91 protein-coding genes, 2 pseudogenes, 1 riboswitch and 1 other annotated feature (1 of these 95 running past the window's edge) are annotated in these 114,288 nt (G+C 51.8%); of the genes and pseudogenes, 70 read left to right on the top strand and 23 right to left on the bottom strand.

Annotated elements, in window-relative coordinates; all coding sequences use genetic code 11:
* The first annotated feature begins 105 nt into the window (after positions 1-105).
* Positions 106-1,972, top strand: a pseudogene (locus M2108_RS31635) (beta-glucoside-specific PTS transporter subunit IIABC).
* 527 nt (positions 1,973-2,499) lie between these two features.
* Here M2108_RS31635 and M2108_RS19610 read toward each other — a convergent pair.
* Complete coding sequence (locus M2108_RS19610; RefSeq protein ID WP_277471058.1) at positions 2,500-4,125, bottom strand: amidase family protein; 1,626 nt, start codon at positions 4,123-4,125, stop codon at positions 2,500-2,502.
* Positions 4,126-4,891: 766 nt separating this feature from the next.
* Positions 4,892-5,038 carry a hypothetical protein gene (locus M2108_RS31445; protein ID WP_346780577.1) on the bottom strand — a complete coding sequence of 49 codons (147 nt, stop codon included), beginning with the start codon at positions 5,036-5,038 and terminating at the stop codon, positions 4,892-4,894.
* A gap of 286 nt (positions 5,039-5,324) precedes the next feature.
* On the opposite strand from M2108_RS31445, the gene M2108_RS19600 reads away from it, so the two are divergent.
* From M2108_RS19600 to M2108_RS19520, 17 genes are all read left to right on the top strand, one after another.
* A complete protein-coding gene (locus M2108_RS19600) occupies positions 5,325-6,692 on the top strand; it encodes a cytochrome ubiquinol oxidase subunit I (protein ID WP_277471056.1) in 1,368 nt (455 codons plus the stop codon).
* A complete protein-coding gene (locus M2108_RS19595; protein WP_277471055.1) occupies positions 6,689-7,702 on the top strand; it encodes a cytochrome d ubiquinol oxidase subunit II in 1,014 nt (337 codons plus the stop codon). Before M2108_RS19600 ends, M2108_RS19595 begins: the two co-directional genes overlap by 4 nt.
* Entirely contained in the window at positions 7,703-9,463 is a 1,761-nt protein-coding gene (gene cydD / locus M2108_RS19590) for a thiol reductant ABC exporter subunit CydD (protein WP_277471054.1), read from the top strand.
* Positions 9,460-11,181, top strand: coding sequence for a thiol reductant ABC exporter subunit CydC (gene cydC / locus M2108_RS19585; RefSeq protein ID WP_277471053.1), 1,722 nt, complete (start codon positions 9,460-9,462; stop codon positions 11,179-11,181). Before cydD ends, cydC begins: the two co-directional genes overlap by 4 nt.
* A gap of 334 nt (positions 11,182-11,515) precedes the next feature.
* The gene (locus tag M2108_RS19580; protein ID WP_280777150.1) at positions 11,516-13,768 is read left to right on the top strand and encodes a glycoside hydrolase family 3 N-terminal domain-containing protein; all 2,253 of its coding nucleotides are present in this window, start codon (positions 11,516-11,518) and stop codon (positions 13,766-13,768) included.
* Between the two features lie 122 nt (positions 13,769-13,890).
* Positions 13,891-15,381, top strand: a complete 1,491-nt coding sequence (locus M2108_RS19575) for an ABC transporter substrate-binding protein (RefSeq protein WP_277547323.1) — start codon at positions 13,891-13,893, stop codon at positions 15,379-15,381.
* Positions 15,382-15,461: 80 nt separating this feature from the next.
* Complete coding sequence (locus tag M2108_RS19570) at positions 15,462-16,409, top strand: ABC transporter permease (RefSeq protein ID WP_277471050.1); 948 nt, start codon at positions 15,462-15,464, stop codon at positions 16,407-16,409.
* 17 nt (positions 16,410-16,426) lie between these two features.
* Positions 16,427-17,326 (top strand): carbohydrate ABC transporter permease, encoded by a 900-nt coding sequence (locus M2108_RS19565; protein WP_277471049.1) that lies wholly within the window; start codon positions 16,427-16,429, stop codon positions 17,324-17,326.
* A gap of 87 nt (positions 17,327-17,413) precedes the next feature.
* On the top strand, positions 17,414-19,171 hold the full coding sequence (locus M2108_RS19560) for a cache domain-containing sensor histidine kinase (protein ID WP_277471047.1): 1,758 nt from the start codon (positions 17,414-17,416) through the stop codon (positions 19,169-19,171).
* Positions 19,168-20,763: a response regulator transcription factor gene (locus M2108_RS19555; RefSeq protein ID WP_277471045.1), complete on the top strand. Its 1,596-nt coding sequence runs from the start codon at positions 19,168-19,170 to the stop codon at positions 20,761-20,763. The genes M2108_RS19560 and M2108_RS19555 overlap by 4 nt, the downstream gene beginning before the upstream one ends.
* 24 nt (positions 20,764-20,787) lie before the next feature.
* Entirely contained in the window at positions 20,788-22,542 is a 1,755-nt protein-coding gene (locus M2108_RS19550; protein WP_277506304.1) for a sensor histidine kinase, read from the top strand.
* Positions 22,543-22,588: 46 nt separating this feature from the next.
* Positions 22,589-23,674 carry a response regulator transcription factor gene (locus M2108_RS19545; RefSeq protein ID WP_277471040.1) on the top strand — a complete coding sequence of 362 codons (1,086 nt, stop codon included), beginning with the start codon at positions 22,589-22,591 and terminating at the stop codon, positions 23,672-23,674.
* A 331-nt stretch (positions 23,675-24,005) separates the two neighbouring features.
* Positions 24,006-24,896, top strand: coding sequence for an ABC transporter permease (locus tag M2108_RS19540; RefSeq protein WP_277471038.1), 891 nt, complete (start codon positions 24,006-24,008; stop codon positions 24,894-24,896).
* Positions 24,897-24,922: 26 nt separating this feature from the next.
* The gene (locus tag M2108_RS19535) at positions 24,923-25,807 is read left to right on the top strand and encodes a carbohydrate ABC transporter permease (protein WP_277471035.1); all 885 of its coding nucleotides are present in this window, start codon (positions 24,923-24,925) and stop codon (positions 25,805-25,807) included.
* Positions 25,808-25,850: 43 nt separating this feature from the next.
* Positions 25,851-27,563 carry an extracellular solute-binding protein gene (locus M2108_RS19530; protein WP_277471033.1) on the top strand — a complete coding sequence of 571 codons (1,713 nt, stop codon included), beginning with the start codon at positions 25,851-25,853 and terminating at the stop codon, positions 27,561-27,563.
* A gap of 88 nt (positions 27,564-27,651) precedes the next feature.
* Positions 27,652-28,440: a sugar phosphate isomerase/epimerase family protein gene (locus M2108_RS19525; protein WP_277471032.1), complete on the top strand. Its 789-nt coding sequence runs from the start codon at positions 27,652-27,654 to the stop codon at positions 28,438-28,440.
* 179 nt (positions 28,441-28,619) lie between these two features.
* Positions 28,620-28,865, top strand: a complete 246-nt coding sequence (locus M2108_RS19520) for an S-layer homology domain-containing protein (RefSeq protein WP_280777149.1) — start codon at positions 28,620-28,622, stop codon at positions 28,863-28,865.
* Positions 28,866-29,421: 556 nt separating this feature from the next.
* On the opposite strand, the pseudogene M2108_RS19515 reads toward M2108_RS19520, so the two are convergent.
* A pseudogene (locus tag M2108_RS19515) lies at positions 29,422-29,997 on the bottom strand (DUF2785 domain-containing protein); the annotation flags it as partial.
* A gap of 12 nt (positions 29,998-30,009) precedes the next feature.
* A complete protein-coding gene (locus tag M2108_RS19510; RefSeq protein WP_277471029.1) occupies positions 30,010-30,132 on the bottom strand; it encodes a hypothetical protein in 123 nt (40 codons plus the stop codon).
* A gap of 603 nt (positions 30,133-30,735) precedes the next feature.
* Between M2108_RS19510 and M2108_RS19505 the strand changes: the two genes are divergently transcribed.
* Positions 30,736-31,800, top strand: coding sequence for a suppressor of fused domain protein (locus tag M2108_RS19505; RefSeq protein ID WP_277471027.1), 1,065 nt, complete (start codon positions 30,736-30,738; stop codon positions 31,798-31,800).
* Positions 31,801-32,104: 304 nt separating this feature from the next.
* Entirely contained in the window at positions 32,105-32,662 is a 558-nt protein-coding gene (locus tag M2108_RS19500; protein WP_277471066.1) for a histidine phosphatase family protein, read from the top strand.
* 97 nt (positions 32,663-32,759) lie between these two features.
* Here M2108_RS19500 and M2108_RS19495 read toward each other — a convergent pair whose 3' ends face one another.
* Positions 32,760-33,620: a helix-turn-helix domain-containing protein gene (locus M2108_RS19495; RefSeq protein ID WP_277471026.1), complete on the bottom strand. Its 861-nt coding sequence runs from the start codon at positions 33,618-33,620 to the stop codon at positions 32,760-32,762.
* A gap of 164 nt (positions 33,621-33,784) precedes the next feature.
* On the opposite strand from M2108_RS19495, the gene melA reads away from it, so the two are divergent.
* From melA to M2108_RS19435, 12 genes are all read left to right on the top strand, one after another.
* Positions 33,785-35,086, top strand: a complete 1,302-nt coding sequence (gene melA / locus M2108_RS19490; RefSeq protein ID WP_277471025.1) for an alpha-glucosidase/alpha-galactosidase — start codon at positions 33,785-33,787, stop codon at positions 35,084-35,086.
* Between the two features lie 29 nt (positions 35,087-35,115).
* Positions 35,116-35,322, top strand: coding sequence for an LbetaH domain-containing protein (locus tag M2108_RS19485; protein WP_277471024.1), 207 nt, complete (start codon positions 35,116-35,118; stop codon positions 35,320-35,322).
* The gene (locus tag M2108_RS19480; RefSeq protein ID WP_346780779.1) at positions 35,315-35,572 is read left to right on the top strand and encodes a DapH/DapD/GlmU-related protein; all 258 of its coding nucleotides are present in this window, start codon (positions 35,315-35,317) and stop codon (positions 35,570-35,572) included. Before M2108_RS19485 ends, M2108_RS19480 begins: the two co-directional genes overlap by 8 nt.
* Positions 35,573-35,801: 229 nt before the next feature.
* Complete coding sequence (locus tag M2108_RS19475; RefSeq protein WP_277471023.1) at positions 35,802-36,443, top strand: hypothetical protein; 642 nt, start codon at positions 35,802-35,804, stop codon at positions 36,441-36,443.
* Positions 36,440-36,784, top strand: coding sequence for a hypothetical protein (locus M2108_RS19470; RefSeq protein ID WP_277471022.1), 345 nt, complete (start codon positions 36,440-36,442; stop codon positions 36,782-36,784). The genes M2108_RS19475 and M2108_RS19470 overlap by 4 nt, the downstream gene beginning before the upstream one ends.
* A 272-nt stretch (positions 36,785-37,056) precedes the next feature.
* Complete coding sequence (locus tag M2108_RS19465; RefSeq protein ID WP_277471020.1) at positions 37,057-38,598, top strand: response regulator transcription factor; 1,542 nt, start codon at positions 37,057-37,059, stop codon at positions 38,596-38,598.
* A gap of 25 nt (positions 38,599-38,623) precedes the next feature.
* Positions 38,624-40,390: a sensor histidine kinase gene (locus M2108_RS19460; protein WP_277471019.1), complete on the top strand. Its 1,767-nt coding sequence runs from the start codon at positions 38,624-38,626 to the stop codon at positions 40,388-40,390.
* A 242-nt stretch (positions 40,391-40,632) separates the two neighbouring features.
* Entirely contained in the window at positions 40,633-41,943 is a 1,311-nt protein-coding gene (locus M2108_RS19455; protein ID WP_277471018.1) for an ABC transporter substrate-binding protein, read from the top strand.
* Between the two features lie 110 nt (positions 41,944-42,053).
* A complete protein-coding gene (locus tag M2108_RS19450; RefSeq protein WP_277471017.1) occupies positions 42,054-42,941 on the top strand; it encodes a carbohydrate ABC transporter permease in 888 nt (295 codons plus the stop codon).
* Positions 42,941-43,765: a carbohydrate ABC transporter permease gene (locus M2108_RS19445; RefSeq protein ID WP_277471016.1), complete on the top strand. Its 825-nt coding sequence runs from the start codon at positions 42,941-42,943 to the stop codon at positions 43,763-43,765. The genes M2108_RS19450 and M2108_RS19445 overlap by 1 nt, the downstream gene beginning before the upstream one ends.
* A 33-nt stretch (positions 43,766-43,798) precedes the next feature.
* Positions 43,799-46,852: a beta-galactosidase, LacZ type gene (lacZ, locus tag M2108_RS19440; RefSeq protein ID WP_277471015.1), complete on the top strand. Its 3,054-nt coding sequence runs from the start codon at positions 43,799-43,801 to the stop codon at positions 46,850-46,852.
* Between the two features lie 447 nt (positions 46,853-47,299).
* A complete protein-coding gene (locus M2108_RS19435; protein WP_277471014.1) occupies positions 47,300-48,229 on the top strand; it encodes a DUF6612 family protein in 930 nt (309 codons plus the stop codon).
* Between the two features lie 67 nt (positions 48,230-48,296).
* Here the strand turns inward: M2108_RS19435 and M2108_RS19430 are convergent, their stop codons facing one another.
* The gene (locus tag M2108_RS19430; RefSeq protein WP_277471013.1) at positions 48,297-49,460 is read right to left on the bottom strand and encodes a KamA family radical SAM protein; all 1,164 of its coding nucleotides are present in this window, start codon (positions 49,458-49,460) and stop codon (positions 48,297-48,299) included.
* A gap of 144 nt (positions 49,461-49,604) precedes the next feature.
* Positions 49,605-49,748, bottom strand: a riboswitch (cyclic di-AMP (ydaO/yuaA leader).
* Positions 49,749-49,896: 148 nt separating this feature from the next.
* Between M2108_RS19430 and M2108_RS19425 the strand changes: the two genes are divergently transcribed.
* Positions 49,897-50,388, top strand: coding sequence for a cysteine hydrolase family protein (locus M2108_RS19425; protein WP_277471012.1), 492 nt, complete (start codon positions 49,897-49,899; stop codon positions 50,386-50,388).
* A 102-nt stretch (positions 50,389-50,490) separates the two neighbouring features.
* On the opposite strand, the gene M2108_RS19420 is transcribed toward M2108_RS19425, so the two are convergent.
* Positions 50,491-51,591: a hypothetical protein gene (locus M2108_RS19420; protein WP_277471011.1), complete on the bottom strand. Its 1,101-nt coding sequence runs from the start codon at positions 51,589-51,591 to the stop codon at positions 50,491-50,493.
* A 158-nt stretch (positions 51,592-51,749) separates the two neighbouring features.
* Here M2108_RS19420 and M2108_RS19415 point away from each other — a divergent pair, with 158 nt between their 5' ends.
* Together M2108_RS19415 and M2108_RS19410 are read left to right on the top strand one after the other, a co-directional pair.
* Positions 51,750-52,886, top strand: a complete 1,137-nt coding sequence (locus M2108_RS19415) for a copper amine oxidase N-terminal domain-containing protein (protein ID WP_277471010.1) — start codon at positions 51,750-51,752, stop codon at positions 52,884-52,886.
* Positions 52,887-52,909: 23 nt separating this feature from the next.
* A complete protein-coding gene (locus M2108_RS19410; RefSeq protein WP_280777148.1) occupies positions 52,910-53,353 on the top strand; it encodes a hypothetical protein in 444 nt (147 codons plus the stop codon).
* Between the two features lie 91 nt (positions 53,354-53,444).
* Here M2108_RS19410 and M2108_RS19405 read toward each other — a convergent pair whose 3' ends face one another.
* Complete coding sequence (locus M2108_RS19405) at positions 53,445-54,485, bottom strand: LLM class flavin-dependent oxidoreductase (protein WP_277471008.1); 1,041 nt, start codon at positions 54,483-54,485, stop codon at positions 53,445-53,447.
* A gap of 375 nt (positions 54,486-54,860) precedes the next feature.
* On the bottom strand, positions 54,861-54,989 hold the full coding sequence (locus M2108_RS19400) for a hypothetical protein (RefSeq protein ID WP_280768019.1): 129 nt from the start codon (positions 54,987-54,989) through the stop codon (positions 54,861-54,863).
* Positions 54,990-55,287: 298 nt separating this feature from the next.
* On the opposite strand from M2108_RS19400, the gene M2108_RS19395 reads away from it, so the two are divergent.
* The gene (locus tag M2108_RS19395) at positions 55,288-56,580 is read left to right on the top strand and encodes an arsenic transporter (protein WP_481857215.1); all 1,293 of its coding nucleotides are present in this window, start codon (positions 55,288-55,290) and stop codon (positions 56,578-56,580) included.
* 92 nt (positions 56,581-56,672) lie between these two features.
* On the opposite strand, the gene M2108_RS19390 is transcribed toward M2108_RS19395, so the two are convergent.
* Positions 56,673-57,872 (bottom strand): oxalate decarboxylase family bicupin, encoded by a 1,200-nt coding sequence (locus M2108_RS19390; protein ID WP_277471007.1) that lies wholly within the window; start codon positions 57,870-57,872, stop codon positions 56,673-56,675.
* 195 nt (positions 57,873-58,067) lie between these two features.
* Between M2108_RS19390 and M2108_RS19385 the strand changes: the two genes are divergently transcribed.
* The 3 genes from M2108_RS19385 to M2108_RS19375 all read left to right on the top strand — a co-directional run bounded on the left by M2108_RS19385 (position 58,068) and on the right by M2108_RS19375 (position 63,709).
* Complete coding sequence (locus tag M2108_RS19385; protein ID WP_277471006.1) at positions 58,068-59,624, top strand: tetratricopeptide repeat protein; 1,557 nt, start codon at positions 58,068-58,070, stop codon at positions 59,622-59,624.
* 47 nt (positions 59,625-59,671) lie between these two features.
* Positions 59,672-59,940, top strand: a binding site (T-box leader).
* A gap of 89 nt (positions 59,941-60,029) precedes the next feature.
* On the top strand, positions 60,030-61,742 hold the full coding sequence (locus M2108_RS19380; protein WP_277471005.1) for a glutamine--tRNA ligase/YqeY domain fusion protein: 1,713 nt from the start codon (positions 60,030-60,032) through the stop codon (positions 61,740-61,742).
* Positions 61,743-62,413: 671 nt separating this feature from the next.
* Positions 62,414-63,709, top strand: coding sequence for an Nramp family divalent metal transporter (locus M2108_RS19375; protein ID WP_277471004.1), 1,296 nt, complete (start codon positions 62,414-62,416; stop codon positions 63,707-63,709).
* Between the two features lie 72 nt (positions 63,710-63,781).
* Here the strand turns inward: M2108_RS19375 and M2108_RS19370 are convergent, their stop codons facing one another.
* From M2108_RS19370 to M2108_RS19360, 3 genes are all read right to left on the bottom strand, one after another.
* Positions 63,782-65,089 carry an ABC transporter substrate-binding protein gene (locus M2108_RS19370; protein ID WP_277471003.1) on the bottom strand — a complete coding sequence of 436 codons (1,308 nt, stop codon included), beginning with the start codon at positions 65,087-65,089 and terminating at the stop codon, positions 63,782-63,784.
* Between the two features lie 121 nt (positions 65,090-65,210).
* Positions 65,211-66,047, bottom strand: a complete 837-nt coding sequence (locus tag M2108_RS19365) for a carbohydrate ABC transporter permease (protein WP_277471002.1) — start codon at positions 66,045-66,047, stop codon at positions 65,211-65,213.
* On the bottom strand, positions 66,047-66,937 hold the full coding sequence (locus M2108_RS19360) for a carbohydrate ABC transporter permease (RefSeq protein ID WP_277471001.1): 891 nt from the start codon (positions 66,935-66,937) through the stop codon (positions 66,047-66,049). The genes M2108_RS19365 and M2108_RS19360 overlap by 1 nt, the downstream gene beginning before the upstream one ends.
* Before the next feature lie 254 nt (positions 66,938-67,191).
* On the opposite strand from M2108_RS19360, the gene M2108_RS19355 reads away from it, so the two are divergent.
* Both M2108_RS19355 and M2108_RS19350 read left to right on the top strand, forming a co-directional pair.
* Positions 67,192-69,003, top strand: coding sequence for a sensor histidine kinase (locus M2108_RS19355; RefSeq protein WP_277471000.1), 1,812 nt, complete (start codon positions 67,192-67,194; stop codon positions 69,001-69,003).
* Between the two features lie 3 nt (positions 69,004-69,006).
* Entirely contained in the window at positions 69,007-70,602 is a 1,596-nt protein-coding gene (locus M2108_RS19350) for a response regulator (RefSeq protein WP_277470999.1), read from the top strand.
* A gap of 25 nt (positions 70,603-70,627) precedes the next feature.
* Here the strand turns inward: M2108_RS19350 and M2108_RS19345 are convergent, their stop codons facing one another.
* Positions 70,628-71,755, bottom strand: a complete 1,128-nt coding sequence (locus M2108_RS19345; protein WP_277470998.1) for an N-acetylmuramoyl-L-alanine amidase family protein — start codon at positions 71,753-71,755, stop codon at positions 70,628-70,630.
* A gap of 114 nt (positions 71,756-71,869) precedes the next feature.
* Here M2108_RS19345 and M2108_RS19340 point away from each other — a divergent pair, with 114 nt between their 5' ends.
* Positions 71,870-72,919, top strand: coding sequence for a TIR domain-containing protein (locus tag M2108_RS19340; protein WP_346780575.1), 1,050 nt, complete (start codon positions 71,870-71,872; stop codon positions 72,917-72,919).
* A 3-nt stretch (positions 72,920-72,922) separates the two neighbouring features.
* Positions 72,923-73,150 (top strand): hypothetical protein, encoded by a 228-nt coding sequence (locus M2108_RS19335; RefSeq protein ID WP_068727951.1) that lies wholly within the window; start codon positions 72,923-72,925, stop codon positions 73,148-73,150.
* A 164-nt stretch (positions 73,151-73,314) separates the two neighbouring features.
* On the opposite strand, the gene M2108_RS19330 is transcribed toward M2108_RS19335, so the two are convergent.
* Positions 73,315-74,592 carry an MFS transporter gene (locus M2108_RS19330; protein ID WP_277470997.1) on the bottom strand — a complete coding sequence of 426 codons (1,278 nt, stop codon included), beginning with the start codon at positions 74,590-74,592 and terminating at the stop codon, positions 73,315-73,317.
* A 110-nt stretch (positions 74,593-74,702) separates the two neighbouring features.
* Here M2108_RS19330 and M2108_RS19325 point away from each other — a divergent pair, with 110 nt between their 5' ends.
* Complete coding sequence (locus M2108_RS19325; RefSeq protein WP_277470995.1) at positions 74,703-75,587, top strand: helix-turn-helix domain-containing protein; 885 nt, start codon at positions 74,703-74,705, stop codon at positions 75,585-75,587.
* Between the two features lie 113 nt (positions 75,588-75,700).
* Here the strand turns inward: M2108_RS19325 and M2108_RS19320 are convergent, their stop codons facing one another.
* Positions 75,701-76,789 (bottom strand): LLM class flavin-dependent oxidoreductase, encoded by a 1,089-nt coding sequence (locus M2108_RS19320; protein WP_277470994.1) that lies wholly within the window; start codon positions 76,787-76,789, stop codon positions 75,701-75,703.
* 375 nt (positions 76,790-77,164) lie between these two features.
* Here M2108_RS19320 and M2108_RS19315 point away from each other — a divergent pair, with 375 nt between their 5' ends.
* The 9 genes from M2108_RS19315 to M2108_RS19275 all read left to right on the top strand — a co-directional run bounded on the left by M2108_RS19315 (position 77,165) and on the right by M2108_RS19275 (position 86,106).
* Positions 77,165-77,941 carry an ABC transporter ATP-binding protein gene (locus M2108_RS19315; RefSeq protein WP_277470993.1) on the top strand — a complete coding sequence of 259 codons (777 nt, stop codon included), beginning with the start codon at positions 77,165-77,167 and terminating at the stop codon, positions 77,939-77,941.
* A gap of 108 nt (positions 77,942-78,049) precedes the next feature.
* On the top strand, positions 78,050-78,853 hold the full coding sequence (locus M2108_RS19310) for an ABC transporter permease (RefSeq protein WP_277470992.1): 804 nt from the start codon (positions 78,050-78,052) through the stop codon (positions 78,851-78,853).
* A gap of 14 nt (positions 78,854-78,867) precedes the next feature.
* Positions 78,868-79,755, top strand: a complete 888-nt coding sequence (locus M2108_RS19305) for an ABC transporter permease (RefSeq protein WP_277470991.1) — start codon at positions 78,868-78,870, stop codon at positions 79,753-79,755.
* 24 nt (positions 79,756-79,779) lie between these two features.
* Positions 79,780-81,390: an FAD-dependent oxidoreductase gene (locus M2108_RS19300; RefSeq protein WP_277470990.1), complete on the top strand. Its 1,611-nt coding sequence runs from the start codon at positions 79,780-79,782 to the stop codon at positions 81,388-81,390.
* On the top strand, positions 81,387-81,719 hold the full coding sequence (locus tag M2108_RS19295; RefSeq protein ID WP_277470989.1) for a 4Fe-4S dicluster domain-containing protein: 333 nt from the start codon (positions 81,387-81,389) through the stop codon (positions 81,717-81,719). Before M2108_RS19300 ends, M2108_RS19295 begins: the two co-directional genes overlap by 4 nt.
* A gap of 44 nt (positions 81,720-81,763) precedes the next feature.
* Positions 81,764-82,831, top strand: a complete 1,068-nt coding sequence (locus tag M2108_RS19290) for an ABC transporter substrate-binding protein (RefSeq protein ID WP_277470988.1) — start codon at positions 81,764-81,766, stop codon at positions 82,829-82,831.
* Positions 82,832-82,854: 23 nt separating this feature from the next.
* Positions 82,855-83,841, top strand: coding sequence for an alpha/beta hydrolase family protein (locus M2108_RS19285; protein WP_277470987.1), 987 nt, complete (start codon positions 82,855-82,857; stop codon positions 83,839-83,841).
* A 319-nt stretch (positions 83,842-84,160) separates the two neighbouring features.
* Positions 84,161-85,765, top strand: a complete 1,605-nt coding sequence (locus tag M2108_RS19280; RefSeq protein WP_277470986.1) for an FAD-binding protein — start codon at positions 84,161-84,163, stop codon at positions 85,763-85,765.
* Entirely contained in the window at positions 85,762-86,106 is a 345-nt protein-coding gene (locus M2108_RS19275) for a ferredoxin family protein (protein ID WP_277470985.1), read from the top strand. Before M2108_RS19280 ends, M2108_RS19275 begins: the two co-directional genes overlap by 4 nt.
* A gap of 146 nt (positions 86,107-86,252) precedes the next feature.
* Here the strand turns inward: M2108_RS19275 and M2108_RS19270 are convergent, their stop codons facing one another.
* Entirely contained in the window at positions 86,253-86,795 is a 543-nt protein-coding gene (locus M2108_RS19270; RefSeq protein WP_277470984.1) for a glutathione peroxidase, read from the bottom strand.
* 205 nt (positions 86,796-87,000) lie between these two features.
* Here M2108_RS19270 and M2108_RS19265 point away from each other — a divergent pair, with 205 nt between their 5' ends.
* The 5 genes from M2108_RS19265 (at position 87,001) to M2108_RS19245 (ending at position 93,921) form a co-directional block, all read left to right on the top strand.
* Positions 87,001-87,675, top strand: a complete 675-nt coding sequence (locus M2108_RS19265) for a Na-translocating system protein MpsC family protein (protein WP_090714556.1) — start codon at positions 87,001-87,003, stop codon at positions 87,673-87,675.
* 129 nt (positions 87,676-87,804) lie between these two features.
* Positions 87,805-88,203, top strand: coding sequence for a response regulator (locus M2108_RS19260; protein WP_277470983.1), 399 nt, complete (start codon positions 87,805-87,807; stop codon positions 88,201-88,203).
* A gap of 242 nt (positions 88,204-88,445) precedes the next feature.
* On the top strand, positions 88,446-90,737 hold the full coding sequence (locus M2108_RS19255; protein ID WP_277470982.1) for a PAS domain-containing hybrid sensor histidine kinase/response regulator: 2,292 nt from the start codon (positions 88,446-88,448) through the stop codon (positions 90,735-90,737).
* A gap of 455 nt (positions 90,738-91,192) precedes the next feature.
* Complete coding sequence (locus tag M2108_RS19250) at positions 91,193-92,275, top strand: bifunctional 3-deoxy-7-phosphoheptulonate synthase/chorismate mutase (protein WP_068729691.1); 1,083 nt, start codon at positions 91,193-91,195, stop codon at positions 92,273-92,275.
* A gap of 191 nt (positions 92,276-92,466) precedes the next feature.
* Complete coding sequence (locus M2108_RS19245) at positions 92,467-93,921, top strand: SulP family inorganic anion transporter (RefSeq protein ID WP_277470981.1); 1,455 nt, start codon at positions 92,467-92,469, stop codon at positions 93,919-93,921.
* A 1,070-nt stretch (positions 93,922-94,991) separates the two neighbouring features.
* Here M2108_RS19245 and M2108_RS19240 read toward each other — a convergent pair.
* Positions 94,992-96,188: a beta-ketoacyl-[acyl-carrier-protein] synthase family protein gene (locus tag M2108_RS19240; protein ID WP_277470980.1), complete on the bottom strand. Its 1,197-nt coding sequence runs from the start codon at positions 96,186-96,188 to the stop codon at positions 94,992-94,994.
* A 9-nt stretch (positions 96,189-96,197) separates the two neighbouring features.
* Complete coding sequence (locus M2108_RS19235) at positions 96,198-96,473, bottom strand: hypothetical protein (protein WP_277470979.1); 276 nt, start codon at positions 96,471-96,473, stop codon at positions 96,198-96,200.
* Between the two features lie 255 nt (positions 96,474-96,728).
* On the opposite strand from M2108_RS19235, the gene deoC reads away from it, so the two are divergent.
* The 4 genes from deoC (at position 96,729) to M2108_RS19215 (ending at position 101,214) form a co-directional block, all read left to right on the top strand.
* The gene (gene deoC, locus M2108_RS19230; protein WP_277470978.1) at positions 96,729-97,406 is read left to right on the top strand and encodes a deoxyribose-phosphate aldolase; all 678 of its coding nucleotides are present in this window, start codon (positions 96,729-96,731) and stop codon (positions 97,404-97,406) included.
* A 106-nt stretch (positions 97,407-97,512) separates the two neighbouring features.
* The gene (locus M2108_RS19225) at positions 97,513-98,031 is read left to right on the top strand and encodes a GNAT family N-acetyltransferase (protein ID WP_277470977.1); all 519 of its coding nucleotides are present in this window, start codon (positions 97,513-97,515) and stop codon (positions 98,029-98,031) included.
* A gap of 502 nt (positions 98,032-98,533) precedes the next feature.
* Positions 98,534-99,826 (top strand): homocysteine synthase, encoded by a 1,293-nt coding sequence (locus M2108_RS19220; protein ID WP_090714569.1) that lies wholly within the window; start codon positions 98,534-98,536, stop codon positions 99,824-99,826.
* A gap of 575 nt (positions 99,827-100,401) precedes the next feature.
* Positions 100,402-101,214, top strand: a complete 813-nt coding sequence (locus M2108_RS19215) for a hypothetical protein (protein ID WP_277470976.1) — start codon at positions 100,402-100,404, stop codon at positions 101,212-101,214.
* Between the two features lie 805 nt (positions 101,215-102,019).
* On the opposite strand, the gene M2108_RS19210 is transcribed toward M2108_RS19215, so the two are convergent.
* A complete protein-coding gene (locus M2108_RS19210) occupies positions 102,020-102,163 on the bottom strand; it encodes a hypothetical protein (RefSeq protein ID WP_277470974.1) in 144 nt (47 codons plus the stop codon).
* Positions 102,164-102,588: 425 nt separating this feature from the next.
* On the opposite strand from M2108_RS19210, the gene M2108_RS19205 reads away from it, so the two are divergent.
* The 4 genes from M2108_RS19205 to M2108_RS19190 all read left to right on the top strand — a co-directional run bounded on the left by M2108_RS19205 (position 102,589) and on the right by M2108_RS19190 (position 106,558).
* Positions 102,589-104,553: a heavy metal translocating P-type ATPase gene (locus tag M2108_RS19205; protein ID WP_277470973.1), complete on the top strand. Its 1,965-nt coding sequence runs from the start codon at positions 102,589-102,591 to the stop codon at positions 104,551-104,553.
* 269 nt (positions 104,554-104,822) lie between these two features.
* The gene (gene trxB / locus M2108_RS19200) at positions 104,823-105,764 is read left to right on the top strand and encodes a thioredoxin-disulfide reductase (protein WP_068729713.1); all 942 of its coding nucleotides are present in this window, start codon (positions 104,823-104,825) and stop codon (positions 105,762-105,764) included.
* A gap of 24 nt (positions 105,765-105,788) precedes the next feature.
* Positions 105,789-106,022 carry a glutaredoxin family protein gene (locus tag M2108_RS19195; protein ID WP_068729715.1) on the top strand — a complete coding sequence of 78 codons (234 nt, stop codon included), beginning with the start codon at positions 105,789-105,791 and terminating at the stop codon, positions 106,020-106,022.
* A 95-nt stretch (positions 106,023-106,117) separates the two neighbouring features.
* On the top strand, positions 106,118-106,558 hold the full coding sequence (locus M2108_RS19190) for a GNAT family N-acetyltransferase (protein WP_280777147.1): 441 nt from the start codon (positions 106,118-106,120) through the stop codon (positions 106,556-106,558).
* Between the two features lie 35 nt (positions 106,559-106,593).
* On the opposite strand, the gene M2108_RS19185 is transcribed toward M2108_RS19190, so the two are convergent.
* The 3 genes from M2108_RS19185 to M2108_RS19175 all read right to left on the bottom strand — a co-directional run bounded on the left by M2108_RS19185 (position 106,594) and on the right by M2108_RS19175 (position 108,876).
* Complete coding sequence (locus M2108_RS19185; RefSeq protein WP_277470972.1) at positions 106,594-107,271, bottom strand: HAD family hydrolase; 678 nt, start codon at positions 107,269-107,271, stop codon at positions 106,594-106,596.
* A gap of 110 nt (positions 107,272-107,381) precedes the next feature.
* Positions 107,382-107,588, bottom strand: a complete 207-nt coding sequence (locus M2108_RS19180; protein WP_277470971.1) for a hypothetical protein — start codon at positions 107,586-107,588, stop codon at positions 107,382-107,384.
* 130 nt (positions 107,589-107,718) lie between these two features.
* On the bottom strand, positions 107,719-108,876 hold the full coding sequence (locus M2108_RS19175; RefSeq protein ID WP_277470970.1) for an ROK family transcriptional regulator: 1,158 nt from the start codon (positions 108,874-108,876) through the stop codon (positions 107,719-107,721).
* 289 nt (positions 108,877-109,165) lie between these two features.
* Here M2108_RS19175 and xylA point away from each other — a divergent pair, with 289 nt between their 5' ends.
* The 4 genes from xylA to M2108_RS19155 all read left to right on the top strand — a co-directional run.
* On the top strand, positions 109,166-110,485 hold the full coding sequence (gene xylA / locus M2108_RS19170; RefSeq protein ID WP_277470969.1) for a xylose isomerase: 1,320 nt from the start codon (positions 109,166-109,168) through the stop codon (positions 110,483-110,485).
* A 145-nt stretch (positions 110,486-110,630) separates the two neighbouring features.
* The gene (gene xylB / locus M2108_RS19165) at positions 110,631-112,127 is read left to right on the top strand and encodes a xylulokinase (protein ID WP_277470968.1); all 1,497 of its coding nucleotides are present in this window, start codon (positions 110,631-110,633) and stop codon (positions 112,125-112,127) included.
* A gap of 164 nt (positions 112,128-112,291) precedes the next feature.
* Complete coding sequence (locus tag M2108_RS19160) at positions 112,292-113,842, top strand: response regulator transcription factor (RefSeq protein ID WP_277470967.1); 1,551 nt, start codon at positions 112,292-112,294, stop codon at positions 113,840-113,842.
* Positions 113,843-113,956: 114 nt separating this feature from the next.
* Positions 113,957-114,288 carry the beginning of a sensor histidine kinase gene (locus M2108_RS19155; protein WP_481856928.1) on the top strand. 1,474 nt of this gene lie beyond the right edge of the window, so only the first 332 of its 1,806 coding nucleotides appear in the window; the start codon lies at positions 113,957-113,959; its stop codon lies beyond the right edge, outside the window.

The following is a 114,288-nucleotide window of genomic DNA, read 5'->3' as shown; positions in this document are numbered from 1 at the left end:
TTCTTACATGACTATTCCAACTCCCAATCTGTCAATGGATGAAAACCAGTGAACGAGTGAGCAAACAAGAGAAAATATTAATTTATAGTGGGAGGAGGGTTATATATGAACGACAAAGCATTATCTTCTCAAATTCTTGAACTTGTCGGTGGATCAACGAACGTAGATTCAGTTTTCCACTGTGCAACAAGATTGAGATTCCAACTGAAAGATAGGAAAAAGGCAAACAAAGAGGAACTTCTAAAAACCCCCGGTATCATTACTGTGGTGGAGAGCAGCGGTCAGTTTCAAGTTGTTGTAGGTAACAATGTTGGACCGATCTATGAAAAAATGATTGAAGGTATGAGCATCGGTAATACAGATAGTTCTTCCAAAAAGGAGGAATCCTCCGGAAAAAATAAGCTGCTGGGTAAAGCTGTTGACATTATTTCGAGCATTTTTTCCCCAATGCTGGGTGCTTTGGCCGGGGCTCGACTACTAAAGGATTAGTGGCACTCTTTCTATTTTTAAATTGGCTTGACAGCACAAGCGGAACTTATTTAATTATGAATGCCGCTTCTGATAGCGTTTTCTATTTCCTTCCACTATTCCTTGCTGTAACAGCATCGCGTAAATTTAAATCCAACATGTTTGTGGCGATTGCTATTGCGGGAGCACTAGTATATCCTAGCGTTATTGCGGCGGTAAATGCCACTGAGAAACTATCCTTTCTTGGACTGCCAGTGGTGCTGATGAATTATTCCTCTAGCGTCATCCCGATAATTTTGGCCGTATGGGTACAGTCTTATGTGGAAAAAGGGTTTAATTCATTTGTTCACTCGTCAGTCAAAAATATTTTGGTGCCTATGTTGTCGCTGGTAGTTGTTATTCCGTTGACTTTCCTCGTCTTTGGTCCGTTAGGATCTATGGTGAGCAGTGGACTTGCTACGGGCTACAGCTGGATTTATAATCTGAGTCCTTTGTTTGCAGGAGCTGTTGTGGGTGCGTTTTGGCAGGTGTTTGTTATTTTCGGCGTACACTGGGGTTTTGTACCGGTCGTGCTCGGTAACATCGCAGAACTTGGGTACGATACAATGCTGCCACTGCTTGCAGCAGCTATTTTGAGCCAAGCGGGAGCAGTCTTGGGAGTATTCTTGAAAACAAAAGATAAACAACTTAAAACTCTTGCTGGTTCTTCAGTGATTACCTCTGTTTTTGGAATCACAGAACCGGCCATCTATGGCGTTACGCTGAAACTGAAAAAACCATTTATTTATGCTTGTATCGCTGGAGCTGTGGGCGGCGCCATCATTGGAGTAGGTGGAGCACGGGCGGTAGCTTACTCTTTGCCTGGTCTGTTAGCATTGCCGACTTATATAGGAACAGGTTTTCTTTCCGTCATCATTGGTCTGATCGTCGCTTTTGTTCTGGCTTTAATTCTTGTTATGATGCTTGGTTTCAAAGATATAGAGCAAGAACCAGTACAAGGTTCACATACTAACGAAGTTCTGTCATCACACCGGAGGGGGCTGTACTGAAAAAAGAAATTATTGAAAGTCCGCTTCAAGGTGTGGTCCAAACTCTTAAATCTTTGCCGGATGAAGCATTTTCCTCAGGGGCTATGGGACTAGGGATCGTTATAGATCCATCGGAAGGGAGACTGACATCTCCTGTTAGCGGAACCATCACTACAATATTCCCTACAGGCCATGCTATTGGAATCACTTCCGACGAAGGTGTTGAGCTTTTAATTCATATTGGAGTAAACACGGTTCGCTTGAAAGGAAAACATTTTGAAAAACAAGTTCAAGAGGGGGACCGTGTGGAAAGAGGCCAATTAATTCTTTTGTTTAATATCGAACAGATAAAGGCAGCGGGATACGTTGTAGCTACCCCTGTTATTGTAACGAATTCCGCGAATTATCTTGATTTATTGAAGACTACTGAAGCTGAAGTTCAGCGTGGAGATTACTTGATGACAGTGGTTGTATAATAAAATGTCACACGAGCCGCTGATTTAATTTTATCAGCGGCTTTTTAATAGAAATTTTTCTGTCTCAAAGGAGAGGTCAATGCCCTCTTTCATTTATAAAAGCCAGATTTTAGTTTTCATGTAAGCGTTTTATGAGATGTGACTCGAGGATCGCAGCTTATTAAGATAATTTTTTAACAACTACAACTTCATAAAGCATAATCCAATATAGGGTGTTACTGTTCGGCGGGCAAGACCTAAATTGGGTAGTAGAATAATTTTCGCCTCCACTCTTTAGGCCTTTTTTTGTTCCTTATCTGATGAAAGTGTGTGTTTGAATTACAAAGAAACAGCCTAATCCATTTTGATAAAGTAGGGGAAATTAGAATATTAGCAGGGTTATCCATTGCTCGAAAAGGCTGCGGATCAGAGGAGCGTTAATCTTAATTCAGGCGTTAGTTAGCGAATTACATGAATTACTCATAAGAAAGAGGAAATAAAGTATAGCTGGCTAAGGATATCCATAGCCAGCTTCTTTGCTGATATTATTAAGGTGCGCAATAGGCGGGTTTTTCAGCAACTATACACATAAAGAGCGAAGGGTTAGTTTCCTCGGGAGATTGTCTGAGTTTAGTTGCTTGTTCATAAGCATATGCATATCCAAGCAATTGACCTTCAGTATAAGCGGCATTTCCCAGGAAGGAAATACCGAACGGGTTGCGGTTCGATGCCTGATATCCGGCGGGTACCCCCACTGCAGGATAACCGGATTTCTGCGACATTGCAACCGAGCTTCCGTCAGGGAAAACAAATGTATCAACTTCGTAAATTTTAGCTAGCCGGTCAATAACATCTTTGGAGTTTGCCAGCTCTTTTTGGCGGATTTTTATAGATCTGGCATGATCCTTTACAAGGTCTACCTTTTCAGAGTTGAATAGATTATCCGCTCCGAATTTAAGCATGGTGTCAGGGTGATCGCGGTAATATTGAGCCAGTTCGTTAACGGTCTTGATTGGAGCTTCAGCGGGCAGGCGGTTCAGATATAGTTGCATGCCTTCTTTGAATTCATAAGTATAGATGAACATGTCCCCAACCCCTGTATTGCTCATATCTAGGGGGATGCTCACCAGGCTTGCGCCTTGCTCCTCCAGCTTCGAGAGTGCTGCGTCCCACAGTATCTTCTTGTCCCCCGTTAGACTAACCAGCGGAACACCGATCCTTACACCTTTCAGTGCATTAACCGAGAGATATTGTGTGTAGTCGGTGCTGTCATATGGACCGCTGTTTAAGGTTTTGTTATCCAGTTCATCCACTCCGGTTGTCATAGCCGTTAATGCAATCGCAATATCAGTTACATTTCTGCCCATAGGTCCGGGTGTATCCTGACTTGAGCTGATTGGTATGACGCCTGTTCTGCTGATCAGTCCTACTGTCGGACGGATCCCGGCGAGAGATTCAATAGCAGTCGGATTCATAATAGAACCGCCCGTATCTGTTCCTACAGTAATTGAACTCATAGCTACTGCAGCAGCTACACCCGAACCGGAGCTTGAAGATCCGGGAGGTAGGCTTGCGTCATAAGGGTTTCTTACCATACCGCCAAGTGAACTGTAGGACTCCGGCGAACTGAAGGTTACCCATCCGGCCAGTTCATGCATATTGACTTTGCCTAAAATAATAGCTCCAGCTTCTCTTAATGATTTCACTAATGGAGCATCCTCAGCAGGATAAGAATTAACTAAAGCAAGCGAGCCGCCAGTTGTTGGCATGCCTTTAACATCAATATTATCTTTGAGAAGAACAGGAATTCCTTGCATATGCCCGGTATCCTTTCCCGCTTTACGGGCTTGGTCCGCAGCAAGGGCTTCCTTAAACCAATTCTGATTTAAGGAACGTACGGCATTTAAACTGGGTCCAGTGGAGTTCATCAACTTAATACGGTTGACATACATCTGTGTAAGCTCTACAGAAGTTAGTTTTCCGCTCTCTAATAATTTCTGAATGTCTAAAATTGTGGCTGTCTGCAGATTAAGCAGTCCCTCCTTGCTGGAACTTACGACAGTTCCATAGGTTGGAGTAACGGCCATAGCTTCAGAGACATTCTTAGGTGCTACAAATGTAAAGCTTGTCAGCGCCGTACTCGCAAGTGCAAACACCATCAGAACCTTTTTCATCGAATCCCGCCCTTTATATGAATGTTAGTAATATTAACTTATAAATGTAAATTAATATTACATTGGTTGTATATTAGCACTATGATTAGAAGTTGCGCCAATACTTAAATGCTCTAATCTTCATATGATTTTTATATAAAGATAAATAAATTATTATCTTTTTTGCTTGATAAGTGATAAGAGGGATGTATTGAATAACTGTTTTATGTATTAAAAGGGTGATGGCGAGTAGATATCCATAATTGCGCTATTTTGTAGCCATTGTAGAGGAAGATCAAGTATTAACCCGGGCGGCAAAGCGATTGAATATGCTTCCGCCCCTTTTTTTAGCCAGCTGCTGAAGATGCTGGAGGAAGAACTCGGAATCCTGTTTTTTGAACGGATTGGTAAACGGTTAGAGGAAACTCCTGGAGGGTAAAATTTTATAAGAAAGTGCGGCCAGCATGTTAGCAACCCCAGTTAATTAAACCGAGCGGGGATCGACCAACTTCGCCCCATATATACTATTTATCTTAAAATGAAATGCTTCTTTAGTACAACCCAATGCGATTAACTTATATTAATAAGACTATATAACGTTCCGATAACCGCATTCCAAACAAAAGAAAGGCTCGTCCAACCTCACATAACGAATCCATACACCGCTGTAACTGTTTTTTTTTTTGGCCTTACGGCCATCCCTTTTTTAAAAAAGGGTAGGTATCATTCAAACGTTTGGAGATAGAGTTTGCCACCAATAATAAGATCAAGGCAATTATCGATTTGATCAAACCACAGCCGTTGAATAGGAATAGCTGCCCTGCTGAAGCCCCATTTGATAAATGTAAGCATTGATGACACTGATGGTAGATTCGTTGTAGCCAGCACCGGCACAGACAAAGGATGGATAATCACCAAAAAATACGAAGATCATTAGTCATGAGCTACCTCATGCTTCGTGACGATATATTCATTCATAAGGTACCTGTCAGACTTAAAAATATGTGAATTTCAGGTAGCAAAATAAGAGCTATACCATGTTATATCCTATCGAACAATAGCTCTAAAGAGTATTCCGACCTTATTCACCAAGATGTTAGAAAGAGTTGATGCTTTCATGAACGTTTAAAGGCAAAGAGGTGACCATAATCATTTTGGTTTAAATTAAAGATATAATATTTTAAAATATCCAACAGCTTTTATAAGGAGGCACTAACGTAATGGGCATCGATACAGTGCTGTGGAGCAGACTGGTGACAGGCTTGACACTGGGATTCCACGTTATTTTCGCAACGATTGGCGTGGGGGTTCCGCTAATGATCGCAATCGCCGAATTCATGGGCATACGCAAAAAGGATCCACACTATACGCTGATGGCAAAGAGATGGGCCCGCGGGTTTGTCATTTCTGTTGCAGTTGGCGTTGTAACAGGCACTGCAATTTCACTGCAGCTGGCCTTGGTATGGCCGAATTTCATGAAGCTTGCAGGTAATGTTATTGCCCTTCCGTTATTTATGGAAGTGTTTGCTTTCTTTTTTGAAGCGATCTTCCTGGGCATTTACCTCTATACTTGGGACCGGTTCAAAAAACCGTACATCCACTGGCTCCTTACGATCCCAATTGTCGCCGGTGCAGGGATGTCTGCTGTTTTTATCACGACAGTAAACGGGTTCATGAATCAGCCTGAGGGTTTTGCTATGGCAGGAGGGCAATTCTCAGCTGTGAATCCGGTGCAGGCGATGCTGAATACAGCGACTTTCTCCAAGGTGTTCCATGTATTAAGCTCAGCTTATCTGACCGGAGCCGCATTGCTGGCAGGCATTGCCGCGTTCGCACTCCTGAAAAAGGGCGCCTCGGAATACCATAAAAAAGCGCTGAAGCTGATGATGGCTGTAGTTATGGTGTTTGGACTGCTGAACGCGTTGGCTGGAGATGTGTCCGCGAAATTTTTGGCTGAGCATCAGCCGGAAAAGCTGGCTGCGGCAGAGTGGCATTTTGAAACGGAAAGCGGAGCAGATTTGATTCTGTTAGGTTGGCTTAACGCAGAGCATGAGGTTCTGGGCGCACTTCACATTCCCAAGCTGCTCAGCTTCCTCGCCTTTGGCGATTTTAATGCAGAAGTGACAGGTCTGAATGAATTCCCTGCTGATGAGCAGCCGCCGCTCCTGGTTCATTATTTGTTTGACCTGATGGCCGGTGTCGGGTTCACCCTATTAGGCATTTCATTCCTGTATTTCCTGTTTGTATTCTGGAAAAAACGCAATGAGCATAACCAATGGCTGCTTCGTGCGATCGCGTTAGGCGCGCCGCTTGCCTTTTTGGGAGTCGAGCTAGGCTGGTTTTACGCTGAGATTGGTCGGCAGCCCTGGATCTTAAGGGGATATATGCGTGTAGAAGAGGCGGCTACAACATCACCGAGCGTGAGAATCCTGTTTTTTGTGTTTCTTTTGCTGTACATCCTGTTAGGCACTGTATGTGTTCTTGTGCTGCGGCGCATGTTCAAAAACAATCCGGCAGAAACCGAGATGGAGAAGTGGAATCAGCATCCCGGCGACAAATCAACAGTAAAGGGTGAGCACGCAAAATGAGTTACGAGCTGATTGGAATTTCAGTGCTCTGGCTGTTTTTATACGGATATTTAATTGTAGCATCCATTGATTTTGGAGCCGGCTTCTTTGCCTTTTATGCCCGGCTGACGAAGCAGGATCATCTGATTAACCGTCTGATCTCCCGCTACTTATCGCCTGTCTGGGAGATTACCAATGTATTTTTCGTCTTTTTTTACATTGGACTTGTCGGGTTCTTTCCGGATACGGCTTATTATTACGGCTCGGCGCTGCTTGTTCCGGGAAGCATTGCGGTTATACTCATTGCGATCCGCGGTTCGTTCTATGCGTTTGAGAATTACGGCTCCAAAAATAACATCGTATATCTGTTCCTGTACGGCGCTTCGGGGCTGCTGATTCCCGCATCCTTGTCAGTGGCGCTCACCCTGTCGGAAGGCGGCTTTATCTTTAAGCAGGGTGAGACCGTTTCTCTGGATTACTGGACATTGTTTACCAACCCGTTATCCTGGAGCATTGTAGGCTTGGCGATTGTATCCGTGTTGTTCATCAGCGCCTCCTTTTTGGCCTTTTACGCTTCGCGGGCAGAGGATCACTCCGCACTGAAGCTTATGCGTACCTATGCACTGTTCTGGAGCACACCGACCATTATTACCGCATTGACAGCCTTTATTTATTTGGGCCAGCACAACGAGCGGCATTTTCAAAATATGATGGATTTATGGTGGCTGCTTGCGCTTTCCGTTGCTTTCTTCATGATTGCCATGTGGCTGCTCTACAGCGGACGCCGTTACGGGTTGGCGTTCATAAGCATCATGCTGCAATTTTTATGCGCCTTCTTCGCTTACGGAATCGGGCAGTATCCTTATATTCTGGACCCGTTCATTACGCTCGAGAACAGCATCACTTCACCGGCCATGGGCCTGGCGCTGGTCATTGTGTTTATCGGCGGCATGTGCTTGCTCATTCCTTCCCTGATTCTGGTGTTCAAGCTGTTCCTCTTTGACGCAGATTATGTGAAAGGAAAGAAGTAAATGACCAACAAAACAAGCTTGATCGCTGAGCAAATGTCAGGGCAACGAAAACGGCTTGTTATGCTGACCATCCTTTCGCTCATGCTTGGCATTGCCATTGTAAGTCAGGCCGGGTTGCTGGCTGAAGCAGTCCAGCGGATTTTCGTGGAGAAGGCTTCCTTATCTTCGGTTGCCATGCTGCTCGCTCTTCTGCTGTCAGTTATGGCTATCCGTACTTTGCTGTTATACGGAAACGGAAGAATAGGCCTAGCTATGGCTGCCGCCGCTAAGGCAAATATGCGTTCAGCCGTGCTGCAGAAGCTTACACATGCTTCCATGCCTTCAACCCTGCAGGGTCAGACGGGGGGGAAGGTCAGTGTGGCTCTGGATGCAGTGGACGAGGCTGACAGCTATTTCAGTCACTACATGCCGCGGATGGTCGAAGCAGCTATCATCCCGGTTCTGATTCTGGTGGTTACGTTTACCTTACATGCTAACACCGGCTTTATTCTGCTGTTTACGGCACCGTTTATCCCGCTGTTTATGATTCTGGTGGGACTGCAAACGAAAAACAAATCCGAAGAAAAGTATGCACAGCTTGCAGAATTCTCCGGTACATTTCTGGATTCGCTTCAAGGGCTGGTGACATTAAAAATATTTGGACAGTCCCGCCGCCAGCAGCAGCAAATTGAGCGCAGCAGCCGGGGTTACCGTGACGCTACAATGGATATTTTGAAGGTTGCCTTTACGAATACTTTTATGCTGGAATCCATCGTCATGCTTAGCATCGGAATTGTCGCCCTTGAATTGGCTATTCAGCTGCTCGTGTTCAAATCCATGCCGTTCCACACGGCTTTTCTTGTTCTGCTGCTCGTTCCCGAGTTTTTTAACCTGCTCAAGAATACAGGCACCGCTTTTCACAGCGGGCGGACCAGTATGGGTGCGGTCCGTAAGGTGGAGCAAATGCTTGCGGAAATGGGCGGCGGCTCCGGCACACAGCCGGAAAGGGAGCAGCAGTCCTCAGCCAAGCTGCTAAGAGTGCCACCATCCATTGAGCTGAATGATGTACATTTCCATTATGCACCCGGTTCATTTGAGCTTAAGGCTGGACCCGTCTCCATAAGACCGGGGGAGCACGTTGCCATTGTCGGTAAAAGCGGCTCGGGCAAAACAACGTTGCTCCATCTCATTGCCGGGCTTCTGAAGCCGGTATCAGGGACAGTGATGGTGAACGGAAGCCAGCAGGCGCAATGGGATGAAGACTCATGGTTTGGGCAGGTCAGCTACATTACACAGCACCCTTATATTTTTGCAGGTACATTCGCTGAGAATATCGCAATCGGTGCCGGGCGTAATGTCTCCAGGGCTGAAATCATGCAGGCGGCAGAGGAAGCGGGACTTGCACCGCTTGTTGCCGGGCTGGAACAGGGACTGGGCACCTATGTCGGGGAAGGCGGCAGGGGACTGTCGGGAGGGGAAAAGCAGCGTCTTGCTTTAGCACGGGCCTTTTTGAAACGGCCGGCCCTGATCTTGTTCGATGAGCCTACCGTAGGCCTCGATTTGCAGACCGAACAAATCCTGCAAAGCTCCATAACCGCGCTGGCCAAACATGCAACGATGATTACAGTCGCGCACCGGTTATATACGATCCGGCAAGCGGATCGCATTTTGTTTATGGACCATGGAGTATTAGCGGCGGCAGGACCTCACGACGAGCTCCTTGACCGCATGCCTCAATATGCCGAGATGGTTGATATACAGCGAAAAGGGGGGTCAGCATGAATGAGCTGGCGATTTTGTCCAAGGCCATGATAGCAGAGCGTAAGGATATTCTCCTTTCGATTCTGGGAGGATTTATTGCCGGCGCAGCCGGTGTGGCCCTCTTTTCCGCAAGCGGGTATCTGATTTCACAGACAGTCTTTATGCCGCCGCTCTACACCTTGATCGTACTTACCGCGCTGGTCAAGCTGCTTGGTCTCCTCCGGGCGGCAAGCCGTTACGGAGAGCGCCTTTATTCGCACAGAGCAACCTTTTCCATGCTTAGCCGCTTGCGCACTGGCTTTTTTGCCAGGCTGATTCCTTTAACGCCCGGTATATTGAACAAAAACCGTAGCGGAGATCTGCTTGCGCGGATTGTCGGCGATGTAGAGAGCCTGCAGCATTATTTTTTGCGTGTCGCTTATCCGCCGGTTATCGTCATAACGGTCTTTCTGGCAACCATGGTGTTCAGTGCTTCCTATTCGTTCTGGATCGCTTGCCTGTTTGTAACAGGAATGCTGCTGACAGCATTGGTTGTACCGGGAATCGTATTGCTGGGCCAGCGGTCGATAAACGGCCGTGTCCGTAAGCAGCGGGCGCTGCTGTCAATGGAAGTAACCGAGGTATTGTACGGTTTCCGCGATCTGAAGGTGTACGGGCAATTGCCACAGCGGGAACAGCAGCTCCAGGCTGCTTCTGCAGGACTGACAGCAGAGCAGCAGCGTGCAGCCGGTCATCTGCTGCGCGGACAGGCGATGCACACCTTTGTAACCTTTTTTATTTCCTGGGGTGTACTGACGCTAAGTGCCTATCTAATTATGGAAGGTGCGCTGGCCGGCGTGTTTTTAGCGATGCTTGTCATGGCCTCACAGACGGTGTTTGAAGAAGCTGCGGCTATGGCTACTTTACCTGCATATAAGCAAGACAGTGAGCACGCGGCCAAAAGGCTGGCTGAAACTGTAGGGACTGCCAGTGATTTACCTGTGCAGCCGGGCCGCACCCTGCCGGCAGGAGATGCTGTTTCGGTGGAGCTGTCCGGCGTTACGTTCCAATATGAAGAGGAGTGGCGGCCGGCGCTGACGGAGGTGTCGCTGCAGCTCCCGGCAGGCTCCAGAACAGCGATAGTCGGACCCAGCGGGTCCGGTAAATCAACCCTGATCGATTTGCTGCTTAAACTGCGCGCGCCTGCATCCGGTGACATACGTCTAAACGGTATTTCGGTTCAAGAGCTGGATGAGTCAGGCATTTGGGAGTCCTCTAATGTCGTGCTGCAGCAAAGTCACTTTTTCCGCGGAACGGTCCGTGACAACCTGCTGCTGAATGGAGAAGAACAGTCTGACGAGGCATTGTTAGAAGTTCTTGCTAAAGCCCAGCTGCCGGATCTGGCATTAACTGATGCAATATTTGAAAAAGGAGAGAACCTATCCGACGGAGAGAAGCAGCGTCTGGCGCTGGCAAGGGTTATGCTCCGCAAAGGGCGGTTATGGCTGCTGGATGAACCGACATCTTCGCTGGATTATGTAACGGAAGGGCGCGTGTTGGCTCATCTCTTCGAACAATCCGCCGGAGATACATTACTGTTCATTTGCCACCGGCTTACCGGCCTGGAAGGTATGGACAGGATTGTAGTCATGGAGCAAGGCAGGGTAATCGAAACAGGCGCATATTCGGAGCTAATGGAACGAGAAGGCTATTTTTACCGGATGAAGCAAATTGAGCTGCAAATGATTGGAGAGCTGTAGGAAGACCACAAACTCGAATCCGCACGCTGCATCGGGGCTTTTCCTTGACGTCCCCATTCTTATGGATAACTCACAAACAAGTCCTGATCATTAACATCGGGACTTGTTTTGCTATTTTTAGGAAAGCGCAAGATGGAAGCTGCTTTAGGCGATCGCACCCGAATCATGCGAAGGACATATCATTTTGAATGTCCCACCAGGGATATATGGAACTAATGGTGATAAGTATGGGTTGCAGGAACACAGGTCCGCTGGAATCTGCTCAGGCGCAAGACCGCGGATCGTCCGTCTATTCCTCGTTTTTTTGATAAAACAATGTCGGTTTGCTTATAGATTGGGGCCGCTCCCCCGCATTATAGTGGTTCCAGACCATAATCTGCGGAGGAGAACAATTACAATGAACGAACACGCAAGAGCGGGAGGCGCATCCGGCGCGGCGGACGAAACCGCGGCCGCGGTGGAGAAGTTGCTTAGCGAAATGACCCTGGAGGAAAAAATCGGCCAGATGACCCAGTCGGCGGGGACGAACACCGACGCCATCGGCAGCAGCATTCAGGCGGATCCCTTGGCGGAGCAAATCCGTCAGGGGCGGATCGGCTCCGTCATCAACCTGGGGATGAGTGCGGAAGAGACCAGGGAACTGCAGCAGCTGGCGGTGCAAAAGTCGCGGCTTGGCATTCCACTGTTATTCTGCCAGGACGTTATTCACGGGTTTCAGACGATTTTCCCCATTCCACTGGCATGGTCATGCTCCTTCGATCCTGAGCTGATCCGGGAAGCCGTCCGGGCCTCCGCCCGGGAAGCATCCGCCGTTGGGACGATGCTGGCCTTTTCTCCAATGTTGGACATCGCCCGGGACCCACGCTGGGGACGGGTGGCGGAGGGGTCGGGGGAAGACCCGTACCTGGCTTCCCTCATCGCCAAAGCCCAGGTAAAGGGCTATCAGGGCGAACGGCTGGGGGAAGAAGGAAGGATGGCCGCCTGCCTGAAACATTTCATCGGATACGGCGCCGCCGAAGGCGGAAGGGACTACAATACGGTCAGCATCGATGACGTAACCCTACGCAACGTCTATCTGCCCCCGTTCAAGGCGGGGGTGGAGGCCGGCGCCGCTTCCGTTATGGCGGCTTTCAATGTCGTCAACGGGGTTCCGGCGGCTGGTAACCGGGCTCTTCTGAAGGGGCTGCTCCGGGAGGAATTAGATTTCAAGGGAGTCGTCGTCTCCGACTATGCCGCCGTGGAGGAGATGATCGCCCACGGAGCGGCGGAGGACGGCCGGGACGCTGCCGTCCGCACGGCTGGCGCGACGCTGGATATCGAGATGGCGACGCCCTATTTCAACCGCTATCTTCCGGAGGCGGTGCGGGCTGGCGACTTGGACGGAGGTCTCATCGACGAAGCGGTGCGCCGCATTCTAACGCTGAAATTCCGGATGGGAATCATGGACGACCCTTACCGTTTCTTTCGTCCGGCTGAAGCCGAGAGGGTTACCTTCAGCGGGGAGCACCTGGAGCTGGCCCGGAAGGTGGCCCGGAAATCCGCCGTCCTGCTCAAGAACAGTGGCATCCTGCCTCTGGGCAAGGGGAAAAGGGTCGCCCTTCTCGGTCCCCTGGGAGACAGCAAGGATATGCTCGGTACGTGGCAGTTCAGCCGGTACGGCGAGCGGACGGTGACCATACGGGAAGGACTGGAGCAGGCGGGATACGCCCTCATGGTCGAAGCAGGATGCGGCATCCGGGAGGAGTTGCCCGGAGGGATCGAGCGGGCGGTGGCGGCTGCCCGGGAGGCGGATGTGGTGCTCCTGGCCCTGGGCGAGGACAGTTCTATGAGCGGGGAAGCCTCCTCCCGGCAAAATATAACAGTGCCGGAAATTCAGGCCCGATTAGCTGAAGCCGTCCGGCGAACGGGCAAGCCCGTCGTCCTTCTCCTGTCGAGCGGCCGTCCCCTGCTGTTGGACTGGTTTGACCGGAACATGGACGCCATTCTCGAAACGTGGTTTCTCGGCTCCCAGGCCGGGCACGCTATCGCGGACGTTCTCTCCGGAGCCTACAACCCAAGCGGTAAGCTGACGATGTCCTTCCCGCGGCATACGGGACAGATACCATTCTATTACAATCGGCTCAACACAGGCCGGCCCGTCGTGGAAGGGGTGGACAATCCGTTTACGAGCCGCTACCTGGATGGATCCAACGATCCGCTGTATCCCTTTGGTTATGGACTGTCCTATACGGAGTTTGCGATCACGGATCTCCAGATGGACGGGCATCACCTGACCGCGGATAAGCCGCTCCGGGTATCGGTATCGGTTGCCAATGCGGGCAGCTGTGCCGGCGAGGAGACGGTTCAGCTCTACATCCGGGATGTGGCCGCGAGCATCGCGCGGCCCGTGAAGGAGTTGAAGGATTTCCGCAAGGTTTTCCTCCAGCCGGGAGAATCGGCAATCGTCACGTTTGAAATCACGGAGGACAAGCTGCGTTTTTACAATGCGGAGGGTTCGTTCGTGTCTGAAAAGGGCCGGTTTATCCTCTACATAGGGAAAGACGCCACCGACCGAAATCTGATGAGTGCTGAATTCTATCTGAAATGAAGGGCGCGTTTGGTCGTTTTCGTGATGAAAAGAGGTCGGTTTCGTTATAGAATCATGAACCTTCCGGCGACTATACTAAACTCACCAAGCATGCGAAGTTTAATACTTTTTGAGGTGATCTAATGAACAAGAAAATGGCGGGGTTACTGCTCTCCACGCTTTTGACCGCGACGGCTCTGGCGGGCTGCGGGAAGGTGGAGGAAGTGTCCGGTACGAAGACGGGCCCGGAGAATACCCACAAGGTCGTCATGGCCATCTCCGGCGAACAGCAGGCCGGGCAGGAAAGAGTCATGGCCGAAGTCAACAACATTCTCAAGCGGGATTTGAACATGGAATTGGAATTGATGATTCTTCCCTGGGGCAGCACCGACCAACAGATCCAGTTGATGCTGACCGGGACGGAGCCGCTTGACCTGTTCCGCCTTGGATCAGGGGAAGCCGCCGGTTATATCTCCAGCGGAAAAATCGTAGACTTGAGTCCCCTGATCGATAAGTACGGCACGAATATCAAAAAATCCCTGGGCGAGGAAATGGCCAAGTCCGCCAACATTAACGGCTTCATCTATGGGGTACCGACAAACATCGAGCGTGACAACAGGCCGTCCATTGAAATGCGGAAGGATCTCGTGGAAAAGTACAACATCGATATCAGTCAGATTAAGTCACTCCAGGACTTGGAACCCATCTTCGAAAAGGTGAAGGCGGGCGAACCGAATATGACGATGCTGTTCGGAGCGGGGGACGTCAACCAGCCGGCCACCCGATACGGCGGCTTCGATTCCCTGGGCGGCTTCGGCGGCGTATTGGTCAACGACGGACTGGACAGCACGAAGGTGGAAATCCGACCGGCGACGGAACAGTACAAGCAGTCCCTGGAGATCTTCCATGACTGGTACCAGAAGGGGTACATTAACAAGGACGCCCCTACCGGCCAGGACGAGCCTGCCGTCGTGATGAAGGCTGGGAATACGTTCGCTACCATAGTTGGCTGGCATCCCGCCTACCAGGATAAAGAAGGGGATTACGACGTCGTATTCGCCCCCCTTCGCGACCACGTCCTGCACTCCGGTTCCTCCGGCTATGTGACGCTGGGCATCGCCCGCAACTCCCAGGACCCGGAAAAAGCGATGCAGCTATTGGATTACATATACGGAAGCCCCGAAGTGATGAATCTGCTCAACTGGGGAATGGAAGGCAAAGACTACGTGTATGTGGACAAAGAGAAAAACACCATCGGCTATCCCGAAGGCGTCAGTGATTCCAACGCGGAGTATCACTTGAACCTGGGCTGGGAGCTGCCGAACCAGTTCATCGCCAGCGTCTGGGCCAGCAGCCTGCCCGCCGACGTCTGGGAAAAGATGAAGGTATTCAACGACGAAGCGCCCAAATCCAAGGCATTTGGCTTCATGTTCGACCCGAAAGGGTATGAAGCGGAGATCACCGCCATCTCCAACGTAAACAAGCAGTACGCCCGGTCGCTGGAATCGGGTTCCGTCGACCCGGATGAATATTTGCCTAAATTCGTGAACGCCCTGAAAGCGGCGGGAATAGAGAAAGTGATTGCGGCCCAGCAGAAACAGCTGGACGAGTTCCTCGACGAGAAAAAGCAGTAAGCGAACCGTCAGCCAAACAAGTCGCCTCCCGATCGGTCTCCGGTCATGAGGCGGCTGTCTAATAAAGGAGGAACTGTACCATGTCATCCGCCGCGACAGGCGCGCCGCGAAGGAACAGGAAACTGGCGAAGCACTTCAAGTGGACGCCGCTGTTCATCATGATGGCGCCTGGTTTGATCTATCTGTTCATCAACAACTACATCCCTATGGCGGGTCTTGTCATCGCCTTCAAGAAGATGGATTTTCGCAAGGGAATCTGGGGAAGCGATTGGGCCGGCTTCGATAATTTCAAATACCTGTTCACGACGCCGGACGCCTTCATCATCACCCGGAACACCATTCTGTACAACGTCGCCTTCATCATCGTTAATATCGTCGTCGGCGTCATCTTCGCCATCTTCATCAGCGAGATGATGAACAAGCATATGAAGAAGCTGTATCAAAGCGCTGTGCTGCTGCCGTTTCTTATGTCCATGGTCATCGTCAGCTACATTGTTTACGCGGTGCTGAGCCCCGAAACCGGGCTGATGAACAAAACGATTCTGCCGCTTCTCGGCAAGGAGCCGATTTCGTGGTACTCGGAGTCCCGATACTGGCCTTTCATACTCATCTTCGTCAATACCTGGAAAGGCGTGGGCTACGGCTGCCTCATCTACATGGCCAGCATCATCGGCATCGACCGCTCCCTCTACGAGGCGGCGGAAATCGACGGGGCGGGGAAATGGAACCAAATCCGCACCATCACGCTGCCGATGCTTGTGCCCAGCATCATAACGCTGACCTTGCTGAACGTGGGCCGTATTTTCTTTTCGGATTTCAGCCTGTTCTATCAGGTACCGCAAAATTCGGGCATCCTGTTCAACGTCACCAATACCATTGATACGTACGTGTACCGCGCGCTTTTGCAGCTGGGGGACACGGGGATGGCATCCGCCGCAGGCTTCTACCAATCGGTGGTCGGATTTGTCCTCATACTGGCCTGCAACTGGATCGTCCGAAAACTCGACAGAGACAGTGCTCTGTTTTGATGGAGTGAACCGAAACCATGCTAAAAACAAGAGAGAACGTTATCTTCCAAACGATCGCCCATACCGTGATGATCCTGGTCGTGCTCATCGCACTGCTGCCTTTCCTGCTCGTCTTTCTATCCTCGATCACCGAAGAGAATACCCTGATCGTTCACGGCTATTCCTTTTTTCCGCAGAAATTCAGTCTGTATGCTTACGAGTATATCGCCCAGAAGGGGGACAAAATCCTTCGGGCCTACGGCATTACGTTCCTGATCACGATCGTGGGAACGCTGGCCAACGTCCTGATGACGGCCATGCTGGCGTATCCATTGTCCCGCAAGGACCTGCCCGGACGGAAAATTTTGTCCTTCTACGTCATCTTCACGATGCTGTTCAACGGCGGCCTGGTCCCGACGTATCTGATGTACGCCAATACGTTTCACATCAAGAACACGATCTTCGCTCTGCTGATTCCCGGCCTGCTGCTCAGCGCCATGAACGTGCTGCTCATGCGTACCTACTTCCGTACGAGCATCCCCGGACCTTTGATCGAAGCAGCGGAAATCGACGGGGCAGGCCAGTTTCGGATTTTCTTCTCGATCATTATGCCCCTCGGAACGCCGATTCTCGTCACCATGGGCTTGTTCGCTGCCCTGGGATACTGGAATGACTGGACAAATGGTTTATACTATTTGTCAGGACCGAAAGGGGAGAGCCTTTACAGCATTCAAAATTTTCTGAATAAGCTGATCACGGATATCCAGTACCTGGCCAACGCCCAGTTCAGCGGAGGGGGAGCGGAAGCGGCCAAAATGCCGTCGGTATCCATCCGCATGGCCATCGCTTTTGTCGCCATGATTCCCATTCTCCTGATCTTTCCGTTCCTGCAAAAGTATTTTCAGAAGGGGATCACCCTCGGAGCCGTGAAGGAATAGACAAGATCCATGCAACGATTCAACCGAACCAAATGCCGGTACCGGCATTTGGTTTACGCTATATACGGAAGGGTGAAGGGGAAGGTTATGTCCGGCAAGAAGAGAAGAAGGGGAAGGTCTATCTCCCAGCTGACGAAGCTGGCCGTTCTGCTGCTGTTTCCACTGCTGCTGCTGGACGTGACTGTCAGTTTGGTCACGATAGCGTATATTCGTTCGGAGACGAAGCAGTATTTGGGCAACATGGCCGATTTGTACGCCTCCCGCATCAACGACCAGTTTACCAACATCAACCGCCGTATGCTGACCATCCTGCTGGGAAACCAGGGCACTGACCGGGACACGAATCGCTACATCGAAACGATCGAGAAAAGCTCGGACCAGGTGGAAATCAACGCCGCCATCCATTCGCTCCAGCTCAAATTCAACGATTATTTGCTGGAATACGGCGATTACTATAATTTCTTTCTCTATTTCGAAGACAAGGAGACTTATGTCCCCTGCTCCAGCGCCATTTCCTACGAAGAACGAAAGCGGATACAAGAAAAGATCGTTTCCCTGATCACCTCCGACACGATTCAGACGAGCTCCATCAGCCAAACCTGGAATATTATTGCTGTGGACCGCAAGAACTATTTGGTCAAGCTTTATCAATATAATGATAAATACATTGGCAGCTGGATCAGCGCTGAGGATTTGCTTCGTCCCCTGAAACAGTTGGACCTGGGTAAAACCGGCCATGCCGTCCTCACGGACGAAGCGAACACGCCTTTAACCGCTATCGATTCTACTGCGGGGCTTCCCGGGCTGCTGCGGGGACGCGATCCGGCAAGGCTTGGCGGACTGCTGTTTTCCAACGATCTCGTGCTGGACCGGCCGTTTTCCTCAGCGCCTTTCCGGATCCGGCTGTTTATCTCCAACTTCGGCCTCTTTGAAAAAGTGCTCGTCATTCAGCTGCTGCTATTTCTGCTATCGCTTCTCACACTGATCACCCTGCCGTTCATGTCCGTTTATCTCAGGCGGAACGTGCTGGACCCCGTCCGGCGGTTTTCGCGGAATCTGGAAAACTACGAAAAGGGGGAAAGCGGTTATGGAGCGGAGGACAGCAAAATCGCCGAGTTGGAGCAAGCCAGTGTACAGTTCGCTACCTTGGCGGAACGGGTGAAGACATTGAAGATCGAAGTCTATGAGAAGGAACTGGAAAAACAGCGGGTGCAGATGGACTATATGCAGCTGCAGATCAAGCCTCACTTTTTTCTGAACTGTCTGAATTTCATCTATCATATGGCGGGACTGAAGCTGTACCCGGAAATCAGGACGATGGCCAAGACGACGTCGGATTATTTGCGGTATCTCTTCAGGAGCAATCTGGATTTTGTGCAGGTTCAAGACGAGATGGAACATGTAAAAAATTACCTCGACATTCAGAAGATGCGGTACAAGTCGGCGCTGACGTTCTACCTGGAGCAGGATCCGGAGACGAGGAACTGCCTCATCCCCCCGCTCGTTATCCAGTCTTTCGTCGAGAACGCGGTGAAACATACCGTGAGCCTGGATGAATCTGTAGAAATCTCCGTCACGGTGTTTCCGGAGGAACGAGAGGGCCGGGCCTACGCGGCGATCTTCATCGCCGATACCGGGTACGGCTTCGACGAGAATACACTGGCGCTGCTGCAAAAGGGGGAGATCAAGGCAGGGGACGGTTCCCGGATCGGCATCGCCAACTGTCTGGCGCGACTGGACTATTTTTACGGCGGAGAGGCCGAGGTGGTCTTCTACAACAGCCCAATGCGCGGAGCCGTAGTGGAAATCCATATACCGATAAAGGAAAGGGAGGACCCGGAATGAATATTCTGATCGTGGATGATGACGCTTATATGGTCCAAGGCATCCGATACGCTATGGATTGGGAAACCCTTGGTTTCGATGCTGTCTATACTGCCAGCAATATCCGGCAGGCCAAGCTTGTGCTGGAGAGCGTGCCCGTTCAGGTGATGATCTGCGACATCGAAATGCCCCAGGGAAGCGGTTTGGATTTGCTGGAATGGGCGCGGGAGCGGAACCTGGGCCTGGAAACAATCTTCCTGACCAGTTTCGCGGACTTTTCCTACGCCCAGCGGGCGATTCAGCTGCAGAGCCTGGAATATTTGCTGAAGCCCATTGACTACGCTCTGCTGGAAGCAGCCGTCCAGCGGGCCGTCCACAAAGCATCCGCCGTTCTGAAGAACGAGGAGCACAAGCAGAACAGCCGGTATTGGCTAAACAACCGGAGAACCATCATTGAGCATTTCTGGTGGAGCATCCTTTTGGAGAAGATCTCCTCGGATTTCGCCACTCTGCGGGAACGGATCGAAAAAGAGCATCTGGTATACACGGAGGAGGATCGCTTCGTTCCGATACTGATCGACGTCTTTTACCGGGAGGAGCTTTACGAGCATTGGGGGGGCTCGCTGTTTGAATTTGTCCTAAAGAACGCCGCCTCAGAGATTTACACTTCCCCCTACTTTACAGTCGAGAGCGTCATCCGGACCGAGCAAAAGGCGTGGGTAGCCATTCTGAAGCTGACGGGACCCTTCAACAGCCACATGGAAGTGCAGAACCTCTGCGACGAGTTCATCTGGAAGACGAACCGGTTTTTGAAGATGGACGTCCGCTGCAACATCGGGGATTTTTGCGGGCTCACCGAGATTTGCCGGAACGTTAAAAGCCTCCGGGCCATGAGTGCGGACAACGTAAGCAGCCGGAACCGGACCTTCCTGCTCTGCGAATACCAGCACCGGGAAATTCCCTATAACAGCCCGTCAATCAATGTGTGGGAATCCCTCCTGGCCGGCAATGACCGGGAGACGCTGGAAAAGAACGTGGAACTGTACCTGGACAATCTGGCAGCCCGCAACGAGATCAACGCGGACACACTGAAACTGTTCCGGCTGGACGTGACTCAACTAGTGTATTCCGATTTGAGACAAAAGGAGATTCAGGCCCACAAGCTCTTCGCCAACCAGGGCAGCCACGATGAGCTGTACGAGCGGTCCATCCGGTCCGTGGAGGATATGAAGGCCTTCGTCCGCCATTTGCTGAAATGCGCCGTGCAGTATACGGCGTTTGCGGAAAGCTCCCGTTCCGTCATTGACAAGCTTCTCGACTATCTGGACCACCGCTTCAGCCAGGACATCTCCCGGAACGATCTGGCAGAGATCGTATATCTGAATCCCGATTACATCTCGCGGCTATTCAAACGGGAGGTGGGCATGTCCATCGGGAGCTACCTGCTGGAGAAGCGGCTGGAAAAGGCGAAAGAGCTGCTGACGAACAGCACCCTTCCCATTAACGCGGTATCCTTGCACGTAGGCTACAGCAATTTTTCATATTTCACGAAAACCTTCCGGGAAGCGACGGGAGTCACACCGAACGAGTACCGGAAGCAGTTCAGGACGTGAGCGCGATGGGGGAACCCGAACGGTATGATGAATCTAAAATTATTTTTTAGCTATTTAAAACTAAAAACCTTAAAACGGAGATTGGTTTTTATCGTAGTGATAGAAACGATTGCCATACTCTGTATTTTAATATTAATTTCTTATCAAACGATCCATTCTATAGAAAAGAGTAAATTAAAGACTTCAATGGCGGCTAACCTGCAGCAGATTACTGAAGAAATGACGCAAAAGTATAAGAATGTTACACGGATTTCTCAACAGATGTCTCCGGAAGGCAATATAGGCTCCTTATTAGACAGCTACTTTCAAGAAAACTCGAATTTCGACAAATATCAGACCTCTCTGGACATTTTGGACAATTTGGTTAAAATAACCTTTGCCAACAGTGATATCATTTTGAGAACATACTTCGATCCTGTGACCGCTAATCATTACTTTTACAACTTTTTACCAAGTGTACCTCCTTATGAGTTCAATGTATTAAAAGAAAACGGTGAGTTTCAGTTTCACTCTTTACACCAATCAAGTGTTAAAAGTTTAGGGAACTACCAGGTGCTTTCCATCAGTCGGAAAATTACGATAGAAGAAGGAAGACAGCTGGTCATTTACATCGAATCCAGAATGGATGCGAACAAACAAATAGAGGATTTGTCCAAGTCACAACATATGAAGTATGTACTATTGCAGTTGGACACCCCTAACCGCGTTCAGTATTCAAGCTCAGAAGCCTTTCATCCGGGAGAACTTTTTCAGATGAAAGATGAGGAAGAAGTAGCCAGCCACTTTTTCGGAAAATCCAAAAACTATGTAGGGGTTCGTCAAGAAACAGACATGGGGTTTGTCAACGTATTATTATTGCCAAAAGCTGAATATAACCGGGAGCTTTATGCTTGGATTCGCGATGTTACAAGTATTTTCATCCTGGCTTTATTATTGTTGGGAATTTCATATATGGTATTGTCCCGTTTAATTTTATCTCCGCTCATTTTATTTATTAAAGAAATGAGAAAAATCGGTAGAGGTGATTTGGAAACCATTTCTGTTCACAGCGGTGTAGTGGAATATGATGAACTTTTTAAGCAGTTTAATACCATGAAAATACAAATACAAAAGCTTCTGTCGGATGCGGAGCATATGTCCCGCGAAAAACAAAAGCTCGAAATTGAGAAGATTTATTATCAGATCAATCCTCATTTCTTGATGAATGCCCTTCATTCCATTCACTGGCTGGCAAAAATGTCCGGTCAAGCCCAAATTGAAACCTTTATTACTGAACTCAATTTCATCCTGGCCTACAGTCTCGGCAAGATCGATAAGCAAGCGACTTTAAGGACGGAAGTGAAAATGCTCCTGTCCTATCTGAAATTACAAAAAATGCGGTATGACTTTCAGGTAGATGTCATAGTCGATGAAGGCGAATATTTGGAAACACCCACCGCACGTATGATTCTGCAACCTATCGCTGAAAATGCTATTCATCACGGTCTGGGCGAAGAAGGCTGCCTGAGCATCCGTGTGTCTCACTCCACCGAACGTAATGCCATTATCATCATTGTTGAGGACAACGGAAAAGGCCTTACAACCGAACAATTAGAAAGCATCAAACAGACGATGCATAGAAAATCTGACGATGACAGTGTATTTGCAGGGATTGGACTCAGGTATGTACATTATATGCTGGAATCATTTTATGGCGATAAAGCCATCATTACCATTGATAGTGAACTGACCCGCGGTACGAAGGTGAAATTGCTTTTGCCGATTGACATCCAGAAATAGATGGTTTGCGAAACTGCAAAAAATGATAAAGTGGGGAATCGCTAGCATGTATCGTGTATTGATTGTAGACGACGACCGTTTGGCGAGGCAGGGCATTATTTCCATTATGGAATGGGAAAAATACGGAATGAGCGTTGTGGGTGAAGCGCAGAACGGTGAAAAAGCTATGGAGTTATTAGCAGCCACACCGGTAGACCTGTTATTTGTCGACTTGGATATGCCTGTTATGAACGGAATCTCGTTGATGGAGAAATGCCGGGAGCTATATCCCAAACTGCTCTTTGTAGTCCTTACCTTTTACGAAGAGTTTAAATATGTACAGACGGCTCTGCGGATGGGGGCAATCGATTATATTTCCAAATTGCAAATGGAAAGCACGGATTGCAACGAATTGCTTAAGGAAATCAGCAATAAAGTTGAGGGTAGGATGAAGCAAAGCAGAGTGAGATCCGGCAATGAGCTGAATAACGGCTCGCCTCATGGTTCCGGGGAGGATAGCGGCAATCCGTCAAAGGATTACATGGAGCAGGAATGGGAGCAGCTCGTTAGCAAATGGAGACAGATGTACTGGCTTTATGATGATCTGAATTTTGAAGAGCTTTGTCGCCGTACAAAAGAACTTCATATTCCAATTTGGAAAGTTGCCCAAGTGTTGCTTTATTTAACGAGTGTGGCTGAAGAGAATATCGGCATCGTACAAAAAGATATTCAACAATATGAAAATCTGGAAGCCTTTTTTGAATGGATGTCTTCTTTCAGACAGGCATTGTACAAAAAAGCTTTCGAAGAAATCAATCATGATAAGATGCATCTCTGTGTGATGAAAGCTGTAATTTTTATCAAAAATCATTTGGCTACAAAAATGCATGGGGAAGATGTTGCTCAGAGCGTTAATTTAAGCAGGAGCTATTTTTCAGTCAATTTCAAGAAATATACCGGTCTGTCTTTTAATGAGTTTATTCGCAAAGAGCGCGTTCGGGCGGCTAAAAGGTTATTGGAGGAAAAAGATAAACTAGTGTCGGATATAGCACAGATGGTGGGATATGATGATGTGAACTACTTTATCCGCGTGTTTTGCGATGAAACGGGAATGACGCCGGGGGAATACAGAAAACGGAAAGCTAAAGAATAAAATCAATACGCCTGAAATCTTATAAAGGACGGTTCGAACAAATGGATCGCAAGATAAGATAAAACCTTTCTGCCTGGGTGGTTACTTCTACCCATCATGAAAGGTTTTTTTGCGTGCTGTTAGTTGATGAACCTATGCATGAAAAATGTTCTATATATTGAAACCAATAATGCTATTTACGAAGATTAAAGCGATGAAACGCCGGTTTTTCATCAACATATGTCTATACGTACCCTTCCATTAACGATGCTATAGTTACAATGTAAGCGGAACCATTTTGGTAGAACAAAGCATTTTAATCCATAGGTAAGGAAAGGGGGAGAGCGGATAAATGTACAGCAGGAAAAATGTAAAACATTATTGGATCATGATGGCGCCGGGGTATATCTGGTTGATTTTGTTCAGTATTGTACCTATGTTTGGGATTGTAATGGCCTTTCAGGATTATAACCCCTCAATGGGTATTTTTAAGTCTCCATGGATCGGGTTGGAGAACTTTCGTTACATGTTCAGTATGGACGATATTAGTCAAGTCTTTATCAATACGATTGTAATTGCGGTAGGCAAACTCATCGGAAACATTATCGTTCCTTTAGTTTTTGCCCTGCTGCTGAATGAGCTTGTGGTCAAAAAATGGGTACGTCCCATTCAGACCATAGTGTATCTGCCTTATTTTCTGTCGTGGGTCATTCTCGGAAGCATCGTGTTAAACGTGTTCGCTTCCAATGGTCCGGTTAACAGCTTTCTTGCGTTATTCGGCGTAGAACCGATTCTTTTCTTCGGTCGTCCGGATTTGTTCAGATCGTTAGTCATTGGAACGGATATTTGGAAAGGGTTCGGTTATAATGCCGTGATTTATCTTGCAGCGCTTACGGCGATTGACCCGGCTCTTCATGAAGCAGCGGCTATCGACGGCGCGGGCCGGTTAAAGAGACTCTTGCATATTACGCTGCCTGGTATCCGAAGCACGGTCATACTGCTGATCATATTATCTCTTGGAAGCGTACTCAATGCCGGATTTGACCAAATTTATAATTTGTACAATCCTTTGGTTTATTCTACCGGCGACATTATCGACACCTGGGTATTCCGCGCAGGTCTGGTGGATTTACAATTCAGTCTTGCCACAGCGGTTGGTCTTTTGAAGTCGGTGGTCAGTTTTATTTTGATCCTTGTAAGTTATGCATTGGCGGACAGGTTTACGGGCTATAAAATCTTTTAACCACTTGTCGGAAGGGAGGTGAAAGTTTGATCGAGAACAAAAGCTTGGGCGCCAGAACCTTTAATGCCGCAAATATGATCCTGTTGATTGTCATTACATTATTGTGTTTAGTGCCTCTATGGTACATCCTGATGGTTTCAGTGAGTGAAAAATCGGCGGTAAACGCCGGCACGGTTACGCTATGGCCAGTGGGATTTAACTTGCTGTCTTATAAAAAAATCGTAGCGGAAGAAGCATTTTTTCTCTCCTTTTGGGTCTCTGTAAAAAGGGTTGTGCTTGGCACAATAGTGACCGTAGGGGTCATATTGCTCATGGCCTACCCGCTTTCCAGAACATCCAGACAGCTGCCTTATCGAAATGTATACATGTGGTTATTGGTGTTCTGCATGCTCTTTAGCGGCGGAACCATACCTTGGTATCTTACGATGCGCAGTTACGGTTTGATCGATTCGATTTGGGGATTAGTGCTTTCGGGAGGAATGCCGGTATTCAGTGTGATTCTGGTAGTCAACTTTTTCAGAAACGCACCTTCTGCATTGGAAGAGGCGGCCTATGTAGACGGCGCCGGCCCATGGAGAACGTTTCTCCAGATCTATATTCCTATTTCTACCCCCGTTATTGCCACCATTACATTGTTTACGGTTGTGGGCTACTGGAATGAGTTTTTTCAAGGATTAGTGTTAAGTACGAATCAATCGAATTACCCGTTACAAACGTATATTCAGCAATTGGTCGTCAGCATCAATTTATCTACCGTGGATACGGAACAGGTCAAACTTGCCTCACAGCTCAATAACAAATCTTTAAATGCAGCAAAAATATTCATAGCTATGATTCCGGTTCTGATCATCTATCCATTCCTGCAAAGGTATTTCATAACCGGTATTACTTTAGGGTCTGTGAAAGAATGAAGTAAGACGGATTGCCGGATTATATTAAAAGGGAGGAAACGCAATGAAAGGGAACAAACTGCTGGTAGCGGGTTTGGCGTTAGCAATGGTAACGAGTGCAACAGCCTGCAGCAAAACTTCAACAGAAAACGAGGGGGCGTCTTCATCATCGCCTGCTGCTTCATCGGCTGCGCCTTCACTCGATCCGTTTGGAAAATATAACGAACCGGTTACCATCCGTCTAGTTCGGACTCTGGATCCAAACGCAAAGTTTGATGAGGGCAAGTCGATTGAAAATAATGACTTCATTGATGAAATTAAAAAGCAGTTCAATATTGACGTGAAATATGATTGGATCAGTTCCCCGACGGACTGGAATCAGAAAATCAGTCTGGCGATTTCATCGAACAATTTGCCGGACGCCTTTTTCGTGAATTTAACACAGCTCAAAACGCTGGAGAAGTACGATGCAATTGCAGATTTAACAGATGTCTTTAACACGTCTGGCAGCGATATACTGAAAGATTTCTACAAGAGCGGCGGAGAGATGCTGAAGAATCTCGTTGAAGAAGATGGGAAGCTCATGGCCATTCCCGCCCCGGTGCCAAAGGCTTCCGGAATGAGCGAGATGTGGATTCGCCAAGACTGGCTGGATAAGCTGGGGCTAAAACCGCCTAAGAACATCGAAGAGTTAAAAACAGTCGCTAAAGCTTTTATTGAACAAGACCCCGATGGTAACGGGAAAAAGGATACGATCGGCATCGTCGGCCCTTCAAAATCCGGTTTGCTGAGCGGTACGGATGGTAACTTGTACGGACTGGATCCTATTTTTGCCGCACACAAATCGTTCCCGTTGTACTGGCTGAAAGACAGCAGTGGAAAATTGGTCTATGGTTCAACTCAGCCGGAGACTAAACAAGCTTTGCAAACGTTAGCCGATATGTACAAGCAAGGATTGATTGATAAGGATATGCTGGTTCGCGACGACAGCTTGCAGCCTATTCTTGATGAGAAAGCGGGCATCTTCTTCGGGCCTTGGTGGACCGGTTACGTGCTGTTGGATGTGTATAAAAAATCCCCCGCCCCGGATTGGCAAGCGTATGCTTATCCGCAGGCTGACGATGGCAAATATTATGCGCATATGGCTGCGCCGGCAAATCAGTTTTTGGTGGTGAACAAAAAATATAAAAATCCTGAAGCGGCTTTGAAAATCATCAATCTTCTGCTGAGAGATGAACCTGAATGGGTAGCCAGCGGTTTGGGCAAAAATCCCGGAACCGGCGGAGCCTATCCGCTGTACACCGTATTTGATAACCTGGATGAAATTGAAGTCTCTTACGATATGCTAAACAAGTATTTAAATGGTCAAACGGACATCAACTCCATGGATTTCAGTACTCACAAACTTTTGAAGGATGACATGAACGCAATCAAGAAACTTAAAAAAGAACCGTTCGATAATTTCTCTATTAATCATTGGGACTTGGAAGGCGGCGGCGACCTTATTCAGACCAATCTACCGCGGCTTGTATCCATTATGGTTGGCGACAGACCGCTTTCTACGGACAAGAATATTGAAGAAGTCTACAGCCTGTATTATGGTCAGACGGAAACCATGGCTTCCAGATGGGCTAACCTTCAAAAATTAGAGAAAGAGGCCTTTGCCAAAATCATCATGGGCGTAGCGCCGGTGGATTCTTTCGATGATTTTGTAGACATGTGGAATAAACAGGGCGGGGATAAGATTTTAAAAGAGGTTGCCGACATAACCGAATAGGTTGATCGTCGCTTATACAGTAAAGCGAATTAAGATCCGTTTCTGAAGCGGCTTGTTATCACCGAAAACTAAAGGGAGATGTTCTGACTTGAAACTTGGGATCATTGTTTCTCCGACAGCGGACAGCTTTGACTATGCGTCGGCGCTTGACCTGGAGTTTGTGGAGTTCTGCTTTAATGTCGGATATGATGTAAAGCAGCTGAGCGGTATTGTGCCGGAGCTTAAAGCGGCGAGTGCCCGGACCGGTGTGGCCGTAGGCTCTATCGGTCGTTGGGGCTCCGACCGGATTGCCAAGGATGGGAGTCTCATTATGGAAGAGCTACAAGTCAGCTATGACCTCATTGATGCAGCTTCCGATCTTGGCTGTCCCGTGTTCGTGTGCGGCTGCAATTATATTGAGGACCGATCTTATTACGACAATGTCGTGTCCGCCATCGAATACTTTTCCAGGTTAATTGAATACGGCAAAAATAAGGGCGTACAAATCGCCGCTTACAACTGTCACTGGAACAGCTTTATCGTTGATGAAATGGCCTGGAAGCTGATACACGCGCACTTGCCAGAGCTCGGCATCAAATACGACCCGTCTCATGCGCGGTATGCCGGACAGGATTACTTAAAGGAAATGCGCGACTGGGGACATCGTTTCTTGCATGTGCACATAAAAGGCTCGGTCATTATCGATGGCGCCCGGTTTGACGATCCGCCTGCGGGTATGGATCAAACGGAATGGGGGACGTTCATGGCAGTACTGTACGGGGTCGGCTACGACGGAGGTCTGAGCATTGAGCCGCATTCCCATACTTGGTCCGGTGAGTTAGGGGAAAAAGGAGTGAAATATACCGTGGACATGATGAACCGGCTACTGCTGCGTTAAAGTTGAAGTCCTTATAGAGCGCCCTCATCTTACCCAAAAGGTAATTTAAGGGCGCTTTTCTGTTGTTTTAGCAAGAAGGGACCCTCCGCAAGGTGCGGAGCGAGATAGACTTAAGAGTTCAGTAGTTACACCGGCAAAAACCGCCACAGCTTCCGTAACCAGTGGATCAAGCGGTAATAATGCCGGAGGTAGCTGCTGCAGCTGAGGCAGGAATTGTACAAGGGAAAAATAATAATGTGTTCGAGCCTGACTCCCTGATTACTCGTGAAGAGATGGTTGTAATGATGATGCGTGCTTACAGCCTGAAGTCAGGTGGTGTTTCAACAGTCCCAACCAATCATAATTGTAATCTGAATATCTGGGGGCATTTACCTGATGAGGTATGGGATAAAGTCTTTGAGTTATACAAAAGTATGCCTGGCTGAATGGGGTATAAAGATGGGATTCCATATTGGTTCGGGCAAGAGGAGGATGATGTTTATATTGCGGCATCGGTTGAGCCGAGCGGATTAGCTTTTTATGCACAGATGAACCAAAGTGATTGGGAAGTATGGATAACTACGTTTAAGTCCTGCTGGGTTATGATATCCGGAACAAAGCGAGTATAGCAATTTCGGAACACGACCTCATCGTCGTCGAATATCTGCATCCTTCACTGGCGTTTGCGATCACATCGCCCAGAGCAGCTTTTCAAAATGAAGAAATACACCGCCGCAAGCCCGGATCATTACATCATCTCGCGTTTAAAGCAGAGTCGAGAAAAGAAGTGGACGATATATATTTGAGCTTAGTGGAGATTGGCGCAACCCTAGTAGAACAGCCCAGGTTGTATCCGGAGTATGCTCCTGATTACTATGCGGTTTTCTTTAAGGATTTGGAAGGTATCAAATATGAGATCGTCTGCAGATAACACTCTGAACAGGGGAATATAAGGGGAGTTGGCGGCTATGCATAACCCTCTCCACCCCGATTCCCGTGTAATCAGGCATAGTATACTTTCTCTACTTGATATAACGTCTCCTCAATAGCCGGACAGAGGCCGGCATCTACTTTGTAGTATTTTACCCGGAAATAGAAGCTTTTCAAAAAGTTCTTTATGTTTTTTTTTTGCCTGAAGGCCGGCAGGAATTCGGGACTCTTCTCCACGTCAGCGAACCTTTGAATCCATTGCTCTACATAACTCTGACCGATTATCTTTCTATTTAAAACACTAATGACAGGTCTTACCATGCGCTCATCTTCCCCGTCGGAGTAAATCCGCTCTGTTAAGATCATCTTGTTGTAAACCAAATTTAAGATGGTTACAAGGTCATTCTGATCCAGCTCCGGGCATTGAGCCAACTCATTTAAAGCATCAGCTGCATGGGCTGTGGCGTGGGCCCAGCCTTTTTGTTCGTCGTAGCCGCGGTAATCGCGCTCTTCCCGGAAACTGTAAAATACGCATTGTTTAATCTGTTGAATATCCTTTTTTGAGAGAAAAGGGGATGCATTGTGCCTCGTGAAAAGGAGCGGGATGACTAGCATAGAAAAAGACCGGGTAAAGACAGAGTCTGTATCCGATTCACCAAGCTAACGCAGCTCCGCATCCACAGAACCGATGTTATCTATCATTTCCTGCACCAACGGGAATGGCTTGACAGGGGCCTGATAGCCGTTTTCTTTTATTGTTGTCAGCTTTTCTTTTAAATTCATACAACAGCTCCTTTCAGAAGTTATTCTTTTACTATAAAATAATGCAACGACCAGGGACAATGCACAATATTGTGCCGGGAAGTGTTGGTTTGGTAGAATTAAACAATATAGATCTACAAAAATCAGAAAAGGCCAGCTGGTATGGGACTACAGTTGAAAAGCGCTGAGAGCAGGTGCAGGGACATGAAACTTAGAGGAACACTTACGGAGCAGTCATTCCGAAAAGAATTACAGGCTTCAAAAATACATCTGTTTAATGATGTATCCATGCTGAGATTACTTTTCTCGTGGATATCGACTATGTCGTTACAATAGAATTGGACCGCTACGACCATGCGATAGCACCAATAGTTAGTGTGGATTCAATAGAAAGTCTGCACAAAGGCCTCAGTAAGATTAATCAGATCAGAATAGCCGTAGCCTTGGATTTAGCTAAAAGGGATCTGGAACAATGAACAAAATGAGTGGCACCTATGCGATACACCGAATACGTCCGTTTGAGAATAAGCCAATACCAGTCTGCAGGCAATGCCTGGTTAGTGAAATATTGCGTCGGGTAATATTGGAAATAATACATAGCTGCTGAATATAGGAGGAAGCAAAATGAGCGAGGAAGAAGTCGAAGCAACCGGCTGGGACGCCATTGATGAGCAGATGAACAGATTGTACGGTGAACAGGAGCCGAAGCATTACGGTGCTCTTATCCCTTATAGCCTGGGAGGCAAGGACCCGCTGCAGGGGATCAGTGCTTATAAGGCGGAGAAGCCTTATCCGCATTGGCATTTTGTAACGTACGGGTTCTCAGAGCTGTATGCCAAGGAGTCCAGTGACCCGGAATACAGCGGCTACGGTTTTGAGCTGACCTTCCGGCTAATCCGTAACGCTGATGAGGAGGAGCCTCCGGCCTGGGCACTGAATCTGCTGCAAAATATGGCGAGATATGTATTTTCGAGCGGAAATATTTTTGCGTCCGGACATTATCTGGATGCGAACGGCCCGATCTGTCTGGAGGCCGACACTAAGCTGACTGCGCTTGCTTTTACGGATGATTCGGAGCTTCCGGCGATAGATACGCCTAATGGACGGGTCGAGTTCCTGCAAATGGTGGGGATTACAGCGGATGAGCTGGAGGCAATGACCACCTGGAATACGAATGCCTTTCTGCATGCGGCGCAGGAAGAGCTCCCGTACTATATCACCGATCTCTTGCGTGATTCACTGCTGAACGTTCCCGGCATAAGGAATGCACTTCGGGAGGGGATTGAGCGTGACGGGTCGAGCACCGGCTTTTTCTATGTGGATCAGCTGGAATGGGAGCCGGGTAAAAGCCGCTTGTTCGGCAAAGCACCAGCCGTTCTGACGATGGGTGCCAAGCAGACCGAGATGGTGGCAAGACTCCTTAGCGCCCGTTTGTCGAAAGGCAAGGAGCTGGCTTTAGTCAGCCAAAAGTTGCGGATCATACTGCAGCCTGCGGCGGAGACGGCCTTTGAGGAAAGTGAACAGACTGTAAGGGTTAGCCTAAGTGAGGCGACTGCCCGGGAGCTCTCAGCGACACTTCTGCCTTTGGAGGGGGAATATAAGCTGTCCTCGGCCAAAGGGCTGATCTTGCGGGTGAACAAGACCTATATTAAGGATCAGGATGGCCAGGTGGTTGATACGATTGGTTGATCTATAGTTCTGAGAGTAAACTGCATCCGGTTTTTGGCTGTCTGAAGGTGCTTTAAGTGTACTTTGTACAACTAAAACACCTGTTTTTTTGCCGGAAAAGCGTTTAACTGCACTCTGTACACTTATATTTAAGAAAAAGCGCCCAAATAGGTTAACTGCTCCATTTTAATTGCACGAAATACACTTAAAACGCTGAAGTCCGATTTTACGCTGGATTTAATTGCACAAACTGCAGTTAAACCGTCTTACTCAATCTAACAGCAGTGAATTTGGCCAAAGCACCAGGAGGCTTAGCTTGAACACGATGCTTTATCTTATCCGCCACGCCGAGTCGCCCTACGTAGCAGGGAAGGAGCTCGAAAGAGGTCTATCGCCTAAAGGACAGCGGGATGCGGAGCGGGCAAAGGTGATTTTACACAATAGGGTCATAGACTGCTTTTATTCCAGCCCGTATGCACGGGCAGTCTTGACGATTACACCGCTGGCGCAGGAACGCATGCGCAAAATTCAGCTTATCAATGACTTGAGGGAGAGGACGATCGGAGATATAGCCGATACTGGCTTTTATGAAGCGAAAAGGCTGGTCTATCAGGACTTCACCTTTTCTTTTCCGCACGGAGAGTCTTCCGAAAGAGCCCAAAAGCGCGGTATCCAGGTGGTAGAGCAACTGCTCACGCAACATAAGGGAAAAAGTGTCGCAATCGGAATACACGGGGACATAATGACGTTAATGCTTCATTATTTTGATCCGCATTATGACTTTGACTTTTGGCAGTCCACATCCATGCCTGATATTTATAAGGCGGAATTTTCCGGTCTACAGTTAGTGAAAGTGACGAGAGAGTGGAATGAATACAGCTAACCATAACTCCGGGCAAAAACCAGTTACACACCCGATATAAGCCTGATTAGAGCCCTCCATAGCTCAATCAGGCTTATTTCGTATTATCCCCGTCTGCTCACCGCCGCAACCCCTCCCTGTACTGACTAGGGGACTCCCCCGTCCACAGCTTGAACTGCTTGGAGAAGTACAAAGGATCGGTGAACCCGCAGGAGTTACCCACCTGCTCCACGCTTAAATTCGTGCGCAGCAGCTCCTTGGCCCGCTCGAGGCGGACCTGATTGATGTACTGCTTGGGGGAGAGGCTGGTCAGCTGTTTGAACACTTTGGTGAAATGGGTACGGTGGTAGCCCAGGGAGGCGGCAAGTTTATCAATGGACACCGGCAGCATGTATTGGGTCTGGAACCAGCGGATGGCCTGCTCCACTGCACGTTCCGAGTCTGTTAAGGCATCGGCTGAGGAGTAGCGCAGCTTATGGACATTGAGGCGCGCAAATTCGGCAAGGAGAATGCGGAACCAGCCGTCCGTAGCTAAGGTTGTTACTGTTTCGCCGGACTGTTGTTCCAGCACCCGCTCGATACTTTCAAAAAGGCCTGCCAGATGCTCCGGATCGGCACCTCTTACGATGGGATCGGTAGTGGTGATTCCAGTTTTTTTCAGCATCTCCAGGGCACTCGGGCCTTGAATGGCAACCCAGCGGTAGCTCCAAGGCTCGGTGTGGTCGGCTTCGTAGCTGAATAACACACCGGGAAAAATAACAAAGGTATCCCCCTGACCAAGCCGGTAGCTTTTACCCTGCCAGACGAAGGTGCCGTAGCCGCTTTCTACGGTATGTATCAAAATGTATGGATGAACGGCGGGGCCGATTTTGTGGCGGGGTTCGGGCCTGGCAGCGCCGGCAAAGGTTATATTCAGATCAGCGTTTAATAGGTAGGGGTTAATCTGTATCCTGTACTCATAATGTTCCGGGTTTTCCATAGCGGCACCACCTGCATTTTAAAATGAATGAAAATAAATGATACTACAAATCTCCATGCAGAGGTGGCAATGTTCCATGCCTATTCAGCTGCTGTGAATTTATAGTAAAGGATATAAACAACATTATCAACAGAGTGGTAATAAACAAAAGGAGCGTATAAACAATGAGCAAAATTGTATTTTTAGGAGCCGGAAGCACTGTTTTCGCTAAAAATGTCCTTGGTGACTGCCTGCTTACGCCGGCCCTGCAGGATTTTGAGATTGCCCTGTTTGATATTAATCCCGAGCGTTTGCGCGATTCTGAAATTATGCTTAACAACATCCGCAAGACTTCTGGAAGCAGATGCAACATAAAGGCATATGCAGACCGTAAAGAGGCACTGCGCGGAGCCAAGTATGCGATCAATGCGATCCAGGTCGGCGGGTATGATCCTTGTACCATTACTGACTTTGAAATTCCCAAGAAATACGGCCTCCGGCAGACCATTGCGGACACAATCGGGATCGGCGGGATTTTCCGGAATCTGCGGACCATTCCTGTGCTGGACGAGTTCGCAGCGGATATCCGCGAGGTCTGCCCGGATGTGCTGTTCCTCAATTACACTAACCCGATGGCGGTGCTGACCAACTATATGAGCCGGTATGCCGGGGTGCAGACGGTCGGGTTGTGCCATAGTGTGCAGGTGTGTGTGCCGGAGCTTTTCAAATCGCTGGGAATGGATGATACGGGAGTTAAATCAAGGATTGCCGGGATTAATCACATGGCCTGGCTGCTGGAGGTTTCACGTGACGGGGTAGATTTGTATCCTGAGATCAAGAGTCGGGCTAAGGAGAAACAGCAGGCAGGGAAGCACTCTGATATGGTCCGGTTTGAGCTGATGAATAAATTCGGCTACTATGTAACAGAATCTTCTGAGCACAGTGCGGAGTACCATCCTTATTTTATCAAAAGAAATTATCCCGAGCTGATTGACCAGCTCAACATTCCGCTGGATGAATATCCGCGCCGCTGCCGCGAGCAGATCAGTAACTGGACGAAGATGAGAGATGAGCTTGTAGGGGATGTTAATCTGGAGCATCAGCGGTCGCACGAATACGCATCCTATATCCTTGAAGCCATCGAGACGGATGTCCCTTACACGATCGGCGGGAATGTGCTGAATACCGGATTAATCACGAATCTTCCGGATGAGGCCTGCGTCGAGGTACCGTGTCTCGTTAACAGAAACGGGATCAGCCCGACCTATGTCGGAGACCTTCCGCCGCAGCTGGCTGCACTGAATAGAACGAATATCAATACCCAGCTGTTGACGATCGAAGCCGCCAGAACCGGCAAAAAAGAGCATATCTATCACGCGGCAATGCTTGATCCGCACACGGCTGCCGAGCTGTCGCTGGATGATATTGTGGCATTGTGCGATGATCTGATTGAAGCCCACGGCAGCTGGCTGCCTAAATTTAGTTAAGGAGATTAAGGAATGAGTATGCCAAAAGAATGGCGATGCTGAGGGAAATGTTTGCGGAGATCGGCGAGAACTGCTACATTGAACCGCCGTTTCATGCGAACTGGGGCGGGAGACATGTCCATTTTGGCAAAAATATATATGCGAACTTCAATCTGACGATGGTGGATGATACGCATATTTATGTCGGAGATTACACGATGTTCGGCCCGAACGTGACTGTAGCCACAGCTGCGTGAACAGGCGTACCAATATAACGCACCCGTTACAATCGGCAAGAACTGCTGGATCGGCGCCGGCGCCGTTATTCTCCCGGGCATTTCGATTGGCGATAATACGGTTATCGGAGCGGGGAGTATCGTAACAAAGGATATCCCGGCTAACGTAGTGGCCATCGGCAATCCTTGTAAGGTGCTGCGTGAGATTAATGAGCAGGATGAGCAGTTTTATTTTAAAGGGCGGCGGATAGTGAGGGAGGATTTGGTGTAGGAGTTTGTTCAATTTTATTAAGCCTTAGCGGCCCCGTTCCTGTATTTATAGAGACCGGGGCCGTTACATGTATATGCAGTCATAATTCTCCGGCATAACTCGTAAATGTATTCAAGGGATTTTAGTTTAAGTAATGCAAGAGGTGAAGTTTAATACATAAAGGGATAATTTGGATGGTATAATCAATTAAATATATAATGAATATGATACAGGGTGCAGGAGTGAGGGCATGGATGAAGGAGTCACAATTGAAGGTTTAGACGGTCTACAAGTCATTACTAATGGTGCAAATGGTCAACAGTTTGAGGATCTTCAAAGCTATATGTTACTCCTCGAACATGAGGATGACGTTATAGAATCTGTGTTGGAATTGCGTGCCGAATGGGTGCTTAGCTCCAGTAGCCCACTCTCTCTTGCAATGGATAAACAGATCGCAGAAACATTAAGTTTACCACTAGGGAGCTATGAAACTCATATTGTGGCGGATTTGTCGGATGTTCAAAAGCAGGCAGTAAATGCAATTTTTGATGTCACGCAGCGTATTTTAAACCTTAGGGGCATATCACATTTAGTTGTGTATAGGGGACTTTGTTGGAATGAGCGCCCGGATTGGATGGACGAACATTTAGAAGTGGGACATAGATTAAAACTCGAAGATACACGAACGTTATCAAGCTGGTCTTTTGATCGAAACATTGCTAATCATTTTGCGGCTAATAAACATTTTGGTGTTGTGATAAAAGCCGAGATGTCAATTAAACGTGTGTTTGCTATAATAACTATATTGGATGAAGCAGAATCGGTCTGTATTACGCATAATCAAGATGATGTTTATGAGATAGTATCTATATACAGGAGGGGAACAGAATGACAAATTCAGGTGAGAATCGAACGATTACCGTCCGCGATACTCCAGAAATGGCTAATTGGATGCATCCCCAAACAGAAGAGCGAAGAGATTTAATCAGAAAACGTACACAGGAAGCGAAGGCACGCTTCTCAGAAATAAATCGAAATCCTATTTTGAGAAAAGCTATTGCGAAGGCGGCCAGAGAAGGAATTAACCCGAGTGTGGAAATTATCGTGGGCCCCAGCCATATTGTTACCATACGAAATGGAGTTCAAATTCCATCCAATAAGGTAGTGGTGCATCCTAAAATGTTAAAGAAATTCAGGCGGGTGCCTCTTACTGCGCAGCATAAAACCAATTGAGCAGGCTCGTTAAAGACGTGTAGTAACCATGTACATCTTATAGAGTACATGATTACTGCACGTTTTTTAGTTACCTACAGAGAAGTATTTACGAATAGATCATTCGCTTTATCACTCAATTGACAGTCCCCCACCGCATACCTATAATTTAAATCATTATGAAAGCTGTTTCACATTCCGATAGCCAACCTGTTTAGGTAAGATGGAACCCCTTGATCTAAGCGGGTTTCATTTTGTTTTTTGTCTTACTTTTGTCCGGAAAAGGAGAAGCCATGGAAACAACGTTATGCAAAATAGTAGTGGTGGATGATGAGATGCTGGTGCGGCAGGGGATTATTCATCTGCTGGACTGGGAGGGGGAAGGCTTTCAGATTGTCGGGGAGGCCTCCAACGGCCGTGAGGCGTTTGAGCTGATCGAGTCGCAGCGGCCGCATATTATCCTGACGGATATTGTTATGCCGGTAATGGACGGGGAGGAGCTGATCCGGCTCGTTAAGGGCATGTATCCGGAGATTGAAGTGATTGTGCTGAGCAGCTTCAGCGAGTTCGAATATGTGCGCTCGACGTTCCAGAGCGGGGTGGCCGACTATATCCTGAAGCCGAGGCTGGAAGCCGCATCACTGCTGGCCGTGCTGAAGAAGACGGCGCAGCGGATTCCGGTGCTCCAGCAGGTAGACTGGAGAAACGACAAGCGGCAGTCAGCCGGCTATATCCTGGATAAGCTCGTCTCCGGCTATCCGGTGGAGTATGAGGCTGAGGCGCTGCAGGAGATTTTCCCGTTTCCCGGTTATGCGCTAATCGTAGCGGATATAGGCGAAGAGGCAGCGGCCATCAGCCGCAAGGAGGAATGGCTGGAGAACAGCATCCGTTCGCTGCTGCAGAGCAGCGGCAATCCGCCGGCTTTCCGGCGGCTGTCCACGCAGGACGGGCATGTCCGGCTGCTGTTTAACCTGCCTGAAGACGGCAGGGAGGCGCTGATCAGGATGGCCGAGCAGGTCTTTACCACCGGAATCCGGGCCAATATGTTTCTGAGTCTGGCCGTTAGCCGGACCTTTACGGAGCTGCCGGAGCTGCACACGGTCTATTCGCAGGAGCTGATGAAGCTGCTGGACCACCGGTTTTTCCTGCCGGAACGCTGTCTGCTGGTGGATCATGGCGGAGAGGTCCAGCCGGGGCCTGTCTTTGACCAGGAGGCTTTTGCTGCAGAGCTAAACCGGCAGGAGTTCGATCAGGCTTTTGCCCGGTTAAGCGCTTATGTATCTTCGATGTCCGGCCGCCGGGATACAGGAGTGTCCGAGTTCAAGTCCTTCCTGTGCCACAGCATTTTTCAAATCATCGGCATGCTGCTGCAGTTCCATTATGAGGCCCGCGCTCTGGACGACAGTAAATATGAATACTTCCGCTCGATCCATGAGGCCCGGCATGCCTCTGAGACAGAGGCTAGACTGCTGCAGTTTCTGCAGGATGCGAACGAATGCGTTACGAAGAACCGCGGCGGAACACCGGCGATGCAGAAGATACTCCTGTACATCGACGAGCATTATTCAGGCCAGCTTACGCTGACCGAAGTCGCCAGGGAGTTCCATTTTAACCCGTCCTATTTGTCCAATTATTTTACCCTGCACAATAAGGAAGGCTTCAACGAATATTTAAACCGGGTGCGGATCGGCAAAGCCTGCCTGCTGCTGAAAGAGAACCCCGGCCTGTCGATTTCCGAGATCAGCAGCCTTGTCGGTTATTCAGACCACAGCTACTTTACCAGAGTGTTCCGCAAGCTGATGAACGTATCGCCAAGCCAATACCGAAAAGGATAATGCGGAAGCCAAGAAGGAGCCTGAAATGGGATTAATCGAAAAATGGCTCGGAAAGCTCAGAGACCAGAGCCTGTTCAGCAAAATATTCGTTGTTATGGTTATCAGCATTGTGCTCGTTACCGTACTGATTACTACAGTAACTGCACAAATGTCGCAGACGCTGTTTGTACAGACCTTCAGCATTACCAATTCAAAAATCATCGACCAGATTAAAACCGCACTGGATAACTCGCACTATACTACCGTCAATACAGCGATAAATGTCGGGCAGAGCGGGGTAATCCGCAGCTTCATGACCGAAAAGGACGGGAGCTCGCTGGCCAATTTCCGGCGGTATTACAGCATGCGGGACCAGATGGACCGTATTCAGTCCGGCATCGGGGCCGCCAACATCGGCCTGTCCATTCTGGGAGGGAACGGGAGAAGCTATACCAGCGATGTCACGTATTGGTCTGGCTCTTCTGCGCAGCTGAGGGACAATCCGATTACAGCGGCTGCGCAGGAGCAGGGCGGGAAGCTGTTCTATAGCTTTATGGACGCCAGCCCGCTGAATTCAGCGGGCCGTTATCTGGTTGCAGCGAAGGCACTGACTGCACCCGGGCTTACAGAACCATACGGCACACTGTACATGTTCACGCGCGAAAGTGATTTCCGCAAGAACTACGCCAGCTTTACGAGCCAAGGCAATGATGTCATGTTTCTGGATACGTCCGGGCGGATTGTGTCAAGCAACCGGACAGAGCAGATCGGCAGCTATTCGCCCGACCTCCTGAGCAGCGCGAAGCAGATTGCCGAGGCGGGGCTTGCCAGCCAGGAGCTGACCATTGGCGGAAGGGAAGTCATCCTGCTGGCCGATTATCTGCCGTCCTATAACTTTTATATTGTGAATCTGATTGATAAAAAGGAGACTATCGGCACGCTGTTTGATAAAAAGATGCTCTTTCTGATCGGCGGGGCGATTGCTGCGGTTGCGGTGCTCCTGATTTATTTTCTGACCAAACGCCTGACGTTGTCCCTGCGCACGCTGGTCAAAAAAATGTCCAATGTGACCAAAAAGAATTTCCATAACTATATGTCTGTCACCGGCAGCTATGAAACGAGGCAGCTGAGTACGGCATTCAACTATATGCTTAAAGAGCTGAATGACTATGTCGCCCAGCTGGTGGAAACGCAGAAGGAGCAGCGGAATGCCGAGCTGGCCGCACTGCAGCAGCAGATCAATCCGCATTTTCTGTATAATACGCTGGCCTCGGTTAATATTCTGGTGCAGCGGGGCAGCAAGGAGCAGGCGACGGAGACGATCCATGCCCTCATCTCGCTGCTGCAGAATACGATCAGCAATGTGAAAGAGACCATTACGGTGGAGGATGAGCTGATTAACCTGAAGCATTATGTCTTTATCAATCAGGTGCGCAACGGCAGCCGGGTCAAGGTAGAGATGTTTGTCTCTCCGGACTGTATGGGGGCTAAGGTACCCAAGCTGATTCTGCAGCCGTTTATTGAGAATGCCTTTTTCCACGCTTTCAATATCAAGACCTCGGGGTATATCTATGTCACTATCATGAAGGACCGTGATACACTGCACTGCGAGGTGGTTGATACAGGAGACGGTATGGATCTGGACAACAAGGAGACAATCCCGGCTTCGGCAAGCAGCCGTCAGCTGTTCAGCGGCATCGGCATCCGTAATGTCCATGACCGTCTGCTGCTGCTGTACGGTGAGCCGTACGGCGTAACTATCACCAGTACCCCTGGCCAGGGGACAAAAGTCTCTATCAGAATTCCTTGCTGAAAAAAACGCATTGAACCGCTGCCTTTGCAGCATACTATGACAGCTACGCCGCAAGCCGGCCTATTTTACCTAAAAAAAGTACGAAAGGAGAAAAATAATCCTAATCCATAGAGCATGGAAGCGGATACAAAAGACAATATTATCACTATTTTAACTAAAATCATTTCTAACGAAATGAGGTTCCAGAATGATATTCTGTTTAAAGAAAGCACTTTCAAATACATGTTAGGGGGATATACAACATGAAGAAAAAAGCTACCGCTCTACTGCTTGCCGGATTCACACTTCTGACCGCCTGCTCGAGCAATGCTAATACCAATAATCAGGCTAACACCGGAGCTGAAGGAAATGCAGCTGGCGGAAACCAGAAAATTACCGTTTGGGCATGGGACAAAAACTTCAATATCGCTGCCATGAACCTGGCTAAGGACGCTTATGTGGCCAAAAATCCGGATGCACAAATTGAAGTTGTTGAGTACGCACAGGATGACATTATCCAGAAGCTGAACACAGGCCTTAACTCAGGCTCCGCTTCCGGTCTGCCGAACATCGTGCTGATTGAAGATTACCGTGCACAAAGTTTCTTGCAAACGTATCCAGATGCTTTTCAGGAACTGGGCGATGCGATCAACACTGCTAATTTCGCTGAATATAAGCTCGGACCAACCAGCTTTGACGGCAAGCAATACGGCGTACCGTTCGACTCCGGTGTTGTAGGCCTCTATGTCCGTACCGACTATCTGCAGGAAGCAGGCTACACAGTTGACGATCTGCAGGATATCGACTGGCAGCAGTACATTGAGATCGGTAAAGCCATTAAAGAAAAGACAGGCAAAGATATGCTGACTCAGGACCCTAACGATCTGGGGCTGATCCGTATGATGATCCAGTCCGCCGGCTCCTGGTACCTGAAAGATGACGGAACAACACCTAACCTGAAAGACAACGCAGTACTGAAAGAGGCATTCGAAAGCTACAAAGAGCTGATGAATGCCAATATCGTAAAAGTCAACTCCGACTGGAGCTCGTTCCTGGCCGGCTTCAACAGCGGTGACGTTGCTTCCATTCCTACCGGCAACTGGATTACACCTTCTGTAAAAGCATCGGCTGACCAGTCAGGCAAATGGGCTGTAGTACCGTTCCCTAAACTCAAAAATGTGGCAAACTCCGTTCATGCATCTAACCTCGGCGGCAGCTCCTGGTATGTGCTGAACAATGACGGCAAAGAAGCCGCTGTAAAATTCCTGGGCGCAACCCTGGGCTCCGACGTTGATCTGTACCAGAAGCTTGTAACTGACGTTGGCGTTATAGGTACTTACAAACCGGCTGCTGAAGGTGAAGCTTATCGTGCGCCTGATGAATTCTTCGGCGGACAAAAGGTTATCGCCGACTTTGCAAAATGGACAGCTGAAATTCCGAACGTAAACTATGGTCTGCACACTTATGCCATTGAGGATATTCTCAAGGTTGAAATGCAGAACTTCCTAAACGGGACTGCGGTTGATAAAGCGCTTAGTGATGCACAGTCCCAGGCCGAATCCCAAATCCAGTAAAATGGCTGTTACACCTGATGGATCCGTTGTCCTCCTTACCTGCCGTCTAGAGCCAGGACGGAGGACAGCGGCTTCTCCTTTTAAAGATTTTCGCCTGTATAGAGAAAGGAATGAGAGCTGTGAACCATACCATGCGTAACCGCGCGAAGCTTACCGGCTGGCTTTTTATTGCCGTGGCCGTCATCATGATCTGTCTGTTTTACTTCTATCCGATGATCCAGGCCCTGCTGCTCTCGTTCAAAACGGGTGCGGGTGCCAACCTTCATTTTGACGGATTATCCAATTACAAACGTCTGCTTAGTGATAAAACCTTCTTTACAGCAGTCAAGAACACCTTCTTGTTCCTGATTGTACAGGTGCCGATTATGATCGTCTTTGCAATGATGATCTCGGTGCTGCTGAATGACAGCAAACTGCGCTTCAAAGGCTTTTTCCGTACAGCGATCTTCCTGCCTTGTGTAACCTCACTTGTAGCTTACTCCGTAGTGTTCAAATATCTGTTTGGCAATGACGGTCTGATTAACCTGGCTTTAATGAACATGCACATCCTGTCTGAACCGATCCAGTGGATCTCTGATCCCTTCTGGGCGAAAGTTACGATTATCATTGCCATTACCTGGCGCTGGACAGGATACAATATGATTTTCTTCCTCTCCTCGCTGCAAAACATCGACAGTTCCATTTATGAAGCTGCAAAAATTGACGGTGCTTCGGGCCCGAGACAATTTTTCTCGATTACCGTTCCGTTGCTCAAGCCGATCATTCTGTTTACGTCGATCACCTCGACGATCGGTACCCTGCAGCTGTTCGATGAAATTATGAATATAACCAAGGGAGGTCCCGGCAACGCGACGCTCTCCATTTCCCAATATATTTACAATCTGTCGTTCAAGTACACACCTGACTTCGGATACGCCGCGACTGTGTCGTACTCCATCGTATTAATGATTATTGTTTTGGCCTTCCTTCAAATCAAACTGGCAGGTGATGATAAATAATGAGAAGCTTACGCCGTGCTCCAATTTATATTTTTCTGTCGATTGTAGCGTTTGTTTCGATTTTCCCGTTTTTGTGGATGATTATCAGCGCCACTAACCTTTCGGTCGACGTCACCCAGGGCAGAATGCTGCCCGGAACCGCTCTGTTCGACAATATCAGAAAGCTTACAGAGTCAATCAATCTGGTGCCTGCGCTCTGGAATACGCTCAAAATCGCTCTGACCACAACCGTTCTGGCCCTGCTGGTCGCTTCCCTGGCCGGCTACGGATTTGAAATTTACCGCAGCAAAGCGAAGGATATGGTCTTCAATCTGTTATTATTATCCATGATGATTCCTTTTGCCGCGCTGATGGTTCCGCTGTATCAGATGTTCTCCAAGCTGTCGGCTGCTGCTCCGCTGATCGGGGTTAATACAGTCGCTGCAGTGGTTCTTCCGACCTTTACGACGGCGTTCCTGATCTTCTTCTTCCGCCAGAGCTCCAAGATGTTCCCGCGGGAGCTGCTTGAAGCCGGACGGATTGACGGATTATCGGAGCTGGGCCTGTTCTTCAAAATCTATATGCCGACGATGAAGACGACTTACTCCGCTGCCGCAATCATCACGTTCATGTCCAGCTGGAACAATTACCTCTGGCCGCTGATCGTGCTGCAGACTCCGGAAAAACGGACGATTCCGCTGCTGATCTCGAACCTCGGCTCCAGCTACTCCCCGGATTTCGGCGTTATTATGGCCGCAGTCGTTATCTCTACGATTCCGACAGCACTTGTCTTCTTCCTGATGCAGAAGCAGTTCGTTGCCGGTATGGTGGGATCAGTGAAATAAGGATTGAAAGCTCACTTTCTATCTAAGGAGGAAATGAAATTGGCAGTTACCCCAAGCCTGAGCTGGCTGGAAGATCCGGGCACCTTCAAGGTAAACCGGGTGGAGGCTCATTCGGACCACCGTTATTATACAAATATGGCTGAGGCAGAGGCCGGAGCGCCGATGGATATGCGCTTCAGCCTGAACGGAAGCTGGAAATTCAGCTATGCGCCGAATCCGGCAAGCCGTGTGGAAGCTTTTTATAAGGAAGAATATAATTGCACCGGGTGGGACAACATTCAGGTTCCCGGACATATTCAGCTGCAGGGCTACGGCCGTCCGCAATATGTCAACACGATGTACCCTTGGGATGGGCTGATTGATCTTCGTCCGCCGCATATCTCTCCGGATCATAATCCGGTCGGCAGCTATGTTAAGGAGTTCCGCCTGCCGGAAAATATGGAGAACGGACCGCTGTTTATTTCCTTCCAGGGTGTGGAGTCGGCGTTCTATGTGTGGTTGAATGGTGAATTCGTCGGCTATGCCGAGGATAGCTTCACCCCTTCAGAATTTGACCTTACACCGTTTATGCGGGCAGGCAAAAACAAACTGGCTGTTGAGGTGTACCAGCGCAGCACCGGCGGTTGGCTGGAGGATCAGGATTTCTGGCGTTTCTCCGGCATTTTCCGTGAAGTGTACTTATATACGGTGCCAAAAGTTCATATCCGTGATCTCGAAGTACGGGCTGAGCTGGACGATACTTATACGCAAGGCAGCCTGAATGTAACGATGCGGCTGCTGGATACGCCGCAGGAAGCAGTCAGTGCCAAGCTTGAGCTGAAGGACCGGGACGGGGAGATTCGTCTAAGCAGCGAGGGTGTGTTCGACGGGCAGGAGCTTACGCTGTCGGGAGAAGTTGCCGATGTGCTGACCTGGAGTGCAGAGAATCCTTATCTCTATACCGTTTGTCTCACTTTGACGGGAGCAGATGGAGCGGTCGTAGAGGCTGTTGTGCAAAAGGCCGGCTTCCGCCGGTTCGAGATGAAGAATAAGCTGATGTGCATCAACGGCAAGCGGATTGTATTCAAGGGCGTCAACCGCCATGAATTCAACTGCCGCAGCGGCCGCAACATTACCCGCGAGGATATGCTGTGGGATATTGAGACGCTGAAGAGAGCCAACATCAACGCTGTGCGTACCTCGCATTACCCGAACCAGACGTTATGGTATGAGCTGTGCGATGAATACGGGGTTTATGTCATCGATGAAATGAACCTGGAAACCCACGGCTCCTGGCAGAAGATGGGCGCGGTTGAGCCGTCCTGGAATATTCCGCACAATGATCCGAACTGGCACGACATCGTGCTGGACCGTGCGATCAACATGGTGGAGCGGGACAAGAACCACCCGTCGATCCTGATCTGGTCCTGCGGTAACGAATCGTATGCAGGGCAAGTCATTCTGGATGTGGCGAACTGGTTCCGCAGCCGGGACAACAGCCGTCTCGTTCACTATGAAGGCGTGTTCTATGACCGCAATTATAATGATACAAGCGATATGGAGAGCCGGATGTACGCGAAGCCGGCTGACATCGAGGAATATTTGAACGCTAATCCGGACAAGCCGTATCTCAGCTGCGAATACATGCATGCGATGGGCAACTCTGTCGGCGGCATGCACAAATATACGGAGCTTGAGAATAAGTACCCGATGTACCAGGGAGGTTTTATCTGGGATTACATCGACCAGTCGATTCTGAAGAAGGACCGTTATGGTAACGAGTTCTTCGCTTACGGCGGCGACTTCGGCGACCGTCCGACGGATTACAGCTTCTGCGGGAACGGCATTGTCTTCGCTGACCGGAAGTGGACACCGAAGATGCAGGAGGTTAAATTCCTGTATCAGAATTATAAGCTTGCACCGGAGCAGACAGGCATCCGTGTTATTAACGAAAGCCTGTTCGCAGGCACGGATCATCTGGCACTGGAATACAGCCTGTACTGTGAAGGCGAACTGCTCGGTAAGTGGACAACCGATGTTGACGCTGCCCCGCAAAGTGAAGTGTGGGTACCGATTGACCTTCCGCAGACAGAAGGAACGCCGGGTGAGTACAGCATCCAGGCTTCCCTGGTACTGAAGGAAGCTGAGCTTTGGGCCGAGGCGGGATATGAAGTTGCCTTTGGCGAGCATATCTTCAATGTGGAAGCCGGGCCGGCTGAACTGCCTGCAGGTGCCCTGAAAGTGGTTGAAGGGGATGTGCAGATCGGCGTAATTGGCGAAGGCTTTACCGTAATCTTCTCCAAGCAGGTCGGATCGCTTGTGTCACTGAACTACCACGGACATGAGATGATTGAGGCTCCTCCGGCTCCGCTGTTCTGGCGGGCGACTACCGATAACGACAAAGGGACCCAGCTCGGATACCATGGCGGTGCCTGGTACGCTGCCAGTCTGGCCCGCAAATGTGTAGAGGTAAGCCTTGAAAAGCAAGAGGGTGCAGTAACGGTAAGCTTTGATTACCGGTTCAGCATTCATGAAAAGCTTGAATTTAAAACGGCTTATACCGTCTATGCTGACGGAACAGTAAGAGTTCATACACGTTATACCGGTGCTCCCGGACTTCCGGATGTGCCGATCGTGGCGTTGTCCTTCAAGATGTCGGCTGACTATGAGCAGTCAGAGTGGTATGCGATGGGACCTGAGGAGAACTACATCGACCGTGCATTCGGCGCCAGACTTGGCGTGTTCAGCCGGAAGGTGCAGGAGCTGCCGTCCCGCTACCTTGTGCCGCAGGAATCGGGCAACCGTACCGGCGTCCGCCGCGTGAAGATTACCGATAACGCAGGTATCGGGCTGCAGATCACAGCTCCGGCAAGCGCTCCGGTGGAGTGCACTTTGTCGCCTTACACTGCATTCGAGCTGGAGCATGCCGCTCATCCGTTCGAGCTTCCGCCGGTTCACTACACTGTAGTAACTGTTGCCGGCAGACAAATGGGCGTCGGCGGTGACGACAGCTGGGGCGCACCGGTTCATCCGGAATACAGAATTCCTGCCGACCAGACGCTGGAATATGAATTCTTCCTGTCCGGTACGGGATTGGGAGAGCGATAATTTAATATTGCAGAAGTGATACCGGCCCCGGTCTGATGGCCATCAGACCGGGGCCGGTTTTTGTTTGGTGCGAGTGAATACGCGGCATTTAGTTGGAATTTCGGCACTTAATTTCTTGAATTTCTGAATAGTGGAGTTATTAGTTGGAGAAACCACACTTAAAATTAGCTGTAGCTTCTAATAATGGCCAAATCCGCAGAATTAAGTGGCGTTTTTACAACTAGCAGAGTGATTTTAGGGTTTTGCCCAGAAATAGATGACGAATTTCCACTTAGCTTAGTCAGGACTGCCACTAGAGGAAGACTCATTTACAGGTAATTAATCCCATGATAAATTATTGGAGGGACAAGCGTCCTGCAGTACCACACTAAAGATCGGATACCCGGGAGACAGCCATGGGAGAGGCTTGTTTTGGCCGGCGTTACCATCCGAGAAGGGGATTTCGGGATGAAAAAAGTACTAAAAACAATCGGCACAAGTCTGGTAGCGGGGGCCTTGCTGCTGTCGGGAGCGGCTGGAGGGGTGTCCGGTCCCGGGACGGTATCGGCTGCCGCAGCAAAAGCACCTGCTGCAAAAGCACCTGCTGCAAAAGCACCTGCTGCAAAAGCGCCTACTGCAGATCAGGTAATCAGCAAAGTGGCAGCAGCGGCGAAGACACTAAAGAATTTTCACATTGATGTGACCAAGAAACAGGATGTGCAGAGCGGCGGCGTGAAGATCAGCAATATTAACACGCTGAACCTCGATATCAACCGCCTGCCGGCGTTTGCTGCAGCAGGAAGTGTAAAGGTCAGTCTGCTGGAGACTTCTTATGAGCTGTACGCTAATGACAAAGAGTTCTACTATCTGGTGGATGGCAGTGAGCTTATCGCTGATTCCGAAGAAAATTATGAAGATAGTGAAGATGGAAGCAGCACTGATGTGGTGACAGACGGAGACGGAGAGCCGATTGATCCGGATGCGCAATATTGGATCGACCTGGAGAAGGAGGAATGGGAAACCTTTTACTCTAAAAGCCAGTATGATCCCGCAGCTATACTCGATTCCGTCAAAGCTTACAAAAAATCGATGAAAGTAAGCACAGCAGGTACACAGACTGTTATGCAGTTTACACTGACCGATCCGGCAGCGGCCAAGGCGGTCATTACCTTATATGATCAGGAGAATCTCTGGGATAGTGAGACCCTGCTGCCCAAGAGTGTAACCTGGAAGGTATTCGTCAACACCAAGACATGGCAGACAGAGAAGCTGACCGTTGATCTGAGTTATGTATTGGCTGCTGACGGAGCAAAGGATACATACACCACCAAAATTGAAGCTAAATACTCCAAGAACAATAAGACTGCACCGATTGTAAAGCCGGCTGAGCTGGAATAGGAGTCATTATATTGAACAGCCCAGGTGAGCACGTGCTCACCTGGGCTGTTGCTGTCTAACAGAAACCTTACTTCGCAATAACCGTCTCTTGCGCCGCTGCAACAGCTGGAAGGCTGCCCGTGCTTTTCTTCACAGGTTTACTCCAGTACTGCTCATTTCCCGGCAGGTCATCGAACCATTCAGCGTCTTCCGGGCAGTCGAGGATCATGAATTTTCCGTACTCCTGCTCCCGGGACTGATGATATTTGAGATAGGCTTTGCCTTGCTCAATGGCCAGAATTTCAATTTTGCCGGAGGAGTGGCTCATGGAGAGCCGGACTCTTTTGCCAAGGCCCGAGGTTCTGGCTTTGGCTTCCTCGACGATCCGGTACACCTGCTCAAGCGGCAGGACGAACTCACGGTTGCCGGCGATCGGCCGGTTAATAAAGAAATAGTAGGGCGTGATTCCGGCCCAGGAGAGTCGGTCGAGCAGTTCACCCAGAACGGCGGGGTCATCGTTAATGCCCTTAAGCACCGGAGTCTGGTTGACGATAATTGCACCGGCATCATGCAGGGCTCTAACGGCCCGCTTGGCTTCAGGTGTAATCTCCCGCGGATGATTGATATGCGCCATGATGTAGATCCGCTTGTCTACAGTAGAGTGGGTGCGGATCAGCTCCAGCAGCTCGGGATCCTGGGAGATACGCATCGGGTTAAATACCGGCAGCTTGGAGCCGAGGCGGATGATTTTAACATGCGGAATGGCCCGCAGGCTCTCAATGATGAAGCGCAGCTTGGTCGTCGAGAGAATCAGACTGTCGCCTCCGGTCAGCAGAACGTTGTTGATCTCCGGATGGGCGGCGATGTACTCGATTCCGGCGGTAACATCGGAGGCTGCCTCCTTAACATCATTGCGGAACAGCCGTTTGCGGAAGCAGTAGCGGCAGTAGGCCCCGCAGACCTCGGAAACAATCAGCAGGGCGGTAGTCCGGTACTTGTGCTGGCAGCCCGGTACCACATAGTTGGCCTCCTCATCAGAGGCATCCCACTGCCCATACTCCATGAGCTCTCCCTCTCCGGGAATAACGAGCTTACGGATGGGATCATCCGGGTCTTCCCAGTCTATTAATGACAGATAATAGTCATTGGCCCGGAATACAAACTTCTCGGTAATTTCCTTTAGTCTGGATCTTTCGGCTTCGGGCAGCATTTCCATTTTGTTAATATCGGTTATGTATCGTACCTTTTGCACATGAATCTCTCCTTTGTTCTCATAATGGCGAGTGCAATAGGGAGCCTTGATGTCAAAAAGCCAAACTGGCAGCCAGCAGGGCCTCTAAAAAACACAAAAAGAGACCCTTAGCACAAGGGTCTCATGTTATAAGAAACATAATAAAACAGACCCATCCACTACTGACGAGGTTAGCTGACGGACTCGGGTAAGATGGTACCCTACATTGTATAGCTCAATGATTCGCCCCAATTGACTGGTTCCCCCGCTTTCCAGCTGGAAATGCTGGAAATTAAGCGTAGATCAAGTATAACCTGCAAAGTTTGCAGAAGTCAAAGCTGTTGCCGGTATGCACAAGGTAATATTGTTACGGTAATTATAGTTAAACTTTATTTAGCTTCCCGCCTGATTATGTTGTACGATATCGGCATATCTTTTTACAACAAGGAGGGCCTTGATGAAGCTGGGCTATTTAATCATTGATATGCAGGAAATTCATGTGCGGGATTCTGTCGATCAGAAGACGCTGGACCGCAGCTGTGAATATATTAATTATGTCGCGGACATGCTCCGTGAGAAGGACCAGCTGGTCATTCATATTCAGGATATTGAAGGGCTGGAGGAGGCTACCAGGGAGCGCTACAATCTCATTCCCGAGATTCAGGTGGCGGACAGTGATCTGAAGGTAACCAAGGAGTATTCGAACGCATTCTGGAAAACAGAGCTGGAGCAGCTTCTGAAGGAGCACGGCGTGGAGCTGCTGATTATCTCCGGCTTCTCGGTAGAGCACTGCGTGCAGTTCACCTACAACGGGGCGAGTGAGCGGGGCTTCCATCCGGTTTTGCTGCAAAATGGTGTTTTGAGCGCACACAGCGACGTAATCACTGCAGCATACAGAGACCGGAATCTGATTTCTTATCCGGTGATTCCTTATTTGATTAGCCAATAAAAAGAAGACACCCTTCACGTAACAGTGATTGCTGCTGCGGCGCGGGGTGTTTTATTTACATAAGGAACTATCCGATAGCTGACCATGTAGCTGTAGTCCTGTTCATTTTAGAGCGGTAAAATGGCCGGATGTATCCCATTGGAGAAACAGGCCGGAGGGCGCATGGTATAGATCAGGACATAATGTCTGATCAGCGTATTCTATATCCCCAGTATCAGGATTTAAAACAGAAAGACCAATGTCCGGACCCCATAATACAAACTTGCCGTGAACCAGTGCCAGTTGGGCATGAGGATGAACAAAAACCCCCTTTATATCCGAATTCATCCGGTATGCCGGCATCCGCGGGAAAAATTTCATTTGCTCTCCGGTTCTGACATCAAAGAGAATCAGCATAGGGGAATATTTATCCTTTCCGTAAATCAGCAGTTCCTCATCCTCTTCATCATACATATCGGGTGAAATCATCCCCCATACCGCGAATGTATAATCATCTATCCAGGTTACGGGATAGTCCCAGTCCTCCGTAGTTTCCCACACGCCATGCACTGTCGGCCCATCCTCCGGCTCCCAGCGGTTGGTGCTCCAGGACGGGAGATGCCAGGCGCGGATGCAGCCTACAGGATGCCAGATCCAGCCCGTGTTAATGATCCATTCCCCGTCTGGGGACACATGCAGCTTGCCAAAGAAATAATCAAGGTAGTGTTCCGGGGTTGTCCGTTCTTCGCTTTTGTACACTGGCGTCTTACGTTCAGTCAGCAGTTCGCCGGATACTACATCGACCATATCCAGACGGTTCCATTCTGAGCCCTTGATAAGGACGGTGCGGTTATTGAGCTCCGCGAAGGCCAGAGGAAAGGTGCAGGTATTATAATGATAATCATCCCTGGACAGCTTCATTATCTTTTTATGATTCTGCAGATCATAGAGGGCGGCATACCGGCCGAAACGGTTGGAAATAGCAACATATCGTTCATCCTGAGAGAGAACCATTTGCTGCGGATGCGCCAAATTCAATTCGGGAATATCCACCTGCAGCAGTTTGACCGCAGTCCCTGAATGCAGTTCAAGCCTCCACAGCTCTCCGCAATGGTTCAGCGCCAGCAGGGATACCGTCTGGAGCTCCGTACTCTTTAGTGCGTGTACAGCGACTATTGTACCGGGATCTGGTACCAGTACGGGGAAGGTAACCTTTTGGAACATAGCAGAAAGCCTCCTCAAAAGATCTGTGATCCTCATGGTAATGTTAATAACCAGTTTACCAGAAGATTTTATTTTCCGTTGCTTAATAATAGCAACTTTTTCCAAATACTCTCGTCCAATAATACAGAAGCTATTCCATTATAGGGGAGAGTTACATAATGAGAAATTGGAAGCTGGCCGCCGGAATTCTGACAGCGGCTATCGCTTTAAGTCCGGGAGCGGCATCTGCGGCTGCGGGCAGCGTGATTCAGCTGAATTACAAAGAGACTTCACTGGGGAGCAGCCAGGTAGTTACGGCAGGTACTACGCTTGTTCCGCTGCAGCAGCTGGCACAGACAATGGGTTACGCCCTGACCTGGAACCAGAGCACGAAGTCGGCAAAGCTGATCCGCCCCGGCCGTGAAGTAACTATGACTGCCGGCACTGTAAGTGCAGCTGTAAATGGCGCCGCATCAACGCTGGTTAAAGCGCCCCGTATCCTCAAAGGGAAAGTCTATGTACCGCTGGTATCTGCAGTCAGTCTGCTGGGCGGCAAAACGGTGTATGACAAAGGCACGGGCAGTCTGAACATTGTGGATGAGCTGCGCTACTCCGTTGCTTCGGCCCAAGGCAGAACCTATTGGGTGTCACAAAAGAACGGCGATGTATTCTATAGTGCCTCGGCTTCCGGCAAGCCGGTGCTGATCGGGGAGCTGCCGTTTGCTGATCTGACCTATACCCACAGCCTTGAGGCTAAGAACGTGGGGAAGGGGACGGAGCTTTTGCTGCTCACGGATAACCATTATGCCATGTTCTATGATTTCAGCAATAGCTACCAGGTTCTGATCAAAGACGGCAAAGTCGTGAAGCAGATGGACTATCACTATATGACCAAGTCATACATAAAAGCCCCGCTGCTGAAGACAGACCAGCTCTACATGACCGATGGCGGGAGCGTACAGTACATTAGTGCTGACGGCAGCCCGGGCAAGCTGTTTGATCTGGAAAACATCACAGGCACAGAAGGAACCTACACCATTGAATATGCGGCGGAAGATATTATCCTTGTACGTTTAATAACAAATACACAGTTGTATGCCATTCACACGGCAAGTAGAGCAGGCATCAATCTTAGTGAGCAGCTGATCAGTGCCGAGGACCGTAAAGAATGGGACCGGGCGGACGGATCGGATGAGTTTTATCTGACAAAAATGCTGGTGCTGAAGAAGCGGGAGGGCAACGTGATGACCTTCACCTATGCCACGCTGCCTGACGGTAAAGTGAAGACTGTGACGTACTCAGTGGATTCGCAATAATCAGGCGGTGGTTAAGGAGGAGCATGATGAGGAAAATGACCGCTGTAGCAAGCTGTCTATGTATTTTTATGGTTGCTATTTTAGCAGGATGCAGCAGTTTAGCTAAAGGAGAGCCCAAAGAAGTAGAGTTGAAGCAGTTAAGCAGTGGTGCTAAAAGCTTTGTAAACCAGATCAAGGATAAAAGCGGCTTGTATTTGTATTCACCGGCCGGCGGGCAGGCTTATCTTATCGTTAACCACCTGGTGACCGAGGGAAATAGGGAAGCGAAGTACCTAGAGTCCTTGAAATCAGAATTAAAGGATCATTTATTAAGATTAGACGTGAATGAGCTGGGGACGACGGAGTATACGGATAAGCGTCTGGGAAAAATCAGGTTTTTTGAGCTGGGCAGCAGTAGCCGGGACTACAGCGCGATTCAAGTTTACAAAAATGGTGTGGTGAGTAAATTTGATTCTATCGGCGGTTAACCACAGCCTGGACCCTGAACAACGCCGAAAAAAAGATGCCTGGGCAGGCCAGGGGACGGCCTGCAGGGCATCTCTTTTTATGGAGAAAGGATTATTTCTTCGCCAGTTCCTGCCGTACAATCGGCGCAACCTTGGTGCCGAGCAGCTCGATTGCGCGCATAACCTCGCGATGCGGCATCGTGCCGACGTTGACGTGGAGGAAGAAGCGGGTCACGCCAAGATTTTTGTGCAGCAGTATAATCTTCTCTGCCACGTATTCGGAGTCGCCGACATACAGGGCCCCGCGCAGGCTGCGGGCATCGTCATAGGTGGCCCGGTTGTAGCTCTGGCCCCAGCCGCGTTCGCGGCCGATGACATTCATCTGTGCCTGGGTGGAAGGGTAGAACAAGGCCGCTGCCTGTTCAGTCGTTTCGCCGACAAAGCCGTGGGAATGGGTCGCGATCTGCAGCTTGTCGGGATTATGTCCGGCCAGCGCCGCGGCTTCCTTGTACAGCTTCACCAGCGGAGCGAAGCGTTCCGGCATCCCGCCGATGATGGCAAATGCAACCGGAAGGCCAAGCATTCCAGCCCGGATGGCCGACTCGGGATTACCGCCTGTAGCGATCCATACCGGCAGCGGGTCCTGCACCGCACGCGGATACACAGGCAGATTGTCAATCGCCGGACGGTGGCCGCCGCGCCAGGTTACCTTCTCGGAGGCGCGGATTTTGAGCAGCAGCTCCAGATTTTCTTCGAATAATTCGTTGTAATCGTCCAGACTGTAGCCGAACAACGGAAAGGATTCGATAAAAGAGCCCCGGCCTGCCATGATCTCCGCCCGTCCGTTCGAAATGCCGTCAAGTGTGGCGAATTGCTGATAGACCCGTACCGGGTCATCCGACGATAGTACGGATACGGCGCTGGTAAGCCGGATGTTCTTGGTCATTGCCGCTGCAGCAGCCAGGACAACCGCAGGTGCGCTTCCGGCATAGTCGGCGCGGTGATGCTCTCCGATTCCGTATACATCCAGTCCGACCTGATCGGCAAGAACGATTTCCTCTACGGCCTCACGCAGTCTTTCAGCATGGCTGATTACCTCACCGGTCACCGGATCGGGTGTCGTTTCCAAAAATGTGCTGATTCCTATTTCCATCTAAATCCGCCTCCCTCTTCTCATACAGATATATTACTATACTTTTTAATGTTTCTCAACTTTAGTAAGTGAAAATTCAGGATTTATTCCGTGATTCCATGCCGGGTCACCCGGGCTCGCATATTATGGGCCAGAACGGGTCAACCCGGTTTGCCTACTCCTGGCATCTGGCGGATTCCAGCGGACCCGGGGTGACCAGGTGCGAATTTTTGTGAGGTAAGCCGGAGCCGTGAGCAAGACGGGTGAGTGCCCCGACAATATCAAAGTTGCACTCTGTACAGAGACACACAGTATTACCTTCAGTGCCGACTGCACACCAAAGCCGGGCAACTCCCCGATCCTGCATCGGGAGCTGCCCGGCCTGTTGGCGTGCGGCTAGGATTTATCCTTCTTTACGGCAAGCTGTACGATCATAATGACTAGGGCAAGCAGGGCGATAAGCTGGTCAGTACTCATGGTCCGATCCTCCAATCCGTAACGGCAGAATGGCTCTCGGACCGGCATCTCCCCTCCCCGGAAGCTGCTTTTGTTTCCCTAATGAAGCATATGAGCTGCTGAATACCATTAGTACTTCATTCACTAAATAATTAATGCCGCAAGTTAAGGGGAGGCCGTAAATCTTTGCGCACCGCCGCGAAACTTTTTCCAATTGGCGGTATTCCGCTGCCGCTGATTCTTGAATTCTCCACTTGATTATTCCTTATCCGCAGGATAGCATAGAGGGAAATGTCTATGTTTCATGGGATTAATTTCAGTTGGGGAGTGTTGGGGGCATGATCGTCCTGAGCAGGCGGGAGGCTGGATTGTGGTTGTTCTAGCCAGTCTGATTTTTGTAGTTACACTGTTTTTTGTCATTTGGCAGCCGCGCGGCTTGTCCATTGGCTGGTCGGCCTGCGGAGGAGCGCTGCTGGCGCTGATCGCCGGAGTAGTAAGCTTTACGGATGTGCGGGATGTAACGCTGATCGTGTGGAATGCTACACTGGCGTTTGTGGCGATCATTCTGATCTCACTTATTCTGGACAAAATCGGCTTCTTTGAGTGGGCGGCACTGCATATGGCGGCGGCAGCCCGCGGCAACGGTACACTGATGTTCATTTACGTCATTTTGCTGGGGGCAGTGGTGTCGGCCTTTTTTGCCAATGACGGGGCTGCGCTGATTCTGACGCCGATTGTGCTTGCAATGGTAAGAGCGCTGAATTTTGATGAGAAAAAAGTATTTCCGTTCATTATCGCCAGCGGATTTATCGCCGATACGACCTCGCTGCCGCTGATTGTCAGCAATCTGGTCAACATCGTGTCTGCCGATTTCTTCGGCATTACCTTTATGCAGTACGCCGGACGGATGCTGCTGCCTACCCTGTTCTCCCTGGGGGCCAGCATCGGGGTGCTGTATCTGTATTTCCGCAAAAGCATACCGGGGCGCTACGACGCCCTCCAGGTCAGAGCGCCGCGTGAAGCGATCAAGGACCACCGGATGTTCCGGCTGTCCTGGGCGGTGCTGGCGATGCTGCTGGCCGGGTATTTTGTGAGCGAGTTCCTGAGTATTCCGGTTTCGCTGGTTGCCGGTGTGATCGCGCTTCTCTTTCTGTGGATGGCCAGCCGGAGTCCGAATATCAAAACCATGGAAGTGGTCAAAGGCGCACCGTGGGCAATTGTTTTTTTCTCGATCGGAATGTACGTCGTAGTCTACGGCCTGCGCAATGCCGGACTGACCGATGTGCTGGCCGATATGATCAGCAGGCTGGCAGGGCACGGGCTGTTCGCAGCGACGATGGGCATGGGCTTCCTTGCCGCCGTTATTTCTTCCATTATGAATAACCTGCCGACCGTCTTGATCGGTGCGCTGGCTGTAGATACAGCAGATGCCGCAGGGCTGATCAAGGAGGCGCTAGTGTATGCCAACGTCATCGGCTCCGATCTGGGACCGAAGATTACACCGATCGGTTCTCTGGCTACGCTGCTGTGGCTGCATGTCCTGTCCTCCAAGGGAGTGAAAATTTCCTGGGGCACCTATTTCAAGACAGGAATTGTCCTTACTATACCGACCTTATTCCTTACTTTATTAGGGCTGTATTTGACACTGAAGCTGTTCTAGCGGCGGCAGCACGCACACGCACGATAAGCACATCGCATTCACAACTAGCGGTCCGGACAGGCTATGTCCGGACCGCTTTTTATATATGCAATTTAGCCCTTTTCTGTTTCATGGCCGTACCCCGGATACTTTACAACAGGCCATTTGACCTTGCGCAGGGCATCCATCAGCCCGGCTCCGATGTGCAGGTTGCTGCTGACCAGCTCATGCGGGGTTAATGCCATCCACTGGTTCAGGGAGACATCGGCGAACCGGTCGCTTTTGAACATTTCCAGAAACCATAGTGTCTCTGTGCCGGTATTCTGGATGTAATGGCCCATGGCGAACGGCACATAGCCGACATCCCCGGCCCTGTAATTGAAGGTGCGGGCTGCGCCGTTGCCGCCGAACACGGTCATCCGGCCCTGTCCGCTCAGATAATACTGCCACTCGTCATTATTCGGATGCCAGTGCAGCTCGCGCATCGCGCCGGGCTCGATCTCGACCAGCGCGGCAGCGATGTTCCGGGAGATGGGGAAATTGGACGAGTCAACAATCCGCACACTGCCGCCCGGTGTTTTGAGCGGGGGCTGGGCCAGCAGCCGGTGCTTGAAGCTCAGCGGAATCTCGCCGTACGGAGACTGTACCTTCTGCTGCCCAAGCGCCCCGGGCACCTGGTCCTGATAAATGTACACCTGTTCCTTCGGTATACAGTCAAACGCAGACTCAGGCACCCCGAAGTTAGCCGCCAGCACTTTCTTTGGCGTATGGGCGAACCAGTCAGAAATGGACAAGGTGTTCAGGTCAGAGAAGCTGCCGTCGTCGAAGACCAGCAGAAATTCACAGCCCTGCCCGAGTCCCTGGATGGAATGGGGGATACCCGGGGGAAAATACCACAGGTCGCCCGGACCGACATCGGCGATGAAATTGCGCCCGTTCTGGTCAACGGCGGTAATCCGGGCACTACCCAGCAGCATATAGGACCATTCCGCCTGCTGATGCCAGTGCAGCTCCCGGACGCCGCCCGGCGTCAGGCTCATATTCACTCCGGCTAACGTTGTAGCGGCGGGAAGCTCCCGGACCGTAACCTCACGCGACCAGCCGCCGTAGTTAAGCTGCATATGGGCATCCGAAAAAGAAAATTTCAGATTCGGAACAAGCCCGTTGTCGGTGACGGGCGGGACGAACATATCAGGGTTCTCCCGGTCACGCAGCACATCGCGCGGACCGAGATCCACATTGCCGGCACCGTCGTTTCTGATGGGCTGGGGGATGGGTGATGTGCTTTTCAAGGGGGATTGTTCGGAATTCATAACGGCTCCTCTCCGGATTACGGGCATGATGTTTACTCTATATGCTCCATAGATGCCGATTATGATTGTGATTGGCGTCCGGCAGGATGTATGATTGGGAGTAAGCAGCGGAATATGTTATATTTCGTTCATATTCAACCAAAGTGCAGCAGCAGGCAGGCTGCAACAATAGCAGAGAGCAGGTTCAAAAACGAGATGACAACAGGTGAACAACAGAGATACCGCTTCAGCGAGGCCCCGATCTGGGAGCTGCAGCGGACGTATTATGAGCAGCTTGGCATGCAGGCCTGGAACAATGACCAGGTGCCGCAATATATCACGAGCAACCCGATGATCGGAACAGTGTATGCGGAGATGATCTTGGGATTTTTACAGGACCGGGCCGCCAAGGGTTATACGGCTGAACCGGTGATTATTCTGGAGCTGGGCGCGGGAGCCGGCCGGCTGGCCTTCCAGACCCTTCAAAAGCTAAGTGAGCTGATTAAGTATGCGGGAATACCGCTTCCGCCGTTCAAATACGTGATGAGTGATCTTCCGCTCCTGAATATTACCGGCTGGCAGCAGCATCCGCGTCTGATTCCTTTTGTGGAGCAGGGGGTTCTGGACTTTGCCCGCTTCGATGCTGTAGCGGACACGGAATTGAAGCTCGTGCATAGCGGAGCGGTCATCCGGCCGGGTGATCTTGCACAGCCGCTGCTCGTTATCGCGAATTACTTCTTTGACAGCATTCAGCAGGAGCTGCTGTATGTGGATGAGGGCAAAATTTTCGACTGCGAGGTGTCCCTGAAGTATCCGGAGCGTGCTGATACCATGACCACTTCCGAAGTGCTCAGAGATATTGTGCCGGAGTATCATTATGTCCGTGCTGCGGCCTATGAAGAACCGGATTATCCGTTCCAGGAGGTTGTTTCGTTCTATCAGCACCATCTGGAGGATTCACATATTCTGTTCCCTGCGGCAGCGCTGTCCTGTATGGAACGGCTGGACAGGCTGTCCCGGACAGGCTTTATACTGCTGACGGCAGATAAGGGAGACCACCGGCTGGAGAACTGGGAATTCCTTGAGCCGCCGAAGCTGATGCATCACGGCAGCATCTCGCTGACGGCGAATTATCACGCCATGCAGTATTACTTTGAGCAGAAGGGTGCACAGACACTCACTACTCCGCATCATTACAAGAATCTGAACGTAGTCTGCATGCTGATGCTGAAGGACCCGGATGCCCATGTGCAGACAAGGCTGGCTTACCGGCGGAGTGTTGAACGGTTCGGACCGGATGATTTCTTCAGCATGAAGCTGTGGATTGACAATAATTATGATTCCATGGGGATGCAGCAGATGCTGGCCTTCTGGCGGCTGGGCGGCTATGATGCCGAACTGTTCATCCAGAGCGCGGAGCGGATCTCCGCCCTGCTGCCGGATGCCAACGATGAGGAACTGCTCGACCTGCAGCTGGGGATTCAGAAGATGTGGGACGGGTATTATCCGATGCCGCAAAAATACGATCTGGCCCTGGATACCGGACTGCTGCTGTTTGAAATGGACCAGTACGGGGAATCCCGCCGGTATCTGGAGCTTTCGCTGGCCGAGGGCGATGAGGAGCCGGTTGTAACTGTTCTGTACTGTCTGGCGATCTGCTGCTACGAGCTGGAAGATGATGCGGGTGCGCTGGAATATACCCGGAAGGCGCTGGTTATCGAGCCTGATCATGAAGAAGCGCTGGATCTGCTGAATGCGCTCAGTCAGGGCTGACAGCCGCTTTACACCGATAAATTGATCTGTTATCCTAGAGCCAATAATGAAACGCGATGATGAGAAGAGTAGATACATGCAGTCCTTCACAGAGAGCCCCGGACGGTGAAAAGGGGCAGGGAAAGCCGTATTGAACCAAGCCTCTGAGCGGCGTACCGGAACTAAGCAGCTGGGATGGTACGACAGGAGCTCCTGTTACAGAGCTAGAGTATAAGCCTTGCTCCCGCAGCTCTGCGGACAATGCCGTACTTGATGAGATTAATATGGCGACATATTAATGAACCTGGGGTGGTACCGCGAGAATCTCGTCCCCAAGACTAATCAGTCTTGGAGGTGAGGTTCTTTTTTGTTGACCAGCAAAGCACAATAAGCGGAGATTTCACCCATTCACAGGAGGTTATTCGTATGAAAGAGCTATCTGCAGAAACCGGTACAACTTTAGACGATACGGCAGCTGCCGGTGAACATTTTATAGAAAAGCTGATCAGGGAAGACGTGCAGAGCGGAGTGTTCAGCAGGGAAATTTGCACCCGGTTTCCGCCGGAGCCCAACGGTTATCTTCATATCGGCAGCGCGTTTGCCATCCATACCAACTATGATCTGGCCCGTAAATTCGGCGGCACTTTTCATCTGCGTTTTGACGATACCAATCCGTTAAAAGAGGATATGGAATACGTGAACGCAATCATTGAGGATCTGGAGTGGCTGGGCGCAAGTCCGGAGGGGCATATCTATTACGGCTCCGACTATTCGGAGCAGATCTATGAAAGTGCAGTAACCCTGATCCGAAAGGGAAAAGCCTATGTCTGCGAGCTTTCACCGGAAGAAGTGACTGCCTACAGGGGCACATTGACGCAGCCGGGAACAAACAGCCCGTACCGTGACCGTCCGGTGGAGGAGAATCTGGCTGTGTTCGCCGGAATGCGGCAGGGCGATTACCCCACAGGCTCCATGGTGCTCCGGGCCAAAATCGATATGGGCTCGCCCAACATCAACCTCCGGGACCCTATTCTTTATAGAATTATTCACGCGCCGCATTACCGGACCGGGGAAGAGTGGTGTATCTACCCGATGTATGACTTTGCCCATCCGATCCAGGATGCGATTGAGGGAGTGACACATTCCCTGTGCTCGCTGGAGTTCAAGGACCACCGTCCGTTGTATGAATGGGTGCTGAATGAACTGGATATCCCCGAGCCGCCGCGGCAAAGGGAGTTTGGCAGGGTCAACCTGACCGGAGTCGTTACGAGCAAAAGATACCTCCGCCAGCTGGTGGCCGGCGGCCATGTGGACGGCTGGGATGATCCGCGGCTGCCTACCTTACGCGGGCTGCGCAGACGGGGCTTTACCCCGGAGAGCATCAAACGGTTTGTAACCGAGATCGGGATGGTCCGAAGCCAGTCGATGGTGGACTTTTCGCTGCTGGAGCATGTGCTGAGACAGGATCTCAAGGCTAGCGTTCCTGCGGTAATGGCTGTGCTGGAACCGCTCAAGGTAGTGATTACCAACTATACCGGACCCGGGGCCGAGCTGCTGAGTCTGGATAACAACAGTGAGAATCCGGAGCTGGGTACAAGAAAGGTTCCTTTCAGCAGCGTGCTCTACATTGAACGTGAGGACTTCATGGAGCATCCTGTGCCGGGCTTCCGGCGGCTGATCCCAGGCGGTGAAGTGCGCCTGAAGGGGGCGTATATCATTAAGTGCAGCGAGGTAATCAAAGACCCGGTAACCGGGGAGATCAGCGAGCTGCGATGCACCTATGATCCCGAGACGAAGAGCGGCAGCGCCATGAGCGGCCGGAAGGTCAAAGGGACAATCCACTGGGTATCCGCCAGCCATGCGGTGCCCGCCGAGGTGAATTTGTATGAGCAGCTGCTGAAGGATAACGAAGGGCCGAAGGAGGAGAGCGAAGCCTGGGAGGATGTCATCAATCCTGATTCCATCCGGACATTGAAGCACTGTCTGGTTGAGCCTTATGTGCTTGAGACGCTTGGCCTGGAGAGATTCCAGTTCATCCGCCACGGCTATTTCACCGCCGACAACAAGCTGTGCAGTCCTGAGCATCTGGTGTTCAACCGGATCGTGCCGCTGAAGGACGGGTGGAAGGGGAAGAGATAGGATGGGGGTAAGCTTTTACCGGATAAGCACTGCCTAAGTGGAAAATCGCCACTTAATTCTCATGCAAACCGACGCTGCAGAGAACTAGTTGGAAAAACGTCACTTAAAAACACCGAATTCACCACTTGGATGCTGTATGAGCTAAAATAGATGGCGAAAATCCACTTAGTTCCAATAAATCGTTAGAAAACCGGAAATTAGATGGCGAAAATCCACTTAGCTGTCGTTAGTAAGCTGGAGCAGAAGCTCAGCGGGCTGAAGGTGCAGGTGGAACAGCTACGTGAAGAGCGGCAGAGTCCAGTAATATAAGCAGACATCAGAGAGCGGCGGGGAAAAGGAGGATGTAAGAGCTATGGCGGGAGACGGGGAAGCCCCTGGGTCCCGTTTTTTTTTGCATATAGGCAGCCTTCCTACTATTTACGACAAAAGAGCAGCCGCTGATTGCCGGCCCCCGATTCGCGTTAAATGTATATATGTATGCAACCGGAAAGTGAACCAAGAAAACTACATTTACTTTTTTCATTATGAGGCATATAATAATTGTAAAGTAAAAGTTGCTCTAGGGAAACTTAAGTGTGTGAAGACAAAACTTCGGTGCGAAGACAACTTTTTATTTCTATAAAATAATTTCGTGTATATAGGCAACTTTTCAGGCTTAGGGAGGGATTAACATGATCGAGCAGACAGCTGTGGAGAGACGCAACCTTATAAAGGCTAAACAAACTAAAGTTTCGGCACAGGCCGTATTAAATGGGGATGTAAAAGGGCTGAAGCGGCTGCTTCCGTTTCTGGGCCCGGCTTTTATTGCTTCAGTAGCGTACCTGGACCCGGGCAATTTTGCCACCAATATTACGGCAGGCTCGAAATACGGATACCTGCTCCTGTGGGTAATCGCCGCTTCGAACCTGATGGCTGTGCTGATTCAGGCGTTATCCGCCAAGCTCGGTATTGCAACAGGAAAGAACCTGCCGGAGGTGGCGCGGGAGCAGTTTCCGAAGGGGGCAGCGATCTTTTTATGGATTCAGAGTGAGCTTGTTATTATCGCTACGGATCTGGCAGAGTTTATCGGGGCGGCACTCGGATTATATTTATTATTCGGAATTCCGATGCTGCCGGCTGCACTCATTACGGCTGTAGGCTCATTCGCTATACTTGAGCTGCAGCGGCGCGGTTACCGCAGTCTGGAGGCAGGGATTGCCTCGATGGTGATGGTCGTCGTCTTGGCCTTTGCCTTCCAGGTCATTATGGCGAAGCCGGATGCCGGGGCCGTCGTGGCGGGAATCTTCACTCCGGCGTTCCAGGGGGTAGACAGCGTGCTGCTGGCCGCAGGTATTCTCGGGGCAACCGTTATGCCGCACGCGATTTATCTCCATTCGTCGCTGACCCAGAGCCGGGTGGTGGGGGTAGACGAGAAGCAGAAGAAGCAGATTTTTAAATGGGAAATGATTGATATTGTCATTGCAATGGTAATCGCCGGTGCGGTGAATATGGCCATGGTAATTGTGGCTGCGGCTCTGTTTTTCAAAAATGGGCTGGTGGTCGAAGATTTGGATGTCGCGTTCGCACAATTCAGCAGCCTGGCGGGTCCGGTTACGGCGGTTGCCTTTGGCCTGGGCCTGCTGATTGCCGGCTTATCCAGCTCCTCTGTGGGCACAATGGCCGGAGATGTGGTCATGCAGGGATTTATCAACAAGAGAATCAACCTGTACCTGCGGCGGGCGATCACGATTATTCCACCGCTGGCGATCATCGCCCTCGGAATCAACGCCACCAGCGCGCTGGTTATGAGCCAGGTCGTGCTGTCGTTCGGGATTGCTTTTGCACTCATTCCGCTTGTCATTTTCACCAGTAACCGCAAGATTATGCACGGGCTCGTTAACCGCAGAATGACTACTATACTCGGCTGGATGATCTCGGCGCTGGTAGTCGCATTGAACCTGTTCCTGATTGTGGAGATGTTCGTCTAATGACGGCCTGCAACAAAAAGCACCTTCAAGCCCGCTCAGGCGGATTTGAAGGTGCTTTTACATAACCCGAAATTATTGCTTCACAATATCCTGTACCGCTTTATCCAGCTTCTCCAGCAGCTGGCCGCGGTCGATCTGCCCGCCGAGATATTCCTGCATGGCAGCGCCGAAGCCCTGGGTTACGCCGTCAGGGAACATATCCCAGTTCCAGCCGAGTGCGGTAGCCGATTTCTCCTGCACGGCAACGGCAACCTGGCCGATGTCAGCAGCGTCAGCAGTGATGTTCGTTTCTGCCGGAATGAACTTGAATTCCTTGGTCAGATATTTCTGGCCGGTTTCCGAGGTAACAAGCCAGTTCAGGAAGGCTTTGGCTTCCTCCGGATGTGCGGATTTGCTGTTCACGATATAGTTGTTCGGTACGCCGACGAGGATCGTACCTTCTTCATCGTTGATCGGCAGCGGGAGGAGGCCCAGGCTCAGCGCCGGATCGATTTTGTCGATGTCGCCCTGTGTCCAGTTGCCCTGCAGCATCATGGCTGCTTTGCCGGAGGCGAATTCGGCAACCTGTGTAGCATAGTCGGTCGTCATTTTGTTGTCCTGGGCGTTGTCGAAGATCACATCAACGAGATCCAGCCACTGCTCGAATACGGCATTGCCTTTGATCGTCTGCGTGCCTGCCTTGACATCCTCAATGAACTGCTTCGGATCAGGCTGGTGGGCGAGGCCTACGTTAACGAGGTGAATCCCCATCGACCACCATTCATTAGTTGCTTCAAAAGGAGTAATGCCGGCGGCTTTGAGCTTGGCGGCAGCGTCCTTAAGCTGGGTCAGCGTTTTAGGCTCTTCGGTAATGCCGGCCTGTTCAAACAGATCCTTGTTGTAAATAAGTCCGTAGCCCTCAACATTCATCGGCATCCCGTACAACTTACCGTCGACGGTGGCAGGAGTTTTGGCGGTTGGAATCAGATTGGCCGCCCAAGGCTGGTCGGACAAGTCGGTGGCGCGGTCCATGTAAGGGACCAGGGCGGTATAGCCGCCGTTGTTAAAGATTTCAGGTTCAGAGCCGGAAGCGATTTCAGCCTTCAGCAGAGCGCCGTAGTCTTCACCGCCGCCGTGCGTTTCCACTTCAACCTTCACGCCGGTTTCCTTCTCGTATTCTTCGGCCAGTGCATTCAGCTGCTCGGCAATTTCAACCTTGAACTGGAACATTTTGATCGTCACATCTTTGGCGGGAGCCGCCGTTGCTTCAGCCGCAGCTGTCTCTTTTGGAGCATTGGTTGCAGCTCCGCCATTGCCCGCATTATTGCCGCCGCCATTGCCGCAGCCTGCTACAATCAGAGTGCAAACGGTTGCCATAATCAACGCAAGCTTTCTTTTCATAGAATAACCTCCCTGGTCTGTGGTTCCTGCAACTAGATCGTATAGCATCCGGATGTTCACTTACACTTAATATTTTGCTCGAAAAAGTGGATATTGTTGCAGCCTATGATTATGCACCCGGTTATCCCTTAACAGAGCCGGCGGTTACACCTTCCACAATATAACGCTGCAGCGACAGGAAGAACAGTAGAATCGGCGTAATCGCCATCACCAGTCCCGCAAGCGCAAGGTCCCACTTTTTCGTGTATTGCCCGAAGAATTTCGTCACGGCCACCGGCAGGGTAGTCAGGTCCTTGTTGCCCCCGATCACCAGCACCGGCAGCAGATAGTCGTTCCAGATCCATAACGTATTGAGAATGATGACGGTAACAATGATCGGCAGCAGGAGCGGGAACACAATCCGGAAAAATACGCCGTAAGGATTCGAGCCGTCAACCCGGGCAGCCTCCTCAAGCTCATAAGGCACGCTTTTGATAAAGCCGTGGAACAGGAAGACCGACAGCGGCATCCCGAAGCCGAGGTAACAGGCCACAATCCCGTACAGCTCACCGCGCAGCTCCAGTATACTGGTCACCCGGACCAGCTGCAGCATCAGGGACTGAAAAGGAATAATCATCGCCGACACCAGCAGCAGAAACACAAAGCTGTTGAACCGCGACGGTTTTCTGACAATCTGATACGCGGCCATGGAGCTGAACATTACGATAAAGATGACGCTCAGCACCGTAATGGATAAAGAATTCCAGAACGCCTGCGGAAAATCAATAGCATCCCATACCTTGGCGTAATTATCCCAGTGGTAGACTGCAGGGAAGGAAGCGGCATCGAGCAGGATTTCCTTGAGGCTTTTGACAGAGTTGCTCAGCACCAGATAGAACGGCGACAGGAAGACGAGGGCCAGAAGAATAGCCGCGATCTCCAGTGCAAAATGCTTCGGACGGTATCTGCTGGTATCCATTAAGCCGACACCTCTTTCCGTTTGGTCACCCATACCTGGGTAACGGTAATCAGCGACACAGCTACGAAGAACAGCAATGCCTTGGCGGTGCCGAGCCCGTAACGGTTGTTGATCAGCGCTTCCGCATAAATGTTATAGGCCAGCGACTGCGTTGAGGTCCCCGGTCCGCCTTTGGTCAGCGACAGATTGAGGTCGAACATCTTAAAGGCATTGGAGGTGGTCAGGAACAGGCAGATCGTAATAGCCGGCATGATCAAAGGAACATAGACACTTCTGAACAGCTGCGGGGCGCGGGCGCCGTCAATCCGGGCTGCTTCAATCAGATCCTTCGGAATTCCGGCCAGGGCCGCGATATAGATAACCATCATATAGCCGGCGGTCTGCCAGACAAATACGATAACGAGTCCCCAGAAGCCGGTACTTGGTGTACCCAGCCAAGGGAGCTGGAAGAACGAAATGCCGGTAATTTCCCCGATCGTAGCGAACCCTTTGGTAAAAATAAACTGCCAGATATACCCGAGCAGAATACCGCCGATCACGTTAGGCATGAAAAAGATCGTCCGCAGCACCTTCTTGGTCTTAAGCGCGGTCATCAGCAGAAAAGCCAGCAGCAGCGCCAGCGCATTGGCCGCCACTACAGAGACAACCGTGAAGCGCAGGGTGAACAGCAGGGATTCCCAGAATTTGTCGTCATTCAAAAAAATCCGTTTCCAGTTGGCTGCGCCGGTCCAGACCGCTTTGTCCAGATCGAGCCCGTTCCAGTCCGTGGAAGAGTAGTAAAAGCCGAGAAAGAAGGGGGTGACCACAATGGTCAGGAAGAAGAGCAGGCACGGTCCGAGGAACACGATTTGCTGGCTCCAGCCTCTTTGAAGCCGCAGAGCTTTTCTCATATGGAATCTCCTTTGTGTAGTTTTTCTAACGGTTCACGACTCCATTATAGAAAGCCTCCGCCGGCTTCAACACTCAATTTGATGCTTAGAAAAGTGGATTATATTGCAGCACACCCTTTCAGGGCCGGAAAAAATTCATAGTAGCGCTGCGCATGAAACTCGGTGTATGCTGTCGTTGCGAAGATTGAATACACTCAAATGATAGCGTTCACAAAAGAAAAACGGATGTCCGAACACTTATCGGGAGGCCCTTCATGTTCAAAAACAGTATCCGCACCCGGCTGATGGCGCTTGTGCTGCTGGCCTCCGTGATTCCGTCGGGAATCTCGGTTACGTTCTCCTATCTCTATACCAAGCAGTCGGTGACGGAGCAGTCTGTAAAACAGAATACGAAGCTGCTCACCCTCGGGGAGGGCAATCTCAGCAGCTATTTCAGCGGGATGAACCAGCGGGCGATGTCGCTGTACAGCGGAATCAATGTGCCGAGCTCCTTTTATACGACGCTGCTTACGGCCAAAGCCCCGGAGGACTTGCCGGAAGGTACGGCTGCACCGGATACGCGGGCGGTTATATCAACCCAGCTGTACAATCTGTTCCTCTCCGATCAGAATACATTCCAGATTCACCTGTATGTCAGGGCATCCCGGCAGTCGAATCTGCTCCTTGGGGGGCTGTTCCGCCGTGAGTTTGGCAGGTATGTGCCTTCGGCTGTTCCGGGCGGGACCTACAGGCCGTTTCTCGAGGTGACCCATATGGACCATCAGTACGGGATGAAATCCGGTTTTCCGAATTTAAAATCAGGGACGGTGCCGGTTTTTACCGCTCATTTTCCGCTCTACCGTGCGCCCAGCGCCGATGTGCTGGCAGACCTGTCGGTCGACTTCCGGCTGGACGAATTGGAGGGGATCGCCAGGTCCATGTATAATTCCGGTACGGAACGCCTGTATGTACTGAATGAGCAGGGGCAGGCACTGTATTCGTCTGATCCGGAATGGATCGGGGAACGGGTGACAGCGGGCTGGAGCCAGCTTCCGCAGGGCAGTGAAAGCGGCCATTTCAGCTGGAAAAAGGACGGGTTCGCAGGGATTGTAATGTACCGGCATATCGACGCCCCCTTGTTCAAGGGGAGCATTATCAAGCTGGTGCCATACGGGGACTTGTACGCCGATGCACGGGTTATTACCAGATTCACTACCGGTATAGGCGTATTGTTTCTGATACTCGGCGGTATCGTCGCAGTTGTGATTTCCATCGGGTTTACAAGACCGATCAAGAAGCTGATTGCCTTCACCCGGAAGGTGCAGATCGGCCAGCTGGATGCGCATATGGAAGCCGAGAGCGAGGATGAATTCGGTCTATTGACCCGCAAAATCACCGGTATGACCCGCACCATCAATGATCTGATCGTCAAGGAATATAAGCTGGAGCTGGCCAACAAAACCAATCAGCTGAAGGCGCTGCAGGCCCAGGTCAATCCCCACTTCCTGTACAATGCCCTGCAGTCGATTGCCAGCCTGTCCCTGCGTTACAATGCGCCCAAGGTATACGACCTGATCTACTCGCTGGGCAGCATGATGCGCTACTCGATGAACACGGAGCGGACACAGGTGCCGCTCCGTGATGAGCTGGAGCATGTGCAGAACTATGTCATTCTGCAGACCGAACGCTTTGGCGAAGAGAATCTGCGGCTGGATATCGAAACGGATGAGGCTGTTTTAGAGGTTATCGTACCGAAGATGATCCTGCAGCCGATCGTCGAAAATATTTTCAAGCACGGGTTCGCAGATGGAATCCGCGGAGCGGTGATTACCATTTCCTGCACGCTCGATGCGCAGGGAAGGCTGATCCTTGCCGTCAAGGATAACGGCAAGGGGATTCCGGAGGCGAGGCTGGAGGAAATTGCTGCGGGGCTGGCGCATGGCGGCGGCAATGAGCATGAGGCGATCGGCCTGTCCAACGTGCTGGCCCGGCTGCGGCTGCAGCTAAGCGGCGGGGCAGAGCTGCAGCTGCACAGCGAAGAGGGTCAAGGGGTGACAGTTACGCTGCTGATCCCCCTGGAGAGCTGAACCATGACATACACAAAGGAGCGGGAGACGATGAAGGTACTGATCGTAGATGATGAGAAGCATGTGCGGGAGGCGATCCGCTATTTTGTACCATGGGAGAAGCATCAGATTGACGGCATCTTTGAGGCGACGAACGGGCAGGAAGCGATGCAGATTATGCAGGAGCAGCAGCCGGCGGTTGTGTTCACCGATATGCGGATGCCGCTGATGGACGGTGCCGAGCTGCTGGAATGGCTGCACGGGCATTATCCGGAGACCAAGACGATTGTGATCAGCGGCTACCAGGATTTCAACTATGTGAAGCCGGCAATTGTCTACGGCGGGACGGATTACCTGCTCAAGCCCCTTAACAGCAGGCAGCTGATCGACGCGGCAGAGCATGCCTTCAAGCTGTGGCGGGAGGAGGAGGCGGAGCGGCAGCAGACCCGCAGCCGGAATATACAGCTGAATGTGCTGCGGCCGCTCTATTGGGACAAAATACTCTCGGATCTGGTGGCCGGCCATGCCTCCTTTAAGGAACTGAAGCCGGCGCTGCACGAAGAGCTGGGCATGCCGGAACATGCTGCCGGCTGCCGGGCTGCTGTCATCTTGCTGCAGCACAGTGACTGCCGGCTGCTTCAGCGGTTCCACGGCGATGTCGGGCTGACCTCCTTCGTGCTGGCCAACGTCTGCAACGAGGTCATCACTGCCGAGCGGAGCGGTTTCGCCTTCCGCAGCTGGCAGGCGGGTGCAGAGATTGTGATACTGTTCTGGGCTAATGTACTTGAGGCGGAAGCGCAGCTGCAGCGCATCAATGAGTCGATCAGAAAGGCGTATGGAGTACAAATGGATATCGGGCTTAGCCGGGTTTGCACTTTTCCGGAAGGCCTGCAGTCTGCTTTCCGCCAGGCGCGGGAAGGGCTGAATGAACGCAATCTGCTGCAGCGTGAAGGACGGATTCACCTGTACATGGAGCAGCAGGAGGATAGTAGATCTGAAAAAGACTACGTCCTTAATACACTACCGGATAAGCTAGGAATAGCTGTATTATCCGGCGATATGGAGCGGATGGAGCGGGTTGTTGCCGAGTGGGGAGACCGGCTGGGCGGGCTGCCTGTGCTGACAGAGAGCAGCCTCATGCGCCAACAGGAAGCGCTGTGTGCTGTCCTGCAGCGCTGGCGGCCTGAAGCGGAAATCCGGATTGAACCCTGCTATGACGAAGAAGGACTCTTCTCGGTCCGGAACTGGCAGAATCAGTTTAAGGCCGTGCTGCAGCGGCTGTCCCAGGGAAGCAGCCAGTCCCCGGACAGCCGGCTTGTGCAGGATATCAGGGATTATCTGGAGCAGAACTATGCCCGTGATATGACGCTGCAGCATATTGCCGAGCGCTTCTTCATCAGCCGCGAGAATGTATCGCGCAAGTTCAAGCAGATCAGCGGCGAGAACCTGTCGGATTATTTAACGAACCTGAGAATCAGTAAGGCCAAGACGCTGCTGCATAATACGGGCCTGCGGCTGTCGCAGATCTCCGAGCTGGTCGGCTATGAGGATGAGAAATATTTCAGCCGGGTATTCAAAAAAGCCACCGGTCTGACGCCGCGCGAATACCGCAAGCAGTAACCTGCTTGCGGTATTGTCTTGCCGGTTATTTGAAATAATCGGCCAGCCCTTCGGCAATGGCCTTGGCGGCCTTTTTCTGATAGCTGGAGGTGCGGACAATCGCTTCGTCGTAAGGATTGCTGAGGAACCCCAGCTCCACGAGAGCTGCCGGGATCGTGTTCTCCCGCAAAATATGATAATTCCCGTAGGACAATCCGTTGCTCTTAAGGCCGATTCCCTGGCCTAGCCGGTTCTCGATCGCCCTGGCCAGCCGCAGGTCATCCGATTCGGAATAGAAGAAGGTCAGCGTTCCCGATACATTCTTCGGCGAAGAATTGTAATGGATGCTGACAAAGGCATCTGCACCCGCTGAATGGCCAATCTGCACCCTCCCGGCGAGCGTAGGCTTCTGGCTTGCTGTTGTCCGTGTCATTCGGACCTCTGCGCCCTTGGCTGTGAGGTAATCCCGCACATAAAAGGCGGTCTGCAGCGTCAAATCCTTCTCCATTGTATTATAAGTAGTACCCAGCATGCCAGGATCGCTGCCCCCATGCCCGGCATCAATAACAATCAGCTTACTGCCGATCCTGCTTGCTGACTTGGAGCTTGTGCTTGCGGCGGATGCAGTGGTCACTCCGCCTGAGGACCCGCTGCCGGAAAGATACTGCGCCGATACCCAGCCGGTTTCACCTGCGGATGTGCGGATGCGCGCCCAGCCGTCCTGGCGGGCCAGTATGGTTACTTTATCATTAGCCTTCAGCGAGCCTGTCACGGTGTAGCCGGTGCCCGGTCCTCCCCTGATCCGCAGGGAATCAGCGGTTACTGTTGCAGTACCGCTGCCGGAGGAGGCCTTGGCCTGTGAGACGGAAGAAGACGCTGCTGATGAAGCTGAACTGCCCTCCGTCTTCTTGAGATAATACCCGGCTACCCAGCCGGTGAGCGAACCCGAGCGCACCTTCATCCAGCCGTGCTGCTCATCGGTTACCGTAACGGTTACACCGTTTTTCAAAGAACCGACAGCTGAAGCCCCTGCAGCCGGCTCGCTCCGCACAGTAAGGGAACTGGCGTATACCTTTGCTGTATAAGACGCCAAAGCGTCTGCCTGGCTGCCCGTAAGCAGGGCACCGGTTACGATGCCGGCCAGCAGTATTGCTTTATGTATGCTTTTGATCATATGAAGCCTCGTTTCCCCGGGTAATTAAAATCCTATTACCCGTTTCATCGGCAGAGGAACGGAATTTGTTTAAAAACTTAAGAAAATGAGGCTCTGTTCCTAGACGGGAAGCGGATGTATAATTATTACAGATCGGGGAAAATAACAAAGGAGCGCATCCGTGACCAGACCAAAATGTTTCATTGGATCATCCAGAGAATCCATCCGTTATGCAGGGCGATACATGAGCAGCTGAAGCGGGAGGCTCAGGTAACCCCCTGGTATGCCAATGCTTTCCGGGCGAATGAATATACGATGGAGGCACTGGAGCGGCATCTGGACGAAAGTGATTATGCCGTATTTGTCTTCTCGCCTGATGATGTGGCCCAAATCCGCGGCAAATATTATTATGTGACCCGGGATAACACCCAGTTTGAGATGGGGCTGTTCTGGGCCCGGCTGCGCCGCAGCCGTGTATTCTGTCTGCTGCCCGACCGGATAGAGCCGCGCAGCGATCTGATTCCCGGCGCCAATGTGGAGGAATATCATCTCCTGTCGGATCTGGCCGGGCTCACGCCGCTGGAATACGAATGGCAGCATGAGAATGCGGTGGCGGCTGTCGATGTCAGCTGCGGGAAGATCATCGACAGTATTCATGAGCAGGGAGTATACAGTGACCCGCACAAGGAATTAGCACAGCTGAAGCTTGAACTCAGGCGGAAAGAAAGTATCCTTCATTTCTTTTGGCAATATAATAGTAATGTGGCCGGACCTGAGGCAGCAGAGAAATACCAGGCGCTCAGCGAGGCTGTCCGCAACTCCTTCGTGCCGCCGGAGCAGTGCCGGGTAATCGGCGCCGCCTTGTGGCGGGCCAGCGGGGAGGAAGGGCTGAAGCAGGTTGGCGGCAATGTCGGTCGCGGGCATGTCTATCCGTTTGCGCTGGATGAAGAGAATCAGGATAAACGGCCTGGGGTAATGGATGCCTTTTTACGCCGGGAATGGACCTTTTTTCAGCGGACGGAAGTTGCGGAGGTCTATATCCTATGCTATCCTTTAGGTGAAAAGCATGTCCTTTCTGTCCATTTTTCGGGCAATGACGGGCTGTTGGCCGAGGAATTGAAGGCAGCCGTCAGGTATAACCGCGATTTGTTCCGTACCGTCAATCATTTAGTGGGAGGGGACTAGAGCATGAAGAACATGAAAGGTGTAGTCAGTCTTTCTGGCGCTGTCCGCCGGTCCGCAGGCGGGAGCTCAGGCACAAGCCGCAGCAGAGGCAGGAAGAACGGCGGCCGTACCGCCAGACCGTCTGCAGCGTCTGATCACGTGTACCTCGCACCGTCCGTAAACGGCGGGGATGAGGAGTACAAGAAGCTGGTCAGCGGCAAGGTTGATAACAAGAAGCCATCATTTGCTTAAATTCAGTCAGTTAAACCCCAGTTGCCAGTTCAGGCTCCCGGAGATCCGGGGGCCTTTTTTTGATTTGTGGGGAACCAGCCAGACCCCCCTGGCCCGGCGGGCCGAAAAAGCCGAAATCAAAGGCACTTATGCCTTTGAATGTGCCCGACAGGCCTTTGATCGGCCTAACTCAACCGCCGTATAACTTCATCGGCTGCAAGATCCGGTGTTCCACCGGCGCCCTCCTTAATCCGCGTGCCCAGATGCTTCCGCCGCGCCGCCCGGATCAGTCCCGAGCCGGTCAGTGTAATGACCGCCAGCAGCCCGAACACAGGCCAGGCCGTCTGGAAACCGAACAGCCCCAGCAGACCTCCCCCGACAAGCGGGCCGCTAATCGTCCCCAGCTTCACTATCTCCGTACAGCCGAAGTACAGGCCTTTATTTTCCGCAGAGGACAGTTCATCCACCAGGGCATCGAACCGTGCGCCGATCAGCAGCTCGCCCAGACTGAATACGACAATGAATAACAGCAGCGGAAGGTAAGCGGCAGGAAAAAGAAAGAACAGAAAGCTGAGTCCGATCAGCAGATTGCTGACCAGCACCACGTTGAACGGATTCCAGCTGGATATCAGGCGGAGCACGGCGAACTGGGCAGCTAGGATCACAATGGCATTTGCCGACAGCAGGATGGAGTATAACCGGGTACCGTCCGCTAACATAGCAGTGTTTGACAGAAACTGGGAGACTGTTCCGTTCAGCTGCGAATAGCCGAAGTAGGAAAAGCTCATGCCCGCGACCAGCAGCAGGTATACATAATCTTTGCGGATCACGGAGAGGGCCTGCAGGCTGCGGACGCTTTTGAGCGGAACGTGAACAGGGGGATTAGCGGAAGGAGAAGCATTGCGGAAAAATAATTTCGTGGAAGCCCCGTACAGAATATACATGCTGCCGAGGATGACGTAGGGGAACAGGGTCATTTTCATATTGAACAGCAGGCTAAGCAGAGGTCCGGCAAAGCAGCCCACGTTAATCGCCGTGTACCGCAGATTGAATACGAGCAGGCGGTGCTCCGGGAGGGACTCAGTGGACAGCACCTTTTTGCTGGCTGGTTCAAAGAGCGAATAACACAGGCCGTTCAGGGCGTTCAGCACCAGGAAGCTCCAGAAGCCGCCGGCAAAATAAAAAAGAATAAACACTGTTCCCCAGACGAGGGGCGTGTACAGGAGGATTTTGTGGAGCGGAAGTTTATCGGCGAGTGTGCCGCCCAGCCAGCTGAAGGCTACACCCGCCAGCGGATTGACTGCGAGGATCAGACTGGTGGGCAGGAGCGGGATGTGCTTTTGACTCATCAGAAAAATCGACAGATAAGGGACGCTCATGAACAGGGCTGTTCTCGTAAAAAGAGTCCCCGCCAAAATATTCCACACCCTGCTGTTCAGCTGCCGTGCTATACGCAAATTCATCGTTACTTTCCCCCTGGAATGAGTATTTTCTTTGCGCCGAGTGTAGCATATAATGGAAAATATTCTTGAAAAATGTGCCGGATACTCACACCGGGCGGAGGGGACTAGCGATGTATCTCGGCAAAACGATCGGACAGATCCGCAGGTCAAAAGGAATCAACCAGGCCGTACTGGCCGGCGGCATCATGAGCCGCTCCAACCTCTCGCGCTTTGAAGGGGGGCGTTATTACCCTGGCTACGACAAGCTGATTCTGCTGCTGGACAAACTGGAGATGTCGCTGGAAGAGCTCCTGTTCCTGCATCAGGACCATGCCCCGCAGGTGAAACGGACGCTGCATCTGAGCCTGACTGAGGCAGGCAACCGCTACGATTTTGACCGGCTCAGGGCGGTCAGCCGCGAGTGCCGCTCCATGTATGAGTCTACACAGACAGAGGCCTACTACCACTTGTATCTGCTGGGCCAAGGCGTGCTGATCCAGCATCAGCAGGCTGACGAGATCAGGACACTGCCTGAAATTGCGGCGTATATCAAACCGTATTTGCTTGGTGTGGACAGATGGTACCTGTACGAGTTCAAGCTGCTGAACAATTTTTTGTTCACACTGAGCAGCAGTGATGCGGTTTTTTTCGGCCTCAGGGGAGCGAAGGAATTTGACAGATATCAGTCTTTTCCTGAGAGCAGGACAGTCCAGCAGCATTTGCTGCAGAACCTCTCGATCCTGTGCCTGAAGGAGCGCAATTATGAGCAGAGCCTGCTGTTTCTTGAGCAAGCGCTGCCGTTGGCCGACAAAACCCATCTGCTGTACGATAAAATCATCACTTTGATCTATTACGAGCTTGCTTTGCTCTGTTTGAAAAGGAAGGACAGCACGGCTGAAATGAAGGTCTATCTGAATATCCTCAGACAGCTTGAATTCGAAGACAGCTACGAGGCTATGCTCAAGGTGTGCCGCGGACATCTGGGGGAAGGGTTGGTAGTGACCGGTGAACATTAATGGGCAATACACAAAGAATAAAGCTGCACCGTCCAGGTAGGTTGGACAGTACAGCTTTTTGGTCTGTTATTGTGGGGCTGGAGCGGGAATGGATGCCGACCAGGCGATGAAGCTCAGCTGTTCTTTTTGGCGATTTCCCGGCGGACAACCGGAGCGACCTCTGTAGCAAGCAGTTCAATCGCGGTAGCTACTTTGCTGTAAGGCAGGCCGCCGATGTCGAGCTGGGTCATGAAGCGGTTATGGCCGAACAGCTCATGCTGGTACAGGATCTTCTCGATAATCTGCTGGGGGCTGCCGACAGCCAGCGTATTGACCGGGGAGACGAAGCGGCCAAAATCACTTCGGGACACCCGGTATTCCTGTCCGGTCTGCGGGCTGATGGCATTGCGGTAGCTGTAGTAGTAAGGGTAGTATTCATCGACAGCCTGCTGTGAGGTCTTGGCGATGTAGCCGTGGCTGGTGATGGCGATCTTCAGGTCTTCAGCTGCATGTCCGGCTTCGGTGCCGCTTCGCCGGTAGGTGGCGGCAAGGTTCTGGAACGGCTCCGGGCTGCCGCTGAGAATGGCAATGGCCATCCCGATGCCCAGCCGTCCGGCCTGCTCGGCGCTTTCGGGAGAGCCGCCGATGCCGACCCAGAGCGGGAGCTTCGGCTGCAGGGGACGCGGGGCAATCTCCGCATTCTTCAGCGGCGAGCGGAAGGACCCGTTCCAGCTCACGACCTCATGCTTGTTCAGCTCCAGCAGCAGCTCCAGGTTCTCGGCGAACAACCTTTTATAGTCCTCCAGATCGTATCCGAACAATGGAAAAGACTCCAGAAAAGCCCCCCTTCCGTTAATGATCTCCGCCCGGCCGCCGGACAGCAGATCCAGCGTGGCGAAATCCTCGAAGATCCGTACCGGATCAGCGGTGCTCAGTACAGTGGTTGCGCTGGTCAGCTTGATCCGCTTGGTTACCTGGGCAATGGCAGCAAGCACAACCGGCATGGAAGAGATGACAAAATCCAGCCGGTGATGCTCCCCTACACCAAAGATGTCCAGTCCGGCTTCATCCGCAAGCCTGGCCGCGGCAATAACCTCCTGCAGCCGTTGCTGCGGGCTGATCCGCTGCCCGGTATGGCAATCCGCCACCAGATCGCCCAGTGTATAGATGCCGAACTCGAATTCCGGAGCAGTGTCCGGCTGTAATTTGTTAATATTAGTCATAAATACAGACCCCTTATATCTTGGAATAGTTATCACGCTTGTCCGTTATACATAGCATACGGATTATTATAACATAACAACTTACAAAATGTAAGTTTATGAGTAAATGTTTCTTTTGACAAGTGTATTACCGGCAGCATTCTGCCCAGTTAAACCCTTTGCTATTCAAATTTAATTGCGTCTTTTTGTTGACAGACCTGCGGATAGGTGATATTTTAAATTCACAAATTCAAATTGTTTTACTTTGAATTACATTGGCCGACTGTACAAACAGAGGTGCCCGTGCTATCCAGCGCGAGGTCCCTCTGTTTTTTTATTGCCACAAAGAATCAGCTGAACTATAGGTCAGCCCACATACCTGAAGGAGGAACCGAGATGGGAGAGGTCATGCTGTCCATTGCACAGCTGAACAAAAGCTTTGATACCGCCGGAGGACAGGTAAAAGCGCTGCATGAGGTAAATCTCGACGTGCAGCAGGGGGAGTTCATCACCGTGATCGGACCGAGCGGCTGCGGGAAAAGTACGCTGCTGCGCATCGTCGCCGGACTCGATACCGGCTATACCGGCAGTGTGACGCTGGAGGGGCAGACGATTAGCGGTCCCGGCATAGACAAAGGGTTTATTTTTCAGGAGCACCGGCTGTTTCCGTGGCTTACCGTTGAGAAGAACATTGCTTCGGATCTGCCGCTCGGCCGCCCGGATGTCCGGCAGAAGGTGGATGAACTGATTGAGCTGGTGAAGCTGACCGGCTTCGAAAAAGCTTACCCCCGCGAGCTGTCGGGAGGAATGGCCCAGCGGGTGGCCATCGCCAGGGCGCTGCTGCGGAATCCAAAAATCCTGCTGCTCGATGAGCCGTTTGGTGCACTTGATGCCTTTACCCGGGCGCATATGCAGGCGGTGCTGCTGGATATCTGGCGGAACAACCGGACAACGATGATTTTTGTAACGCATGATATTGATGAAGCCGTATTTCTTGCAAACAGAGTAGTTATTCTGGAGCCGCGGCCGGGCAAAATCCGCAAAATCGTGCCGGTTGACCTGCCCTATCCCCGCAAAAAGACAACCACCTCCTTTCAGGAGCTGCGCCTTAGAGTTCTGAATGTTTTTGAGAAGGTAGAGGAGCTGGAGTTGACGGACGGGGCGGGAATTTAAAGGTGTTTCGGTGGCCTTGAAAATGGCTGAGTGAGGAAATTTCACTGTCTTATATCCGACTTAATCTATGAGAATTATTAACTATCAGTATGAAGAGGGGGCATTTATATGAGCAACCAGGCTGTGGCCGCAGGTGCAGCCGGTAAACCCGGAAAAGCGGTTATTGCCGGACTCGGCCTGCTGCTGCCGGGAAGCCTGCTGATCTCGTGGCAGCTGCTGGGCCATTACGGGATTTTATCCGAAATGTTGTTTCCGACACCTTATACCATTGCCCAATCGTTTATTTCACTGGCTGCAAGCGGCGATCTGTGGAGCCATTTCCGGGTCAGCGCAGTAAGGGCCTTCTCCGGATTTCTGCTTGGCGGGGGGCTGGGGCTGCTGCTGGGCATTCTGGTCGGACTGTTCCGCAGGTCGGAGCGGCTGCTGGACCCGTCGCTCCAGATGATCCGGATGATTCCCAGCCTGGCAGTGGTACCGCTGTTCATCCTCTGGTTCGGAATCGGCGAGGAATCCAAAGTGCTGCTGATCGCAAAAGGCGCATTCTTCCCGGTGTATATCAACACCTTCATGGGCATCCGCGGCACGGACAACAAGCTGTTCGAGGTATCCAGGGTGCTCGGCTTCAGCCGGCTGCAGCAGGTTCTGCGGCTGGTGCTGCCGGCGGCGGTCCCTAACATTATGCTCGGTGTGCGCCTGTCGCTGGGACTGTCCTGGCTGGGCCTGGTGGTGGCAGAGCTTATCGCATCGACCTCGGGTATCGGCTATATGATGTCTGACGCCCGCCAGTTTGCCGATACGCCGGTTGTATTTGTCGGAATTATTGTGTTTGCCGCGGCAGGGCTGCTTAGCGATACGGTTGTCCGCCTGATTGAACGGCGGCTGCTGAGATGGAAGGACAACTATCAAGGATAGGAGGAATGTACAGCATGAGCAACGGGGCAGAAATGGTTGTAAAGTCAGCAAAAACGGTAAGGGAGGCGTATGATTACACAGGAACTGCACCTGTTTCTGCTTCTAACAAGCAGAAAAGGTCATATTCTGTTCGGATAAAAACGCTTTTGTCCGACTGGGCAGCCGGGGCTGCCATACCGGTGGCGGTTATTGTGCTATGGCAGCTCGGCGGGAGTGCAGGCTGGATCTCGCAGGAGTTTTTGCCGACGCCGTGGTCGATTCTGTCGGCCTTTGCCGGACTTGCGGCCAGCGGCGAGCTGCTCCATCACCTCGGCGTCAGCATCGGCCGGGCCGGGCTTGGATATGTGATCGGCGGAGTCCTCGGCCTGCTGCTTGGTGTATTGACCGGCTTGTTCCGCAAAGCGGAGTATCTGCTTGACCCCAGTGTCCAGGTGCTGCGGCTGGTCCCCCATCTGGCGATTGCCCCGCTGATTATTCTCTGGTTCGGCTTCGGCGAGATATCGAAGATAGCAATTATTCTCAGCGGCGCCTTTTTCCCGCTGTACATCAACACTTTTATGGGGATCCGGGGCGTGGACAACAAGCTGTTCGAGGTAGCCAGGGTGCTTGGCTTCGGACCGCTGCAGAAGCTGCACCGGCTGATTCTGCCGGCTGCGCTGCCCGGCATTCTGCTGGGTCTGCGGCTCTCGATGGCGGTAGCGTGGATTGGCCTGGTCGTTGCCGAGCTGATCGGCTCTTCCTCCGGGGTAGGGTTCCTGATTAATGAGGCAAAGCAGAATTCCAATACAGAGGTCATCTTTGTGGGCATCATTATTTTCGCTATTGTCGGCAAGCTGATTGATTCCTTATTCCGCGTCATCGAACGCAAGCTCCTGCACTGGCGGGACAGCTATCAGGGCTAAATTAACCAAGGAGGCTGAAGGCAAATGAATCTTTCGATAGGACATACAGGAACACTGGATTTGCAGGCGGATGTACTGGTAATCGGCGGAGGTCCGGCAGGTACATGGGCTGCGCTTACGGCAGCAGCGAAAGGCGCCAAGGTTATTCTGGCCGACAAGGGCTACTGCGGCTCCAGTGGAGCCACTGCTCCTTCAGGCACCGGAGTGTGGTATGTGCAGCCGGATGACAAGCTGCGCGAGGAAGCCAAGGCCAGCCGTTACTCGATGGGCGGCAAGCTGGCCGAGCACCGCTGGATGGACCGGGTGCTGGACCGCACCTATGAGAATATGAACCGGCTGGGCGTCTCCGGATACCCGTTCCCGCTGGATGAGCACGGCAACCAGTACCGCCGGAGCCTGCAGGGTCCGGAATATATGCGGCTAATGCGCAAGCTGGTCAAGAAGGCGGGAGTGAAGATCCTGGACCACAGTCCGGCGCTTGAGCTGCTGGCCGATGAGCACGGTGTCGCCGGGGCAACCGGTGTACAAACCCAGAGCGGAGAAGGATGGAGCGTCCAGGCGGGAGCCGTGGTTATCGCGACCGGCGGCTGCGCCTTCCTGAGCAAGGCGCTGGGCTGCAATGTGCTGACCGGTGACGGCTATCTGTTCGCCGCCGAGGCCGGGGCCAGCCTGTCAGGCATGGAATTCTCCAATGCCTATGCGATCTGCCCGACCTTTTCCTCCGTCACCAAGACAGCTTATTACAGCTATGCAAGCTTCTATTATGAAGACGGCAGTGTGGTAGAGGGGGCAGGATCCAAAAAGGGCCGCTCGGTCATTGCCCGCAATCTGCTGGCCGGCCGCCAGGTGTATGCGAAGCTGGACGGTGCTTCAGAGGATCTGCAGCCGCTGCTGCGGGTTGCCCAGACGAACTTCTTCCTGCCGTTTGACCGCCGGGGCATTAATCCGTTCAAGGATGCTTTTCCGGTTACGCTGCGGCTGGAAGGTACAGTGCGCGGCACAGGCGGCATCCGCATAACGGATGAAGACTGCAGCACCGGCGTTCCGGGACTGTATGCCGCAGGCGATGCGGCAACCCGCGAGCTGATCTGCGGCGGCTTCACCGGCGGCGGCAGCCACAATGCCGCCTGGGCGATGTCCTCCGGCTCCTTTGCCGGAGAAGGCGCAGCTGCTTACGCCGCCGGACTGGGGCAGCATGCGGCTGACCGCAGGCCGCGCGGGCTGTCCTCCTCACCTCTGGTTGACCAGCAGGTGAAGCCGGGAACGGCAGCGCGCGCAACGGAACTTGTCTCGGCTGTGCAGGACGAAGTCAAGCCGTACGACATCAACCTGTTCCGTACGGAGCAGGGGCTGACCTCCTCGCTCAGCCGCCTGGACGGACTGTGGAAGGAGCAGCGCAGCCGGGAAATTCAGCGCACCCCGGAAGGGGTGAAGGCACGCGAAGCAGAAGCCATGACAGCGACTGCCCGCTGGATGTACAGCTCGGCATTGGCCCGTACGGAAACCAGAGGTATGCATAAGCGCGAGGATTACAAGGAAACAGACAACAGCCAGCATCACCGGCTGATCAGCGGCGGACTGGATCAGGTATGGGTTAAGACAGAAGAAGTTGCGAAGGAGAGTGTACTACTGTGATTGAAGTCATCAGCGCTGCCAGGTGTGTAGAGTGCAACCAGTGTGTATCCGTCTGCCCGACGAATGTTTTTGACCGGGTAGAAGATGGAATCCCCGTCATCGCCCGGCAGAGCGATTGCCAGACCTGCTTCATGTGCGAGCTGTATTGCCCTGCCGATGCGCTGTATGTTGCTCCGGATTCTGAAGCTGTGACCGGTGTGACTGAAGCGGAGCTGGAAGAGCAGGGGCTGCTCGGCGGTTACAGGGAAAAGGTAGGCTGGGGCAGAGGCAGACAGCCGGTGGCAAGCCATGACTTTATGTATAAACTGGCGGCCAGAGCCGGGTTCTAGAAATAGCAATCATTTGATATCAGACCGAGGGGAGAACGACATTAATGAAATCGTACAGAGAGATTACAGGCGGACGTAAAAAAGGGGCGCGCGGGCTGCTGCTCGCAAGCCTGGTCATGATCATGCTGGTGCTGCAGGCCTGCGGCAATAATGCGGGCTCCGGCAACAGTGCATCTTCAGCTGCAGGCGGCGATAATACTGCGGAGGCCGCAGGCAGCGAAACATCAACGGCTACTGCACCAGCTGTGCTGAATTTCGGCTATATCGGCTCCAATAAGCTGAACGTGCCGGGCGGCGCGGAGGGCTGGGGCTTTTACAAGGGGATCATTCAGGAAGAATTGAAAAAATACGGTATCACCGAAGTGAAACTGACCGGCTTCCCGAACGGCCCGGACCAGACAGAGTCGCTGATCAGCGGCCGGCTTGATTTCGGCAGCCTCGGGGATACACCGGCTATTATCGCCTATGCTTCCGGCGCCAAAACCCGGCTGATCTCGCAATCTTCGGCCCACACCGTAGGCTATCTGATCGGTAAAAAGGACGGCCCGAAAACCGTTAAGGATCTGCAGGGCAAGACCATTGCCATCCAAAAAGGCTCCTTCATGCACCGTTATGTGGTGGGACTGCTGAAGCAGGAAGGGGTAACCGACTATAAGCTGGTGCACATGCTGATTCCTGATGCTACCGCTGCGCTTGCCAGAGGGGATGTGGATGCGACCACCAACCTTGGGGTTCCGGCTTTGAAGCTGATTGATGAAGGCTACACCCACCTGGATGATGCCTCAAAGCATCCCGACCTGCTGGGCTCCAGCGCAACCGTAGTATCTGAGGAATACCTGGAGAAATTCCCTGACTTCCCTAAGGTATGGAATGAGGCACGTGAAAAAGCCTTAGCTGATCTCAAGCAGCATGAAGACGAATACTACGAATTCCTGGCCGAAATCGGCGATACCACGCCGGAGCTGGCCAAACAGGTGAATCCGATCAGCGATATCAAGGATACTGCCTTTACTGAAGAAGGCACCAAGCTGCTGGAAGGCACGAAGAACTTCCTGGTCGAAGAAAAGCTGGCCAAAAAGGACTTCAACATCAGTGACTGGCAGCTGCAATAACGTTCAAGCGGAGGGGTGAGCTTATGGGAAACGGGACTGCAGCGGTGGAAAGCTTCAGACTGCCGCTGGAGAACGGATTGTATCTGGAGGGGGAGGTAAGGGTTCCTTCCGGTACTGGCGGGGATGAGGGCGATAGTAAAGGCAGACTGCCTGTGGTCATTCTCAGCCATGGCTTCAGAGGGCACAAGGACTGGGCCTTCTGGCCGGACGCTGCCGGCAGGCTTGCCGAAAGCGGCTTTTACACAGTCAGCTTTAACTTCTCGCGGATTGCTGCGCGCAGGTTAACAGAGGCGGGGGTTAGTGCCGGAACTGGTGAAAGTGCTGAAGGTGGTGGAATTGCCGTCAGAGCTGAACAAGCCGGAAATGAAAAACCTTCCGGTTCAGCCGGATCTATCGCTGTAACAGGAGTGAAGGAAGCCGCCGGGACTGATGGCATTGCCGCCGAACCTCCTGCCGCTGAGCGGCTGGCGGCGGAAGCTGCCACACTGACCCGCGAGCTGCAGGATCTGGAGCTGGTGCTGGGCAGCCTCAAGGAGGGAAGGCTGCCGCTGGCCGGGCTGGCAGATACAGGCCGGATCGGCATTCTCGGCCACAGCCGGGCAGGCGGCGGCAATATTATATTCGCCGCCGAGCATCCGGAGGTGAACGCACTGGTTGTCTGGAACGGCGGTTCCCCGCCGGCCAGGACAACTCAGGACAATGCGGCGGAGCCGACGCTGCTGGAGCAGATCCTGGAGCGGGATCAGGAGCTGAACCGCGAACGGTTCAATATTGAGCAGGCGCTGGAGCGGGTAACCGCCCCGGTCCTGATCATTCAGGGCGCCCGTGACCGGGCTTCCCTGCTGGAGCAGAATGCCCGTTTCCGGGAACAGGCGCCGCAGCACCGTTATGCCGGAGTGAGTGGCGCCGACCATACCTTTAATACCACTGACCCTTATGAAGGCCCGACACCTGAGCTGAAGGAAGCCTTGGCTTTGACGCTGGAGTTTCTGCACGAGAAGCTTGGCTGAGGCGGGGGCGGGTTTGAACTTAGTTGGATTTTCGCCACTTATTTCCTTCGTTTCTCGGAAATTTTGATCATTAAGTGGAAAAATGGCAGTTAATCCGGGGCATCAAGCCCTTTTGGAACTCATTTTGCAAAATTAGGTGGTGTTTTTCCAACTAAGCTGCTCATACCGGGCAACTTGGGAGAATTAGATGGCAAAAATCCACTTAGTTGGATGAAACGGACGTTTGCGGATCTTTAGAACAAGCGAATTAGCGAACTACCGATAAGGCTAGAAGCGCCACACAGCGGGAGCAGCTATCACATTAATAAGGAGGAAGACAATGCCGCAGCAGCAGACAACAACAGATGTGCTTGTGCTGGGCGGAGGCCCGGCCGGGGCATGGGCAGCATGGCATGCGGCCTCGCAAGGCGCACAGGTCATTCTTGCCGACAAAGGCTACCTTGGAACAAGCGGCGCGACAGCACCGGGCGGGACTACCCTGCTGGTGATTCCGCCGGTGGCTGAGCTGCGTGATGCGGCGGTTCAAGCCAGGCTGCGGGCAGGCGGCTACCTGTCAGAGAACAGCTGGATTCACCGGGTGCTGGATCAGGTGGAGCAGAATTTGCGGCAGATTGAGGAGTGGGGCTACCCTTTTCCGAAGGATCAGAACGGTAATCCGCTCCGGACTCATCTGCATGGCCCGGAGTACATGAAGATTATGCGCCGGGTTGTGCGCAAGGCGGGTGTAAGGATCCTGGATCAGTCTCCAGCGCTGGAGCTGCTGCATGATAAGCACGGTGTCGGCGGAGCCCGCGGCATTAACCGCCTGACAGGGGAGACCTGGGAGGTGCGGGCCAATGCGGTAGTTGTGGCTACAGGCGGCTGCGCTTTTCTGAGCAAGGGCCTGGGCTGCAACGTGCTTACCGGCGAAGGCCTATTGATGTCAGCCGAGACGGGGGCTGAACTGTCGGGTATGGAATTCACCAGGCAGTACGCCCCGAGCTTTGCGGACGGCACGGTGACGCGCGGGCGGATGCTGGCCTGGGCGACGCTGTATGATGCCGCGGGTAATCCGCTGCACCGGGGGGACCGCACCTTCGGCAGCATCCCGGAGCTGATGCTGAAAGGGCCGGTCTATGCTTCGCTGGACCTGGCCGACACGGAGGAAAAGCAGCGGTTTCTGCGGAACGCCCATCCGATCTTTTTCATGCCGCTGGAGCGGGCGGGTATTAATCCGTTCAAGGATAAATTCCCGCTCACGCTCCGCTATGAAGGCACGATGCGCGGCACGGGCGGCCTGCGCCTGACCGGCGCCGACTGCAGCACCACGGTGCCGGGCCTGTATGCCGCGGGAGATGCCGCCTCCCGCGAGAAGGTCACCGGCGCCATCTCCGGCGGCGGCGCCTACAACGCTTCCTGGGCCATCTGCAGCGGCAGCTGGGCTGGCCAGGGAGCCGCCCGGCACGCGCTGTCGCAGACGCGCCGGGCGGACAGCCGGCAGCTGCGCGCCGCCGGCCGTATGGGGCTTGCCGGCGGCGCCTCGGCAAGCGGGACGCTGGACCCGAAGCCGCTGATTGCGGCGGTCCAGCAGGAGATCCTGCCGCTGCGGATCAATTATTTCCGCAGCGAGCCCGGGGTAGCCGCCGCGCTGCAGCGGCTGGATAGCCTGCTGCCCTATATCACCGGCCGTCCGCCGGCCACAGTACAGGGCATCGTGCAGTCCCGCGAAGCGGCGGCCATGCTGCAGGCCGGCCGCTGGATTTACACCGCTGCGCTGGCCCGGAAAGAGACCCGGGGGCTGCAGCGGCTGGAAGAATATCCGGCGCTGGACCCGCGCCAGACCCACCGGCTGATCCTCTCGGGCATCGCCCAGATCAGAACAAGTACAGAGCAGGTACCGCATGCCCGTGAGCTGCAGGCATCGAGAAAGGAGCAGGCCATATGATCGAGCTGGTGAGCGCGGACCGCTGCATCGGCTGCAGACTGTGCGTCAAGGTCTGTCCAACCAATGTATTTGATATGAAGGGGGAGCTTGCCGTCATCGCCCGCCAGGAGGATTGTCAGACCTGCTTCATGTGTGAAGCCTATTGTCCCGTGGACGCGCTTTACGTAGCGCCCCAAGGCGAGGTGTCTGTTCAGGTTGATGAACAGGAGCTGATTGCCTCCGGGCTGCTCGGCAGCTGGCGGGCGGAGATCGGCTGGAATCCGGGGGCAGAGGATACGATGGCAGAGCGGGATACGACGCCTTTCTTCGAGGTGTTTACGGAGGCTTACAGGGGCCAATAAGGGACTGGCGGACATGCTTTTGCCGAAATGTCATTGCTTTTAGCACCGCATAGCAGCTCAATACAAATAGGGTGTTCCGTAAGCCAGTTCATTCCGCGGCTTGGGAACACCCTATTAATGTTGTCTGTCTATTCTATAATTAATCTCTACAGTAATTCCTCTACAGCCGGCTCGATATCCAGCGGATCAACCGGAGACTCAAACCGCTTTACTACATTACCTTCGCGGTCAATCAGGAATTTGGTGAAGTTCCACTTTATTTCATCATCCGTAAGGGTAGAAGGGTCCCGTTCCTCCAGCATTTTCTGCAGCAGCCTGCTTCCGGAGTGATCCGGATCGAAGCCGGCAAAGCCTGCCTCTGTAGTCAGATAGCTGAATAACGGATGCTTGTCCCGTCCTTTGACATCAATTTTTTCAAAAAGGGGAAAGCTAACCCCGTAGTTAATCTGGCAGAAGACATCCACCTCTTCATTGGAGCCGGGCTCTTCACCGAACTGGTTGCTTGGAAACCCGAGGATCTGGAAGCCGCGGTCCTGGAACCGCTCATAGAGCTTCTGCAGGTCCGAATATTGCGGGGTGAACCCGCATTTGCTGGCGGTATTGACAATCAGCAGGACTTTTCCCTTGTATTGCTCAAGGCTAATTTCTTTCCCGCGGATGTTGCGGGCAGTGTATGTATAAATACTCATTGGCAGCTTCAGCCTCCCGGAATCACACATGAATGATTTTGTTCTATTTAATTTTATGAAATATAATTGAGCGTGTCAAACCGTTTGTTGAATTTTTTATGTACGAAGCAGGCTGTTAAGCTTATACTAAGGTGAACGGACCGTTTCTTCAGCAGGCGGAGCGTCTCCCCGTTATTTAAAAGAATATATTGCTGGAGGAAATTTGATGAGCACTACAGAACTTACTAGCCAACTTTCCAGTTTTACAGGAAGATTACTCAGAGAACGTTTCGGAAAAGGCCCCGAATCGATACATGCTTCCATCGGGCCGCAGTGCATCGCGCTGCATATCCGGAATTTTATCGGGCCTGTAGAGCGGTTTCTGCTGAACAAAGAAGAAGAGCAGGCTTTCCGTTATACACGGGAGCTTTTAATGAAATCCCTGCTTCCCGAGCTCTCGGCTTACCTGAAGGAAACGATGGCTATTGAGGTCAGTGAGATTTTTTATGATTGGGGTATACATAACGCTTCTGGGATGATCGTTGCTCTCCTCAAAAACGACGGAGTAGCCTGTGATCATTATGCCGGACGTGAAGAGGTACATGCCCAGATTAATGAAGTAAGCCGAAAGGTGCAGAAGGAACCTGAGTTTACCGACTCCTGGTGGCTGGGAACCCGTATTCTGATCATCAAGCGCGAAGGCATTCTTATTCCTCTGGAGAAGGAACTGATTGGCCTCGGCTATGAGAATACACTCAAAACGACCAAGCGCAAGATGGAAAAGCGCTATCTGGAAGACACGACCACGATTGCGCCCATGCTGGGCAAGGAGCTGTCCGATATTTATGTGGATTGGGACTTTGATAAAGACACAAGTGTGATCGCATATACGTTTCACTAAACTATATATGGGGTGGAAATGAGTCGGACATGAGAATGAGCCGAACATGAGCCGAAGAAGGGGGTTAAGACCCTTTCTTCGGCTTTTTCTATTTTTAGAAATCAGCAATTATTGGGAGGGATTCGGCAAATGGAGGAGTATCTGCAGAGCGTGCTGTATGTGGAAGATAATGAGCTGAACATGGCGTTAATGCATCATATCTTCAAAAAACATCTGCCCTCCGTATTGCTGCTGAAAGCCGAAACGGCTGAGCATGGGCTGGAAATTGCAGCCCGTCAGCTGCCGGATCTGATTATTATGGATATCGGCTTACCGGGTATGAATGGCTATGAAGCCATGGAAAGGCTAAGATCTAATGAGAGTACGAGCCGGATACCCGTAATGGCCATCAGTGCTTTTGCGCGGCATTCAGATATTGAGCAGGCCAGATCAATTGGCTTTGCGGCTTATCTTACAAAGCCGTTCCAGGTTAAAGTCTTTACGCGTACTGTAAAAGGGCTGTTACCCGGAGGCCCTTATACTCCATAGGGCAAAAACCACAAGGTATTATCTATGGTGGAGAGCTGGGGAGAGCTCCGTCTGATGGTCGGTTTGTCAGCAATAATCAGTAATAAGAAGTGATGTGCTGTGCAGCTCTTTTTATGTGGGGAGGTGGTAATTTTTTTCTTCTGATAGCATTTGACTTTCGCCCGTAGATGCAAGATAGTATATAGTACGGATTTTAATAACTCGAATTGTTTTTATTACTCCACAAACGGGCGGTGGATCAGATGGTCAGACATCATCCAGAAACGCTTTCCCACTTGGGGCAGGCGTATCAGGAGGGTACTGTTGGGATAGCCTTTCTTTCTGTTGAGCAAAAATGGACAAGCATCAGTCCGGAAGTAACCTCACTGTTGGGGTACACAGAGGAACAGCTGCTGGGGCAAGATTTCAGGGAGCTTTTATTTAATGATTCTGTGGAGTTATATAGCGGGAAAATGGGGGCTCTCCAGACAAGCGGGGTTCCCTTTTTTGAGAGCGGAATCGAAATGGTCCACGCGCTTGGAAGGGTGGTGCCGCTGCTTCTGCATCTTATGCTCATCAGCGATCCGTCTACGGGTACTGCGCTATATTATATTATTCATCTGACAGAGCGAAAAGAGGATACAGCTGGACCGGGCGGCTATGTCTCCGGGGATGAGCTGTACCGGCTGATGGCAGTCAATATCAGGGATATCGTCTACTATGCCACACCGGATCAGATCTGCCGGTATTGCTCGCCGTCGGTCCGGGAGGTGCTCGGATATGAGCCTGCACAGCTGACCGGCCGCGATATAAGCAGTCTGGTTCATCCGGATGATCTGGCACCGCTCAGCAGCCTCAGCGGACCGCAAGCGGAGGAGATAGAGAGAATACAGCTGCGGGTTCTTCATGCTGACGGGCGCTACGTATGGATCGAATTTACGCTGCGCGCCCTGAAGGATCAGGACAGCCCGGGCATGCTCGCCGTTGGCCGGGACATCACGGAACGCAAAAACGTTGAACAGAAGCTTCAGGAATCCATTGAGCGCTATACGTCACTCAAAAAATATAATCATGATGCAATCATTTCACTGGATCTTTGCGGTAACATCATCAACGGCAACGAGCAGGCCTGCCAGCTGACAGGCTACACCATCCCTGAACTGGCCGGCATGAGCGCAGCCAGAATTATCGGGGAGCAGCAGCTTGATGAAGTACTCAACTACAGCGGAGTCAATGGCGGCAGGGAGCAGGATATCGAGGTTGTCTGGCACAAGGACGGCCACTGCGTCGAAGTACTGACTTCCATTGCCCCTATTATTATCAATAAGGCCAGGGTAGGATTCTATATTATTGTTAAGGATATTACCGAACAGAAGAAGCTGCTGATTGCCAAGGAGACGGCGGAGAGCACGAACCGGGCCAAAAGTGAATTCCTGGCGATGATGAGCCATGAAATCCGTACGCCGATGAACGGTGTGATCGGGATGACAGATCTTCTGCTTGATATCAGTGAGCAGGGCTCTGTACAGCGGGAATATCTGGAGATCATCCGGCAGAGCGGGGACACTCTTCTGAATATCATTAACGATATTCTGGACTTCTCCAAGAATGAGGCAGGCAAAACGGAGCTTCATGAGCAGCCCTTTGTGCTCAAAGACTGCATAGATTCCGTGCTTGAGCTGTTACTCCGCAAAGCAGAGATCAAAGGGCTGGCCATGAGGGTTCATATTGACCCCGATGTACCCGGAACCGTGATCGGGGATAGTGACCGGCTCAAGCAGGTGCTGCTTAATCTGGTCGGCAATGCGGTGAAGTTTACTTACACCGGAGGTGTAACGGTCAAGGTCTCTCTGCTTGAACAGCAGGCGGGTCAGACCAGGCTGCAATTCAGCGTAGCCGATACCGGGATCGGTATCCCCGAGGATTTCCGGGACCAGCTGTTTGAGCCGTTTGTCCAGCTGGATCACTTTATGGGTCGGCGGCATGAAGGTACAGGACTGGGGCTGGCGATTGCCAAGCAGCTGGTCGAACTGATGGGCGGGTCCATCCGCTTGAATACCAGCGTGCGGCAGGGGGCAGAATTTGAGTTTACGGTCAGGCTTCGTCTGCAAAACGGCCTGTCTGAAGAACAAGAGGGTGCATTGCCTGCTGCCTCAGGTCAGGTCAGCCGGGTTCTGCGGATACTGGTCGCTGAGGATAATGAGATTAATCAGATTGTGCTCCGCAAAATTCTGGAGAAACGCGGCTTCGCTGTAGATGTTGTGGCTGATGGTCTGGAGGTTGTACGGATGACAGGAGGCACAGACTACGATCTGATCTTTATGGATGTGCAGATGCCGGGAATGAACGGGCTGGAAGCCACCCGGATCATCAGACAGTCGCTTCCCCCGGAGCGCCAGCCGGTGATTATTGCAGTTACGGCCAATGCGCTTAAAGGTGACCGGGAGCAATGTCTGGAAGCCGGGATGGACGAATATATCAGCAAGCCGCTGCGCGGTGAAGCCGTTACTAACCTGATCAGCAAATTTTTCAGTGATTCAGGCGGTATCATTTAAAGATGATCTTGTTTTATTGCACTAAAGCTGCAAAACGGTGCAATAAACCATTGCATCCTGTACACATTTTGATTAAGATAGCAGAAACTGGCGCGGTATGCGCTGGATATGAAGCTAACGACTATGACGAAGAGAGTAAGTGTTATACACGGATCTTAACAGGGAAGGTGTGCCGGAGACTGAGAGCACCCTCAGGAGACGTTTAATACTGAAGTTCACTTCCGAGTCGGCCCCTGAAGTATCTGCTGCAGCATTTATGCGTAGGTGGGTCCGCGCCCCGCGTTAACGGGTGTAAGACAGAGCTGGCCCTGGTCTGAAGAATGGCAATGCCGTTTCTTCCGCCATACATAGGACCTGTCTCTAAATAAGGGTGGTACCACGGCTCCTCGTCCCTTGCGGCGGGGGGCCTTTTTGCGTTCATAAATTTGAATATTTCAAGAGGGAGTGGAAGGTAAATGACTAATGTGGAACTGGATGAATTGAGAGCGCGCCTGGATGAGATTAACGGACAGCTGCTGGAGCTGATCTCGGAGCGTGCGCAGGTTGTACAGGAAATTGGCGTTGTAAAAGAAAAGCAGGGTGTGCCGAAATTCGATCCGGAACGTGAAAAAGCGATGCTGGAGAAGCTTGTAGCGAGCAATAAAGGACCTTTCACCGCGGGAACGATCCGCAGCCTCTTCAAACAGATTTTCGCTGCTTCTCTGGATCTGCAGTCTGCTGAGCACAAGAAAAGCCTGCTGGTCAGCCGGAAAAGTCACAAGGAAGACACAGTTATTGTCCTTCCGGGGGATATTGCAATCGGCGGTCTGTCCTCGGTTATGGTTGCCGGACCTTGCTCGGTAGAGAGTGAGCAGCAGACCCGCACTGTTGCTGCGGCACTGCAAAAGGCCGGAATCAAGGTAATGCGCGGCGGCGCCTTCAAGCCCCGGACTTCACCTTATGACTTCCAGGGGCTTGGCATGGACGGACTGCGCATCCTCCGCGAAGCAGCTGATGAATACGGCCTGCTGACGATCAGTGAGATCGTTGACCCGGCCCACCTGGAGCCTGCGCTGGACTATGTGGATATTATCCAGATCGGTGCACGCAACATGCAGAACTTCGAGCTGCTGAAGGCGGCCGGGGAGCTGAACAAGCCGGTGCTGCTGAAGCGGGGGCTTGCGGCGACAATGGAAGAATTCCTGCATGCAGCTGAATATATTATGTCACGCGGCAATACCCAGGTTATGCTGATTGAACGCGGAATCCGCACCTATGAGAAATGGACGCGCAATACACTTGATATATCGGCAGTACCGATTCTCAAGCAGGAGAGCCATTTGCCGGTTCTGGTCGATGTTACACACTCTACCGGACGCAAGGATATCCTAATTCCTTGTGCCAAGGCTGCGCTTGCCGCCGGTGCCGACGGTATTATGGTAGAGGTTCATCCCGATCCGGCCACTGCGCTCTCCGATGCGGCGCAGCAGCTGAACATCGAGGAGTTCAACACCTTCTTCAGCGAGGTTAAGGCTTCCGGGCTGTTCCGCCAAAATTAAAAATGACCGGATTTGCGAGGAAATAGCAGTAATTGTGAGAAATGGTCTGAAACAACCGCTTACAAGTGCATGTGTAACTTTTGTGGGGATTAAGGGATGTCGGGTACAATGGGGAACATTGGCGTTGCACCGGACCGGGACATCTTAGGGATGTGCCTATAACCTTAACAGACACAGGAGGAAACAGCATTTTGAAGCAAAATCAATTAAATAACGGCTGGTTATCCAACACCAGAAGTGATGTACTGTCGGGCATGACCGTGGCCATAGCGCTGATTCCGGAAGCAATCGCGTTCTCTATCCTGGCCGGAGTCAGCCCGATGGTCGGTTTGTACGCCTCCTTCTGCATTGCGGTAATCACTGCACTCGCCGGCGGCCGGCCTGGCATGATTTCGGCAGCGACCGGAGCTATGGCTCTGCTCGTCGGCAGCCTTGTGCTGAATCACGGCATCGAGTACCTGTTCGCGGCGACGATTCTCTGCGGAATCTTTCAGATTCTGATGGGTATGCTGAAGCTGGGCAGGTTCATTACCTTCCTGCCGCAACCGGTCATGACCGGCTTTGTCAACGCGCTGGCGATTCTGATCTTTATGGCCCAGCTTGTACATTTTGAGGGGCAGGGCTGGGTGATGTATGCCCTGGTGGCCCTGACACTGGTTATTATCTACACGGTTCCGCGTTTTACGAAGGCGGTGCCGTCAGCGCTTGTGGCTATCATTATTGTATCGGTGCTCAGTATTGTGCTTGATCTTGATGTGAATCGGGTAGGGGATATGGGAGAGATCACCTCGGCCCTGCCGCTCTTCCATCTCCCGCAGCTGCCGCTTACGCTGGATATGCTGCTGACCATTCTGCCGTATTCCTTGTCGCTCGCCGTAGTCGGTCTGCTTGAATCGCTGATGACGGCAACGCTAATTGACGATATTACAGGCACTCCAAGCGATAAGAACCGCGAGGCCAAAGGCCAGGGGCTGGCAAATATCGTCACCGGCTTCTTCGGCGGTATGGCAGGCTGTGCAATGATCGGCCAGTCTATGGTCAATATGAAATCGGGCGGACGGACCCGCCTGTCCACTTTGGTATCCGGGATTTTTCTGCTGATTCTGATTCTTGTGCTTGGTGATGTAGTCAAGCAGATTCCGATGGGTGCACTGGTCGGAGTCATGATCATGGTCTGCGTCAGCACCTTTGAGTGGAGCTCTTTAACGTCGCTGGCCCGCGTTCCGCGTGCAGATGCCTTGGTAATGATCGTTACGGTAGTGACAGTAGTAGCTACAGATAATTTGTCGATCGGCGTACTGTTCGGTGTTCTGCTCAGCGCACTTTCCTTTGCCTGGAAAATCGCTTCAATCAGCCTGAGCGTCCGCACAGCCGGTGATACCGCTACTTATACAGTCCAGGGCCAGCTGTTCTTTGGAACGACCAGTCATTTTGTCCATGAGTTCAATTATGAGGCCGATCCGGAGCAGATTGTCATCGATTTTACCCAATCCCATGTATGGGATCAGTCAGCCGCCGGAGCGATTGCCAAAACCATCAGCAGATATGGGGCTTTGGGCAAAAAAGTAACCATTACCGGCTTAAACGAACAAAGCACAGAGCTCATTGACCGCATCGGGCTTGGCTTGTCTGGCGGACATGCCTAACCGGGGTTAATTATATCAGGACAGACAGCTTTCTCTGCGGAGAGAGCTGTTTTTTTTGATTATGGCAGCTTTGGATTCTGAGCTCCGGTCTTCAAGCGCCGGTGCTGAGCCGAATGGGCATAATCAAAGGCAAAAATGCCCTTGATTTCGCCTCACGGAGCCAACTGGGCGAAAGCCGCAGCCGGAAATGCAACAACATTGTAGTCGCAATGCATCTATATCGTTACCTTTGCCAGCGATGGGGTACTTATACTTTTAAGTAATAATTCCTTTTAGTAATAATTCCATTAAGCCAGAGGTGTCACCCGATGAACATCATTCCCAAAGCGGCAGCGCTGCTGGCCGCACTGTCCCTGCTCACCACAGGATGCGGATTTTCCGGCAGCAATGATGCAGAACAGTCTCGTGTTATAAGGTCCGTTAACACGGCCTCGTTACCCGACTCTAATGCTCCGGCGTCCATTCCCAGCGATGTATCGTCCACTCCCGCCGCTGAGCCATCCATACCTGCAGCTCCGGAGCAGGCAACAGTAACTACATCAATTCCGCCCCCGGACCATACGCAGCCGGAAGCTATCATCACCCTGGACTGGCAGGAAGCAAAGCTGCCGCCGCAGGCCGAAGCCTCGGCAGGCATGCCTGCAGACGCTGAGACGGTGTCAGTGCAGCGGATAAAGGATTTTGGCGGAATTGAGATTACCTTTTATACCCTTCCGGGAGATGCGGACTATGTATATGCTGCCCTCAGGACAACTTCAGCCCTTTACAGCCTCGGTCCGGCCGGTACCTATAATTACCGTAAAGAAGAGGATCTGAATGCAGCCGCGGTGCGCGTTTTTAAAGGTATAGCTATAAAAATCACCGGAGGACTGGGTGCCAACTCAACGCTCAGCAGTTACTACACAATTGATAAGAAGGGAATACCTTCGGGAATCCTTCAGGTGGACACCGGACATACCCGTGAAGCTGATGTTGACCGGGATGGAAGTGCTGAAGTGGTGTCTGCTCACGGTACGCCCATGGCTGCCTATGTGTACCGCTGGCATGACGGACATGCCGAGGAGGCTTATCTAAATGATGCCCTGCAGGCAGATTCCGTGGTGCTGAGGGACGATCTGATCTATGAAGCCGCTGATTTGGGTGAATCCGCAGCAGAGGAATACCGGCTTACTTCCGAAGGCCTGAACCTGCAGACTCCATAGGCAGCAGGTGTATTTTGCCCGAGGATTTATTTTCTGAGCGGATCGGGGCTGAAGCGACGCATATCGTGGGCAGGAGAAGGCACCGGGCATCAATTTGTATATAAAAGAGAGCCTGCCCGCAAGTTGATTTCCGGGCAAGGCTCGATAAACAGCTTCATCGGCAGGCTTGTCCGATCTGCTGGTCGCTGTATTACCGAACTCGCCGCCAACATAGATGAACCTTTCAGCCTCAGCTTCCAGGCCAAGGCCTTTTTGGATCAGCTCGATATTCTTCAGCGAAAACTGCGAAAGGCAAAACGCGGAAATATCTCCGGCAGCAAGACCGTTCCGCTCCAGCAGTTCCTTAATGTCATTAACCGCTGCTTCAACACATACGGAACCGTCGAAGGGATTCCAGCGGAGCTTGAAATCATCCTGCGTTATGCCCTCCCGGTAAATGCCGGACAGTCCGCAGGCCGGAAAGGTAATGCTCTCCAAGATTGCGGAATCGGTATAGTATATGGAGTCCTTGAAGCCCGAAGCTTCCGGGGTCCGCTCCAGAATGACAGCAGCGGCATCCCCGAAATTGGGATATGTAATCTTATCGTCTGTCCTGCAGTTAATGGAGCTGTAGTCGCTGCCGACAATCAGCGCGTAGCGGATGCTGCGGTTAGCCTGCATATAGCGGCTGGCCTGCTCGACAGCAGTCACCATTCCTGCACAGTTGGCATTGGAATCGAGTGTAATAGCACGGTGCTTGCCGCCAAGCCGGTGATGCAGCAGCAGGGCATTGGTCGGGTACGTATATTCCGGTGTCTGTGAGGCGAATACGATCATATCAAGATCCTCACCCCCCAGCCCGGCATCGGCCAGAGCTTTTTGTGCTGCCTCATAGCCCATGGTTAAAGCATTCTCATGTTCATCCTTAATAATATACCTGTGCTCACGGCCCATCATTTCCAGAAACCTCTTGATATCCTTGCCTTGGGCGGCGAAGTGCTCCAAGTAATAATCATTGTCTACCACATGCTGCGGATGATAATAAGCGGCATTGCAAATTCTGATATTGTCACCGGTATGCTCCATGAGCTTCACCTACACTTCGATAATTTCGTAATTTTCAAGTTTTGTGCTGCGGGCGACCCGGCTGAGCTGCATTTTGAGGATCGGGCTCTTGGTGATGGTGAAGATCACCTTTTTGAAGCCGGACTGCTGATACAAAAGATAGCACTGCTCCAGCATAGGCAGGACATCAGCAGTGGAGACATTCAGCTTGGTGCAATCCAGCACAATGTCGTACCGGGAAGGGTCGAACTGGCTCGCAGTCTGATTGTATTCCTGGATAAAACGTCCGGCATCCTCCTCCGACATTGTTCCTTCCACCTGTATATTTAGAATAGCTTCTGCGGAATTTGTTGCAAAATTAAAGCTTCCCATCTGTCCAAACATCTCCTTATCACTAGATAAATGTTAAAAAAAGGTATTCATAAATTAGTAAATAGGATTTAGATTTTATGCCGTTAAGCTGCCGGGAAGGATGCCGGATGCCCTTTTGCTTTCCAAAGCAGGCCACTATTGGTATGATTACAAGGTGTGAAAACATCTACAACCATGGAGGAATTAACAATGAGTGAGAACACAATATCCCGGATCATAGATCATACGCTGCTCAAAGCGGATGCCCGCAAGGAAGATATCATTAAGCTGGCGGAAGAAGCCAAAACCTACAAATTTGCGTCTGTCTGCGTCAACCCGGCGTGGGTGGCAGTAGCCCATGAAGTGCTGAAGGATACTCCTGAAGTCAAGGTATGCACCGTAATCGGCTTCCCGCTGGGAGCTTCAACTCCGGAGACCAAAGCTTTTGAAACAACCAATGCGATTGCAAACGGTGCTGGCGAAGTAGATATGGTCATCAACATCGGCGCTTTGAAGGACGGGGACGACGAGCTGGTGCAGCGTGATATCGCAGCTGTTGTTGAGGCGGCACGCGGCAAAGCGCTGACCAAAGTCATTATCGAGACTTGCCTCCTGAGCGAAGAAGAAAAGGTTCGCGCCTGCAAGCTTGCTGTAGAAGCAGGTGCAGATTTCGTGAAAACTTCGACGGGCTTCTCTACAGGCGGGGCAACGAAGGAAGACATCGCGCTGATGCGTGCAACCGTAGGTCCTGACATCGGTGTAAAAGCTTCCGGCGGCGTACGCAGCAGCGAAGACGCGCTAATCATGATCGGAGCGGGCGCAACCCGGATCGGAACGAGCGGCGGGGTAGCCATTGCCAAGGGTGAGCAGAGCCAGAGCAGCTACTAATAAGCAGTTTTTTTAGCGGCAGGACAAGCAGGGGAACATTATTCTTTATTGTTCTCCTGTTTTTTTATATCAGGAAGGTGAATTTGGCTGGTCGGGAGGAAGACGGATGGCGGAAAAGTTTGTTTTTCCGGAGCTGGAAACGGAGAGGTTATACATAAGGGTGTTAAAAGAAAGCGACAGTGCAGCGGTGTTCCGGCATTTTGCGGATGGAGAGGTTACGCGGTATATGGACATTCCCCCGTGCAAAGATATGGCGGAGGCATCAGAGATTATCCGGTTTCACACCGAGGATTCCGGCTGCCGCTGGGGAATCTTTGATAAGGCAAGCGGGCAGCTGGCAGGAACCTGCGGTTTTCACTGCTGGGTAGCCGGTACGCAGGCCAGGGCAGAAATCGGCTACGATCTGTCTACAGCCTGGTGGGGCCGGGGGTTCATGACAGAAGCGATTACACAGGTGATCCGGGTGGGCTTTGAACAAATGGGGCTGGAGCTCATTGAAGCAACTGCCGATCCGGCAAATGAGCGCTCAGCCCGGCTGCTGGAGCGGCTGGGCTTTCAACGCAAGGAGGAGCTAGTAGACGGCCTGGTGTATTATTTTTTGCCGAAGCTGCAGGCAGGAGTATAATTGGGAGTATTGTTTCGCAGGTGGAGTGCTTGGAGGAAACAGGGCAGAGTAGTGCGAGTTAGCTGTGGGCAGTCGGCTGATGAGCTGAAAGCAAGCGGGGAGTTGTGCCGGGAGGCGGCAGATGAGCTACAGGTGAGCTGCAGGTGGCGAAAGGTAGGCCGGGAAGCGGCCTATGAGCTGAAACCAGGCAGGGAGCTGAGCGGGGGATACAGCCATACGTTTATATCCACTGCACACATAGGGTATTTGGTACACTTAAAACGGTTAATTTCTAATGATTGTTGGATATAACTGCAGCAACAAAATGTAAGCGTGTACTTTCGTGCGGATTTAGGCTAATCTGGAGGGAAGAGCATGGTTAGAATGGATGTTTTATAAATATAATAAAACACACCGGATTAATAAGAATTTTTGCTTCCCAAATAACATCATTTGTGAGAGAATAGTTACAATTCTTAATTGTTAATGTTTGCCACTAATGATCACAGGGGAGGAAATACCAATGTCAGAAGACCGTAAGCTGTCGTTCGAAACTTTGGCTGTTCATGCCGGCCAGGAGATTGATCCCACTACACTATCGCGTGCAGTACCGCTTTATCAGACCACTTCCTATGGTTTCCGGGATGCCGAGCATGCTGCCAATCTGTTTGCACTGAAGGAATTCGGCAATATTTATACGCGCCTGATGAATCCGACTACGGATGTGTTCGAGCAGCGGATTGCTGCTCTTGAAGGCGGTGCAGGCGCGCTCGCGACGGCTTCCGGACAGGCGGCCATTTCCTTCTCGATTTTGAATATTGCCGGTGCGGGCGATGAGGTTGTATCCTCAGCGAGCCTGTATGGCGGAACGTATAATCTGTTCTCAACCACGCTGCCTAAGCTGGGAATTAAGGTCAAGTTCGTGGATTCCGATAACCCGGAAAATTTCCGCGCTGCCATTACGGATAAGACCAAGGCGCTTTATGCCGAGACCATTGGTAATCCGCAAGGGAATGTGCTGGACATTGAAGCTGTTGCAGCAATTGCCCATGAGCATGGCATTCCGCTGATTGTTGACAATACATTCCCGAGCCCGTACCTGCTGCGTCCGATTGAGCACGGGGCAGATATCGTGGTTCATTCGGCCACCAAATTTATCGGCGGACACGGCACTTCCATTGGCGGCATTATCGTTGACGGCGGTAAATTTGACTGGAAGGCAAGCGGCAAATTCCCGGGCCTGACCGAACCGGACCCGAGCTATCACGGGGTCGTGTACACGGAAGCGGTAGGACCGATTGCTTATATTATCAAAGCACGTGTCCAGCTGCTGCGTGATCTGGGAGCCGCGATTTCACCGTTTAACTCCTGGCTGCTGCTGCAGGGGCTTGAAACGCTGCATCTGAGGCTGGAACGCCACAGCCAGAATGCACTCCAAGTGGCGCAGTACCTGGAAAACCATAAAGATGTAGAGTGGGTCAGCTATGCCGGTCTGCCGAGCCATCCTTCCTACGCGCTTGCGCAGAAATATCTGCCTAAGGGCCAGGGGGCCATCCTCACCTTTGGTATTAAAGGCGGCACTGCCGCCGGCGTCAAGCTGATTGAGAATGTGAAGCTGTTCTCCCACCTGGCTAATGTCGGCGATTCCAAGTCGCTGATCATTCATCCTGCCAGCACCACCCACCAGCAGTTGTCCGCTGAAGAGCAGACAGCTGCAGGCGTTAAACCTGAGCTTCTGCGCCTGTCGATCGGTACGGAAGCAATCGATGATATCCTGTATGATCTGGAGCAGGCCATCGCTGCAAGTCAGCAGTAAGAAAAAATCAGTTTGCGGCAATAGGAAGGGTCTCTACCGTGCTCGCCTTTGTTCAGCCTAAAGATTAGGGCTGGATGAAGGGAGGGCGGCAGAGATTTTTTTTGTCTCCGGCTGTACGAAGCTTGGTGTAGCCAGAGCACTCTTATGCTCGCTGATTATCATTTTGCTCCGGGTAACATGCTGTTGTATGCCTGTTAATTGAGACCGTTTGCATATTTCCGGGGCTGCTTCAGTATTTATAAGATGTAGAAATGTTAAATGCCGGAAACAGCATGGATCTGCAGGACACATCCGGCAGCAATCCAAAGCCAAAAAAGGTGGGTGCGGTGATGAAGGGTGAACGACAGCAGGATCACAATCGCGATAATGGGGAGCGCCCGTTCAAGTATAGTGCTGCTGACCGGGCGCTAGGAGTGGAGATGAGTCAGGCTGCATCTGTAGCTTCCGCTGCCGCGGAGTTTATCACCGCAGAGAAGGCGGGCAGGGGGGCGGAACCGCCCGGCCGTGCCTATCTAAGGCGGACCGGAGAGCGCCCTGCCTTCCTGGTATTGCGTGAGGGGCAAGGAGACCGGCCATTGCTGCGGGATGAACCGGGCGCCTTCCCGGCTGGACCATGCCTGATCCGGAGTGAAGAATGGCTTCAAACGCCGGAGCTGGCCGGATTATATGAATGCTGGCTGTATAGCGAGGATGCGCTGCAGGCCGAGCGCACCCTGCAGCGCATTTATTACCGGCTGCGGGCTGCTTCCGCTGCCCTGCTGGAATCGGCGGACAGCATCTGGGCCGCTGTCACACTGCTGCACACGCCGGAGCTGGCAGTCCGGCCCGGCAAGCTGAAGGAGCTGCAGGACGTGCAGCTCGAAGCCCTGTTCGCCGCCGTGGCGGCGAACCAGCGGCTGGGCAGCGACAGCCGCATCGATCTGCTGGCGCCGTACCCCGCCAGCAGCGCCGAATTCGCGGTGCAGCGCGAATTCATCGAGGACGTGGCCGAGCAGACTCTCGGCCACGCTTACGCGGCGGCGTGCAGCATCGGGGCGCGTATCGCCCCCGGTATGCCGCCCGCCGCCGCGGGGGAAATCGCGCGCATCGCCGATTTCCTGGTGCTGGACGGCGCGGCGGAGCCTGCCGCGCCGGAGGAGCCCGCCGCCGCGGACTTCGTCCTGGCGGCGGAAGCCGTGCTTGCCGCCGTACGGCGCGTGAAGCCGGCGGCTGTGGTGCTCGCCGCCGGGGCGCCGGCGGCGGGAGCGCTTGCCGATCTGTACCGGATCGGCATGAGCGGGATCTTCTGCAGCGCCGGCCAGCGGACGGAGGCGCTGCTGCGGGCGGCCTGCCTGACCTGGATGGCCCGGCAGGACAACACCGACACAGCCGCCGAAGGATGGCTGTAGGCTTGCAGCCCTGAGTTTTACCTGTCCTCTTCTGCATACAGCCAGTTGGGCCCTTGAACTCTGCAGTATAGTGCCAGAATACAGCTAATGCGGCTCCTGAAATCTGCAGGTAGTACCACCTGTATACAGCTAATATAGCTCCGGAACTCTGCAGGTAAACCGCTCTTATGGCAGCCCAAAGTTTCGCTGTGTTTTACCCTGAGCACTATACTCAGATAGAGGCACAACATAAGAATCAGCTGCTTTTATTCAACAGGCGCACCTAATAAATTAGCCGGCCGCTAGTTTCAGAAGGGAAGGCCTCATCTTTTTCTGCAGCTGAACTTTGTACAGCTGTTCATCTCATCCGGTTTAGCCCCAGCAACGGGGAATAAGTGCACTTCAACAATTCATACACTTGTCTAGGCGGTATCCTGCTCAAAAGCGGATGCCGCCTTTTTAATTGCGAAGAGTACAGCAGATGAGCTGAAGCCGCCGGGAAGCCGGAACAGGAGTGGACGGAATGCGACTATGTTGTATTTATTACTCGGCAACCAATCCATAGGGCCCGCTAATCTAACTAAGTGGAAAAACACCATCTATTTCAGGGCTATATACGAAGAAGATGCGATTAGGTGGATAAACGCCACTTAATTCTACGGTTCAAACTCCAAATGGAGCTTACGGTCAAAAATAAGTGTTGTTTTTCCACCTAATGACCTGAAATGCCGAGAAACACTCAAATTAGTTGGCGAAAATCCACTTAGATGCAGGGTAGCCCTCGTCCACTTAATTCTCAATAAAAAGTGTCATTAATTTAGTGTCATTAATTCCCCTCTACAACTCCCACTACAACTCCCACTACAACTCCCACTACAACTCCCACTACAACTCCCACTACAACTCCCACTACAACTCCCACTACAACTCCCACTACAACTTCCACTACAACTTCCACTACAACTCCCACTATAATTCCCTCTACTTTCTCTGCTCTTTGCTTACATCCAGCTAATCACCAAGCAACCGGGGAATAACCGGTTATGAGAGGGCTTGTATAAGGTTATATAGAGCCCCTGGTTATTAAAATCCGTAAATCTGGCACATTCATTCAGGCGTTCAGGCTAATCGCGGGGTTTACTTTCGCGCATAAAGTGGTATAGTATAGGTATAAGTTGCACTGAGGAAATATATTTGCAATAGTACAACAATGATTATCATTCTCATTTATCATGCTGTCCCGGCTGAGCCGGGGCAGCATGTGTCATTTTAGGGGCTGTAATAATGGCTCTCATTCTCAGTAAGGCTGAACAGGCATTTAACCAGTTAGCAGCCGGCAACTGCCGGCCACACCCCGGGGTTCATCCCCCAATACATTCAGGAAGGTGATTAACTATGCAAGCAACATCCAAACAACTCCCTAAATCAACAGCCCGCCAGGGCACCGGGCAGCAGCCCCGGGCGCCTAAGCCGCGGCGATTTGATCCAGTCGCCATGCTGGGCAATCCGGAAATGCAGGCTGCACTCGGCAGCGGTCTGCTGATGCTCATTGCCTGGGCAGCCAGCGGCTGGTCGGAGGTGCTGTCCATAGTGCTCTATGTAATCTCCTATACAGTAGGCGGCTGGATCAAGGCCAAAGAAGGCGTGGAGACGCTGGTCAAAGAGCGTGACCTCGACGTCAATCTGCTGATGATCGCCGCTGCATTGGGGGCGGCATCGATTGGCTACTGGAATGAGGGCGCGATGCTGATCTTTATTTTTGCCATGAGCGGAGCGCTGGAGAGCTATACAATGGAACGCAGCAAAAAGGATATCTCCGCACTGATGGCGTTGAAGCCGGCAACGGCGATCCGCATTGAGCAGGGAGCGATGAGTGAGGTACCGATTGACCAGCTGGCGGTAGGCGATCTGCTGCTGGTCCGTCCGGGTGAGCTGATTCCGGCGGACGGCAAGGTATGCCGGGGGGAGTCGTCGGTTAATCAGGCCTCCATCACCGGCGAATCGCTGCCGGTTGAGAAGGCTGCAGGCAGCGAAGTGTTTGCAGGCACTGTCAACGGAGAAGGTCCGCTGTATATTGAGGTTACCACTTCTGCTGAGAACACACTTTTTGCCAAGATCATCCGGATGGTTGAGGAAGCGGAAACGGAAGTGCCGGATTCGCAGCGGTTCATTAAACGTCTGGAGTCTGTTTATGCCCGGGTTGTTGTTATCGCTACTGCAGCATTGATTACCCTGCCGCCGTTTGTGCTGGACTGGAGCTGGAGCAATACCTTCTATAAAGCGATGGTGTTCCTGGTGGTCGCATCTCCGTGCGCCCTCGTTTCATCGATCATGCCCGCCATGCTGTCGGCCATCTCCAAAAGCGCACGCAAAGGCATTTTGTTCAAAGGCGGCGTCCATCTGGAGAATATGGCAAAGGTGAAGGTGGTCGCTTTTGACAAGACGGGGACGCTGACTGAGGGTGTGCCGCAGGTCACCGATCTGATTACAGGAGAAGGCTACAGCCGTGAAGAGCTGCTGGCCGTCAGTGCTTCCATTGAAAAGCTGTCCCGTCATCCGCTGGCAGAAGCCGTTGTCCGGCTGGCCGAGGAGGAGCAGGTGGAGCTGTACAGCACCGAAGAGAACAAGTCCATAACCGGCTGGGGAATTGAAGGACGCATTGACGGCAGGCTGTGGAGAATCGGCAGATCGGACATCCTCGATGAGCAGGCACCAGCGGAGGCTGCCGGTCATGCACAGTGGACAGCGGCCCGGGCGCAGCTGGAGAGTGAAGGCAAAACCGTTTCCCTGATCCTGGAGGAGGAGCGGATCGCCGGGATGATCGCTCTGCAGGATACGGTGCGTCCGCAGGCGGCAGCCGCTGTGCAGAAATTGCATAGGCTGGGAGTCAAGGTAGCGATGCTGACAGGAGACCGGAAGGCTGCGGCAGGTGTAATGGCCGGCAAGACGGGAGTGGATCTGGTATTTGCCGATCTTTTGCCGGAGGATAAGGTTACACGGATCAAGGAGCTGCGCGGGCAATACGGGCAGGTCGTGATGGTCGGCGACGGCGTTAATGATGCTCCGGCACTCGCAACGGCTACAGTAGGCATCGGTATGGGGATGAAAGGCAGCGGCGCTGCACTGGAAATTGCCGATGTTGTATTGATGAATGACAATATCGAAGAGATTGCTTCGACCATTGAGCTGGCCCGCCGGACGCAGCGGATTGTGAAGCAGAATATGATTTTTGCGGTGACAGTGATTGTTACGCTGATGCTGAGCAACTTTTTGCAGGGGATTGCTCTCCCGTTCGGCGTAGTGGGCCATGAAGGCAGTACCATCCTGGTCATTCTGAACGGGCTCAGGCTGTTAAGATAATGAGGCTGCGAACAGCGGATATATTCCGGGGAATGGGCCAATCCGAACATAAAAATCATTAGTTCAATCTATATAATCAGGGTAACAATCCTGCTTCCAGAAAATAAATTGCTTAAAATTGAATTGTTCACAAAAAAGGTCCATTCACACGAGTCTGGCATATTGACATATTCCCTTGAGATGATCATAATAAATACTACATTATAATTATTTTAAATAAGCATTTGCAGATCCGGCGCTCAGCCGTCCATCTCAAGGAGGATATCATTATGTACAAATCCATTATTGTTGGTACCGGACCGGCCGGACTGACTGCTGCTATTTATCTGGCCCGTGCCAACCTGAACCCGCTGGTTATTGAAGGCCCGCAGCCGGGTGGACAGCTTACTACTACAACTGAAATTGAGAATTTCCCGGGATTCCCTGAAGGGATTATGGGTCCGGAACTTATGGATAATATGCGTCAGCAGGCTGAGCGCTTCGGTGCGAAGTTTATTACCGGCTGGGTGAACAGCGTGGAGCTGGGTGACCGCCCGTTCAAGCTGCATGTGGAAGGTATGGGTGAGCTGGTAACAGATACCCTGATCATCTCCACCGGTGCAACAGCCAAGTACCTCGGCATTCCGGGTGAGCAGGACAATATCGGCCGTGGCGTCAGCACATGCGCTACCTGTGACGGATTCTTTTTCCGCGGTAAAGAGATTGTCGTTGTCGGCGGCGGAGATTCCGCACTTGAGGAAGCAGGCTTCCTGACCCGTTTTGCATCCAAGGTTACCCTGGTACACCGCCGTGAAGAGCTGCGCGGCTCCAAGATTATGCAGGAGCGTGTACGCGACAACAACAAAGTAACCTGGGGTCTCAACCGCACTCCGCTGGAAGTAGTAGCCGGCGATAAAGGCGTAACCGGACTTAAGGTGCTGAACAATATAACCGGTCAAGAAGAACTGATTGAAGCAAGCGGCGTATTCGTAGCCATCGGGCACCATCCGAACACTTCTTTCCTCGGCGGACAGATTACTACCGATGCTAACGGCTACATCGTGACCAATCCGGGCACTTCCGAAACGAACATTCCGGGCGTCTTCGCTTGCGGCGACGTACAGGATACCCGATACAGACAGGCAATTACTGCAGCAGGCAGCGGATGTATGGCAGCTATGGACGCCGAGAAATACATCGAAAGCCTGGAACACAGCGCTGTTATTCTGTAAAATTCTTTTAGGAGGGAACATCCGATGGAAAATGTAATTGTGTACACATCCACCAATTGTCCGCACTGCCGTCAGGTCAAAAGCTTCCTGAGTGAAAAAGGCGTACCCTACGAGGAGCGCAACATTGAGCAGAACGATGATTTTGCCCAGCAGGTATGGGATATGGGAATGAGAGCAGTGCCTGTAACGGTGATCGGCGATTTCAAAATCGTAGGCATGAACAAAACCCAATTCGCTAAAGCACTGGCAACTGTATAAGCAACCGTTGTTCATTATAGAATATGTACCGGCCGCTTCCTTAAGGGGGCGGTCTTTGCTTTCGCTATTCCAACTTCAATGGGGGGCTGTGTGTCTTGTTGATATGCTTAAGGGATTATTGGAACCATGACGCGGTGATGGAGCTGCTTGCCCTGTGTATGACTGGTGGGAAAGAGGCTGCGGAACAGGAGATGAACCGGTATTTTACCGGTGATTCGAGGGAGCTGTTCGGCTGTTTTATAAATGGTGAGCTGAGCGGAATCATAGGGCTGCAGCGGCATAGTGAGCATATGGTAGAAATCAGGCATATTGCCGTGAAGCCGGAATGGCAGGGCAAAGGAATCGGGCGCGGGATGATTGAGGAGATCGGCCGGGCGGCCGGAGTAGAGACAATTAAAGCCGAAACAGATCATGAGGCTGCCGGATTCTACAGAAGCGCGGGCTTTGCCGTTACCAGCCTGGGTGAAAAATACCCCGGAGTGGAGCGTTTTGCCTGCGTATTGTCCGTAAACGCGCTGGCGCAGAGCAGAATGTGAGTTCTTTTAACTGGAAACCTGGATCCATTAGATTATCAAGATGATTGGGTTATGTAGTGTAGTATTATATTTACCAGTTCCTCTAAATCATCCACTATAGCATCAGCATCAGGAATAGCATTAACCGGCCCATTTCGTTTCCAGACTGCCTTCATTCCAGCGTCACGGCTTGCCCGTATATCGTTATCAGGATGATCTCCAACAAATAGAGCTTTTTCGGCGGTTACTCCAAGTTTAGCGAGTGCACGATTGAAAATAGCTTTATCAGGCTTCCGCAGTCCTTCCCATTCAGATATTAGTACCTCGTCAAATAGATGTTCAATGTGTAAGGCCTTGAAATTATCATATTGAAATTGGCCAAAACCGTTTGAGACCAAGGCTAACTTTATGTCTTGTTTCTTTAATGCGGTAAGCATTTTTAGAAGGTTCGGAAAACCTGTACAATGCTTATGAAAGTTCTTTATGTAGTCATTTAAAAGTAATGCCCAGTCGATGTTTTGAATGGGGAATTCATGTAGAAGCTGTTGATATACTTTATCCTTCCATACGTATCCATGATTATCAAGTTCAATAAAACGTTGAACAAAGATCTCTTCGTCAATGGTTTGAAGCTCCGGGTAACGATGGTATTGATCTCTGACAAATAGTAGTAGTGATGAGTCCCGGTCTAGCAATGTTCCGTCCAAATCAAAAAGAACCGCTGCGATAGTCATTATTTCTGTGTCTCCTTTGGACTCAATATTTTAAAAGGCCATGCCGTCCCTTCCGGGACAGTATGGCCTTTTCTCTTGGACCCGCATGAACATCCATCCGGTAATATACGTTAAGCAAACATATGGGTGATAGACATGACAACCTGAAAAACGCCATAGACAGCGGCACCGCTAATAATCAGCAGGATGCCTGACTTTTTCTTCGATTGAAACAGGCGCAGTACACCGAGGCTGACCAAAGGAGCGATAATGAGTAAAAGCAGCAGCACAGTGATGAACATCTGCGCCGAAATGTCAGATGTATCAACATAGGTCATAAACTCACTCTCCGTTCAGGGAAAACCAGTGTGACATATATCACACTTATATGAATTTAATTATAAAACATTCCTGTTGTTTTTGCTGCACCCAAGCTGCCCTAATTGCGGCAATTTTACGTCAATTTATTTATAGGGTTACCCGGATATTGCCAAGAAAATGCATGACGGCCGAGAATCCGGCACCGATTACGGTTCCGCGGCTCCCCAGGCGGGAGAAGGTAATCTCCAGCTGCTGCTTGTGGTAGGGGAGCGTGCGCTCGGCTACGACCCGGCGGAGCGGCCCGCCCAGCCAGGGCTCAGCTTCCGATAACGCTCCGCCGATAACAATCAGCTCCGGATTGAAGCTGTTGATCAGATTGGTTACGCCGATCCCCAGATATTCCCCGATCGAGGCGAAGTGCTGCAGAACATCCGGCTGCCCGGATATGGCGTGACGGACAAGCTCACCCGTTGTGCGTGCAGGCAGGGAGAGGTCCGGATTGTCATATGTTTTCTCCGAGGCATACAGCTCCCAGCACCCACGGCTGCCGCAGCTGCAGGGCTTGCCCTGCGCCTCAATCGTCATGTGGCCGGTCTCTCCGGCATAGCCGCGCGCGCCCTTGTACAGCTCTCCGCCGATAATAATCCCCGAGCCGATCCCTGATCCGGCACTGATGTACAGAAGGTGCCGCACATCGCGCGCCGCACCGAAATTGAGCTCGCCCTGCGCACCGGCATTCGCTTCATTGTCAATGGTAACAGGCACCTCGAAGCTGCTCTCCAGCATGCCCCGCAGATCGACCATTTCCCAGCCAAGGTTGGGTGCGAACAGCACAATTCCGTCATCCACCATGCCCGGAACACCTACGCCGATCCCTACAAGGCCATAGGGGGAAGGTGGAGCCTGGGCGATTAGTCCGCTGATAATGCGCTTCATCTGCTCGAGCACATAAGGGAAATCATGTGCAGCCAGCGGGTAGTCCACTTCCTGCAGAACGCCTCCATCCAGATCGCACAGCACGGCGGTCAGCTGCTTCACCCGCAGCTCGATGCCGATGACGCTGCCGGCCGCAGCATTAAAATGCAGGATCAGCGGCTTGCGTCCGCCGCTGGACTCCCCGGGCCCGGCCTCGGTAACCAGCTCCTGGGTACACAGCTCGGCAACGAGATTGGAGACGGTGGCTTTATTAAGGCCGGTCATCTCGGACACCCTGGCCCGCGAGACGGGGGCGTGCATGCGGATTGTATGTAGAATAAGCGACTTATTGATCTTTTTGACCAGTGCCTGGTCGGCAGTAACCTTCACGCATTACACTTCCTTTTTTGACAACGTTCTCATTAACATATGACCTTTAGTCTAGTGCGATGTCTCTTAAAAAGCAACAGGCTTTGCAGCAGCAGTCCTGAAAAAAGGCCGAAGCTGATTGCCGCCGGTAGAACGCATACGTGCTGCAGTAGGCGGGTACTTTATGGTCAGGTTCCGCCGCGAAAAAAAGTTTTTAAAACTTTGTTTAACCAATATACAAAGTCAGAGAGATGTGTTAAGATGATGCTGTAAACGCTTGCGGGCGAAGCAGAATAGAGGAGGATTACTAATGGCTTATTTCGAAACAGTGGGCAAAATTTCTTATGAGGGCAGCCGTTCCACCAACCCTTACGCATTCAAATTCTACAATCCGAAAGAAATCGTAGCCGGCAAAACGATGGAAGAGCACCTGAAATTTGCAATGGCATACTGGCATACATTAACAGCAGGCGGTTCCGATCCGTTCGGCGCTGAAACAGCAGTCCGTTCATGGGATAAGCTGAGCACACTGGACAAAGCTAAGGCACGTGCAGAAGCCGCTTTTGAATTCATGGAAAAGATGGACCTGCAATACTACTGCTTCCACGACGTAGATATCGCTCCGGAAGGCGCATCCCTGCGTGAGTTCTACAGCAACATCGACACCATCGTTGACATCCTTGAACAGGGCATGAAGGCTTCCGGCAAAAAACTGCTGTGGAACACAGCCAACATGTTCACCAACCCGCGCTTCATGCACGGTGCAGGCTCCACCTGCAATGCCGATGTGTTCGCACACGCAGCCGCACAAGTGAAGAAAGGTCTGGAAGTCGGTAAACGTCTGGGCGCTGACAACTATGTATTCTGGGGCGGACGCGAAGGCTACGAAACGCTGCTGAATACGGATATGTCTTTTGAGCAGGACAACATTGCCCGCCTGTTCAGCATGGCAGTAGACTACGCCAAGGAAATCGGCTTCGACGGCCAGTTCCTGATCGAGCCTAAACCGAAAGAGCCTACCAAACACCAATATGACTTTGACGCGGCAACCTGCATCGCCTTCCTGCAGAAATACAATCTTGAGAAGCACTTCAAGCTGAACCTTGAAGCCAACCATGCCACACTGGCAGGACACACCTTCGAGCACGAGCTGCGTGTAGCACGCATTAACGGCATGCTGGGATCGCTGGATGCGAACCAGGGCGATCCGCTGCTGGGCTGGGATACAGATGAATTCCCTGCAAGCATCTATGATGCTACCCTGACCCTGTATGAAGTACTGAAGAACGACGGACTCGGCAAAGGCGGTATCAACTTCGACTCCAAGGTACGCCGTCCTTCCTTCGAGCCTGAGGATCTGTTCCTGGCACACATCTCCGGCATGGACGTATATGCCAAGGGTCTGAAAGTGGCTGCCAAGCTGATCGAAGACCGCGTATTCGATGACTTCATCGCTAAACGCTACAGCAGCTTCACTGAAGGCGTAGGCGCTGACATCGTATCCGGCAAAGCTACCCTGGCTTCCCTTGCCGACTATGCGCTGAACAATGAAAATCCGCGTCCGAACCAGTCCGGACGTCAAGAGCTGCTCAGAGCAACTCTGAACCAGTACATTCTTACTGTAGAGTAAGCAGAACTGCCGGGAACCAGCGGCTCTGCTGCCGGTTCCTCTATAACTAACGCAACGGGGGTTGCTGAAGAAGGCATTCTTCGGCAGCCCCTTTTCTTGTTTTAATGAATCGGATATGCTACATATTATTTTTAGGAGGCTAACTATGAAATATGTAATCGGTGTCGACCTGGGAACGAGCGCGGTTAAGACGGTACTCGTTGACCCGCAGGGGAGGGTAGCCTTTGAGCATTCGGAAGCTTATCCGCTTAGCAGACCGCAGCCGAACTGGAGCGAGCAGAATCCCGAGGACTGGGTGCAGGGAACGCTGGTCAGCCTGCGCAGGCTGATCGAAACGTCGGGTGTTGATCCGTCACAGGTAGACGGGCTCAGCTTCTCCGGCCAGATGCACGGGCTGGTGCTGGTGGACAGCGAGGGCAAGGTGCTGCGTCCGGCTATTCTCTGGAATGATACGCGGACTACGGCGCAGTGCCGCAAGATCGAGAAGACGCTCGGAACGAAGCTGATCGACATCGCCAGAAATAAGGCGCTGGAGGGCTTCACACTGCCGAAGATTCTCTGGGTTCAGGAGAACGAGCCTGAGGTGCTGGAGCAGGCTCATCAGTTCCTGCTGCCTAAGGATTATGTGCGCTTCCGGCTGACCGGCGATTATGCGATGGATTATTCCGATGCAGCGGGAACCTTGCTGCTGGACGTGGGCGCGAAGCAATGGAGCCCGGAGATTGCTGAAGCCTTCTCCCTGCCGCTGTCCTTGTGCCCGAGACTGGTGGAATCGTTCGAGCAGACCGGCACGCTGCTGCCTGAAATTGCCGGGGCTTCCGGGCTGCTGACTTCGACGAAGGTATTCGCCGGCGGTGCCGACAATGCCTGCGGCGCGCTGGGAGCGGGAATCCTCGGCGAAGGCCGGACCATGTGCAGTATCGGCACTTCCGGTGTTGTGCTGTCCTATGAAACCAACAAGGATCTTAACCTCGAAGGCAAGGTTCACTTCTTCAACCACAGTGAGAAGGATGCCTTCTATATCATGGGCGTAACGCTGGCGGCAGGTCACAGTCTCACCTGGTTCAAGGAAACCTTTGCGGCTGAGAAGAGCTTTGATGAGCTTTTGTCCGGCGTACCTTCTATCCCGGCAGGCAGCGGTGGTCTGCTGTTCACCCCGTACATCAGCGGTGAACGCACGCCGCATCCGGATGCCAACATCCGCGGCAGCTTCATCGGCATGGATTCCGGCCATACACTGGCTCACTTTACACGTTCGGTGCTGGAGGGCATCACGTTCTCGCTGCGTGAGTCAATTGAGATCGTGCGTGAATCGGGTAAAGAAATTACGGAAATCATCGCCATCGGCGGCGGTGCCAAGAATGAAGCGTGGCTGCAGATGCAGGCTGATATTTTCAATGCTTCCATTATCAAGCTGGAAAGCGAGCAGGGGCCTGCAATGGGCGCAGCTATGCTGGCAGCGTACGGCAGCGGCTGGTTCGGATCGCTGGGTGAATGCGCCGAAGCGTTCATCCGGCCGGCAGAAGTATTCAAACCGAATGAGAAAGAGGCAGCCGTCTATGACGGACTGTTTGCTCTTTACCAGGAAGTATACGGACAGACCCGCGGTCTTAACGACAAGCTGGCGGCATACCGCCAATAACAGCTGAAGCTTAGCTGCGTTAAGCGGACGGACACTGATAATCACTTGAGGTTGCTATCAATAATCCTTTTTTTCTCGCAGAAACGGTTACCGCCTTCTTACGAAGGACGGCATAGCCGTTTCTGCTTGTTTCCGGATTTGTGTTATAGGGGGGCTGAGAGCTGATGATAAAAGTGCTGATTGTGGATGATGAGCCGAAGCTGAGGGAAGGGCTGCGCAGCCTGATTCCATGGGAAGATGAGGGCTATACCGTTGTAGCGACGGCGGCGAACGGATTCGAAGCGCTTGAGAAGTATAATACTTTTGCACCCAAGCTGGTTGTCGCCGATATCCGGATGCCGGGAATGGACGGCCTGGAGCTGATTACAGAGCTGCGCAGGCAGAACGCGAAATGCCATGTGCTGATTCTCAGCGGCTATGCCGACTTTGAATATGCCAAGCGGGCGATTTCAAACCGTATTGACGGGTACCTGCTGAAGCCGGTCGATGAAGACGAGCTGATCTCTTATCTGCGGGAGATGCGTGTGACAATCGGCCAGGAGGAGATGCTGAGCGTCCTGCAAAATGTGGTGGACGAGAACAGCCGTGAAGTCTGGCTGCGCGGGCTGCTCCAGCCCGGCCCGGGGGACATCAGTCCACTGGAAGCAGCTGACAAGCTTAATCTGCAGGGCGCAAGTGAGGTTGTACTGCTCAAGCTGCTGAAGCCTGCGAAGGGAGAGGACGGCAAGGAAGAACGGGTCCGCAATGAATTGGAACGGCATTGGCAGCCGGAGGAGGCAGAGTTCTTCAGCCTTCCGCCCTATGCCGGCCTGCTGCTGAAGGCGCCGCTGAAGGATACAGCTGCCCGCACAGCGCTGTGGCAGGAATTAAACCGGGTTATCTCCAGGGAGGGGCTGGACTTCTATGCCGCATCCGGAGGGGCTGCTGCAGGTCCGGAGCTTATTGCGGCTTCGTTCACAGCGGCCAAAGGGCTGCTGGAGCATGCTTTTTTCGGACGCAGGGAGATTCTGTCCGGCGGATTCATGGAGCATTGGGCGGAAGCGGCAGTGGAGCCTGCCGAAGAACAGGGGGAGCCCGGCGATTCCGAGCGTGATGAGGAGATGGAACTGCTGCTGGCGGTCGAAACAGGAAGCACGGAAATCCTGCCGCCGCTGGTGAAGCAGATTATCAGCAAGCTGGTTGAGGCCCGGCATGACGAAGCCTATATCAAAGACAATCTGATCCGGATGATCAGCAGCACCATTGCCCGGCTGGAGGCGGCTAACCCCGAGGTGCGCACTCTGATCAGCGGGAATATCTCGCCGGCGAGCGAGGTGTATAACAGCTTTTATCTGATTGATATTCACCAGATGGTTGCAGATTATCTGGAGCACCTGGCGCGACAGCTGAACAGCGGCGGGCGGGGCGATGAAATCAAGCGGATTACCGATCTGATCCAGCGCCGCTATAACGAGAACCTGAAGCTTGGGATGCTGGCGCAGATTTTTAATTATAACAGCGCGTATCTGGGCAAAATGTTCAAGAATCAGATCGGTGAGCATTTCAATACGTATCTCGACAAGGTGAGAATTGAGAAGGCGAAGCAGTTCCTTGCCCAGGGCATGAAGGTGTATGAAGTGGCTGAACGGGTCGGTTATATGAATGCTGATTATTTTAACGCGAAATTCCGCAAATATGTCGGTGTTTCACCAAGCGCCTTCCGCAAGGAGCAGTAAGCTGCGCCTACGGGCTTGCCGAACGTGAAGCACAGGTTTATGATAGACGGGCTGTTCCCCATCCGCAGCGGATGAGCGGGGCAGCCTGTTTGCCATATCCGGGGGAGGATGAAGATGAAGCAGCTTGTGAGCCTGATTAATAATATGAAGCTGAAGTATAAGCTGATGATGTTTTACGTGGTTGTGGTTATGATTCCGGTGCTGATTGTCGGGATTATCCTGATCAGCTATTTCCGCAACGCCGCGCTTGATAGGGCCATTGACCAGGCAAGCAATAACGTGGAGAAAATCAAAAGCCAGATGTCCAGCAAGCTACGTGTGCCCACGGATATCTCCAATCTGCTGTTTTTTGATGATGCGCTTGAAGTGCTGGTAAATACGAAGTACCCGAACATTCTGGAGCTGACCAAAGCTTACATGGACTATACCGATTTTAAGGAATATAT

It is taken from the genome of Paenibacillus sp. PastM-3 (assembly GCF_029893965.1).
Lineage (GTDB): Bacteria > Bacillota > Bacilli > Paenibacillales > Paenibacillaceae > Paenibacillus_AQ.
The sequence above is the reverse complement of the archived record's forward strand: the minus strand, read 5'-3'. Positions and strand labels throughout refer to the sequence as shown.

Excerpts from the sequence above, each read along its gene's own strand:
- M2108_RS19610 (WP_277471058.1), bottom strand. The coding sequence starts at position 4,125 with ATGAAAAAGGTTCTGATGGTGTTTGCACTTGCGAGTACGGCGCTGACA.
- M2108_RS31445 (WP_346780577.1), bottom strand. The coding sequence starts at position 5,038 with ATGATCTTCGTATTTTTTGGTGATTATCCATCCTTTGTCTGTGCCGGT.
- M2108_RS19600 (WP_277471056.1), top strand. The coding sequence starts at position 5,325 with ATGGGCATCGATACAGTGCTGTGGAGCAGACTGGTGACAGGCTTGACA.
- M2108_RS19595 (WP_277471055.1), top strand. The coding sequence starts at position 6,689 with ATGAGTTACGAGCTGATTGGAATTTCAGTGCTCTGGCTGTTTTTATAC.
- cydD (WP_277471054.1), top strand. The coding sequence starts at position 7,703 with ATGACCAACAAAACAAGCTTGATCGCTGAGCAAATGTCAGGGCAACGA.
- cydC (WP_277471053.1), top strand. The coding sequence starts at position 9,460 with ATGAATGAGCTGGCGATTTTGTCCAAGGCCATGATAGCAGAGCGTAAG.
- M2108_RS19575 (WP_277547323.1), top strand. The coding sequence starts at position 13,891 with ATGAACAAGAAAATGGCGGGGTTACTGCTCTCCACGCTTTTGACCGCG.
- M2108_RS19570 (WP_277471050.1), top strand. The coding sequence starts at position 15,462 with ATGTCATCCGCCGCGACAGGCGCGCCGCGAAGGAACAGGAAACTGGCG.
- M2108_RS19565 (WP_277471049.1), top strand. The coding sequence starts at position 16,427 with ATGCTAAAAACAAGAGAGAACGTTATCTTCCAAACGATCGCCCATACC.
- M2108_RS19560 (WP_277471047.1), top strand. The coding sequence starts at position 17,414 with ATGTCCGGCAAGAAGAGAAGAAGGGGAAGGTCTATCTCCCAGCTGACG.
- M2108_RS19555 (WP_277471045.1), top strand. The coding sequence starts at position 19,168 with ATGAATATTCTGATCGTGGATGATGACGCTTATATGGTCCAAGGCATC.
- M2108_RS19550 (WP_277506304.1), top strand. The coding sequence starts at position 20,788 with ATGATGAATCTAAAATTATTTTTTAGCTATTTAAAACTAAAAACCTTA.
- M2108_RS19545 (WP_277471040.1), top strand. The coding sequence starts at position 22,589 with ATGTATCGTGTATTGATTGTAGACGACGACCGTTTGGCGAGGCAGGGC.
- M2108_RS19540 (WP_277471038.1), top strand. The coding sequence starts at position 24,006 with ATGTACAGCAGGAAAAATGTAAAACATTATTGGATCATGATGGCGCCG.
- M2108_RS19530 (WP_277471033.1), top strand. The coding sequence starts at position 25,851 with ATGAAAGGGAACAAACTGCTGGTAGCGGGTTTGGCGTTAGCAATGGTA.
- M2108_RS19520 (WP_280777149.1), top strand. The coding sequence starts at position 28,620 with ATGCCGGAGGTAGCTGCTGCAGCTGAGGCAGGAATTGTACAAGGGAAA.
- M2108_RS19510 (WP_277471029.1), bottom strand. The coding sequence starts at position 30,132 with ATGAATTTAAAAGAAAAGCTGACAACAATAAAAGAAAACGGCTATCAG.
- M2108_RS19505 (WP_277471027.1), top strand. The coding sequence starts at position 30,736 with ATGAGCGAGGAAGAAGTCGAAGCAACCGGCTGGGACGCCATTGATGAG.
- M2108_RS19500 (WP_277471066.1), top strand. The coding sequence starts at position 32,105 with ATGCTTTATCTTATCCGCCACGCCGAGTCGCCCTACGTAGCAGGGAAG.
- M2108_RS19495 (WP_277471026.1), bottom strand. The coding sequence starts at position 33,620 with ATGGAAAACCCGGAACATTATGAGTACAGGATACAGATTAACCCCTAC.
- melA (WP_277471025.1), top strand. The coding sequence starts at position 33,785 with ATGAGCAAAATTGTATTTTTAGGAGCCGGAAGCACTGTTTTCGCTAAA.
- M2108_RS19485 (WP_277471024.1), top strand. The coding sequence starts at position 35,116 with ATGGCGATGCTGAGGGAAATGTTTGCGGAGATCGGCGAGAACTGCTAC.
- M2108_RS19475 (WP_277471023.1), top strand. The coding sequence starts at position 35,802 with ATGGATGAAGGAGTCACAATTGAAGGTTTAGACGGTCTACAAGTCATT.
- M2108_RS19470 (WP_277471022.1), top strand. The coding sequence starts at position 36,440 with ATGACAAATTCAGGTGAGAATCGAACGATTACCGTCCGCGATACTCCA.
- M2108_RS19465 (WP_277471020.1), top strand. The coding sequence starts at position 37,057 with ATGGAAACAACGTTATGCAAAATAGTAGTGGTGGATGATGAGATGCTG.
- M2108_RS19460 (WP_277471019.1), top strand. The coding sequence starts at position 38,624 with ATGGGATTAATCGAAAAATGGCTCGGAAAGCTCAGAGACCAGAGCCTG.
- M2108_RS19455 (WP_277471018.1), top strand. The coding sequence starts at position 40,633 with ATGAAGAAAAAAGCTACCGCTCTACTGCTTGCCGGATTCACACTTCTG.
- M2108_RS19450 (WP_277471017.1), top strand. The coding sequence starts at position 42,054 with ATGAGAGCTGTGAACCATACCATGCGTAACCGCGCGAAGCTTACCGGC.
- M2108_RS19445 (WP_277471016.1), top strand. The coding sequence starts at position 42,941 with ATGAGAAGCTTACGCCGTGCTCCAATTTATATTTTTCTGTCGATTGTA.
- lacZ (WP_277471015.1), top strand. The coding sequence starts at position 43,799 with ATGAAATTGGCAGTTACCCCAAGCCTGAGCTGGCTGGAAGATCCGGGC.
- M2108_RS19435 (WP_277471014.1), top strand. The coding sequence starts at position 47,300 with ATGAAAAAAGTACTAAAAACAATCGGCACAAGTCTGGTAGCGGGGGCC.
- M2108_RS19425 (WP_277471012.1), top strand. The coding sequence starts at position 49,897 with ATGAAGCTGGGCTATTTAATCATTGATATGCAGGAAATTCATGTGCGG.
- M2108_RS19420 (WP_277471011.1), bottom strand. The coding sequence starts at position 51,591 with ATGTTCCAAAAGGTTACCTTCCCCGTACTGGTACCAGATCCCGGTACA.
- M2108_RS19415 (WP_277471010.1), top strand. The coding sequence starts at position 51,750 with ATGAGAAATTGGAAGCTGGCCGCCGGAATTCTGACAGCGGCTATCGCT.
- M2108_RS19410 (WP_280777148.1), top strand. The coding sequence starts at position 52,910 with ATGATGAGGAAAATGACCGCTGTAGCAAGCTGTCTATGTATTTTTATG.
- M2108_RS19405 (WP_277471008.1), bottom strand. The coding sequence starts at position 54,485 with ATGGAAATAGGAATCAGCACATTTTTGGAAACGACACCCGATCCGGTG.
- M2108_RS19400 (WP_280768019.1), bottom strand. The coding sequence starts at position 54,989 with ATGCCGGTCCGAGAGCCATTCTGCCGTTACGGATTGGAGGATCGGACC.
- M2108_RS19390 (WP_277471007.1), bottom strand. The coding sequence starts at position 57,872 with ATGAATTCCGAACAATCCCCCTTGAAAAGCACATCACCCATCCCCCAG.
- M2108_RS19385 (WP_277471006.1), top strand. The coding sequence starts at position 58,068 with ATGACAACAGGTGAACAACAGAGATACCGCTTCAGCGAGGCCCCGATC.
- M2108_RS19380 (WP_277471005.1), top strand. The coding sequence starts at position 60,030 with ATGAAAGAGCTATCTGCAGAAACCGGTACAACTTTAGACGATACGGCA.
- M2108_RS19375 (WP_277471004.1), top strand. The coding sequence starts at position 62,414 with ATGATCGAGCAGACAGCTGTGGAGAGACGCAACCTTATAAAGGCTAAA.
- M2108_RS19370 (WP_277471003.1), bottom strand. The coding sequence starts at position 65,089 with ATGAAAAGAAAGCTTGCGTTGATTATGGCAACCGTTTGCACTCTGATT.
- M2108_RS19365 (WP_277471002.1), bottom strand. The coding sequence starts at position 66,047 with ATGGATACCAGCAGATACCGTCCGAAGCATTTTGCACTGGAGATCGCG.
- M2108_RS19360 (WP_277471001.1), bottom strand. The coding sequence starts at position 66,937 with ATGAGAAAAGCTCTGCGGCTTCAAAGAGGCTGGAGCCAGCAAATCGTG.
- M2108_RS19355 (WP_277471000.1), top strand. The coding sequence starts at position 67,192 with ATGTTCAAAAACAGTATCCGCACCCGGCTGATGGCGCTTGTGCTGCTG.
- M2108_RS19350 (WP_277470999.1), top strand. The coding sequence starts at position 69,007 with ATGACATACACAAAGGAGCGGGAGACGATGAAGGTACTGATCGTAGAT.
- M2108_RS19345 (WP_277470998.1), bottom strand. The coding sequence starts at position 71,755 with ATGATCAAAAGCATACATAAAGCAATACTGCTGGCCGGCATCGTAACC.
- M2108_RS19340 (WP_346780575.1), top strand. The coding sequence starts at position 71,870 with ATGTATAATTATTACAGATCGGGGAAAATAACAAAGGAGCGCATCCGT.
- M2108_RS19335 (WP_068727951.1), top strand. The coding sequence starts at position 72,923 with ATGAAGAACATGAAAGGTGTAGTCAGTCTTTCTGGCGCTGTCCGCCGG.
- M2108_RS19330 (WP_277470997.1), bottom strand. The coding sequence starts at position 74,592 with ATGAATTTGCGTATAGCACGGCAGCTGAACAGCAGGGTGTGGAATATT.
- M2108_RS19325 (WP_277470995.1), top strand. The coding sequence starts at position 74,703 with ATGTATCTCGGCAAAACGATCGGACAGATCCGCAGGTCAAAAGGAATC.
- M2108_RS19320 (WP_277470994.1), bottom strand. The coding sequence starts at position 76,789 with ATGACTAATATTAACAAATTACAGCCGGACACTGCTCCGGAATTCGAG.
- M2108_RS19315 (WP_277470993.1), top strand. The coding sequence starts at position 77,165 with ATGGGAGAGGTCATGCTGTCCATTGCACAGCTGAACAAAAGCTTTGAT.
- M2108_RS19310 (WP_277470992.1), top strand. The coding sequence starts at position 78,050 with ATGAGCAACCAGGCTGTGGCCGCAGGTGCAGCCGGTAAACCCGGAAAA.
- M2108_RS19305 (WP_277470991.1), top strand. The coding sequence starts at position 78,868 with ATGAGCAACGGGGCAGAAATGGTTGTAAAGTCAGCAAAAACGGTAAGG.
- M2108_RS19300 (WP_277470990.1), top strand. The coding sequence starts at position 79,780 with ATGAATCTTTCGATAGGACATACAGGAACACTGGATTTGCAGGCGGAT.
- M2108_RS19290 (WP_277470988.1), top strand. The coding sequence starts at position 81,764 with ATGAAATCGTACAGAGAGATTACAGGCGGACGTAAAAAAGGGGCGCGC.
- M2108_RS19285 (WP_277470987.1), top strand. The coding sequence starts at position 82,855 with ATGGGAAACGGGACTGCAGCGGTGGAAAGCTTCAGACTGCCGCTGGAG.
- M2108_RS19280 (WP_277470986.1), top strand. The coding sequence starts at position 84,161 with ATGCCGCAGCAGCAGACAACAACAGATGTGCTTGTGCTGGGCGGAGGC.
- M2108_RS19275 (WP_277470985.1), top strand. The coding sequence starts at position 85,762 with ATGATCGAGCTGGTGAGCGCGGACCGCTGCATCGGCTGCAGACTGTGC.
- M2108_RS19270 (WP_277470984.1), bottom strand. The coding sequence starts at position 86,795 with ATGAGTATTTATACATACACTGCCCGCAACATCCGCGGGAAAGAAATT.
- M2108_RS19265 (WP_090714556.1), top strand. The coding sequence starts at position 87,001 with ATGAGCACTACAGAACTTACTAGCCAACTTTCCAGTTTTACAGGAAGA.
- M2108_RS19260 (WP_277470983.1), top strand. The coding sequence starts at position 87,805 with ATGGAGGAGTATCTGCAGAGCGTGCTGTATGTGGAAGATAATGAGCTG.
- M2108_RS19255 (WP_277470982.1), top strand. The coding sequence starts at position 88,446 with ATGGTCAGACATCATCCAGAAACGCTTTCCCACTTGGGGCAGGCGTAT.
- M2108_RS19250 (WP_068729691.1), top strand. The coding sequence starts at position 91,193 with ATGACTAATGTGGAACTGGATGAATTGAGAGCGCGCCTGGATGAGATT.
- M2108_RS19240 (WP_277470980.1), bottom strand. The coding sequence starts at position 96,188 with ATGGAGCATACCGGTGACAATATCAGAATTTGCAATGCCGCTTATTAT.
- M2108_RS19235 (WP_277470979.1), bottom strand. The coding sequence starts at position 96,473 with ATGTCGGAGGAGGATGCCGGACGTTTTATCCAGGAATACAATCAGACT.
- deoC (WP_277470978.1), top strand. The coding sequence starts at position 96,729 with ATGAGTGAGAACACAATATCCCGGATCATAGATCATACGCTGCTCAAA.
- M2108_RS19225 (WP_277470977.1), top strand. The coding sequence starts at position 97,513 with ATGGCGGAAAAGTTTGTTTTTCCGGAGCTGGAAACGGAGAGGTTATAC.
- M2108_RS19220 (WP_090714569.1), top strand. The coding sequence starts at position 98,534 with ATGTCAGAAGACCGTAAGCTGTCGTTCGAAACTTTGGCTGTTCATGCC.
- M2108_RS19205 (WP_277470973.1), top strand. The coding sequence starts at position 102,589 with ATGCAAGCAACATCCAAACAACTCCCTAAATCAACAGCCCGCCAGGGC.
- trxB (WP_068729713.1), top strand. The coding sequence starts at position 104,823 with ATGTACAAATCCATTATTGTTGGTACCGGACCGGCCGGACTGACTGCT.
- M2108_RS19195 (WP_068729715.1), top strand. The coding sequence starts at position 105,789 with ATGGAAAATGTAATTGTGTACACATCCACCAATTGTCCGCACTGCCGT.
- M2108_RS19185 (WP_277470972.1), bottom strand. The coding sequence starts at position 107,271 with ATGACTATCGCAGCGGTTCTTTTTGATTTGGACGGAACATTGCTAGAC.
- M2108_RS19180 (WP_277470971.1), bottom strand. The coding sequence starts at position 107,588 with ATGACCTATGTTGATACATCTGACATTTCGGCGCAGATGTTCATCACT.
- xylA (WP_277470969.1), top strand. The coding sequence starts at position 109,166 with ATGGCTTATTTCGAAACAGTGGGCAAAATTTCTTATGAGGGCAGCCGT.
- xylB (WP_277470968.1), top strand. The coding sequence starts at position 110,631 with ATGAAATATGTAATCGGTGTCGACCTGGGAACGAGCGCGGTTAAGACG.
- M2108_RS19160 (WP_277470967.1), top strand. The coding sequence starts at position 112,292 with ATGATAAAAGTGCTGATTGTGGATGATGAGCCGAAGCTGAGGGAAGGG.